87 protein-coding genes are annotated in these 96,563 nt (G+C 68.2%); 44 read left to right on the top strand and 43 right to left on the bottom strand.

Features of this window, described 5'->3' with window-relative positions:
• Positions 1-252 precede the first annotated feature (252 nt).
• The 6 genes from ADE01S_RS20400 to ADE01S_RS20375 all read left to right on the top strand — a co-directional run bounded on the left by ADE01S_RS20400 (position 253) and on the right by ADE01S_RS20375 (position 8,004).
• Positions 253-924, top strand: coding sequence for a thermonuclease family protein (locus tag ADE01S_RS20400; RefSeq protein ID WP_062683573.1), 672 nt, complete (start codon positions 253-255; stop codon positions 922-924).
• 89 nt (positions 925-1,013) lie between these two features.
• The gene (locus tag ADE01S_RS20395; RefSeq protein WP_062683572.1) at positions 1,014-3,251 is read left to right on the top strand and encodes an ABC transporter substrate-binding protein; all 2,238 of its coding nucleotides are present in this window, start codon (positions 1,014-1,016) and stop codon (positions 3,249-3,251) included.
• Positions 3,248-4,225, top strand: a complete 978-nt coding sequence (locus ADE01S_RS20390; RefSeq protein ID WP_062683571.1) for an ABC transporter permease — start codon at positions 3,248-3,250, stop codon at positions 4,223-4,225. Before ADE01S_RS20395 ends, ADE01S_RS20390 begins: the two co-directional genes overlap by 4 nt.
• A gap of 5 nt (positions 4,226-4,230) precedes the next feature.
• Positions 4,231-5,730, top strand: coding sequence for an ABC transporter permease (locus tag ADE01S_RS20385; protein WP_062683570.1), 1,500 nt, complete (start codon positions 4,231-4,233; stop codon positions 5,728-5,730).
• Complete coding sequence (locus tag ADE01S_RS20380; protein WP_062683569.1) at positions 5,727-7,415, top strand: ABC transporter ATP-binding protein; 1,689 nt, start codon at positions 5,727-5,729, stop codon at positions 7,413-7,415. Before ADE01S_RS20385 ends, ADE01S_RS20380 begins: the two co-directional genes overlap by 4 nt.
• Positions 7,416-7,545: 130 nt before the next feature.
• Positions 7,546-8,004, top strand: a complete 459-nt coding sequence (locus ADE01S_RS20375) for a DUF1178 family protein (protein ID WP_062683568.1) — start codon at positions 7,546-7,548, stop codon at positions 8,002-8,004.
• A 373-nt stretch (positions 8,005-8,377) separates the two neighbouring features.
• Here ADE01S_RS20375 and efp read toward each other — a convergent pair whose 3' ends face one another.
• From efp to ADE01S_RS20360, 3 genes are all read right to left on the bottom strand, one after another.
• The gene (gene efp, locus ADE01S_RS20370) at positions 8,378-8,938 is read right to left on the bottom strand and encodes an elongation factor P (RefSeq protein ID WP_006220534.1); all 561 of its coding nucleotides are present in this window, start codon (positions 8,936-8,938) and stop codon (positions 8,378-8,380) included.
• 157 nt (positions 8,939-9,095) lie between these two features.
• On the bottom strand, positions 9,096-10,208 hold the full coding sequence (earP, locus tag ADE01S_RS20365) for an elongation factor P maturation arginine rhamnosyltransferase EarP (protein WP_062683567.1): 1,113 nt from the start codon (positions 10,206-10,208) through the stop codon (positions 9,096-9,098).
• Positions 10,209-10,215: 7 nt separating this feature from the next.
• A complete protein-coding gene (locus tag ADE01S_RS20360) occupies positions 10,216-11,418 on the bottom strand; it encodes a DUF2863 family protein (protein ID WP_062683566.1) in 1,203 nt (400 codons plus the stop codon).
• Between the two features lie 209 nt (positions 11,419-11,627).
• Here ADE01S_RS20360 and ADE01S_RS20355 point away from each other — a divergent pair, with 209 nt between their 5' ends.
• Complete coding sequence (locus tag ADE01S_RS20355; protein WP_082775859.1) at positions 11,628-12,404, top strand: DODA-type extradiol aromatic ring-opening family dioxygenase; 777 nt, start codon at positions 11,628-11,630, stop codon at positions 12,402-12,404.
• Between the two features lie 61 nt (positions 12,405-12,465).
• Here ADE01S_RS20355 and acnA read toward each other — a convergent pair whose 3' ends face one another.
• Both acnA and ADE01S_RS20345 read right to left on the bottom strand, forming a co-directional pair.
• Positions 12,466-15,171 (bottom strand): aconitate hydratase AcnA, encoded by a 2,706-nt coding sequence (gene acnA, locus ADE01S_RS20350; RefSeq protein ID WP_062683565.1) that lies wholly within the window; start codon positions 15,169-15,171, stop codon positions 12,466-12,468.
• 277 nt (positions 15,172-15,448) lie between these two features.
• Positions 15,449-16,288: a FadR/GntR family transcriptional regulator gene (locus ADE01S_RS20345; protein WP_062683564.1), complete on the bottom strand. Its 840-nt coding sequence runs from the start codon at positions 16,286-16,288 to the stop codon at positions 15,449-15,451.
• Positions 16,289-16,587: 299 nt separating this feature from the next.
• On the opposite strand from ADE01S_RS20345, the gene ADE01S_RS20340 reads away from it, so the two are divergent.
• The 8 genes from ADE01S_RS20340 (at position 16,588) to ADE01S_RS20305 (ending at position 26,493) form a co-directional block, all read left to right on the top strand.
• Positions 16,588-17,787: an ABC transporter substrate-binding protein gene (locus ADE01S_RS20340; protein WP_062683563.1), complete on the top strand. Its 1,200-nt coding sequence runs from the start codon at positions 16,588-16,590 to the stop codon at positions 17,785-17,787.
• Positions 17,788-17,876: 89 nt separating this feature from the next.
• Entirely contained in the window at positions 17,877-18,734 is an 858-nt protein-coding gene (locus tag ADE01S_RS20335) for a branched-chain amino acid ABC transporter permease (protein WP_062683562.1), read from the top strand.
• A complete protein-coding gene (locus tag ADE01S_RS20330; protein WP_087881451.1) occupies positions 18,734-19,726 on the top strand; it encodes a branched-chain amino acid ABC transporter permease in 993 nt (330 codons plus the stop codon). Before ADE01S_RS20335 ends, ADE01S_RS20330 begins: the two co-directional genes overlap by 1 nt.
• On the top strand, positions 19,723-20,502 hold the full coding sequence (locus tag ADE01S_RS20325) for an ABC transporter ATP-binding protein (protein WP_062683560.1): 780 nt from the start codon (positions 19,723-19,725) through the stop codon (positions 20,500-20,502). The genes ADE01S_RS20330 and ADE01S_RS20325 overlap by 4 nt, the downstream gene beginning before the upstream one ends.
• Positions 20,499-21,197: an ABC transporter ATP-binding protein gene (locus ADE01S_RS20320; protein WP_062683559.1), complete on the top strand. Its 699-nt coding sequence runs from the start codon at positions 20,499-20,501 to the stop codon at positions 21,195-21,197. The genes ADE01S_RS20325 and ADE01S_RS20320 overlap by 4 nt, the downstream gene beginning before the upstream one ends.
• A gap of 17 nt (positions 21,198-21,214) precedes the next feature.
• Positions 21,215-22,498, top strand: a complete 1,284-nt coding sequence (locus ADE01S_RS20315) for a Zn-dependent hydrolase (RefSeq protein WP_062683557.1) — start codon at positions 21,215-21,217, stop codon at positions 22,496-22,498.
• Positions 22,495-24,006 (top strand): M81 family metallopeptidase, encoded by a 1,512-nt coding sequence (locus tag ADE01S_RS20310; protein ID WP_062683555.1) that lies wholly within the window; start codon positions 22,495-22,497, stop codon positions 24,004-24,006. Before ADE01S_RS20315 ends, ADE01S_RS20310 begins: the two co-directional genes overlap by 4 nt.
• Before the next feature lie 270 nt (positions 24,007-24,276).
• The gene (locus ADE01S_RS20305) at positions 24,277-26,493 is read left to right on the top strand and encodes a TonB-dependent receptor (RefSeq protein WP_087881450.1); all 2,217 of its coding nucleotides are present in this window, start codon (positions 24,277-24,279) and stop codon (positions 26,491-26,493) included.
• An 11-nt stretch (positions 26,494-26,504) separates the two neighbouring features.
• Here the strand turns inward: ADE01S_RS20305 and ADE01S_RS20300 are convergent, their stop codons facing one another.
• From ADE01S_RS20300 to ADE01S_RS20265, 8 genes are all read right to left on the bottom strand, one after another.
• Positions 26,505-27,359 (bottom strand): amidohydrolase family protein, encoded by an 855-nt coding sequence (locus ADE01S_RS20300; RefSeq protein ID WP_062683553.1) that lies wholly within the window; start codon positions 27,357-27,359, stop codon positions 26,505-26,507.
• 6 nt (positions 27,360-27,365) lie between these two features.
• Complete coding sequence (locus ADE01S_RS20295; RefSeq protein ID WP_062683552.1) at positions 27,366-28,457, bottom strand: ABC transporter ATP-binding protein; 1,092 nt, start codon at positions 28,455-28,457, stop codon at positions 27,366-27,368.
• Positions 28,458-28,467: 10 nt separating this feature from the next.
• Positions 28,468-30,072 carry a phytoene desaturase family protein gene (locus ADE01S_RS20290; RefSeq protein ID WP_062683550.1) on the bottom strand — a complete coding sequence of 535 codons (1,605 nt, stop codon included), beginning with the start codon at positions 30,070-30,072 and terminating at the stop codon, positions 28,468-28,470.
• Positions 30,069-31,730 carry a class I adenylate-forming enzyme family protein gene (locus ADE01S_RS20285; RefSeq protein ID WP_062683549.1) on the bottom strand — a complete coding sequence of 554 codons (1,662 nt, stop codon included), beginning with the start codon at positions 31,728-31,730 and terminating at the stop codon, positions 30,069-30,071. The genes ADE01S_RS20290 and ADE01S_RS20285 overlap by 4 nt, the downstream gene beginning before the upstream one ends.
• A 3-nt stretch (positions 31,731-31,733) precedes the next feature.
• Positions 31,734-32,552 carry an ABC transporter permease gene (locus tag ADE01S_RS20280; protein ID WP_198317933.1) on the bottom strand — a complete coding sequence of 273 codons (819 nt, stop codon included), beginning with the start codon at positions 32,550-32,552 and terminating at the stop codon, positions 31,734-31,736.
• Positions 32,549-33,394 (bottom strand): ABC transporter permease, encoded by an 846-nt coding sequence (locus ADE01S_RS20275; RefSeq protein ID WP_062683547.1) that lies wholly within the window; start codon positions 33,392-33,394, stop codon positions 32,549-32,551. The genes ADE01S_RS20280 and ADE01S_RS20275 overlap by 4 nt, the downstream gene beginning before the upstream one ends.
• A 69-nt stretch (positions 33,395-33,463) precedes the next feature.
• Positions 33,464-34,537 carry an ABC transporter substrate-binding protein gene (locus tag ADE01S_RS20270; RefSeq protein WP_062683546.1) on the bottom strand — a complete coding sequence of 358 codons (1,074 nt, stop codon included), beginning with the start codon at positions 34,535-34,537 and terminating at the stop codon, positions 33,464-33,466.
• Between the two features lie 51 nt (positions 34,538-34,588).
• Positions 34,589-36,076, bottom strand: coding sequence for an aldehyde dehydrogenase (locus ADE01S_RS20265; protein ID WP_062683544.1), 1,488 nt, complete (start codon positions 36,074-36,076; stop codon positions 34,589-34,591).
• 115 nt (positions 36,077-36,191) lie between these two features.
• On the opposite strand from ADE01S_RS20265, the gene ADE01S_RS20260 reads away from it, so the two are divergent.
• Positions 36,192-37,088 (top strand): LysR family transcriptional regulator, encoded by an 897-nt coding sequence (locus ADE01S_RS20260; RefSeq protein WP_075873402.1) that lies wholly within the window; start codon positions 36,192-36,194, stop codon positions 37,086-37,088.
• Positions 37,089-37,118: 30 nt separating this feature from the next.
• On the opposite strand, the gene ADE01S_RS20255 is transcribed toward ADE01S_RS20260, so the two are convergent.
• From ADE01S_RS20255 to ADE01S_RS20240, 4 genes are all read right to left on the bottom strand, one after another.
• Positions 37,119-37,715 carry a transglycosylase SLT domain-containing protein gene (locus ADE01S_RS20255; protein WP_062683541.1) on the bottom strand — a complete coding sequence of 199 codons (597 nt, stop codon included), beginning with the start codon at positions 37,713-37,715 and terminating at the stop codon, positions 37,119-37,121.
• 212 nt (positions 37,716-37,927) lie between these two features.
• Complete coding sequence (acnB, locus tag ADE01S_RS20250) at positions 37,928-40,519, bottom strand: bifunctional aconitate hydratase 2/2-methylisocitrate dehydratase (protein ID WP_062683540.1); 2,592 nt, start codon at positions 40,517-40,519, stop codon at positions 37,928-37,930.
• Positions 40,520-40,676: 157 nt separating this feature from the next.
• Positions 40,677-41,573 (bottom strand): FxLYD domain-containing protein, encoded by an 897-nt coding sequence (locus tag ADE01S_RS20245; RefSeq protein ID WP_062683537.1) that lies wholly within the window; start codon positions 41,571-41,573, stop codon positions 40,677-40,679.
• Positions 41,563-42,447, bottom strand: coding sequence for an FxLYD domain-containing protein (locus tag ADE01S_RS20240; RefSeq protein ID WP_062683536.1), 885 nt, complete (start codon positions 42,445-42,447; stop codon positions 41,563-41,565). Before ADE01S_RS20240 ends, ADE01S_RS20245 begins: the two co-directional genes overlap by 11 nt.
• Before the next feature lie 268 nt (positions 42,448-42,715).
• On the opposite strand from ADE01S_RS20240, the gene ADE01S_RS20235 reads away from it, so the two are divergent.
• A complete protein-coding gene (locus ADE01S_RS20235) occupies positions 42,716-43,480 on the top strand; it encodes a TSUP family transporter (RefSeq protein ID WP_062683534.1) in 765 nt (254 codons plus the stop codon).
• Positions 43,481-43,549: 69 nt separating this feature from the next.
• Here the strand turns inward: ADE01S_RS20235 and ADE01S_RS20230 are convergent, their stop codons facing one another.
• Positions 43,550-43,990, bottom strand: a complete 441-nt coding sequence (locus ADE01S_RS20230; RefSeq protein WP_062683533.1) for a CBS domain-containing protein — start codon at positions 43,988-43,990, stop codon at positions 43,550-43,552.
• A gap of 386 nt (positions 43,991-44,376) precedes the next feature.
• Here ADE01S_RS20230 and ADE01S_RS20225 point away from each other — a divergent pair, with 386 nt between their 5' ends.
• A complete protein-coding gene (locus ADE01S_RS20225) occupies positions 44,377-45,270 on the top strand; it encodes a LysR family transcriptional regulator (protein ID WP_062683531.1) in 894 nt (297 codons plus the stop codon).
• A 30-nt stretch (positions 45,271-45,300) separates the two neighbouring features.
• On the opposite strand, the gene ADE01S_RS20220 is transcribed toward ADE01S_RS20225, so the two are convergent.
• From ADE01S_RS20220 to ADE01S_RS20170, 11 genes are all read right to left on the bottom strand, one after another.
• Positions 45,301-46,398: a mandelate racemase/muconate lactonizing enzyme family protein gene (locus tag ADE01S_RS20220; RefSeq protein ID WP_062683529.1), complete on the bottom strand. Its 1,098-nt coding sequence runs from the start codon at positions 46,396-46,398 to the stop codon at positions 45,301-45,303.
• The gene (locus tag ADE01S_RS20215) at positions 46,395-47,174 is read right to left on the bottom strand and encodes an ABC transporter ATP-binding protein (protein WP_062683527.1); all 780 of its coding nucleotides are present in this window, start codon (positions 47,172-47,174) and stop codon (positions 46,395-46,397) included. The genes ADE01S_RS20220 and ADE01S_RS20215 overlap by 4 nt, the downstream gene beginning before the upstream one ends.
• Positions 47,175-47,176: 2 nt before the next feature.
• Positions 47,177-47,932 (bottom strand): ABC transporter ATP-binding protein, encoded by a 756-nt coding sequence (locus ADE01S_RS20210; protein WP_062683526.1) that lies wholly within the window; start codon positions 47,930-47,932, stop codon positions 47,177-47,179.
• The gene (locus tag ADE01S_RS20205) at positions 47,929-48,936 is read right to left on the bottom strand and encodes a branched-chain amino acid ABC transporter permease (protein WP_062683524.1); all 1,008 of its coding nucleotides are present in this window, start codon (positions 48,934-48,936) and stop codon (positions 47,929-47,931) included. The genes ADE01S_RS20210 and ADE01S_RS20205 overlap by 4 nt, the downstream gene beginning before the upstream one ends.
• Positions 48,933-49,793 (bottom strand): branched-chain amino acid ABC transporter permease, encoded by an 861-nt coding sequence (locus tag ADE01S_RS20200; RefSeq protein WP_062683523.1) that lies wholly within the window; start codon positions 49,791-49,793, stop codon positions 48,933-48,935. The genes ADE01S_RS20205 and ADE01S_RS20200 overlap by 4 nt, the downstream gene beginning before the upstream one ends.
• Before the next feature lie 28 nt (positions 49,794-49,821).
• Complete coding sequence (locus ADE01S_RS20195) at positions 49,822-51,012, bottom strand: ABC transporter substrate-binding protein (RefSeq protein ID WP_062683521.1); 1,191 nt, start codon at positions 51,010-51,012, stop codon at positions 49,822-49,824.
• An 86-nt stretch (positions 51,013-51,098) separates the two neighbouring features.
• Entirely contained in the window at positions 51,099-52,217 is a 1,119-nt protein-coding gene (locus ADE01S_RS20190; protein ID WP_062683519.1) for a mandelate racemase/muconate lactonizing enzyme family protein, read from the bottom strand.
• A 30-nt stretch (positions 52,218-52,247) separates the two neighbouring features.
• Positions 52,248-53,219: a quinone oxidoreductase family protein gene (locus ADE01S_RS20185; protein ID WP_062683517.1), complete on the bottom strand. Its 972-nt coding sequence runs from the start codon at positions 53,217-53,219 to the stop codon at positions 52,248-52,250.
• Between the two features lie 9 nt (positions 53,220-53,228).
• Complete coding sequence (locus ADE01S_RS20180) at positions 53,229-54,443, bottom strand: CaiB/BaiF CoA transferase family protein (RefSeq protein WP_062683516.1); 1,215 nt, start codon at positions 54,441-54,443, stop codon at positions 53,229-53,231.
• Complete coding sequence (locus tag ADE01S_RS20175; protein ID WP_232481963.1) at positions 54,440-55,459, bottom strand: acyl-CoA dehydrogenase family protein; 1,020 nt, start codon at positions 55,457-55,459, stop codon at positions 54,440-54,442. The genes ADE01S_RS20180 and ADE01S_RS20175 overlap by 4 nt, the downstream gene beginning before the upstream one ends.
• Positions 55,460-55,468: 9 nt before the next feature.
• The gene (locus ADE01S_RS20170; protein WP_062683513.1) at positions 55,469-56,620 is read right to left on the bottom strand and encodes an acyl-CoA dehydrogenase family protein; all 1,152 of its coding nucleotides are present in this window, start codon (positions 56,618-56,620) and stop codon (positions 55,469-55,471) included.
• Between the two features lie 233 nt (positions 56,621-56,853).
• Here ADE01S_RS20170 and ADE01S_RS20165 point away from each other — a divergent pair, with 233 nt between their 5' ends.
• A complete protein-coding gene (locus ADE01S_RS20165; protein WP_062683511.1) occupies positions 56,854-57,654 on the top strand; it encodes a crotonase/enoyl-CoA hydratase family protein in 801 nt (266 codons plus the stop codon).
• Between the two features lie 57 nt (positions 57,655-57,711).
• Here the strand turns inward: ADE01S_RS20165 and ADE01S_RS20160 are convergent, their stop codons facing one another.
• The 7 genes from ADE01S_RS20160 to ADE01S_RS20130 all read right to left on the bottom strand — a co-directional run bounded on the left by ADE01S_RS20160 (position 57,712) and on the right by ADE01S_RS20130 (position 62,409).
• Positions 57,712-58,437 carry a helix-turn-helix domain-containing protein gene (locus tag ADE01S_RS20160; protein WP_082775857.1) on the bottom strand — a complete coding sequence of 242 codons (726 nt, stop codon included), beginning with the start codon at positions 58,435-58,437 and terminating at the stop codon, positions 57,712-57,714.
• Positions 58,438-58,576: 139 nt separating this feature from the next.
• Positions 58,577-59,230, bottom strand: a complete 654-nt coding sequence (locus tag ADE01S_RS20155) for a response regulator (protein ID WP_062683510.1) — start codon at positions 59,228-59,230, stop codon at positions 58,577-58,579.
• Positions 59,227-60,315, bottom strand: coding sequence for a PAS domain-containing sensor histidine kinase (locus ADE01S_RS20150; protein ID WP_062683509.1), 1,089 nt, complete (start codon positions 60,313-60,315; stop codon positions 59,227-59,229). The genes ADE01S_RS20155 and ADE01S_RS20150 overlap by 4 nt, the downstream gene beginning before the upstream one ends.
• 122 nt (positions 60,316-60,437) lie before the next feature.
• Positions 60,438-60,959 carry a flavodoxin family protein gene (locus ADE01S_RS20145; RefSeq protein ID WP_062683508.1) on the bottom strand — a complete coding sequence of 174 codons (522 nt, stop codon included), beginning with the start codon at positions 60,957-60,959 and terminating at the stop codon, positions 60,438-60,440.
• Between the two features lie 27 nt (positions 60,960-60,986).
• On the bottom strand, positions 60,987-61,424 hold the full coding sequence (locus ADE01S_RS20140; protein ID WP_228468532.1) for a CBS domain-containing protein: 438 nt from the start codon (positions 61,422-61,424) through the stop codon (positions 60,987-60,989).
• Positions 61,425-61,505: 81 nt separating this feature from the next.
• Positions 61,506-61,964, bottom strand: coding sequence for a universal stress protein (locus tag ADE01S_RS20135; protein WP_062683505.1), 459 nt, complete (start codon positions 61,962-61,964; stop codon positions 61,506-61,508).
• A 19-nt stretch (positions 61,965-61,983) separates the two neighbouring features.
• Positions 61,984-62,409 carry a universal stress protein gene (locus ADE01S_RS20130; protein WP_062683504.1) on the bottom strand — a complete coding sequence of 142 codons (426 nt, stop codon included), beginning with the start codon at positions 62,407-62,409 and terminating at the stop codon, positions 61,984-61,986.
• Between the two features lie 252 nt (positions 62,410-62,661).
• Here ADE01S_RS20130 and ADE01S_RS20125 point away from each other — a divergent pair, with 252 nt between their 5' ends.
• Complete coding sequence (locus ADE01S_RS20125; protein ID WP_062683503.1) at positions 62,662-63,087, top strand: Hsp20/alpha crystallin family protein; 426 nt, start codon at positions 62,662-62,664, stop codon at positions 63,085-63,087.
• An 11-nt stretch (positions 63,088-63,098) separates the two neighbouring features.
• Entirely contained in the window at positions 63,099-63,935 is an 837-nt protein-coding gene (locus ADE01S_RS20120) for a universal stress protein (protein WP_062683502.1), read from the top strand.
• 7 nt (positions 63,936-63,942) lie between these two features.
• Here the strand turns inward: ADE01S_RS20120 and ADE01S_RS20115 are convergent, their stop codons facing one another.
• Positions 63,943-65,745 (bottom strand): adenosylcobalamin-dependent ribonucleoside-diphosphate reductase, encoded by a 1,803-nt coding sequence (locus ADE01S_RS20115; RefSeq protein WP_082775856.1) that lies wholly within the window; start codon positions 65,743-65,745, stop codon positions 63,943-63,945.
• A 4-nt stretch (positions 65,746-65,749) separates the two neighbouring features.
• Complete coding sequence (locus ADE01S_RS20110) at positions 65,750-66,397, bottom strand: BON domain-containing protein (protein WP_062683501.1); 648 nt, start codon at positions 66,395-66,397, stop codon at positions 65,750-65,752.
• Between the two features lie 252 nt (positions 66,398-66,649).
• Here ADE01S_RS20110 and bktB point away from each other — a divergent pair, with 252 nt between their 5' ends.
• Complete coding sequence (gene bktB, locus ADE01S_RS20105; protein WP_062683500.1) at positions 66,650-67,831, top strand: beta-ketothiolase BktB; 1,182 nt, start codon at positions 66,650-66,652, stop codon at positions 67,829-67,831.
• 244 nt (positions 67,832-68,075) lie between these two features.
• Here the strand turns inward: bktB and ADE01S_RS20100 are convergent, their stop codons facing one another.
• A complete protein-coding gene (locus ADE01S_RS20100) occupies positions 68,076-68,807 on the bottom strand; it encodes an IclR family transcriptional regulator (protein WP_232481964.1) in 732 nt (243 codons plus the stop codon).
• Positions 68,808-68,955: 148 nt separating this feature from the next.
• Here ADE01S_RS20100 and ADE01S_RS20095 point away from each other — a divergent pair, with 148 nt between their 5' ends.
• The 11 genes from ADE01S_RS20095 to ADE01S_RS20045 all read left to right on the top strand — a co-directional run bounded on the left by ADE01S_RS20095 (position 68,956) and on the right by ADE01S_RS20045 (position 81,640).
• The gene (locus ADE01S_RS20095) at positions 68,956-69,759 is read left to right on the top strand and encodes an enoyl-CoA hydratase (protein WP_062683498.1); all 804 of its coding nucleotides are present in this window, start codon (positions 68,956-68,958) and stop codon (positions 69,757-69,759) included.
• Positions 69,756-71,840, top strand: coding sequence for an acetate--CoA ligase family protein (locus ADE01S_RS20090; RefSeq protein WP_062683497.1), 2,085 nt, complete (start codon positions 69,756-69,758; stop codon positions 71,838-71,840). The genes ADE01S_RS20095 and ADE01S_RS20090 overlap by 4 nt, the downstream gene beginning before the upstream one ends.
• 39 nt (positions 71,841-71,879) lie before the next feature.
• A complete protein-coding gene (locus tag ADE01S_RS20085) occupies positions 71,880-72,848 on the top strand; it encodes a Bug family tripartite tricarboxylate transporter substrate binding protein (protein ID WP_062683576.1) in 969 nt (322 codons plus the stop codon).
• Between the two features lie 4 nt (positions 72,849-72,852).
• Entirely contained in the window at positions 72,853-74,037 is a 1,185-nt protein-coding gene (locus ADE01S_RS20080; protein ID WP_172600283.1) for an acyl-CoA dehydrogenase family protein, read from the top strand.
• A 6-nt stretch (positions 74,038-74,043) separates the two neighbouring features.
• A complete protein-coding gene (locus ADE01S_RS20075) occupies positions 74,044-75,078 on the top strand; it encodes an acyl-CoA dehydrogenase family protein (protein ID WP_062683496.1) in 1,035 nt (344 codons plus the stop codon).
• A gap of 35 nt (positions 75,079-75,113) precedes the next feature.
• Positions 75,114-75,884, top strand: a complete 771-nt coding sequence (locus ADE01S_RS20070; RefSeq protein WP_062683495.1) for a class I SAM-dependent methyltransferase — start codon at positions 75,114-75,116, stop codon at positions 75,882-75,884.
• 132 nt (positions 75,885-76,016) lie between these two features.
• Positions 76,017-76,769: a GntR family transcriptional regulator gene (locus ADE01S_RS20065; RefSeq protein WP_062683494.1), complete on the top strand. Its 753-nt coding sequence runs from the start codon at positions 76,017-76,019 to the stop codon at positions 76,767-76,769.
• Positions 76,720-78,036, top strand: a complete 1,317-nt coding sequence (locus ADE01S_RS20060; protein ID WP_062683493.1) for a malonyl-CoA decarboxylase domain-containing protein — start codon at positions 76,720-76,722, stop codon at positions 78,034-78,036. The genes ADE01S_RS20065 and ADE01S_RS20060 overlap by 50 nt, the downstream gene beginning before the upstream one ends.
• A 78-nt stretch (positions 78,037-78,114) precedes the next feature.
• Positions 78,115-78,906, top strand: coding sequence for an enoyl-CoA hydratase/isomerase family protein (locus ADE01S_RS20055; protein ID WP_062683492.1), 792 nt, complete (start codon positions 78,115-78,117; stop codon positions 78,904-78,906).
• Between the two features lie 5 nt (positions 78,907-78,911).
• Positions 78,912-80,453, top strand: coding sequence for a malonate--CoA ligase (locus ADE01S_RS20050; protein ID WP_062683491.1), 1,542 nt, complete (start codon positions 78,912-78,914; stop codon positions 80,451-80,453).
• Between the two features lie 215 nt (positions 80,454-80,668).
• A complete protein-coding gene (locus ADE01S_RS20045) occupies positions 80,669-81,640 on the top strand; it encodes a Bug family tripartite tricarboxylate transporter substrate binding protein (protein WP_062683490.1) in 972 nt (323 codons plus the stop codon).
• Between the two features lie 39 nt (positions 81,641-81,679).
• On the opposite strand, the gene ADE01S_RS20040 is transcribed toward ADE01S_RS20045, so the two are convergent.
• The gene (locus ADE01S_RS20040; protein WP_062683489.1) at positions 81,680-82,636 is read right to left on the bottom strand and encodes an aldo/keto reductase; all 957 of its coding nucleotides are present in this window, start codon (positions 82,634-82,636) and stop codon (positions 81,680-81,682) included.
• 191 nt (positions 82,637-82,827) lie between these two features.
• Between ADE01S_RS20040 and ADE01S_RS20035 the strand changes: the two genes are divergently transcribed.
• The 3 genes from ADE01S_RS20035 (at position 82,828) to ADE01S_RS20025 (ending at position 85,912) form a co-directional block, all read left to right on the top strand.
• On the top strand, positions 82,828-83,799 hold the full coding sequence (locus ADE01S_RS20035; protein WP_062683488.1) for an ABC transporter substrate-binding protein: 972 nt from the start codon (positions 82,828-82,830) through the stop codon (positions 83,797-83,799).
• Between the two features lie 376 nt (positions 83,800-84,175).
• Positions 84,176-85,060 (top strand): ABC transporter permease, encoded by an 885-nt coding sequence (locus ADE01S_RS20030; RefSeq protein WP_062683487.1) that lies wholly within the window; start codon positions 84,176-84,178, stop codon positions 85,058-85,060.
• Positions 85,061-85,117: 57 nt separating this feature from the next.
• Positions 85,118-85,912 carry an ABC transporter ATP-binding protein gene (locus tag ADE01S_RS20025; protein WP_062683486.1) on the top strand — a complete coding sequence of 265 codons (795 nt, stop codon included), beginning with the start codon at positions 85,118-85,120 and terminating at the stop codon, positions 85,910-85,912.
• Positions 85,913-85,966: 54 nt separating this feature from the next.
• On the opposite strand, the gene ADE01S_RS20020 is transcribed toward ADE01S_RS20025, so the two are convergent.
• From ADE01S_RS20020 to ADE01S_RS20010, 3 genes are all read right to left on the bottom strand, one after another.
• Complete coding sequence (locus ADE01S_RS20020) at positions 85,967-87,214, bottom strand: NAD(P)/FAD-dependent oxidoreductase (RefSeq protein ID WP_062683485.1); 1,248 nt, start codon at positions 87,212-87,214, stop codon at positions 85,967-85,969.
• Positions 87,215-87,306: 92 nt separating this feature from the next.
• Positions 87,307-88,947, bottom strand: coding sequence for an NAD(P)-binding protein (locus ADE01S_RS20015; protein WP_062683484.1), 1,641 nt, complete (start codon positions 88,945-88,947; stop codon positions 87,307-87,309).
• Positions 88,947-90,458, bottom strand: a complete 1,512-nt coding sequence (locus ADE01S_RS20010) for a polyamine aminopropyltransferase (protein WP_062683483.1) — start codon at positions 90,456-90,458, stop codon at positions 88,947-88,949. Before ADE01S_RS20010 ends, ADE01S_RS20015 begins: the two co-directional genes overlap by 1 nt.
• A gap of 89 nt (positions 90,459-90,547) precedes the next feature.
• Here ADE01S_RS20010 and ADE01S_RS20005 point away from each other — a divergent pair, with 89 nt between their 5' ends.
• From ADE01S_RS20005 to ADE01S_RS19975, 8 genes are all read left to right on the top strand, one after another.
• Positions 90,548-90,934 (top strand): DUF350 domain-containing protein, encoded by a 387-nt coding sequence (locus ADE01S_RS20005; protein WP_062683574.1) that lies wholly within the window; start codon positions 90,548-90,550, stop codon positions 90,932-90,934.
• 43 nt (positions 90,935-90,977) lie between these two features.
• Entirely contained in the window at positions 90,978-91,994 is a 1,017-nt protein-coding gene (locus tag ADE01S_RS20000) for an SPFH domain-containing protein (protein ID WP_062683482.1), read from the top strand.
• Between the two features lie 15 nt (positions 91,995-92,009).
• Complete coding sequence (locus tag ADE01S_RS19995) at positions 92,010-93,479, top strand: DUF4178 domain-containing protein (protein WP_062683481.1); 1,470 nt, start codon at positions 92,010-92,012, stop codon at positions 93,477-93,479.
• Between the two features lie 4 nt (positions 93,480-93,483).
• Positions 93,484-93,648, top strand: a complete 165-nt coding sequence (locus ADE01S_RS31825) for a hypothetical protein (RefSeq protein ID WP_165695639.1) — start codon at positions 93,484-93,486, stop codon at positions 93,646-93,648.
• Positions 93,645-93,995, top strand: a complete 351-nt coding sequence (gene speD, locus ADE01S_RS19990; protein ID WP_062683480.1) for an adenosylmethionine decarboxylase — start codon at positions 93,645-93,647, stop codon at positions 93,993-93,995. The genes ADE01S_RS31825 and speD overlap by 4 nt, the downstream gene beginning before the upstream one ends.
• Before the next feature lie 112 nt (positions 93,996-94,107).
• The gene (gene modA, locus ADE01S_RS19985; RefSeq protein ID WP_062683479.1) at positions 94,108-94,866 is read left to right on the top strand and encodes a molybdate ABC transporter substrate-binding protein; all 759 of its coding nucleotides are present in this window, start codon (positions 94,108-94,110) and stop codon (positions 94,864-94,866) included.
• 23 nt (positions 94,867-94,889) lie between these two features.
• Positions 94,890-95,576 carry a molybdate ABC transporter permease subunit gene (gene modB, locus ADE01S_RS19980; RefSeq protein WP_062683478.1) on the top strand — a complete coding sequence of 229 codons (687 nt, stop codon included), beginning with the start codon at positions 94,890-94,892 and terminating at the stop codon, positions 95,574-95,576.
• Positions 95,573-96,259: an ATP-binding cassette domain-containing protein gene (locus tag ADE01S_RS19975; protein WP_062683477.1), complete on the top strand. Its 687-nt coding sequence runs from the start codon at positions 95,573-95,575 to the stop codon at positions 96,257-96,259. The genes modB and ADE01S_RS19975 overlap by 4 nt, the downstream gene beginning before the upstream one ends.
• Positions 96,260-96,563 lie beyond the last annotated feature (304 nt).

Here is a 96,563-nt window from a genome sequence, read left to right as displayed (position 1 = left end):
GGCCAACCGGGTCTGCTCATGGCGGCATGGGTTGCTGTTGAGCGGTGCCGGGCACTGTCTGCTCACGGCCGCATGGGTTGCGCGCGTTCAGCGCTGTCGTTCTTGCCTATGGGCTCTCGCGCTTCACCCATCCTACGCCCCTACCCCCTGTTTTTCGGTTCCCGGCAAGAATAGCCGCCGGGCCGCCCCACGGCGGCGCGGGGGCCGACCATCTATGGCACACTCCCAGCGTTTTCCTACCTGGAGCCGGCGGTGCGTGGCAAATCTCCCTTTGGCGGCAGCAAGCTGACCGCCCTGGCCGTGGCCGTGATTCTTGCGGCCGCGGGCGCCATCGTCAATTGGCTGCAGCCCTCGGAGCCGGAAGGGCGGCGGTCGCCCCCCTCCGGCCAGACCCGGCCGGCCCCCTCCGCCCAGAACCGGCCGGGCCCGGCCCTGGCGGGCGGGATTCCCCAGGGCAGTTACACGCTGACGGGCGCCATCGTCAATGTCGCCGACGGCGACACCGTGACCCTGCGCGCGCCGGACGGCCAGCGCAAGATCCGCATGGACAGCATCGACGCGCCCGAGGAAGGGCATGGCGCCGATCAGCCGGGCCAGCCCTATGCCGAGGCCTCGCGCAAGCACCTCGCGGACCTGGTCGCGGGCAAGACGCTCACCGCCCAATGCTATGAAAAGGACCAGTACGGCCGCGACGTGTGCGCCCTGATCCTGGAAGACGGCCGCTCCGCCAACCGCGCGCAGGTGGAGGCCGGCTACGCCTGGGCCTATACGGCGCGGCAGGGCGACTACCTGCGCGACAAGGCCATGCCCGACCTGCAGCGCCAGGCCAAGGCGGCCGGGCGCGGCCTGTGGGCGCAGCAAGGCGCCATGCAGCCCTGGAAATGGCGCTACGACTGCTGGCGGCAGCGCCAATGCGGGGGGTGAGTCCGGGCGGCCCCGTAGGGCATGCCTGGGTACTGGCCCGGGCCCGTGTTTGATATCCTCTGTCGCAACGATTCGAAGGGAAGGTTTCCATGCGTGCATTGAAGCGGCTCTGGGCGACGGCCATGCTGCTGTTGCTGGCGTTGACGGGCTGCTCGCAAGAAAGCCCCATCAACAGCCCTTATCCGTCCGGGGCCGAAGGCCAGAACACGCTGTATTCCGCTTTCGTCAAGCGTTCCCCGAAGTACCTGGATCCGGCCAGTTCCTATTCCGGCGATGAAACCCCCTACACGTACAACATCTACGAGACGCTTTACGGCTACCACTATCTGAAGCGGCCGTACGAGCTGGTGCCGCGCGCGGCGGCGTCGATCGATCCGCCGGTCTACCTGGACGCGCAGGGCAACACGCTGCCCGCCGACACGCCGGGCGAACAGATCGCGCAAAGCGTCTACGACATCAAACTGCGGCCCGGCTCCCGGTTCGCGCCGCATCCGGCGTTCGCCCGCAAGGCCGACGGCGGCTACGACTACTACCCGCTGGCGCCGGGCGAGCTCGACGACAAGTACTACATTCCCGATTTTCCCCGCACCGGCACGCGCGAGCTGACCGCGGACGATTACGTCTACGGCATCCGGCGCCTGGCCAGCCCGCGGGTGGTATCGCCGATCTCGTCCCTGATGGCCGAACACATCGTGGGCCTGAAGGAATACGGCGAGCGCCTGCGCCAGCGCGACCAGGCGCTGCGCCGCGACGCGCCCGGCGGCGCCGGCGCGCCGCCCTGGCTGGACCTGCGCGAGCCCGACGGCTTCACCGGCGTGCAGGCGCTCGACCCGCACACCTTGCGCATCCGCGTCAACGGCAAGTACCCGCAGTTCAAGTACTGGCTGGCCATGACCTTCACCGCGCCCATCCCCTGGGAGGCCGACCGCTACTACAGCCAGCCCGGCATGGCGGCGCACGACCTGTCGCTCAACACCTGGCCCGTGGGCACCGGCCCGTACATGCTGGTGGAGTCCCTGCAGAACCGCCGCCACGTGCTGGGCCGCAACCCCAACTTCCACGGCGAGCCCTATCCCTGCGAGGGAGAGCCGGGCGACCGGGCCGCCGGCCTGCTGGCGGATTGCGGCAAGCCCACGCCCTTCATCGACCGCGCGGAATTCAGCGTGGAAAAGGAAGCCATCCCGCTGACCGGCAAGTTCATGCAGGGCTACTACGACATGCCGCAGATCGAGCGCGGCGAGTACGGCGTGGCCATGCTGGTGGCGGCGGGCGACAGCCAGGACAAGGCGCGGCTGTACCGCGAGCACGGCATCAAGCTGCCCACCACGGTCGAGACCGCCAACTGGTACATGGGCTTCAACTGGCTGGACCCCGTCGTGGGCAAGGGCGATACGCCCGAGCAAGAGGAAAAGAACCGCAAGCTGCGGCAGGCCATCAGCATCGCGTTCGATTGGGAAGAATTCGTCGCGGTGTTCGAGAACAGCCAGGCCTCCGTGGCCTACGGGCCGGTGCCGCCGGGCGTGCTCGGCTACCGCGATCCGCCCGAGGGCGTGAATCCGGTGGTCTACGACCTGGTGGACGGCAAGCCGGTGCGCAAGTCCGTGGACGTGGCCAAGCGCCTGCTGGCCGAAGCCGGGTATCCCGACGGCCGCAACGCCAAGACCGGCGCGCCGCTGGTGCTGTACTACGACTCCATGTCCGGCGGCGGCTCCAATCCGCAATTCGACTGGATGCGGCGCCAGCTCGCCAAGATCGGCGTCCAGCTGGACGTGCGCGCCACCGACTACAACCGCTTCCAGGACAAGATGATGCGCGGTTCGGCGCAGATCTTCCTGTGGGGCTGGAACGCCGACTACCCCGACGCCGAGAACTTCCTGTTCCTGCTGTACGGCCCCAACGCCAAGGCCAAGGGCGGTGGCGAGAATGCCGCCAACTACGCCAGCCCCGAATACGACCGCCTGTTCGAGCAGCTGAAGTTCCTGGACGACGGCCCCGAGAAAGAGCAGCTGATCGCCAGGATGGTGGCGATCGTGCAGCGCGACGCGCCCTGGATGTTCGGCTACTTCCCGATGTCGGGCGGCGCCTACCAGCAGTGGGTGGGCAACGCCAAGCCCACCCAGATGGTCCGCAACACGCTCCAGTACATGAAGATCGATCCCGTGCTGCGCCAGCAGAAGATCGACGAATGGAATTATCCGAAGTGGTGGCCGATCGGCGTCTTCGTGCTGTTGCTGGCGCTGGCGATCTGGCCTTCCTACGTGGCGCTGAAGCGGCGCGAACGCCAGACGGCATTTGTGCCGCGCGTCGGCAAGGAGCAACAATCATGATCGGCTACGTGATCCGCCGGCTGCTGTACGGCGTGCTGATCCTGATCGGCGTGAATCTCTTCACCTTCATCCTGTTCTTCGCGGTGAACACGCCCGACGACATGGCCCGCCTGGCGATCGGCGGCCAGCGCGTGAGCCAGGAGGCGGTGGACAAATGGAAGGCCGAGCGCGGCTACGACAAGCCGCTGTTCATCAACGGCCAGGCCGAGGGCATGGCGCGGCTGACCGACACGGTGTTCTACCAGCGTTCGGTGCCGCTCCTGGCCATGGATTTCGGCGCCTCCGACGGCGGTCGCGACATCGGCCGCGAGATTCAGACGCGCATGGGCCCCAGCCTGGCCCTGGCGGTGCCCACCTTCATCCTGGGGCTCTTCGTCAGCATCGTCTTCTCCCTGACCCTGGTGTATTTCAGGGCGACGCGGCTCGACTTCTGGGGCGTGGTGCTCTGCGTGCTGCTGCTGTCCATCTCCAGCCTGTTCTACATCATCGCCGGCCAATGGGTCTTCGCCAAGCTGCTGCGGCTGGTGCCGTTCTCGGGCTTCGCCGGCGGGCTGGACGTGGTCAAGTTCCTGGCGCTGCCCGTGCTGGTGGCCATCGTGTCGCGGCTGGGGCCGGAAGCGCGCTTCTACCGCACCCTGTTCCTGGAGGAGATCGGCAAGGACTACGTGCGCACCGCCCGCTCCAAGGGGCTGGCCGAGCGCGTGGTGCTGTTCCGGCACGTGCTGCGCAACGCCATGCTGCCCATCCTGACCAGCACGGTGGCGGCCTTGCCGCTGTTGTTCATGGGCAGCCTGATCGCGGAGTCTTTCTTCGGCATTCCGGGCCTGGGCAGCTACACCATCGACGCCATCAACGCGCAGGATTTCTCCATCGTGCGCGCCATGGTCTTCCTCGGCTCCGCCCTCTATATCGTCGGGCTGATCCTGGCCGACATTTCCTACACGCTGGCCGATCCCCGCGTCAGATTCGAGTAGCCGACATGCCCAAGTTCGTCTTCCTCTGGACCGATATCGCGCTGTGGCTCATGGCGCTGGGCGCCGCGGCCTACGCCTGGCGCGTGCGGCGCAGCCCCAACCTGCGGGCGACCTGGGCGCGGGTCGCCCGCGATACGCCGGCCATGTGCTCGGCCGTGATCCTGGCGGCCTTCGTCGCCGTCGGCCTGCTCGACTCCGTGCACTATCGGCCCCTGCTGCCGCCGGCGCCAGGGGCGGCGGCGGACGCCGCGCCGGTCTACGCGCCCGCGGTCCAGTCGGCGCTGGACGGCCTGCTGGCCGGCAGCGTGCTGACCCGGCCCGAGAAAACCTATTCCGAGCCTTTGGCCGTGCGCCAGTTCACCAAGGAAACCCTGCTCGTCGACGGCAAGCCGGTGCGCGATTTTCCCCGGCTGCGTGGCGCGGGCATCCACCTGGACGACCCCGACCGGGAGCACTTGGGCGACGTGCTCAAGCGGCTGGGCTGGGGCCTGGCCGGTGGGCTGGCGGTCTCGCTGGCGGCGGCGGGGCTGCTGTCCGCCTGCCTGGCGCGCAGGGGCCGGGCGGCGGCCGACCCGGGGGGCGGCCATGCCGGCCTGCCATGGATCGCCATGTTGCTGACGTTCACGCTGCTGTGCCTGGCGGTCGGCGCCCTGGCCGGGTTGTCCAGCGGCTACCATGCGCTGGGCACCGACCGGATCGGCAACGACGTGCTGTGGCAGGCGCTGAAAAGCATCCGCACGGCGCTCGTGATCGGCAGCCTCACCACGATCGCCATGCTGCCGCCGGCGATCGTCTTCGGCATCGCCGCCGGCTATTTCAAGGGCAAGGTCGACGACGCCATCCAATACCTCTACACCACCATCACCTCGATCCCGGGCGTGCTGCTGGTGGCCGCCTGCGCCTTGATGATGCAGGTCTACATCGACAACCACGCGGACCTGTTCGATACCTCCGCCGCGCGCGCGGACCTGCGCCTGTTCCTGCTGTGCATGATCCTCGGGTTCACCGGGTGGGCGGGGCTGTGCCGCCTGCTGCGCGCCGAAACGCTGAAGCTGCGCGAACTCGAATACGTGCAGGCGGCGAGGGCGTTCGGCGTGTCGCACTGGCGCATCATGACCCGCCATCTGCTGCCCAACGTGGCCCACCTCATCCTGATCACCATGGTGCTGGAATTCTCGGGCCTGGTCCTCTACGAGGCCGTGCTGTCCTACCTGGGCATCGGCGTGGATCCCAGCATGAACTCCTTCGGCTCCATGATCGACGGCGCCCGGCTCGAAATGTCCCGCGATCCCATGATCTGGTGGAACCTCATGACCGCATTCATTTTCATGCTGGCCCTGGTGCTGGCGGCCAACCTGTTCGCCGACGCCGTGCGCGATGCGTTCGACCCGCGCACCCGCCGCTACAAGCCCGGCCGGATGGCGCGCAACGGCCTGTTCGGGCGCGGCGCCAAGACGGCGCTGGCCACCGATGCCGGCCCGACCCGGCGGGGAGACGCGCCATGAGCCCGCAGTCCTTGCTGGAGGTGCGCGGCCTGGACGTGGACATCGCTGGCGAAAGCGGCATGACGCATGCCGTCAAGCGCCTGCAGCTGGCCATTGCCCGGCGCCAGACCTTCGCGCTCGTGGGCGAATCCGGCTGCGGCAAGAGCATGACGGCGCTGGCGCTGCTGCGCCTGCTGCCGGATGCCGGACGCATCGTGGGCGGGCAGATCGACCTGGACGGCGAAGACCTGAACCGGCTGCCGGAAAGCGCGATGCGCGGCGTGCGCGGCGGCCGGATCGGCATCATTTTCCAGGAGCCGTCCACCAGCCTGAACCCCGTGATGCGCGTGGGCGACCAGATCATCGAAACCCTGGTCGCCCATACCCCGCTGCGCGGCGCCGCCGCGCGCGAGCGCGCCATCGACTGGCTGCGGCGGGTGGGCATTCCCGAACCCGAACGGCGCGTCGACGACTATCCCTTCCAGTTCTCCGGCGGCCAGAAGCAGCGCGTCATGATCGCCATCGCGCTCGCGGCCGAGCCGCTGCTGCTGATCGCCGACGAGCCCACCACGGCCCTGGACGTCACCGTGCAGGCGCAGGTGCTGGACCTGCTGGCGGACATCCAGCGCGAAATGGGCATGGCGGTGCTGCTCATCACCCACGACCTCGCGGTCGTGAAGAATGTGGCGCATCACGTGGCCCTGATGCGCGGCGGCGAAATCGTCGAAAGCGCGGACGCCGAAACCTTCTTCCGGGCGCCCCGGCATCCCTATGCGCGGCAGCTGTTCGAAGCCATTCCCACCTTCGGCAAGCGCGGCGTGGCGCTGACCGAGCCGGGCCGCGAGGCCCAGGCCCGCCGCGGCGCGGCCCGCAACGAGCGCGGCGCGGGCGTGGTGCTCGACGTGCAGGACCTGAAAGTCCATTACCCCGTGCGCAAGGGCCCGCTGCGCCGCATCGTGTCCTGGGTCAAGGCTGCCGACGGGGTTACGTTCACCCTGAAGGCGGGCGAGACCCTGGCCCTGCTGGGCGAGTCCGGCTGCGGCAAGACCACCACGGGCAAGGCGCTGCTGCGGCTGATCGACGGCGCGCGGGTGTCCGGCCGCGCCATGCTGGGCGGGGAAGACCTCCTCAGCGCCGATCACCGCAAGCTGCAGCGCCTGCGGCAGGACATCCAGATCGTGTTCCAGGACCCTTACGCCTCGCTCGATCCGCGCATGCGCGTGGGCGACATCCTGGACGAGGGCCTGGCGTCCCTGCGGCGCGGCATGAGCAAGGAGGCGCGCGCCGAACGGGCCGCGCGCCTGGTCGAGCGGGTCGGCCTGCCGTCCAACACCCTGGCGCGCTATCCGCATGAATTCTCGGGCGGCCAGCGCCAGCGCATCGCGATCGCGCGGGCGCTGGCCGTCGAGCCCAAGGTGCTGATCTGCGACGAGCCCACCTCCGCGCTGGACGTGTCGGTGCAGGCGCAGATCCTGGACCTGCTGCGCGAATTGCAGGATGAGCTCGGCATCGCCTACCTGTTCATCACGCACAACTTCGGCGTGGTGGAATACCTGGCCGACCGCATCGCGGTCATGGAAGGCGGCCGCATCATCGAGCTGGGGGAGGCCGACGCGGTGCTGCATTCGCCGCGCCAGGAGATGACGCGCCGGCTGCTGGCGGCGGTGCCGCGCCTGGAGTTCGGCCCGTCCGGCCCGGGAGGCTGAGCCCCCCGCGGCGCCCGGTTTCCGTTTGTTTTCCGCGCCGGGCCCGCGGAAAACCATCCGTTTGCCGGGGCAAAGCCGGCGGTGGCCGGCGCTTTCTTGTATTCTGCCTACAGCACCCCATATAGAAGCCATGGCACTGAAAGTTTTCGACCTCCAGTGCGAACACAGCCACATTTTCGAGGGCTGGTTCGGTTCGCACGAAGACTACGACGCGCAGCAGGCGCGCGGCCTCGTCACGTGCCCCGTTTGCGGGTCGGCCAGCATCACCAAGCGCCTGTCGGCGCCGCGCCTGAACGTCGCCCACCTGCATGCGCCGGCCTCCCAGCCGGCCCTGCCGGCCAACGCCTCCGAGGCCGAGAAGATGGCGGCGGTGCAGGCGGTCGTCATGCGCCAGGTGCGCGCCTTGCTGCGCAACACCGAAAACGTCGGTCCGCGCTTCGCCGAAGAGGCGCGCCGCATCCACGAAGGCGACGCCGACGATCGCCCGATCCGCGGCACCGCGACGCCGGAGGAGCGCGCCTCGCTGGCCGAGGACGGCATCGAGGTCATGGCCGTGCCCGACTTCCTGGACGACGAACGCCTGCAGTAGCAGGCCCCCACGCCGCGCATGCTTGCTGCCCCCAGGGGGCAGCTCCGCCTTGGGATGCCCTGGCGGAGCGGCGGATTCTTGCCGAGGGTGTTCAACATGCGCACACCGCGAGACACTGCGTATGCGCCAGACCGACCGCCCGCGCGGTCGGTCTGGCGCGGGCCCCGCAATGTCGTTGGTATTGCCTCCGTCCGGGGCAAGAACCTGAAGAACACCGTCCGCCCCAGCGTCTTAAGAACCAGCAGTCCGAGCAAAGAACCGGCAGTCCCCAGCAAAGAACCGGCAACTTCGCGCCCGAGATACCCAAACCCCCAGCCTACAGACGAAAAAAAACCAGACCCGAAAGTCTGGTTTTTTTGTGAACCGATGCCGATCAGTTGTTGACGCGGCTGCGGTATTCGTTCGTGCGGGTGTCGATTTCGATCTTGTCGCCGATGGCGCAGAACAGCGGCACGTTCAGTTCGTAGCCGGTGTTGATCTTGGCCGGCTTGGTCACCTTGCCCGAAGTGTCGCCACGGACGGCGGGTTCGGTGTAGGTGATTTCGCGGACGATGGTGGTGGGCAGCTCAACCGAAATGGCGCGGCCGTCGTAGAAGACCACTTCCACGGGCATCGCTTCTTCCAGGTAGTTCAGGGCGTCGCCCATGCTTTCGGCTTCGATTTCGTACTGGTTGTACTCTTCGTCCATGAAGACGTACATCGGGTCGCCGAAGTAGGAGTAGGTGCACTCCTTGCGGTCCAGTTGGACGACTTCGAACTTTTCGTCGGCCTTGTAGACCGATTCGCTGGCCGAGGCGGTCAAGAGGTTCTTGAACTTCAGCTTGACGACGGCGGCGTTGCGGCCGGACTTGTTGTATTCGGCCTTCTGGACCACGAGGGGGTCCTTGCCGACCATGACCACGTTGCCGACTCGCAATTCCTGAGCGGTTTTCATCGATAAAACTCCGGGGGTGATAGGTGCACTCGCCGTGCTAGCAGAGAGCCCTGTGGCAATGGCCGGCTGGGGCCAGTGTTTTCGGCTTCGTGCACACGCCCGGGAGGCGTCATAGCTGAGGCCCGACAGATCCAGGGCGCTCAGAAAACTCTCTATTCTAACGTTTCTTGGCCAAGTCTGCGCAAAAATCGGCCAGATTTTCGGCAAGATCCGGTTGCGCGGCCTGGCGGGCGTCCCAGAGGCGGGCGGCTTCGGCCCAGGCCTCCCAGGCGGGGGGCGCCAGGGCGGCGGACAGCGCGCCGGCCGTGCCGCCGGCCTCGGGCTGGTTCCAGGCCCGGATCAGGGCATGGGCGGCTTCCGGGGCGGGATAGCGCGCCAGCCAGGCGTCGAGCTTTTCCAGATGGACGTTCTCGTCCTGCGGGTAGATCTGCCAGACCAGCGGGCGCGCCGCCCAGGCGGCGCGGACGAAGGAGTCTTCGCCCCGCACGAAATTCAGGTCGCAGCACCACAGCAGCCGGTCGAAATCCGGCTGGGCCACGAAGGGCAGCCGGGCCAGCGCGGGCGCGCCCGGCTCCGCGCAGGCGGCTTCCAGCCCGGGCGCGATGCCCTCGGGAACCAGCAGCACGCTGGGCCGCGGGTCCGCCGACAGGGCCGCAACCAGGTCCGCCGCCGGGGCGGAGGGATAGCAAAACAGGGACACGGCGCGGGCGCCGTCGCGGCGGCGCAACAGCAGCGCCTCGTCCACGCCCAGCGAGCGCAGGAAGGACGCCTGCGAGTCCGCCGATGCCTGCAGCGCGTCGCGTTCGGCCGACAGGCCGGGTTCGCGCAGCAGTCCGCCGGTGGCGGGCGTGAACCCGGGGAAGAAGAAATGCTTGACCAGCCCGTCCGGCCGCTGCGAGGGCAGGCCGTGGCAGTTTTCCACCCAGGCCTCGGCGCTCAGGTATTCCAGGTTGATCCAGGCCGGGTGCGTCAGCCGCATGCTGGCCAGGAAGGCTTCGGGAGGATCGCAGGCGAAAGCCTCGATCACCACGTCGCGGGCCGTCAGGGCGGGGTCGGGCGCGTCGCTCCAGTGCACGATGTCGATGCCGGCCAGCCGCTGGCGCGCCGCGCCCGGGACGATGCCCGGCTGGATGCGGGCGAAGCTGGGCAGGTCGTCCACCCACAGGCGGACGTCCCATCCGCGGCCTTGCGCGAGGCGGCGGGCGAGCCGCCAGCAGACGCCGATGTCGCCGTAGTTGTCGACCACCCGGCAGAAGATGTCCGCCCGCATCGCCAGCCTAGTGGAACTTGGCCGGGGAGGCTTCCGCGTCCTCGGGCAGTTCGGCGTGAACCAGTTCGCCCAGCGGGTTGGGGAAGTAGGGCGCGCCGCAGTCCTCGCAGTACTCGGGCGGCAGCACGCCGGGGATGCGGCGCACTTCCGTGACCCCGTATTCCTTGAGCAGGGCCGCGATCTCGTCGGTCACGTCGGGCTGGCCTTCGTCCATGGGCAGGTCTTCCTCGCGGCCGTACAGGGGCCACACGCAGCCGTAGTACACGTCGTTGCTGTTGCGCGCCGTGAAGCCCACGCGGTATTCGTCGACCCGGTTTTCGCCGCAGCCGGCCACCACAGCGCGCAGTTGCGAGGCTTCGAGGCTGACCGCGCCTTCCAGCCAGCTGACCGCCGCGCGCAGCGACAGAGGGCGCACGCGCCGGTCCGCCTCGCGGTTGCTTACATAGTAGGCGTCCGGCAGCAGGGCTTCGAAGCCGCAGCCCGGCAACAGCGTGGCCAGCGTGGGCTGGGCCTGGGCCGCCCACTGTTCCTGGCACGCGTCGCGGCTGGCGTCGGCTTCGCCCAGCTGTTCCTGCCAGCGGAAGATCGCTTCGTTTTCCGGCACGGCCACGGCCGCCACGATGTAGCGGGTGTCGGCCAGCATGTTGGCCGTCTCTACCTCGGTGTTCAGCGCCGGCTTGGTGGTTTCGGCGCCCAGCGCCTGCGAACCCAGGCGTTGCAGCCACTGCCAGGTTTCGGAGAAGGTGCGGGGCATCTGGTCCACGCTGACCAGCACGGGCATCAGCGCGCTGCGGGCCTTGCTGGACAGGACGTGCCCGTGCAGCTGCGCCACGAGCGCCTGTTGCGCGCTGGCGGAAATCGGGCCGGTGGGGATGGCGTAGCGCGTCCAGGCGACGATGGGCGCGACGACCAGCAGGATGTCGTAGCGCACGCCGTTCTTTTCGATCTTCATCGACTCGGACAGGGTTTCCGCCTGTTCGATCAAGACCTCGTAGGCGCCCACGTCGCTCTGCGCGAGGTGGTCCAGGGCCGCTTCCAGGGGGGCGTCCTGCCCCGCCTTGAGCAGCTTCGGGATCGCTTCGCCAAGCTGGGTCTCCCAGAACACGTCTTCCAGGCGGCTGCCCGAGCGGTTGAGCGCCTGGGCAAGCGCGACCAGCCGGGAGGCGTCACGGGTCAGGCGGGGAGCGGATTGGCTGCGGGATCGGGCCATAACTTCGGAGAACGTCCAGAAAGTGTGCAACGTATTAGTTTAACGCCCACTGGGCTGGGCGTTGCGGGAGACCCGCAGGGCGCGCGCAAGCGGGCTTTCGGATTGAGATTGTTGCTGAAACAGCAACATGCCATGCCTTTTGGCGGGGTTTATTGCTGACTGGAAACGGCGGAGAATGGTCCCATCGAATCATTCCAGGAGGCCCCGCCATGCGCTGGCCCACGCTTTTCGTTTCCCACGGCTCTCCCATGCTGGCCGTCGAGCCCGGCCTGACCGGTCCTGCCCTGGCGGCCTGGAGCGGCGCCCAGGGCCGCAAGCCCAAGGGCGTGCTGGTGGTATCGCCCCACTGGATGGGCGAGGGGCTGGCGCTGTCCACCCGCGACCGCCAGGTGGCCTGGCACGATTTCGGCGGTTTCCCGCAGGAACTCTATACCCTGCAATACGGGGCGCCCGGCGCGCCGGCGCTGGCCGGGCGCGTGCAGTCGCTGCTGGCCGAGGCCGGCATCGCGGCCGAACAGGATCCCCGCCGCCCGCTGGACCACGGCGCCTGGGTGCCGTTGCGCTACCTGTATCCGGACGCGGACGTGCCGGTGGTGCAGCTGTCCCTGGACATGGGGCGCGACGCCGCCGGGCAGCTGGCGCTGGGCCGCGCGCTCGCGCCGCTGCGCGACGAGGACATCCTGATCATCGGATCGGGGTCCCTCACGCACAACCTGCGCGACGTCCGCATGCCGCAGAACGCGCCCGCGGTGCCCTACGTGCCGGCCTTCCAGGACTGGTATGCGCGCAAGCTGGCGGAGCACGACGTGCCCGCCTTGCTGGACTGGCAGGCCCAGGCGCCGGGCGCGGCGCAGGCGCATCCGCACGACGAGCACCTGATGCCTCTGTACGTGGCGCTGGGCGCGGGCGGCGCGTCGGCCGTCCGCCTGACCGACGAGATTTCCTACGGCGCGCTGGCGATGGACGCCTACGCATTCACGGACTGAGCTGGACGAAAAAAAGCCCCGGAACCCATCGGTTCCGGGGCTTTTTCGCGGGCTGGAGCGATCAGGCCGCCAGCAGCTGGCGCAGCACGAAGGGCAGGATGCCGCCATGCTGGTAGTAGTCCACCTCGATCGGGGTGTCGATGCGCAGCAGCACCGTGACGTCCTGCTTGGAACCGTCCTTGCGGGTGATGGTCAGGGTGACGTCCTGCATCGGCTTGATGCCGTCTTCCAGACCGGAGATGTCGTACGTTTCTTCGCCGGTGATGCCCAGCGACTGCACGCTGTCCGCGCCCTTGAACTGCAGGGGCAGGACGCCCATGCCGACCAGGTTGCTGCGGTGGATGCGCTCGAAGCTGCGGGTGATCACGGCCTTCACGCCCAGCAGCTGGGTGCCCTTGGCCGCCCAGTCGCGCGACGAGCCGGTGCCGTACTCTTCGCCGCCGAACACCACGGTGGGCGTGCCGGCCGAGACGTACTTCATGGCGGCGTCATAGATGGACATCTGTTCGCCCGTGGGCTGGAACAGCGTTTCGCCGCCTTCGAAGCGGCTGCCGTCGGGCAGGGCCGGGATCATGAGGTTCTTGATGCGCACGTTGGCGAAGGTGCCGCGCATCATGATCTCGTGGTTGCCGCGGCGCGAGCCGTAGCTGTTGAAATCGGCCTTCATGACGCCGTTTTCCTTCAGCCACTTGCCCGCGGGCGAGGTTTCCTTGATGGAGCCGGCCGGCGAGATGTGGTCGGTGGTGACCGAATCGCCGAATACGCCCAGCGCGCGCGCGCCCTTGACCGCGGGCATCGCGCCCGGCGTCATGCCGAAGCCTTCGAAGAAGGGCGGCTCGGCGATGTAGGTGGAATCGGGCCAGTTGTAGGTGTCGCCGGTGACGCCCTTGATGTTCTCCCAGAGCTTGCCCGGGTTGCTCTTGACCTGGCCGTAGTTCGCCTCGAACGCCTTGGGATCCAGGGCGTACTTCAGCAGCGACTCGATTTCCTCGGTGGTCGGCCAGATGTCGCCCAGCCACACGTCGCCGTTCTTGCCGCGGCCCACGGGCTCGGTCATCAGGTCGCGCGTGACGGTGCCGGCCAGGGCGTAGGCCACGACCAGCGGCGGCGAGGCCAGGAAGTTGGCCTTGATGTTCGGGTGGATCCGGGCCTCGAAGTTGCGGTTGCCGGAGAGCACGGCCGAGCAGATCAGGTCGTTGCCGATGATGGCTTCGTTCAGGTCCGGGGTCAGGTCGCCGGCGTTGCCGATGCAGGTCGTGCAGCCGTAGGCGGCGACGTCGAAACCGAGCTTTTCCAGGTAGGGCAGGAGGCCCGTCTTGGTCAGGTACTCGGTGACCACGCGGGATCCGGGAGCCAGCGAGGTCTTGATGTGCTTGGGCACGGTCAGGCCGGCTTCCACCGCCTTCTTGGCCAGCAGGCCGGCCGCCAGCAGCACGCTGGGGTTGGACGTGTTGGTGCAGGACGTGATGGCAGCGATCAGGATGTCGCCGTTCTTGACCTGGGTGCCGGCGCTGGTGGTGAAGGTCTGGGCGAGCTTCTCGGCGGGCTGGTTGAAGCCGTTCTCGGCGACCGGCTTGGAGTACAGGTCGATGAACGTGTTCTTGACGTTGCCGATTTCGATGCGGTCCTGGGGGCGCTTCGGGCCGGCCAGCGAGGGCGCCACGGTGGACAGGTCCAGGGTCAGCAGCTTGGTGAAGTTGATGTCGGCAGCCTTGGGCACGCCGAACATCTTCTGGGCCTTGAAGTAGGCTTCGAAGGCGGCGATTTCCGCTTCGGTGCGGCCGGTGCCGCGGAAGTAATCGATGGTGCGTTCGTCGACCGGGAAGAAGCCCATGGTGGCGCCGTACTCGGGCGCCATGTTGCCGATGGTGGCGCGCTCGGCCACGGACAGGCTGGCCGTGCCTTCGCCGCAGAACTCGACGAACTTGCCCACCACTTTCTCGCGGCGCAGCATTTCGGTGATGGTCAGCACCAGGTCGGTGGCGGTGACGCCGCCGCGCAGCTGGCCCTTGAGCTCCACGCCGACCACGTCCGGGGTCAGGAAATACACGGGCTGGCCCAGCATGCCGGCTTCCGCCTCGATGCCGCCCACGCCCCAGCCCACCACGCCGATGCCGTTGATCATCGTGGTGTGGCTGTCGGTGCCTACCAGCGAGTCGGGATAGTAGACGTTGTTCTTCTTGTCCAGGTGCACGCCGCGGGCCAGGTATTCCAGGTTCACCTGGTGGACGATGCCGAAGCCCGGGGGCACCACGCCGAAGGTGTCGAACGCCTGCATGCCCCATTTCATGAACTGGTAGCGCTCCTGGTTGCGCTTGAATTCCAGCTTCATGTTCAGGTCGAGCGCGTTCTTGGTGCCGAAGTAGTCGATCATGACCGAGTGGTCCACCACCAGGTCCACCGGCACCAGCGGTTCGATGCTCTTGGGGCTCTTGCCCATCTTGTCGGCCACCGAACGCATGGCCGCGATGTCGGCCAGCAGCGGCACGCCGGTGAAGTCCTGCAACACCACCCGGGCGACCACGAAGGGGATTTCGTCTTCGCGGCGGGCGTTGGCCTGCCAGTTGGCGAGCTGCTTGACGTGTTCCTCGGTGACCTTCTTGCCATCGCAGTTGCGCAGCACCGATTCCAGGACGATCCGGATCGAGACCGGGAGCCGTTGCACGTCGATGCCGAGGGACTTGCCCAGCGCCGGCAGCGAATAGTACTGACAGGATTTATTGCCGATCTTGAAATTCTTGAGGGTGTCTAGGGTGTTGTGCGGCATGATGGACTCCGTGGTTTTGCCCGACTAAAGCCGGCATTTTCTGGCGTTTTTGCGCGTTTGTCATTGTATGTGAGACAAGGCCGCGCGTAGTCGTATGTCTTGTATCTTATATAAGAGTTGAAGGGCGCGTCAAAGTTCCCGCCGGTTCCCGCAAACCCCTACTTTGGCGGATGCGGGCCGAGCCTGCAAGACTCCCCGGTTTTACCAAGAAAGTCCTACCGGGGCGTGGCGGTTCGCGGAGGGGGAGGAGGCGGGGCGGCCAGGCGGCCCCGGACGCTCAGGAGACCTTCTTGCGCCGGCCGCGGCGGGCGTTGCGCGTGGCGTTGCGCCGCGACATTTCCGAATCCAGGATCAGCCGGCCTTCGAGCTTGCCGTGCATGCGCTTGACCGAGCGCATCGCGTCCTGCATGTGTTCGCTCATCAGCGCGCGCACCTTTTCCACGTCGCGCGCCCGGGCCGCCGCCAGGATCTGGCGGTGAAAGCCCGTGTTCGCGCTGCCGAAGCGCTGCTGTTCGGCCAGCGGCATCTCGTTGTCGAACACGGTCAGCTGCCGGATCATCTCGTTGGTCATTTCGCAGCTGAACCGCAGGAACGGATTGGGGCAGACGGCCGCGAAGATGTCGTGGAAGTTCATTTCTTCCTGGCGCTGGGCCAGGGGGTCCTCCACGTGCTCGGCCATCGGGTCGCAGCAGGCGATGTTCTCTTCCAGCGCGACGAAATGCGCCTCCGTCAGGAACGGCACGGCGCTGGCCGCCAGTTCGGGCTCCAGCAGCTTGCGCACCTGGTAGATGTCCTCGATCCGCACTTCCTTGAAGAACAGGTAGTTCTGCATCAGCTGGAAGGTGCGGTCCAGCGGCACCTCGACCACCGTGGCGCCGCCGCCCGGCCCCGTGCTGACCTTCACCAGCCCCTGGACTTCCAGGGACTTGAGCGCCTCCCGCATGGTGCTCTTGCTGACCGAAAACATGCTTTGCAGTTCGCTTTCGCGCGGCAGCTTGTCGCCGGGCAGCAGATTCTTGGCCGTGATCAGCCGCTTGATCTCTTCGGCGACCAGGTCACTGCGCTTGGGCGGGCTCGCGATGCCGCCGGCCGGTAGGTCCTGACTGTCGAACGCCATTGCGTTTCTCCGTTTGCTGCGTGGGGGGCTGGGGGCGTGCCGCTGCGGATTCGCCGCGGCACAGGGTTATACCTGATGCCGCCGCTATTGACAGAGCCGGACCCCCAATCTGATCATGATAATAATCCTATTTATCATGATAAATAGGATGGAAGTCGCGGTATGGGCACGGCACGCCATCCCGGCAGGCAGGGTCCAGGAGCTTGGAGCAGACAGAGTCGGAAAGGGGACGCGCATGGGGCGCGCTCGACATCGTCAATATGCCGCGGCAACGCCAGCGGCAGCCAGGGAGAATCATCTTGAATCGCCGCAATCTGCTGAAAATCGCCGCGCTTGGCGCGGTACCCGGATCGTTGTGGGCCGCCCGGTCCGCGCTGGCGCAAGCCGACGCCATCCAGTTCGGGTGTCCGGTGCCCATGTCGGGCGCCTTCGCCGCCAACGGCAAGTTCGCCGACCTGGGCATGAAACTGGCGCTGGAGCAATACGGCCGCGTGCTGGACCGCCCGCTGGCCTATACCGTGCTGGACACCGAAGGCAAGCCGGCCACGGCCGTGCGCAAGGTGCAGGAAGTTTCGCAGCAGAAGGGCGTCAAGTTCTTCGCCGGCGGCATCCTGTCCTCGGAGGCGCTTGCCATGGGCAAGGAGGTCGAGCGGGCCGGCGGCGTGTTCATCACCACCGCGGGCGCCGATGAAATCACCGGCAAGGACTGCAACCGGGCGACGTTCCGGTGGTCGGTGCCCACCTTCGGCGCCATCGAGCAGACCGTGCGGCCGCTGGTGGAAAAGCTGCCCAAGGCCAAGCGCTGGTACACCATCACGCCACAGTACGTGTTCGGCGACGGCCTGCTCAACGCCGCCAAGGCGATCTTCAAGGAAAAGGGCATCGAGCACGTGGGCAACAGCTACCACTCGCTCACCGAGAAGGAATTCAGCGGCTACCTGACCAACGCCATGGCGGCCAAGCCCGACGTGCTGCTGATCCTGAACTTCGGCTCGCAGTCGTCGGACACGCTGCGCCAGGCCGTCAGCTTCGGCATGAAGCAGAACTGCACCATCCTGGTGGCCTGGGCCTCGGGCCTGGAGCAATTCGAAAGCCTGGGCGCCGATCTCTGCGAAGGCGTGTATTTCGGCGCGCAGTACTGGCACGGCATCGATTCGCCGCTGAACAAGGAACTGGTGAAGCTGTCGCAGGAAAAAACCCGCGCCAATCCGAACTACAGCCTGGCCGGGTCCTATATCTGCACCCGCATCATGCTGGACGCCATCGTCAAGGCCGGCAGCGCCGATCCGGCCAAGGTCGTGGCCGCGATGGAAGGCATGGCCTACCAGGGGCTGACGGGGGCGGAGGAAATCCGCAAGGAAGACCACCAGGTCCTGAAGAACTACTACCTGCTCAAGGGGCGCGCCAAGAAAGACATGAAGGACAAGGACGACTACGCCGAGATCGTGCATAGCGGCCGGTCCTTCCTGCCGCCCGCGGAAACCGGCTGCAAGCTCTAGCGGACTCCTCGCGGCCGGCGGCGCGGGCGCGACAGCGCGTCCGCGCCGCCGCGTCCCGCGGCCTTTCGTTTCCTTCATCGGGCATCCCCATGAACGTCTATCTGCTCCAGGTCATCAATGGCATCGGGGTGGGCATGCTGTACTTCCTGCTGGCAGTCGGCCTGTCCATCGTCTTCGGTCTGTTGCGCTTCGTGAACTTCGCCCACGGCGCGTTCTATCTGCTGGGCGCGTATTTCTGCTTCCAGGCCATCCAGTGGGGCCTGGACTTCTGGCTGGCCCTGGCCATCGTGCCGCTGCTGGTGGGCGCCTGCGCCTGGGCGGCCGAAAAACTGGTGCTGCGCCACGTCTACGCGCAGGCGCACGAGTTCCACATCCTGATCACCGTGGGGCTGGCCCTGGTGCTCCAGGAACTGGTCATCGTGATCTGGGGCCCGATCGGCGACAACGTGGCCGCGCCCGCGTCGCTGCAGGGCGTGGTCATGTGGGGCAGTTTCATCTATCCCAAGTACCGCCTGTTCGTGATCGGTTTCACGGCCGTGTTCTCGCTCCTGCTCTGGTACGTTCTCGAAGGCACGCGGCTGGGCAGCGCGGTGCGCGCCGGCAGCGAATCCACCGAGATGGTGTCCATGCTGGGCATCAACGTGTTCCGCATGTTCAGCCTGGTGTTCGCGCTGGGCGCGGCCACCGCGGCGCTGGCCGGGGTGCTGGCCGCGCCGATACGCGGAGTCGAGCCCTTCATGGGCGTCGAGGCCCTGGGCATTGCCTTCGTCATCGTGGTGGTGGGCGGCATGGGCAGCTTCTTCGGCGCGCTGGTCGGCGGTCTGCTGATCGGCGTGGTGCAGAGCGTGATGAGCACGCTGTGGCCGGAAGGCGCGCGGCTGATGATTTATGTGGCGATGGCTGCGGTGCTGCTGCTGCGTCCCCACGGCCTGATGGGGAGAGGATGATGACGCGCTTGAAATCGCATGCTCAATTGCTGCTCGCGCTGGCGGTGGTGCTGCTGCTGCCGCTGTGCATGCAGTCGGGCTCCCTGGCCTCGGAAGTGCTGATCTACGCCCTGGCGGTGCTGGGCTGCAACCTGCTGCTGGGCTTCACCGGCCTGCTGTCGTTCGGGCAGGGCATTTTCTTCGGCCTGGGCAGCTATGCCGTCGGCCTGCTGCTCACGCGCACCGGCATTCCGCTGCCGCTCGCGCTGCTGGCCGCGATGGGGGTGGGCGCGCTGGCGGCGACGCTGGTGGGCTGGTTCGCCATCCGCCAGCGCGGCACGTACTTCGTCATGCTGACGCTGGCCTTCGCGCAGATGTTCTATTTCCTGGCCTACAGCCTGCCGGACCTCACCGGGGGCGACAACGGCCTGCTGGACGTGCCGCGTCCGCCGCTCTCGGTGGCCGGGATGGAGCTGCTGCCGCTGGACACGCCCTGGCGCTTCTATGCCTTCGTGGCCGCATGCTTCCTGGGCATTTTCTGGCTGCTGCTGCGCGTGACCAATTCGGTCTTCGGCCGCACCTTGCTCGCCATCCGCGACAACGAGGCGCGCGCCACGGCGGTCGGCTACAACGTGCGGATGTTCAAGCTGGCGGCCTTCGCCATTTCCGGCGCCGTCACGGCGCTGGCGGGCGCCTTCCTGGCCATGATGACCGGCATCGCGCCGCTGTCCAGCATCGAATACCACAGCAGCGAGATGATCCTGGTGATGACGGTCATCGGCGGCACCGGAAACCTGTTCGCCTCCGTGCTGGGCGCGGCGTTCTACGTCCTGTTCGCCGACTGGCTGTCCACGCTCTGGCCGCGCTGGCTGATGCTGCTGGGCTTCCTGCTGATCGCCGTCAGCCTGTTCATGCAGAAGGGGCTGTGGGGCCTGGGAGAACGTATCTGGCTGGCGCTGCGGCGCCGGTCCGAAGGCGGAGCGGAATCCCCCGCCAAGGAGAAGAGCGCATGAATCACGCCACTTCCACGCCGCTCCTGCAGGCGCGCGGCATCGTCAAGCGCTTCGGCAAGTTCGTGGCCCTGCACGGGGTGGACCTGCAGGTGCGCCCGCGCACCGTGCATTCGGTCATCGGCCCCAACGGCGCCGGCAAGACCACGCTGTTCCACATCCTGACGGGCACGCTGCGCACCAGCGAAGGCAGCATCGAATTCGACGGCCAGGACGTCACGCAGGAGGCCGACTACCAGCGCGTGCAGCGCGGCATCGCCCGTTCCTTCCAGGTGACCAGCCTGTTCGCCAACCTGACGGTGCGCGAGAACCTGCGGCTGGCGGCGCAGGGCGCGCACCGGGCCGGCGCCTTCGATTGCTGGCATCCGCCCACCGGGGAGCGCTCGCAGCGCGAAGTGGTCGACGCCGCGCTGGAGCGGCTCGGCCTTCCGCGCCTGGCCCACGTGGCGGCGGGCGCGCTCTCGCACGGCCAGCAGCGGCGCCTGGAGGTGGGCATGGCGCTCGCGGCCCGGCCCCGCGCGATCTTCCTGGACGAGCCCACCTCCGGCATGGGGGTGGACGACCTGGACGAAATGAAGCGCCTGATCCGCAGCCTGCGCGACGACCACACGGTGGTGCTCATCGAGCACAACATGAACATCGTGATGGACATCTCCGACACCGTCACGGTAATGCAGCAGGGCCGCGTGCTGGTCGAAGGCCCGCCCCATGCGATCCGCAGCGACGAACGGGTGCGCGCCGCGTACCTGGGCAACATGATCACGGGAGGCCGGGCATGATCCTGCACGTCGACGCCGTACACAGTTATTACGGCAAGAGCCATATCCTGCAAGGCGTGTCGATGACGCTGCCGCAGGGCACGGTGGTCACGCTGCTCGGGCGCAACGGCGCCGGCAAGTCCACCACCTTGAAGACCATCGCCGGCGTGATCGCGCCCAAGGCCGGGGCGGTGCGCTTCGGCGGCCGCGACATCGCCGGGCAGCCTGCCCATAAGATCGCCGCCATGGGCGTGTGCCTGGTGCCCGAGCATCGCGGCATCTTCAAGCTGCTCACGGTGGAGGAAAACCTGAAGCTGGGCATGCGCCGCGATTCGCCCTGGCAACTGGAGGACATCTACCGCATCTTCCCGCGCCTGAAGGAGCGGCGCCGCAATGGCGGCGGCCAGTTGTCCGGCGGCGAGCAGCAGATGCTGGCCATCGGGCGGGCGCTCATGAACCATCCGCGCGTGCTGATGCTGGACGAGCCGGTGGAAGGCCTGGCCCCCGTGATCGTCGAGGAGATCGTGGCGCAGATCCAGTCCATCAAGCGGGCCGGCGTCACCATCCTGCTGGTCGAGCAAAACCTCGAAGTCTGCACGCAGCTGGCCGATCACCATTTCATCATCGAGCAGGGAACCATCGTCTACGAAGGCAGCAACGCCGACTTCATGGCGGACGAGAACGTAAAGGACCGCTATCTGGGCGTAGGCGTCTGAGACCGCAAGGAAACCACATGGAAATGAACGCATTGGAAGCCGTCAGCGGCATCCGCATCGACGGGGCGCGCCTTTGGGAGTCGCTCATGGAACTGGCGCGCATCGGCGCCACCGACAAGGGCGGCGTGTGCCGCCTCGCGCTGACCGACCTGGACCGCCAGGGGCGCGACCTGGTCTGCGGCTGGGCCCGGGAGCTGGGCTGCAGCGTGCGCGTGGACGAGATCGGCAACATCTTCATGCGCCGGCCGGGCCTGCGCGACGACCTGCCCGCCGTCATGACGGGCAGCCACATCGACACCCAGCCCACCGGCGGCAAGTTCGACGGCAACTACGGCGTGCTCGCCGGCATCGAAGTCCTGCGCACGCTGCAGCAGCGCGGCATCGTGACCGAGGCGCCGCTGGAAGTGGTGGTGTGGACCAACGAGGAAGGGTCGCGCTTCGTGCCCGTGATGATGGGCTCGGGGGTGTACGCGGGGGCCTTCACGCTGGATCACGCCCTGGCCGCGCGGGACCGCGACGGCATCAGCGTGGACGAGGCGCTGCGCGCCATCGGCTATGCCGGCCCCGAGCCGGCGAGGCCGCGCGCGGCGGGCGCCTATTTCGAGGCGCACATCGAGCAGGGCCCCATCCTGGAGGCGCGCGGCATCACCATCGGCGCGGTGCAGGGCGCGCTCGGCCAGCGCTGGTACGACGTCGCGGTCACCGGCCAGGAGGCCCACGCCGGGCCGACCCCGATGGAACTGCGCCGCGACGCCCTGGTGGCGGCGTCGCGCCTGGTGCTGGAGGTCAACCGCATCGCGCAGGACCACGCGCCGCACGGCCGCGCGACGGTGGGCTGCATCGACGGCTTCCCGAATTCGCGCAACGTGATCCCGGGGCGGGTGGCGCTCACGGTGGACCTGCGCGCGGCCGACGACGCCACCCTGGACAGCATGGCCGCCGCCCTGGAGCAGGCCTGCGGCGAACTCGCCCAGCCCGGCCGCTTCGAGGTCGAGCGCAAGGAAGTCGTGTACTTCCCGCCGCAGCCGTTCGAGCCCCGGCTGGTGCAGGCGATCCGCGACGGCGCCCGCACGCTGGGCCTGGAATCGCTGGACGTGATCAGCGGCGCGGGCCATGACGCGGTGTACATGGCCCGGGTGGCGCCCACGGCCATGATCTTCGTGCCGTGCAAGGATGGCATCAGCCACAACGAAATCGAGGACGCGCGGCCCGAGCACCTGGAGGCCGGCTGCAACGTGCTGCTGCACGCCATGCTGCGCTGCTGCGGCCGGATCCAGTTCCCTGAAGGAGCCCAGGCATGAAAGTGCTCATCGCCCGCATGAACCACGAGACCAACACCTTCTCGCCGGTGCCCACGCCGCTGTCGGCCTTCGGCCTGGACGGCCCGACCTACGACGCCGACGCTTACGCCGAGAACCACGGCAAGCGCACCGCGATGTCGGCCTTCATTGACCTGGCCGAGGCGCGCGGCGCGGAGCTGGTCACGCCGGTGTCCGCCACCGCCTATCCCAGCGGCCGGGTGGACGCCGACGCCTACGACGCCATCTGCGAGCGCATCGTCGCCGCGGCGCCGGGCTGCGACGCCATCCTGCTGGACCTGCACGGCGCGATGGCGGTGGAGAGCACCGACGACGGGGAAGGGGACCTGCTGGAGCGCGTGCGCCGCGCCGCGCCGGGCGTGCCCATCGGGGTGGCGCTGGACCTGCACGGCAACGTCACGCCCAAGATGATTGCCAACGCCGACGTCGTCATCAGCTTCAAGACCTATCCGCACATCGACATGTACGAAACCGGCGAGCACGCGGGCCGGCTGCTGTTCGACAGCATCGACGGCCGCATCGCGCCGTTCATCGCCTGGCGCCGCCTGCCGCTGGTGTCGCATACGCTGCGCAGCAATACCGGCGAGGGCGCCATGCGCGACGCCGTCGAGGCCGCGAAGCGGGCCGAGGCGGCCGGCGCGCTGGGCGTGTCCGTGCTGGCGGGCTTCGGGCTTGCCGACATTCCCCATCCCTGCCTCAGCGTGGTGGTGGTGGCCGACGGCAGCCAGGAGGCGGCCGAGCGCATCGCCACCGGCATGGCCGAGGCGATCTGGGCCAGCCGCGAGGGCTTCCTCTATCGGAGCGAGCCGCTGGCCGGGTCGCTGGCGCGCGCCCGCGAGCTGGCCGAGGGCGCCGACAAGCCCGTGCTGCTGCTGGACCACGGCGACAACTGCATGAGCGGCGGAACCTGCGACACCATGGACGTGCTGATGGCCGCCGTGGAGGCGGGCCTGGACGGCATCGTGGCGGGGCTGTACTGCGATCCCGAGGCCGTGGACGCGCTGACGCGCGCCGGCCTGGGCGCCGAAGTGGAACTGCCGGTGGGCAACAAGCGCGCCATCGACAGCATCGGCCGGCCGGCGCGCCCGGTCACGTTGCGCGGAACCGTGAGGGCGCTGACCAACGGCGAATACGTCATCACCGGGCCCACCTACACCGGCCAGCTCGTCAGCATGGGCCGCAGCGCCGTGCTCGATATCGGCGCGGCGCGGCTGGTTCTCACCGAGCGTACCCACGAACCCTGGGACCTGGGGGTTTTCCGCAGCCTGGGCGTGGAGCCGACCGAGGCGCGCTACATCCTGGTCAAGTCGCGCATGTATTGCCGGCCCGTGTTCGTGCCGATTTCCTCGGCGCTGGTGGAATGCGACAGCCCCGGGGTGACCAGTTCGGACTGGTCGCTGTTCGACTTCCGCAAGCGGGCCGGCCCGCATTTCCCGCTCGAACCGCTGGCCGCCGAAGACTACGACGCCGGCCGCGCGCCGGCAGGCTAGGGCGGTCGGGCAGCCCAGGCGAGACGCCCCCGATATACGGGGGCGTTTTTTTTGGGGCCGTTGCCGCTCGGCAACATTCACATGTTCAGCATATAAGACAAATAATGAGAATGATTCTGTTTTTTTGTATCATCGACAGCATGAGTTGAAGCCCCCATGGCGCCGGGAGCCAGCCGCATCCCTTCGGGGCCGGCTGCGTCCAGCAGCGCACCCGCCCCATCGGGATTCCGCAGTTCTCCGACCTTCATCCGCGCAGGCGGACATCCCGACATGAAAATCAAAACCCTGGCCTGCATGGTGGCCGCGTTTCCGTATTGCATTCCCGCACTCGCCCAGACGGTCGCGCCGCCGGCTCCCGCTTCCGGCCAGGGCTCGGTCGTTTCCATGGACGCCATCACCGTCGAGGCCAGCGCCGACGCGTCGGCCGGCGGGCTGGCCGAGCCCTTCGCGGGCGGGCAGGTCGCCACGGGCGGCCGCGTCGGCCTGTTCGGCACCCAGGACATCATGGACACGCCGTTCAGCATCACCAGCTACACCAATGAGCTGATCCAGGACCGCCAGGCGCGCAGCGTGGGCGACGTGCTGCAGAACGACGCGGGCGTGCGCGTGGCGCGCGGCTTCGGCAATTTCCAGGAATCGTATTTCATCCGCGGCTTCATCCTGGGCTCGGACGACGTGGCCTACAACGGCCTCTACAGCCTGCTGCCGCGCCAGTACATCGCCACCGAACTGTTCGAGCGCGTGGAAGTGCTGCGCGGCGCCTCGACCTTCCTGACCGGCGCGGCGCCCGGCGGCGGCGGCATCGGCGGGGTGATCAACCTCGTGCCCAAGCGCGCGCCGAACGAACCGCTGACCCGGGTCACCACCGGGGTATCCAGCGGCGGCCAGTTCCAGCTGTCCACCGACATCGCCCGCCGCTTCGGCCCGGGCGAGAGCACCGGCATCCGGTTGAACGCCGCGCAGCGCAGCGGCGACACCGGCATCGACGACGAACACTCCCGCACCAGCCTGGTGTCGCTGGGCCTGGACTGGCGCTCGGCCGATACGCGCCTGTCCGCCGACATCGGCTGGCAGGAAAACAAGCTCAAGCGCGCGCGTCCCAACGTGACGCTGGGCGCCGGCGTCACCACCGTGCCCGACGCGCCCGACGCCAGCTCCAACTACGCGCAGCCGTGGTCCTATTCCAACGAGCGCGACCTGTTCGGCACCGTGCGCGCCGAGCACGACTTCAGCGACAAGCTGACGGCCTACGCGGCCTTCGGCATGCGCCGCAGCGACGAGGCCAATTCGCTCGGCAACGTCACGCTGACCAACGGCAGCACCGGCGACGGCACCTTCTACCGCTTCGACAACACCCGCGAGGACAGCGTGAACACGGGCGAGCTGGGCCTGCGCGGCAAGGCGCGCACCGGCCCGGTGGGCCACGACTTCGTGGTGTCGGCGTCCTTCTTCGACCTGAAGAAGAAAAATGCCTACGTGATGGACTGGCAGAACACCTTCGCCACCAACATCTACGACCCGGTTTCCTACGACAAGCCGGCCTTCAGCGCCGGCGCGCTGCGCGGCAACGACCTGGACAACCCGGCGCTGCAGGGCCGCACGCGGCTGAGCAGCTATGCCATCGGCGATACGATGTCCTTCCTGGACGACAAGGTGCTGCTGACCGCGGGCATCCGCCACCAGCGCCTCTCGCAGCGGGACTACGCCTACAACACCGGCAAGGAAAACGGCGCCTACGACGCCAGCCACAATTCGCCCGCGGCCGGTCTCGTGGTCAAGGTCGCGCCGAGCGTGTCGCTGTACGCGAACTACATCGAGGCGCTGGTCGCCGGCCCGACCGCGCCGGCCAACGCCGGCGGCAGGCCGGTGCCCAATGCCGGCCAGAGCCTGCAGCCCTTCGTCTCCAAGCAAAAGGAAATCGGCGCCAAGTACGAGGCCGACGGCCTGGGCGCGGGCCTTGCGCTGTTCTCCACCGACAAGCCGCGCGCCATGTACAACGCCGCCAACGAGCTGACCACCTCCGGCAAGGACCGCCACCAGGGCGCCGAATTCACGATGTACGGCGAACCCGTGAAGAGCGTGCGGCTGCTGGGCGGGCTGACCTGGCTGGATGCCGAGCAGCGCTCCACCGGCGACCCCGCCATCAACGGCAACCGCGTGATCGGCGTGCCGCGCTTCCAGGCCAACCTCGGCGTGGAATGGGACATCCCCGGCGTGCCCGGCCTGGCCGTGGACGGCAGGGTGGTCTACACCGGCTCCTCCTACGCGGACGACGCCAACACTCTGAAGGTGCCCGGCTGGACCCGCTTCGACGCCGGCCTGCGCTACATGATGGACGTGGACGGCCACGTCGTGACCCTGCGGGCGCGCGTGGACAACATCGCCAACCGCAACTACTGGTCCTCGGTGGGCGGGTATCCCGGCAACGGCTACCTGGTATTGGGCGGCCCGCGCACTTTCTCGCTGACCGCGAGCATGGACTTCTGACGATTGCGCGTTCAGTGCAGCCGCAGATACGCGGCTGCATTGTCGTACAGCCACGCCCGGCGCACGTCGTCCGTCAACCCCAGTTCCTCGATTTCGGCGATCGAACGGTCCACCGGAATCATCGGATAGCCCGACCCGAACAGAACGCGCTGTTTGAGCAGGCCGGCGCCATACCGCAATAGCGGCTCGTAGCCCGAGCCCGGAATGCCGGCCAGTTTCGGCCGCACGGCGCTCAGCCCGATCCACAGGTTGGGGTGGCGCCAAGCCATGGCGATGAGCTCGGAGATCCAGGGCCAGCCGGGCGGCGACGCGCACACGCGCAGGGTCGGGAATGCGGTCAGGACATCGTCCAGCGCCAACGGATGGCCGTAGATGGCCTTGCTGGACAGTGAAAAATTCATGCCGCAGTGGATGTTCACCGGAATGTCGAGTTCGGCGCACCGTTCATAGAGCGCCATCAGCTTGGGATCGTTGATGGCCAACCGATGCTCGAATCCCTGGACGTTGAGCCCGCGCAAGCCGAGGTCGCGGATGGCGTGATTTAACTCATCCAGCGCGTCCGCGCCCCGATGCGGGTCCACCGCGGCGAACCCAATGAATCGCGGGCCGAACTTATCGCAGAAATCCGCGATCGCCTCGTTCGGCACCTTGAACCCCATCGTGGTCTGCGCATCGCGCGCCTTCAGCACCACGTGCCTGGCATTCAGGCGGTCGTACAGCGCAAGGTAATCGGCCAGCGCTTCCGGTCCAGACGCCTTCGACACCAGGCTTTCGCTCTTGGCGTACACGCGCCGATAGTTGCTCATGTGCGGCGTATTGATCATGAACTCCGCCAGGGGCGGACGACTCGCAAAATCGATGATCATGATGATTCAGCCTTTATCGGACGGTTGCAGCGCGATGGCGCTTTCCGGCAGGAAGCACACCTGCACGGACTCCCCCTTGCCGTACAAACGCGTGCCCGGATGGTTGGATTGCTGCACGGTGATCTCCTTGCTGCCGGCCAGCCGCACACGGTGCTTGACCGTGCCGCCCAGGATCAGGTGATCCACGACATCGGCGCGCAGGCAGTTCTCGGCCGGCGCGACGCGCGCGGCATCGGCCGCGCGCAGCACGAAGTTCTCGGGGCGAACCAATACCGTCAAGGCGTCGCCGGCCTTGCCCGGGCGCCGCGCGCCCGCGCATCGCAGGCGCAAGCCCGCGGTCTCGACCTCGAAATGGTCGTCGGCGGCGGAGATCATTCTGGCGTCGAAGAAATTGCCCTGCCCGATGAAATCCGCGGCAAACACGGTCCGGGGCGAGAAATACAGCTCGGACGGCGTGCCGATCTGTTCGATCGCGCCGTTGTTCATCAGGACGATGCGGTCGGAAAGCGTCAGCGCTTCTTCCTGGTCGTGCGTCACGTTCACCATCGTGATGCCGAGATCGGCGTGCAGCTGCTTGATCTCGAATTGCATCTGTTCTCGCAGCTTCTTGTCCAGCGCGCCCAGCGGCTCGTCCATCAGAATGAGGGAAGGGCAATAGACGATGCAGCGCGCCAGCGAGACGCGCTGCTGCTGGCCGCCCGACAGCTCCTTGGGCTTGCGCTGCTCGACGTTGGACAGGCGCACCAGGTCGAGCACTTCGCGCACGCGCCGCTTGATGTCTTTCTCGGCCACGCGGCGCACGCGCAGCGGGAAGGCGATGTTCTCGAAAACGGTCATGTGCGGCATCAGCGCATAGTTCTGAAAAACCATGCCCAGCCCCCGCTCGCCCGGAGAGAGGTTGGCCGTGTCCTTGCCGTCGATCAGCAGTTTGCCCGTGGTCGGCTTGATCAGGCCGGCGATCAGGTTGAGCAGTGTGGTCTTGCCCGAGCCGCTGGGGCCGAGCAATGTCAGGAACTCCCCGCGCTCGACGCTCAGGTTGATCAATTCAAGCGCGGTGGTGTTCCCGTAGCGCTTGCCGATGTCTATGAAATCCACCATTCCCATGTCGTCAGCCTTTGGAGTTCGAGTTGCCCAGGAACTTCGCGACCACGGCGGCCGCATTGTGTCCCGGGACGCCTGTTACGCCGCCGCCGGGGTGCGTGGAAGCGCCGCACATGAACAGGGCGTTTACCGGCGTTCGATAGTCGGCAAAACCCTTTGCCGGACGCTTGAAGAAAATCTGGTCGGCGCTGAGCTCGCCGTGATGCACATGCCCGCCCGGAAGGAAGAACTCGCGTTCAAAGTCCGGCGCCACTTTGATCTGGCCGTGCAGGATCTGCGCGCGGATGCCGGGCGCGTGGGTTTCCAGGGTGGCAATCGTGCATTCGTACAGCGCCTGGCGATCGGCGTCCGTCCAGTCGCCGGTTTTCAGGCGATAGGGCGCATGCGAGCCGAAAATGCTCATTACGTGGTGGCCGGCGGGGGCCAGGGTGTCGTCCAGCGCCGATGGCGTCAGCACCGCCAGGCACGGGTTGCGCGCAAACTCGCCGTATTTCGAGCAGTCGAACGCGCGTTCGATGTAATCGATGCTGGGGCCGATCTTGACCAGCGTGGGATAGTCGTACCCCATGCGTTCCGGATCGAACAGCCGGAAGCGCGGCAGGCCGTTCAAGGCCAGGTGGACTTTGTAGGACGTGGACCGGTCGCGGATACGGGCCACTTCCTGCCGGAACGCCTCGGGCAGCGGCGTGTCGCGCAGGAGTTGCTGGAACGTCAGCTTGGCCGGCGCGTTGCTGATGATGGCCCGCGCGCGCAAGGTTTCGCCGCCGGCGAGCCGCACGCCGACGGCCCGGTTGTTCTCGACCAGGATCTCTTCAACCTGGGCATTGCAGCGGGCCTGCATGCCGTATTCGGATCCGGCGCGCAAAATGGCCTGCGAGATCGAGCCCATGCCGCCGCGGATGATTCCCGGCCCGCCGGCCGCGGTCGTGTTGTCGCGGAGAAAGCCGCGCAGCAGAATGTAGGCGGAGCCGGGCGTTTTCATGCTCATCGTGCCGCCCGCCGCGGAGGCATAGAACCCCAGCACGGATTTGACCTCGTCGGATTCGAACCATCGCCCCAGGAAGTCGTAGGCGCTGAGGGTCAGCAGGTCGTAGATGTCGTAGAGCTGGTCCAGGACTGCGCGGTTGCGCCACCCGAATCTCGCCAGTTCGAGCAGCTTGGGCAGGCTGGCCGAGGTGGGGTTGATCGGCGCCTGGAACAGCAGGGCGCGCACTTTTTCGCCGGCCGTCTTCATGAATTCCACGTAACCGGCATAGGCGTCGGCATCCTTGCGCGAGAACTTGGCGAACTCGCTTTTCAGGCGTTCCGGATCGTGCCAGAAGGTGAACGAAGCGTCGCCCTCCAGGGGCTGGAAGGTGGGGGTTTGCGCAATGACTTCCAGGCCGTGCCGCTTCAGATCGAGGTCGAGCATGACCTTGGGTTGCAGCAACGCCATGAGGTAGGAGGCCGGCGAAACGCGGTAGCCCGGCCAGAGCTCCTCGGTCACGACCGCGCCGCCTACCTGCGCCTTGCGCTCCAGCACGCACACTTTGGCGCCGCGGCGTGCCAGGTAGGCCCCGCAGACCAGGCCGTTGTGGCCGCCGCCGATGATGATGGCATCGAAATCGTTCATGCCGATTTTTCCATGTTCGGGGCATCCAGCCATTGCCCGGATTGGCGATCGAAAGTGCGTTCCTTCCTGTCCGCGGCCTGTTCGCGCAGGGCGCCCTTGGCGATCTTCAGCGAGGCGGTCTTGGGCAGCGCCTCGATGAAGGAGTAGTAGCGGGGAACCTTGAACTTCGCCAGGTTCGTCTGGCAGCCGGCGATGATCCGTTGCAGGGACTCGTCGCTGGCGGGCACGCCTTCGTGCAGGACGATATAGGCTTTCACCTCTTCGCCGCGGATGGCGTCGGGCACCGGAACGGCCGCCGATTCGCCGACTTCGTTCAGTCCGTTGAGCACCGCTTCCACTTCGCGCGCGGCGATGTTCTCCGCGCTGCGGCGGATCATGTCCTTGTAGCGGCCCTGGATGTAGAAATAGCCTCTCTCGTCGCGGCGAAAGGCGTCGCCGGTGCGAAACCAGCCATCCAGGAAGGCGCTTTCGGTGGCCGAGGGGTTGTTGTAGTAGCCCAGCAGAATGCCGCGTCCCCGGATGCAGAGTTCGCCCACCTCGCCGGGGGCAACCTCGTTTCCGGACTCGTCGATCACCTTGCACTCGCGGAAGGGCGAGGGCACGCCGCAAGCGCCGGAGCCCACCATGTCGGTCGCTTCGATCGGCATGAACATGGCCGGGCCCACTTCGGTCATGCCGAAGGCTTCGCGCGCCACCACGTCGAACCGCTGCTCGATGCGGGCGTGCAGGTCGCGCGGCGCGCCGTAGATGTTGGCGCGCACCAGCTGATTCCTGCCGTCCTCGGGCCGCGGCTCCTGCTTGTAGATCAGGTAAGGCATCAGGCAGAAGTTGATTTCATGATCCCTGACCCATTGCATGAAGCGCGACGCGCTCTGCTTGTTCGCCACGAACAGCGTGCCGCGCTGATAGATCGTCATCAGCAGGAGCCACTGCGGATCCATGTAGTAGAACGGCGTGGGCGCCAGCAGGTTGCGGTAGCGGCGGCCGTCGCGGAATGCGTTCGCCTTGCCGCTTACCAGCCAGTACTCCTGCGTCAGCATGCAGCCCTTGGGGAACCCCGTGGTGCCGGAGGTGTACTGGATGTTCAGGAGGTCGCCGTGGCCGACCGAGGCGGTGTCCAGCGGGCGGCGCGGCGTATCCGCGAGCGACTCCCAGGAAGTGAAGCCGTGGCCCTGGCCCGTGACCACGACATGGTCGTGCCGCAGCTTGGTGGACGCGTTGCGCACGAACTCGTCGATCAACGGAGCGAGCGAGTCGTGGGTGACGAGGAACGTCGCATCGCTGTTGGACAGGACGTAGGTGAGCTCGCGCGGGGTGTAGCTGGTGTTGACGGGCACCATGACCGCGCCCAGGGTGGCGATGGCGAACCAGGTGAGCGGCATGGCGGGAACGTTCGGCATCATGACCGCCACGTGGTCGCCCTTTTTGACGCCCAGGTCCTGCAGGCCGGCCGCCAGGCGCTCGACGCGCTCCAGGCAGTCGGCGTAGGTGATGGTTTCGCCGATTTCAAAGAAATTCCACAGGGTGGCGGGCCCGTTGTCGCGGGCCGCTTCCGCCAATAGCGCATGGAGGTTGCCGGGCAGCGGCTCGCTTTCGATCTTGCGCCGGCGTTCGGGCAAGGAGGCAACGGTCTGTGCGAGAGTGTCGTGATAAGCCATGTTTCAGTTGTGCGCTTTAGGATTGGATTCTTTCAATGCGAGGATGGCGAGGCAGAAGACCAGCGAGGCGATCGTCAGCATGCTGGATATCGCGGTCAGCACGGGCGAGACCTCCCAGCGCAGGGCGCTGTACATGCGCACCGGCAGGGTCGTGGTTTCCGGCCCCGTAATGAAGTAGGCGACCACGACTTCGTCGAAGGAGATGAGGAACGCAAACAGGAGGCCGACCAGGATCGACGTCTTTATCTGCGGAACCAGCACCTGGAAGAACGTCCGGAAAGGCCCGGCGCCCATCAAGGTCGATACGGCTTCCAGCGCGGGATCCGTGTGCCGCATGCCGGCGCTGATCGAGATGAACATGAACGGCATCACCAGCGTGCTGTGGGTCATGACCAGCCCAAGCGTGGTGTTGTCGATGCGGACGGCGGAGAAGAAGATGTACACCCCCAGCCCCAGCGAAATCACCGGGATGAGCATGGGGCTGATGAAGAACAGCTCCACCGCCTTCAGGCCGCCGAATCGGCATCGATTGAGCGCATAGGCCGCCGGCAAGGTGACCGCCAGCGCCAGGATCGACGTGAGCAGGGCGACGGCCAGGCTCTGGACCGCCGGCTTCCACCACGACGGGTCGGAAAAGAAGGCGCGATAGAGTTCGAACGACAGGTGCTCGGGAGGAAAGGTGATTTCCTGGCCGCCGCTGAACGACGCTGCGACGATGATGGCGATCGGACCGACCAGGAACACGTAGCCCAGGATGGCGATCGCCCACGGAAGGGCCGTGCTGCAACGGGCGAGGAACTTGGAGAATCGGGTAGTCTTCACGCGGCGGGTTCCTTCTGGCCGGGAGCGCCGCCCTGAATCTTCAGCAGCAGCAGGATGAATGCGCCCGACAGGGCCAGCAGGATCATGGCGATGGCGGATGCGCCCTCCCAGTCCAGGATCTGGCGGGTGTAGAGGTCGACGAGATTGGCCATCATCATGTCCTGCCGTCCGCCCAGAAGCGCGGGCGTGACGAACATGCCCAGGGAGAGCGTCATCGCCATCAGGGTGGCCGCCATGACGCCCGGCATGCTCAATGGCAGCGTGATGCGCAGGAAAATGCGGATCGGACCGGCGCCCATCAGCCTGGCCGCGCGCGCCAGCAGCGGATCCACGGCCAGCAGGCTGGCGAGGATGGGAAAGACGGTGAACGGCAGCAGGTAGTTGATCATCCCGATGATCACGCCGGTGCCGTTGAACAGCATCTGGATCCGGGCCTGTTCCCCGAACAGGCCGACGATCGCCCGGTTCAACAGGCCCTGGTCGCCCAGCAGCACCGTCAGCGAAAAGCTCTTGACCAGCACGCTGGTCCACAGGGGAACCATTACGAGAGTCAGGTAGATGAGGCGCCGGGCGCCGTTCTGGCGAGCGATGTGAACGGCCAGGCAATAGCCGCCCAGCGTGCTGAGCAGGGTCGCGATGAAAGACACCTTCAGCGTATTGGCAAGGACCTTGGCGAACAGGGGGCCCTCGAACAGCGACGCGTAGGAGGCCAGGGTGTAGCCCCCCGAGTACACGCTTTTCCAAGCGACGACACACAGGGGATAGAGAAAGAAGACGCACAACAGCAGGCTAGCGGGCGCCAACAGCAGCGCCGCATGCCGCTTTCCAAGCATGCTGACCATGATCGACGGAATCTCCGAAAAGAGGGCGGCGTGCCGGATCGGTCTCCGGCACCCTTGCTGCGCGATGCCCTAGACGAGCAGCCAGCCGGTGAAGCGCTTCTGGAGCGCTTCGAAGTTGTCCGCCCACCACGCGTCGTCGATGACGATGTTGTCCTTGCTGGCCATGTCGGGCAGGTACTTCTTCGTGGCTTCCTGCACCAGGCCCGCCGCGGCCTTGTTGTTCGGCGAGAAGAACATGCGATTGGAGAACTCGGCCTGGCGGTCGGGGCGCAGGACGAAGGCGATGTAGCGCATCGCCGCTTCCCGGTTCCTGGATCCCTTGGGCACGGCCAGGTACTCCGTGGCGTTCACGGTCTGCGACAAGGGCATGTCGATCGAATTGCCGGCCTGTTGCGAAGGGATGACGCGGGTGATGAAGCTGTAGGAGAAATCCACTTCATTGTTTATCACCAGCGATATCGTCTCCGGCGTGGTCTCGGTCCATTTCCGGACGTGCTTCTTGATGCGTTCGAGCGACTTGAAGGCGCGCTCGACGTCCAGCGGATACAGCTTGGACGGTTCCACGCCGTCCGCCACCAGCGCGATTTCCAGCATTTCGCTCACGCGGGGACGCAGGGCGCGCCGCCCGGGGAATTTCTCCACATCCCAGAACTCCTTGAAGTTCGTCGGGAACTTGCCGGAGGGAAAGCGCTTCGGGTCATAGGCGATGCCCGCGGCGAAGAGGAAAGTCCCCACGTGGTCCGCGCCTCCGGGCACGATCAGGCTGGAGGTGTCCACGATGTTGCGGTCGATGGGTTCCCAGATGCCGTCCTTGGAGGCGGAAAGGATATGCGGCCCGATGCTGTCGAAGACGTCCCAGGAGACGTTGTTGTTGCGGACCTGGACCTTGAGCTTCGTCAGGTCCGCGTTGTTGACGATGTTGACGCCGATGCCGGTTTCCTTGGTGAACGGTTCGGCAAAGATCGCGCGCACGTTCTTTTCATAGTCTCCGCCCCAGCAGGTCACGGTAATCGATTGGGCGGCGCCTGCGGCGGGCGCCCAGGAGGCGAGGCCGGCCAGCGGCGCCGCGGCGGCCGCCTTCAGGATCGAGCGGCGCGTTACGCCATGGACCGCGCTGCGGGCGGTGGTGTCTTTGATTGTCATGTGTTTCCCCTTGGTGTGTCGTTGTCGTCTATCGACCAATCAATGAATCAATCAATGCGCAAGCCAGATGGACTTCCAGTCGGTGTACTTGTCGAAGGCATGCAAGGATTTGTCCCGGCCGAAGCCCGATTGCTTGAAGCCGCCGAACGGGGCGGACATGCTGCCGCGGTCGAAGCAGTTCACCCACACGACGCCGGCGCGCAGCATGCGCGATGCGTTCATGGCCGTTTTGACGTTGTCGGTCCAGATGCCCGCGGCCAGGCCGTACTGGCTCGCGTTGGCCACGGCGATCGCTTCGTCCGCGCCCGACACGGTGATGGCGGACAGCACCGGCCCGAAGATCTCTTCCTGCGCGATCCGCATATCGGGCGAGACGTCGGCGAAGACGGTGGGCTCCATGAAAAAGCCGCCGGATTCCTCCCGGGCGCGCCGGCCGCCCGCGATCAGGCTGGCGCCCTGCCGGGTGCCGGACTCGACGTACGACATGATGCGGTCGAGTTGCTTCTCGCTGACGATCGCGCCCAGGCGCGTGTCGGGATCCAGCGGGTCGCCGGGGCGCAGGCGGGCGGCATGCTCGGCGACCTTGCCCAGGAAGACGTCCTTGATGGCCCGGTCCACGATCAGGCGCGAGCCGGCATTGCAGACCTGGCCGGCGTTGGCGAAGATCCCCGCGGCGACCGACTGGGCGGCGGCATCCAGGTCGCTGCAATCCGCCAGCACGATATGCGGGCTCTTGCCGCCCAGTTCCAGGCCGATGCGCTTGATGTTGGACAGGCCCGAATACTGCATGAACAGTTTTCCGACCTCGGTCGATCCGGTGAAGCCGATCGCATCGACGTCCATGTGCATGCCCAGGGCGCGGCCCGCGGTTTCGCCGAAGCCGGGGACGACGTTCAGCACGCCCTTCGGAATGCCGGCGTCGGCGGCCAATTGGGCAATGCGGATCGCCGTCAGCGGCGATTGCTCCGCGGGCTTGAGGACCACCGAATTGCCGGAGGCCAGCGCCGGGCCGAGCTTCCAGCAGGCCATCGACAGCGGGTAGTTCCAGGGCACTACGGCAGCCACCACGCCCAGCGCCTCGCGAATGACCAGGGTGGTCATCGCGTGGCCCGAAGGGGCCACTTCGCCGTAGACCTTGTCGATGGCCTCGGCATACCACTGGATCGTGGTGGCGGCGCTAACGATATCGCCATTGAAGGCGTTGGTGATGGGCTTGCCGACGTTCAACGACTCCAGCAGCGCCAGCTCTTCCCGGTGCGCCAGCAGCAGGGCGGAAAACTGCAGCAGGATGCGCTTGCGCTCCAGGGGAGGCATGCGGGACCAGTCGCCGCGCTCGAACGCGCCGCGGCAGCTGGCCACGGCCCGATCGACGTCCGCGTCCTTGCACGAGGCGATCCGGGCAAGGGCCTTGCCCGTGGCCGGGTTGATGCAGGCGAAGGTTTCCGAATCGATGGCATCGACGTAGGCGCCGTCGATATACGCGCGCCCCTCGATGCTGAGTTGGTTGGAGCGTTGATGCCAATCAAGCTGTGCAGACACTGAATTCCCCTGAGGTGGTCTATCGGTAGGGGAAGTCTAGGATTGCGCATCCCATTGCGTCTATTAGTATTTAGTTGGAATGAACCAAAATAAAATTGATAAGGTGTAAACCCTAATGCTCAATATCCGATATTTATCCGCGGTGCGCGCCGTCATGCGCGCAGGGTCGATTTCCGGTGCTGCGCGCATGCTTTTCCTGACACAGCCGGCGGTGACGAAATCGATCCAGCTCGCCGAGGAGGAGCTGGGGGTCAAGCTTTTCGTTCGATCGAAAGGGAAGTTGATTCCAACGGCCGAAGCGACATTTCTGTACCCCGAGATGGAGCGCATTTTCGGCGACATCTTTCACTTGCAGGATCTCGCGAACGAAGTGCGCCAGGGGCATGCGGGCCGCATCGTCCTGGCCACGGTGTCGAATCTGTCGGCGGCGCTTCTGGGGCGGGCGATCGCCCAGTTCCGCACGCGGCATCCGAAGGTCCGCTTCGACGTTGAAGTCCACAGTACCAAGGTGGTGCTGGAGCGGGTGCGGCTGGGGCAGGTGGGATTGGGGCTGCTGGACCTGAGCCCCAAGGATCCGTCGAACGTGGACGTCATGGAGCTGTGCGACGCCTCGGTGCATTGCGTGATGCCGCGGGATCATCCGCTGGCGCAGTTCGAGTCCGTCACGCCGGCATTGCTGGTCGACTACCCCATCCTGACGTTTCCCGACGACACGACCTCGAACAGCCTGGTGCGCGAGGCGTTCAGGCAGGACAACGTGCCCTGCAACTTCATCATGACGATCAATCACTCCTACCTGGCTTGCTCCTTGATCGACCTGGGCAGCGGCGTCGGCCTGATAGACGAATTCCATCTTCACACCGACTCCTTTCCCCGGCTGACCGCGCGCCCCTTCCTGCCGACGATCCAGCTCAAGCCCACGGTCGTGACGACGGCGGGGCGCATGGTGTCGTTGATCGTGGGCGAGTTCATCGAAGAGTTGAGAGTGACCGCCCAGCGTATCGCCCGATAGGCACGCCGCCAAGCTGCGGCCGCGGCGGATCTACCAGAGCCACCCGCCGCGCGTCAGGCTGCTTTCGCAGCTCTTGTACTGCGCGGTGAATTTTTCGGCGCGCGCCTGCACCTTGCGCGAGACGGTCTTGAGCCAGGCCTTGCGGTCATAGCTGCGGTTGCGGTAGCCGGTCCAGCCCTCGTGGTAGTTCAGGTACTGGCCGTAGGCATCCCACTTCGAGATGCCGTTCATGCGCTGGCTCTTGTTCATGTACCAGCCCATGAAATCCAGGGCGTCGGCGAAGTCGTCGCGGCTGGCGCCCCAGCCGCCCGCATCCTTCTTGTAGTCGGCCCAGGTTTCGTCCTTGGCCTGCGCGTAGCCATAGGCGGAGCTGACGCGGCCCCAGGGGATGATGCCCAGGAAGTAGTAGCGCGGCGGCACCGCGTCCTGCTTGAAGGACGATTCCTGGTACATCATGGCCATGGGCACCGGCACCGGCGCGCCCCATTTCTTCTGCACCTTCAGGGCGGCGTCGTGCCAGTCCGGCTTTTCCCGAAAGATGGCGCAGATGTTCTCGGGATTGGACGGCGGCGCGGTGGCGCAACCGGCGAGCGCCAGCAGCAGCGGCGGCAACATGAGCCGGGTCATTGGCGAGGCTTCCTCCTGGACGCGAGGGCCGGGGCTTCCCCGGCGGCGCTGATTTGTGTCAATGGTTACCGCGATTGTATTGAAACGTATCGATTTTCGCTGCGCAGGGCATGGCGGCGCCCGTCCGCGGCGCAAAAAAAACAGCCCCGGAGCGATCCGGGGCTGTCTTGCAGGCCTGTGCCTGGCGGGCGCGGGCTGAGCCCGCGGGCCGCTTAGACTTCGATGACGTCGGCCACGTCCTTGTAGTCGGCGATCTTGTCGAAGTTCAGGTACTGGTAGATCTGGTCGCCGCTCTTGTTGATGACGCCCATGTCGGCCATGTACTCGTCCTTGGTCGGGATGCGGCCCAGCTTCGAGCAGATGGCGGCCAGTTCGGCCGAACCCAGGTACACGTTGGTGTTCTTGCCCAGGCGGTTCGGGAAGTTGCGGGTGCTGGTCGACATGACGGTCGCGCCTTCGCGGACTTGCGCCTGGTTGCCCATGCACAGCGAGCAACCCGGCATTTCCGTGCGGGCGCCGGCGGTGCCGAACACGCCGTAATGGCCTTCCTCGGTCAGCTGCGTGGCGTCCATCTTGGTCGGCGGGGCGACCCACAGCTTGACCGGGATGTCGCGCTTGCCTTCGAGCAGCTTGGACGCCGCGCGGAAGTGGCCGATATTGGTCATGCAGCTGCCGATGAACACTTCGTCGATCTTGGCGCCGGCGACTTCCGACAGCGTCTTCACGTCGTCCGGGTCGTTCGGGCAGGCCACGATGGGCTCGTGCACGTCGGCCAGGTCGATTTCGATGACGGCGGCGTATTCGGCGTCGGCGTCCGGCTCCAGCAGCTTGGGATCGGCCAGCCAGGCTTCCATCGCCTTGATGCGGCGGCCCAGCGTGCGCTCGTCTTCATAGCCGTTGGCGATCATCCACTTCAGCATCACGATGTTGCTGTTGATGTACTCGATGATCGGTTCCTTGTTCAGGCGCACCGAGCAGCCGGCGGCCGAACGTTCGGCGGAAGCGTCCGACAGTTCGAAGGCTTGTTCGACCTTCAGGTCGGGCAGGCCTTCGATTTCCAGGATGCGGCCGGAGAAGATGTTCTTCTTGCCTTGCTTGGCGACCGTCAGCAGGCCTTGCTTGATGGCGTACAGCGGGATGGCGTTGACCAGGTCGCGCAGGGTGACGCCGGGCTGCAGCTTGCCCTTGAAGCGGACCAGCACCGATTCCGGCATGTCCAGGGGCATCACGCCCGTGGCGGCGGCGAAGGCGACCAGGCCCGAGCCGGCCGGGAACGAGATGCCGATGGGGAAGCGGGTGTGCGAGTCGCCGCCGGTGCCGACGGTGTCGGGCAGCAGCATGCGGTTCAGCCACGAGTGGATCACGCCGTCGCCCGGGCGCAGCGAAACGCCGCCGCGGGTGCTGATGAATTCCGGCAGCGTGTGGTGCGTCTTCACGTCCACGGGCTTGGGATAGGCGGCGGTGTGGCAGAACGACTGCATCACCAGGTCGGCCGAGAAGCCCAGGCAGGCCAGGTCCTTCAGCTCGTCGCGGGTCATGGGGCCGGTGGTGTCCTGGCTGCCCACCGAGGTCATCTTCGGTTCGCAGTAGGTGCCCGGGCGGATGCCGCGGCCTTCCGGCAGGCCGCAGGCGCGGCCGACCATCTTCTGGGCCAGGGTGTAGCCCTTGCCCGTGTCGGCCGGATCCTTCGGCAGGCGGAACAGCGTCGACGGGGCCAGGCCCAGCGCTTCGCGCGCCTTGGCCGTCAGGCCGCGGCCGATGATCAGCGGAATGCGGCCGCCGGCGCGCACTTCGTCGAACAGCACGTCGGACTTCACTTCGAATTCGGCGATGACTTCGCCGTTCTTGATGGCTTTGCCTTCATAGGGGCGCAGTTCGACCACGTCGCCCATCTCCATCTTGGAGACGTCGAGTTCGATCGGCAGGGCGCCGGCGTCTTCCATCGTGTTGTAGAAGATCGGGGCGATCTTGTTGCCCAGGCACACGCCGCCGAAACGCTTGTTCGGCACGAAGGGGATGTCTTCGCCGGTGAACCACAGCACCGAGTTGGTGGCCGATTTGCGCGAGGAGCCGGTGCCGACCACGTCGCCCACGTAGGCGACCAGGTGGCCCTTGTCCTTCAGCGATTCGATGAACTTGACCGGGCCGCGCTTGCCGTCTTCTTCCGGTTCGAAGGCCGCGCCGTCACGCTTGTTCTTCAGCATCGCCAGGGCGTGCATGGGGATGTCGGGACGGGTCGTGGCGTCGGGCGCCGGCGACAGGTCGTCGGTGTTGGTTTCGCCAGGCACCTTGAAGACGGTGATGGTCAGGCTTTCCGGCAGTTCCGGGCGGCTGGTGAACCATTCGGCGTCGGCCCAGCTCTGCATCACGGACTTGGCGTTGGCGTTGCCGCGGTCCGCCTTTTCCTTCACGTCGTGGAAGGCGTCGAACATCAGCAGGGTCTTCTTCAGCGCATCGGCGGCGATGGTGCCGATTTCCGCGTCGTCCAGCAGTTCGACCAGCGGGCCAATGTTGTAGCCGCCGAGCATGGTGCCCAGCAGTTCCGTCGCCTTGGCACGGCTGATCAGCGCACAAGCTTCCTTGCCCAGCGCCACGGCGGCCAGATAGGAGGCCTTGACCTTGGCGGCATCGTCCACGCCGGCCGGCACGCGATGGGTCAGCAGCTCGACCAGGTTCTGCTCTTCGCCAGCGGGCGGGTTCTTCAGCAGTTCGATCAGTTCAGCGGTTTGTTTGGCCGTAAGGGGCAGCGGGGGGATCCCCAGGGCCGCGCGTTCGGCGACGTGTTGGCGGTAGTTATCCAGCATGTGAGGCCTGCTCAAAGTCGGGTTGGAAGAAGGGTTGTTGGCGGGGATTGTAGAGGGAACAGGGGGACGCAAGCAAATGTCTTATATCTTATATAAGACTTGGCTTCATAGCTGTTGCTTAAGGGCGACGCGCCGGCGGCGGGCGCGGGCGGCGCCGTTAGCGCGCGTCGGCGTCGTAAACGATTTCCACCCGGGCGAAATTGCCGCCGTACTGCTTCACGTCGACCTGGAACGGGGCGCTCTCGCCGGGCTTGAGCTTGGGCAGCCGCAGTTCCCGGAAGGTGGCGCCGGACAGCTTGTCCTGGGCGTCGTACAGGCTCACCCAGACCTTGACGTTCTCGACCTCGGACGCGCTCTCGTTGCGCGCCCGTCCGTGCACGGTCACGTACTTGTAACGGAAGCGGTAGCTGAAGTTCAGCGTGCCCGTGCCGACCTGCGCCTCGGTGTTCTCCACCGAGACGGCCAGCTTGGGGCGCGGGCCGGGCAGGGCGGCGCGCTTGGCGGGCAGCCAGTCGGTCTTGACCTCGGTGTAGCGTTCGACGCGGCCGACCAGCGCCACCGGCACCCGCTCGCCCGGGTAGAGGCGGGCGGGCAGGCTCCAGTCCTGCCGCAGGCTCAGCGCGCGCGAGCCGTCGAACACCGTGATCGTCGCCTTGGGCGCCAGGGCGACGTAGGCATCGCTGGTATTCACCACCTCCGCGTACAGGACCGGGCGTTCGATCTCGTCGAGCAGCCGGCGCGGCGGCGACAGCTTGAGGGCGGCCGGATCGAACAGGGCGAAATCCGGATCCAGCAGTTCTTCGGTGCTCAGGCGCACGTGGTCGATCACCCGCGGGTTGGCGGGGCTGACGCGCACGATGCGGCTCGGGGGGGCGTCTTCGCGGGCCGGAGCGGGCGCGGACGCCGGCGCGGGCGGGGTGGCGGGGCGCGCGCTCCAGGGCAGCACGCTGGTGTATTTCCACAGCGCGTAGCCGCCGGCGGCCAGCAGGATCAGCGCCAGTCCGGCGGCGGCCGGCCGGGACAGGCCCTTGGAGTCGGAATGGCTAGCGTTCACTTTGCACCATGTAGTCGTAGGAGGCGACCTGGCCGTCGGTCAGCATTTCGCAGCGCACGTCGAAGGCGGTCAGCGCGCCGGGCGCGAGCGGGCTGGCGGCGCCGTAGCCGTTGCCCATGCCGATCAGCCTGCCGTCGTCGCCGTACAGCATGACCGTGACCTGGCTGCTGTTGGCGGCCTGGGCCCCGTTGTTTTTCAGCAGGCCGACGAGGCGGTAATTGCCGTCGTTGCGCACCAACTGGACCTTGCTGGCGGCGACGTCGTTGTTCTGGCCGCGGGCGAGGGCGGGCGCGGCGACTTGCAGCGTATAGCGGGTGTAGGCCTTGTCCGGCGCCGACACCGTCATGGGCGCGTACTCCCCCGGCTGCAGCGAGCGCGCCGAGGCGGAGCCCGAGGTGGACGACAGCGACAGCTCGCCCTGGAAAAACGACGCCGTGACCCGCGGCATCTCGATCTTCCTGCCGGTGTCGTTGCGCACGATCATGACGAGCTGGCGGCGGCCCCGCGTCTCGACCTCCTGTACGTCGGTCAGCTTGACCAGCGTGGCGTCGATGGACGGGGGCGGCGGCTGGCGCGGCACGCTGCGCGTGTCCGAGCCGGAGCCCAGGAGCGAGATCGCCACCGGGATCGCGATGGCCGCCGCGACGGTGACGGCGATCGCCGCCAGGGCGCCGGGGCCGGGCCGCGACGGCGGCGGCGCCTGCATGCCGCGCAGGATCTTCTCCAGGCGCTGGGCGACGTTGTCTTCGACCAGCGTTACGGCGTGGCAATGGCTGCACCGGTACTCGTTGGTGTCCAGCTTGGTGAACTGGGCGCTGCCGCAGGTGGAGCAGGTCAGGGTCACCGTATTGATCGTGGTCTGTCGGGGCGTCATTGGCGCGGGGCGGAGCGCAGCGGGTGGCAGGGCGGCAAGGATAGCGGGACGCCGGAGGGGACGGGGTGCAGAGCGCATCCATTTGTGACAGAGTGTGTGGCTACCCCCCGGAGGCCGGGCGCCGGCGGGCCGGTGCTATCATCGCCACCGAGAAAAAGCAGACCCAGCAGCCCCTTCAGCACGCCGTTCCCCCCGTCGATCCGCTCCCATGCCGCGCCCATGCGCGACGCCGGGCAGAGCCGAGGCAGGCCAGGCTCTTCCCTTAAGCATGAGTATTTCCCAACATTTGCTGTTCCTCGCCTGCGTGGCGCTCGCCACCTATGCGCAGACGATGACGGGCTTCGCGTTCGGCCTGGTGCTGCTGGGCCTGTCGGGCGTCTTCCAGCTGGCGTCCGTGTCCGAGGTGGCCAATGTGGTCAGCGTGCTGTCGCTGGTGAACGCCGCCGTGACGCTGGCTCGCGCCAAGCCGCAGGTGAACTGGTCGCTGATCCGGCCCGCCATGATCAGCAGCCTGGCGGGCGTGGCGGTGGGCGTGGCCGCGCTGGCCTGGATCAGCGGATCGATGGCCGTGCTGCTGCAACTGCTGCTGGGCGTCACCATCCTGGCCTGCGCCGTGCTGCTGGTGGCCCGCGCGCAGCCCCTGGCGCGCGTGTCGTCGCGCAAGTCATTCCTGTTCTTCGGCGCCGTATCGGGCGTGCTGGGTGGCCTGTTTTCCAGCGCCGGCCCGCCCATGGTCTATCACCTGTACCGCCAACCCCTGCCGCTGGCCGCGATCCGCAACAGCCTGCTGATCCTGTTTTCGCTCAACGCGGTGGTGCGCTTGACCCTGGTGACGGGGCAGGGCGAGTTCATGGCGTCGTCGTTCTGGCTGAGCGTGCTGGCGCTGCCCATCGTGATCGGGGTGACCTGGGTTGCGCGCCGCTATGCCACCGCCGGGTCGATGAAGACCGTCAAGCGCATGGTGTTCGTGCTGCTGCTGGCCGCCGGGCTGGGGCTGATCGTGCCGGCGTTCAGGACGCTCGCGGCGGGCTAGGGCCGGCGCCCGCGGACGCGACCGCCCGCAAGGGCCAGGGGCCGGCGCGCCCGCGGCGCGCCGATCGCGTCAGCCGCGTTCGCCGGTGATGTAGCGTTCGAGTTCGTGGATGATGAACTTCTGTTCGCTCATGACGTCCTTGACCAGGTCGCCGATGGACAGCAGGCCGATCAGCTTGCCGTCCTCGATGACGGGCAGATGACGGAAATGCCGTTCGGTCATCATCGCCATGCAGTGCTCGCGGGTGTCCGTGCGGCTGACGTAATACACCGAATCGGTCATGATGTCCCGGACCTTCGTGGTTCGCGATGAGCGGTCCTGCAGGACGATCTTGCGGGCGTAGTCGCGCTCGGTCAGCATGCCCAGCACGGCGTCGCCCTGGACCACCACCACGGCGCCGATGCCGCGTTCCGCCATGGTCTTGATGGCATCGAAGACCGACGAGTCCGGTGAAACCGTCACGACGGAATGGTTGGCCTTTTCCCTGAGAAGCTCAGCAACTGTCTTCACGATGTGCTCCCGAATCGCTGGTGAAGTCGAACCCCGGTCCGGCGCCCCGGCGCGAGCCCTGGGGATGCGCGGCGGGGCGGCCTGACTCCATCCTAAGCCTGTCGACGGCATTGCCGCAAGCGGGGCGGTCTATTTCGTATCTTCGCCGCCAACGGGTCCGGCCGGCCCGCGCGCCCCGTCAGCCTGCCTCGGGCCTCGGCCATGTTGGCGGCGGCTTCGTGCCGGCAGGAGATTGCGCCCCGGTCCTCGGGTTTGTTGGCGCGGCCGCTTTTCATGGCGACGCAGCGTCGCCGATGAGGCAGAATAAGGCTGATAAAAAAAGCCGTTCGAATATTATTTTCTGAAAGGCCGATACGATCCTGATATCAGGAAAGTCGGAGGGGAACATGGACTTCAAGCACTTTCAGCAGTTTCTGACGCTGGCGGAAACGCTCAATTTCCGCCGCGCGGCCGAAAAGCTGCACATGGCGCAGCCGCCCTTGTCCGTCTCGATACGCAAGCTGGAGGCCGAGGTGGGAGTCACCCTGTTTTCGCGCGGCAAGGACGGCGTCAAGCTCACCGAAAGCGGCGAGGCCGCGCTGGCCGAGGCGCGGCGCGCGCTGTTCCACGCGGCGCAGTTCCGCCAGGCCGCGCGCGCAGCCTCCACCGGCGACCTGGGCACCTTGCGCATCGGCTTCGTGGGCTCGGCCACGCACGAGGTGCTGCCGCGTTTGTTGCCGCGCTTTCGCGCGCTGTACCCGCGCGTGGAGCTGGAACTGCGCGAAGCGATCTCGATCAGCGTCATGCAAAGCATCGAGGAAGGCGTGATGGACATCGGCGTGGTTCGCGTGCCGGTGGCGATCGGCCAGAACACGCGCCTGGCCACGCTCCTCACCGAGACCTTCGTGCTGGCGGTGCCCAAGAGCAATCCCCTCGCGCAGCGCGCGACGATCAGGCTCAAGGACCTGTCCGACGAGGGCTTCATCCTGTACTCCGGCGTGGACGCTCCCGGGCTGCGCACCGCCGCCATCCACGCCTGCCAGCTGCGGGGCTTCATGCCGCGCGTGACGCAGGAGGCGATCCAGGTGCAGACCGTGCTGAGCCTGGTCGAGGCGGGTTTCGGCATCGCCCTGGTGCCGTCGGTCTCGCGGCGCTTCAGCAGCCGCCACGTCATCTACAAAAAACTTACGGACTTCCCCGCCAGCGCGTCGATCGGCCTGTCGCTGGCGTGGAAGCCGTCCGCCGAGAGCGCCGCCGTGCGCAACTTCCTGGACGTGGCGGCGCAGGTATTCAAGGCCTAGGGCCCTGGGCGCGTTCCGGGGCCCGCGCCGTCAGGCCTTGCGGTAGCGCGCAATCACCTCGGGGTCGGGATCGCAGCCCAGGCCGGGGCCCTGGGGAATCGCCACTTCGCCGTCCGGACCGGGCAGGCCGGCCTCGCCGAACAGCCCCGATTCGAGCTGCACGCCGAATATCTCGATGCCGCCGATGTGGGGATACACCGCGGCCATCTGCAGCGTGGCCAGCAGCCCCGGGCCGAAGTAGGGCGAATGCGGCGCCACCGCCCGGCCGTGCGAGCGGGCCATTTCGGCCACGGCGCGGAATTCGCTGATGCCGCCCACCTTGGTGATGCTGGGCTGGAAATAATCCAGCGCGCCCGAGTCCGCGAGCGGCTGGAAGGCCCAGGCGTTGCCGACGTTCTCGCCCGCGGCTAGCGGAATGCGCGCCTCGCGTCGCAGGCGCGCCAGCCCCGCGACGTCCTCGGGCGGCCAGACCGGCTCTTCCAGCCACTTGAGCCCATAGGGTTCCAGCTGGTGCGCCATGCGCAGCGCCTCGTCGGCGGGCCACGCGCAATTGACGTCGAGCATCAGGTCGACGTCCGCGCCCAGCGCCTGGCGCGCCGCGGCCACCGCGGGCACGGTGACTTCGTGCAGCTTCAGCCTGCGGAAACCGCGTTCCAGCGCGCGTTCGCACGCGGTGGCCACGGTGGCGGGCTCATGCAGCCGCATCAGGCTGGTGTAGGCCGTGACCGAACGGCGCGACCCCGCGCCCAGCAGCCGGCACACGGGCATGCCCGCGCGTTTGCCCGCCAGGTCCCACAGGGCGATGTCCAGCCCCGACAGCGCGTACATCACCGGGCCGTTGCGGCCGAAGATGTGCAGCGGCCGCTTCAGGTCCTCCATGAGTTGCGCGATGTCGCCGGCGTCGCGGCCGATCGCCAGCGGCGCAACGATTTTTTCCAGCGCGGCCAGCGTGGCGGGAATGGCGTTGTAGCCGAACGCCTCGCCCCAGCCGATCAGCCCGTCGTCGGTGCTGACCTTCACCAGCAGATAGTTGAGCTGCGACCACACCGTGCCGCCGAAGCCGGTGGGCGGCCCGTCGTGGCGGTACGGAATCGAGACGACGATGGGTTCGATGGCGAGGATCTTCATGATGCGTCTCCTGCGGGATGGGAGGAAGGCGTGGCCTGGCCGCCCAGGTAGATGCGCTGGATCAGTTCGCCGGCCTGCACTTCGGCGGGCGTGCCCTGGCCGCCGATGTGGCCGGTCTCGACCAGGTAGCAGTAGTCGGCGAAGCGCATGGCCTCCTTGACCAGCTGCTCGACCAGCAGCACGGCCATGCCGGTACGGGTGAGGTCCTTGGCCACCGTGAGGATGCGGTCCACGACCATGGGCGCCAGGCCGCCGGACGGCTCGTCGAGGATCAGCAGCGCGGGCTCGGCGATCACTCCCTGCGCCACGGCCAATATCTGTTGTTGCCCGCCGCTCAGTCGCGAGGCCGGCTGCATGCGCTTCTCGGCCAGTTCCGGGAACAGTTCATAGATGCGCGGCAGGCGCGCGCGGTCGCCGTGGCGGTGAGTGGCATAGGTGCCCAGCAGCAGGTTGTCTTCCACGGTCAGGCCGGTGAAGACGCGGTGTCCCTCCAGCACGACGTTGATGCCGGCCCGCACCGTAGTGCGCGCGTCGGCGTTGCTGATGTCGTTGCCCTTGAACGCCACCCGGCCGGCGCGCTTCGGGATCAGGCCGGCCAGCGCGTGCAGCATCGAGGTCTTGCCGGCGCCATTGCGGCCCAGCATGACCACGAACTCGCCCTGGTGCACGCGCAGGTCCACGCCGTGCACGACCTGCGCCTTGCCGTAGGCCACCTGCAGCCCCTGCACATCCAGCAGCACGGGGGCCGAGCTATGCGCGCGTTGATGGTTCTGCATGGTCAGGCTCCCAGATAGACCCGAATCACTTCGGCGTTGTTGCGCACGTCCTGCGGCGAGCCCTGGGCGATCATGCGGCCCAGGTTGAGGGTGGTGACGCGGTCGCACAGCCGGAAGACGAAATCCGTGTGGTGTTCCACGATCAGCACCCCCACGCCGGCCCCGCGCACGGTGTCCACGATCAGGGCCAACTGCTCGATCTCGTGCTCGGTCAGTCCGCCGGCCGGCTCGTCCAGCAGGATGAAGCGCGGGCGCATGGCCAGGCCGCGGGCGATTTCCAGGAAACGCTGCTCGGCGTGGTCGAGCATGCTGGCGGGCCGTTCGGCCACTTTCTCCAGGCCCACGCCGCACAGCATCTCGTAGGCCAGCTCGCGCGCCTCGCGCTCGCGCCGGCGCATGGCGGGCAGCGACAGCGCGGTGCGCACGAAGCGCGCGTCGCTGTGCATCCAGCTGCCCAGCATGACGTTCTGCCAGGCGCTCAGGGAACCCAGCAGGCGCGGCTTCTGGAAGGTGCGGGCGATGCCGCGCAGCGCGCGCTGCTGCACCGAGGCCAGGGTGAGGGGCGCGTCGTCGAGCGCCAGGGTGCCGCCGTCGATGGGGTAGTAGCCGGACAGCAGGTTCAGCAGGGTGGTCTTGCCGCTGCCGTTGGGGCCGATCAGGCCGTGGATTTCGCCTTCGGCGAGCGTCAGGCTCACGCTGTCGACCGCGGTGATGCCGCCGAACCGCTTGGTGACGCCATTGGCGCTGAGCTGGCTCATGACGGGCGCCCTCCGCGGATGGCCGCCGCCAGGCGCGGCAGGTCGGGCGCGACCACGTGCTTCTCGGGCTTGCGCGGCGCGAACTTGTCGCGCAGCACGCGCACGATGCTGCCGATGCCCTCGGGCACGAGCAGCACGACGAGCAGGAGCAGGATGCCGTAGAACAGCTGCCCCCAGCGCGCCAGCGGCGCGACCAGTTCGGGCAGGGCGGCCAGCACGATGGTGCCCACGAAGGGCCCCATGATGACGCCGCGCCCGCCGATCACGATGCACACGAAGAAGAACAGGCTCAGCTCGAACACGAAGGTTTCGGGCGTGATGTAGCTCTGCAGCGAGGCGAACAGCGCGCCCGCGATGCCCGCCGTCACGCCGCTGAAGGTGAATACCGCCAGCTTGACGCGGAACACCGGGATACCCACCGCCGCGGCCGTCACCGTGCTGTCGCGCAGCGCGATCATGGCCCGGCCCCAGGAGTAGCGGGCCAGGTTCCATACCAGCCAGCTGACGATCCCGGCCACCGCCGCCACCAGCCAGTACAGGCCGGCGGGGCTGTCGAACGGCGCGTCGAACGAGGCGACGCTCAGGCCCGCGCCGCCGCCGGTGAGATCGTCCCGCGCCAGCGAGAACTCGGTCACCATCATCGCGAAGGCCATGGTCGCCATGGCGAAATAGAACCCCGGCAGCCGCAGGGACGGCAGGCCCAGCAGGAAGCCGCAGACCCCGCATAGCGCGGCCGAGGCCAACAGCGCGGTCCAGGGGCTCGTCTCGTAATGGCCGGTCAGAATGGCGAAGGTGTACGCGCCGATGGCCAGCAGCCCGACGTGTCCGATGGACAGCAGCCCGGTGTATCCCACCACCAGGTTGAGGCTGGCGATCAGGATCCAGTAGGTGCCGATCAGGGTGGCGACGTGCAGCTGGTAGGGATTGCCGGCCCAGAAGGGCAGCACCGCCAGCGCTGCGACGCCGATGGCCAGGGGCCAGTGGAATTTTTGTCGGGTGTTCATACTTGGCGCACCTGCTTGTTGCCGAACAAGCCCGCGGGCTTGATCAGGAGGAAGATCATCAGCAGGCCGACCGCGATGGTCTGCTGGTACTCCCCGCCGAAGAAATACGTGGCGAAGGTGCTGAGCAGGCCCAGCGTGAGGCCGCCCACGATGGCCCCCGCGTTGCTGCCCAGCCCGCCCGCCGCCAGCGCGATGAATCCGTACAGGGTCAGCGTAAGCCCCAGCGCGAAGAAGGCGAAGGTCAGCTGGCCGGCCGCGAAGCCCACCAGGCCGCCGAGCAGGCCGGCCAGGCCGTACGAGAAGGCGCGCACCCGCTCCGTCGAGATACCGCGCGCGCGCGCCGCGTAGGCATCCTCCGCCACGGCGAGGAACACCTTGCCGAACAGCGTGCGGCGGTAGAACACGTCCAGCCCCAGGGCCAGCAGCGCCACGCACGCGATAGGCAGCCAGTATTTCTGGTCCCAGATGCCCGCGGTGAACTCCTGGGGGATCAGGCGCGGGAAGGCGCGCGGCTCGGTGCCCCACCACAGCCCCACCGACTGCTGCACGATGGTGGCGAGCGCCAGGGTGCTGAGCAGCCACAGGTGCTCGTCCGAGCGCGCGAGGATGCGGCGGATCGCCACGGCCTCGGTCACCAGGCCGAACACCACGGAGGCGGCCACGGCGCCGACCAGCCCGACGGGCCAGGGCAGGCCCAGGTCGCCGATCAACCAGGCGCCGGCGACGCTGCTGAGCATGAACAGGTGGCCGGTGGTGATGCTGAGCACCTGCGAGGTGGAATACATCACGTTGTAGGCCAGCGCGGCGGCGGCGTAGAGCGCGCCGATCGCCAGGCCGGTCACGAGGACGGTCAACATGGGAAGGTCTCCTCTGGCCGGTGCGGCCTTACTTGCCGGCGAGCTCGAAGCTTCCGTCCTTGAAGGTGTTGGCGCGGTTCACCACCATGCCGGAATCCGGAAAGCCGTTGTGGTCGTCGGCGGTCCAGGTGTAGTCCGCGTACACGCCCGGCATGCCGCGGGTGCTTTCCAGCGCCTTGCGGAAGGCCTGCGCGTCGGTGCCGCCGGTCTGCTTGACGGCGTGCTCGATGACCTTGACCGTGTCGTAGCCCAGCGCCACCCACCAGAACGTGAAGTCGATCTTGCCGCCCAGCTTGGGCTGGATGGCCGTCATCAGCGCCTGGGTGCGTTCGGGCAGCTTGCCGCCGGCGTCGTAGGTGGTGCTGGCGTAGCCCGCCGCGTAGGTGTTGTCCCAGTACGAAGGCTTGTTCAGCAGGTTGCGGATGGGCAGGCCCATGAGCGCGGGATGGCCGACCACCGGCACGTCCCATTGCAGGTCGCCGCGGGCGTTCAGGATGCGGGCCAGCAGGCCGGTGGCGGCCGACCAGGGCATGATCACGTCGGCGCCGGCGGCGCGCGCTTTCTCGATTTCATCGGTGACGCTGGTCTTGTTCGGATCGATGAGCACCGAATACACGGGCTTGACGCCGGCCTGCTCCAGCAGCGCGGCGGCGCGCTTGGCCGAGGACGCGCCGTAGCCGGTGGTGTCGCCCAGCACGGCCACCTTCCTGCGTTTGAGCGTTTCCAGGGCGTACTTGTTGGCCGACGTGATCCACTGCTCGTTCGTGTTGATGACGCGGAAGGCCAAGGGATATTTCTTCGGGTTGGTCAGCTCGTCCACCGTGCCGATGATCAGGTTGGGCACGCCGGCCTTGGCCAGGATGGGCACCGTGGCGAGCGATTCGCCCGAGTTGACCGGGCCGATCACGTAGGAAACCTTGTCGTCGTAGGCGAGCTGCTTGGCGAAGTTGACCGCCTTGGTCGGGTCGCCGGCGGTATCGCGCGTGATCAGTTCCAGCTTGCGGCCGTTGATGCCGCCGGCCTTGTTGATCTCCTCCACGGCGAACTGCACGCCCTGGTTCTCGGCGATGGCGGCCGAGGACAGCGGCCCGGTCAGCGAGGAAAGCCAGCCGATGCGGATCGGCTCTCCCTGCGCCTCGGCGGCGTGGGCGGGCAGCATGGCGGCCGTCAGGGTGCTCAGGCAAAGAAGGGGCGCTGCGAGGGTCTTGATGGGGTTCATGATGTCTCCGTTTGTGCTATCCACTTCGAACGAGTGGAGTACGACGGCAATGTCGCGGCGGACCCGAGCGGGCCCGCCGCCCACGCCTAGCCGCCGGCGGTGCGTGGGGAAATCAGATAGGCGTCGATGCGGTTCCAGTCGAACGTGAAGCCCGCGCCGGGCCGGTCGGGCACCGCGATGCAGCCGTCGGCCCCGATCTCCATGCGTTCATGGAACAGCGGCTCGAACCAGGGCATGTGTTCGCCCCAGGTAGCGTTGCCGGCCGAGGCCACGATGTGCAGGCTGTGTTCGGTGAAAATGTGGGGCGCCACCGGCAGGTCGTGCGCGGCCAGATAGCGAACCGCCTTGAGCATTTCGGTATAGCCGCCCATGCGCTGCAGGTCGGGCATGAATACGCTGGCGGCGCGTTCGCGCGCCATCCGGCGCAGGCCGTAGCGCGTGTATTCGGTTTCGCCGCTGGCGATGGGCATGGGCAGGCGGCGCACGATTTCGGCGGCGCTGTCGTCGTCCCAGGTGGGCACCGGCTCCTCGAACCAGGCGAGGTCGAAGCGGGCGAGCTCGCGGCCCAGTTGCAGGGCGCGCTTCAGGTCCAGGCCCTGGTTGGCGTCGGCCATCAGGGTGATCTGGTCGCCGATGACGTCGCGCACGGCTTCCGCGCGGGCCACGTCCGCGCGCCAGTCGGGCGAACCCAGGCGCATCTTCATCGCCTTGAATCCCTGGTCTAGGAAGCCGCGCGCCTCTTCGCGCAATTCATCGACGCTGGAGGACAGCCACAGGCCGGCGCTGGCGTAGACCGGCACGCGTTCGCGGTGCGCGCCGAAAAGTTTGTACAGCGGCCGCCCCGCCAGTTTGCCGACGATGTCCCAGCAGGCCACGTCGATGGGGTTGTAGGCCAGGATCGAGACTCCGCTCTGGCCGTAGAAATTGCAACTGCGCAGGAAGTCGCTCCAGAGGGCCTCCACATCGTGCGGATCGCGCCCGACCACCAGCGGGGCGAGCGACCGCGTGAACTGCGCGATGGCCTCCAGCCGCTGCGGATTGAAGCAGAAGCCATAGCCTTCGCCGGTGACGCCGGCGTCGGTTTCGAGCGAAACCAGCAGGCAGCAGACGTCGGCGATTTCGTGGATCGAGGTCTTGAGCGGGCGGGGCAGGGGAATCCTGGCGAGCCGGGTGTGCAGGGCGGTGATGCGTACGGCGTTCGACATGAGGGGCTCCGGGTTTAGTGTTAACAGGCCCTAGCTGGGGATGAGGACGGCGGCCGCGATGCTGCGCTTTTCGAGCGCGGCATGGGCGCGGGCCGCCTGCGCAAGCGGATAGTGGCGCGGGATGTGCGCGCGCAGCGCCTTGGCGCGCACGTGGCCGAAGAGTTCCGACGCGGCCGCCAGCAGCCGTGTCGGGGTATTCAGATAGGCGGCCAGGCTGGTGCGCGTCAGGTACAGCGACTTCTTCTGCAGGGCCGACAGCGCCACGTCGGTCACCGGACCCGTCGCCTCGTCGAAGCTGATCAGCAGCCCGCGCGGCCGCAGACTGTCCAGCGACGCCTGCCAGGTGTCGCGGCCCGCGCCGTCGTAGACGGCGGCCACGCCGGCGCCGCCGGTCAGGGCGACCACCCGGGCGGCCACGTCTTCGTGGCGCGTGTCGACGGTGCGCCAGGCGCCGTGCTCGCGCGCCAGCGCCGCGCCCGCGCTGTCGCCGACGGTGCCGATCAGCTGCACGCCGAGCAACCGCGCCCATTGGCAGGCGATCAGCCCGACGCCGCTGGCGGCGCCGTGGAACAGCACGGTTTCACCGGCCTGCGGGCGATAGGCCTGGCGGAACAGGTATTGCACGGTCAGGCCTTTGTACAGAAAGGCCATGGCCGCGTCGAAGCCGATGTCGGGCGGCAGCTTGATGAGGTGGCTCGCGGGCAGGTTGCGGGCCTGGGCGTAGGCCCCCAGCGGGCCGGTGGCGTAGGCCACGCGGTCGCCCGGCCTCAGCCCCCGCACGCCCTCGCCCACGGCCTCGATCACGCCCGCGCCCTCGAAGCCCAGGCCGTGGGGCAGGGCATGCGGATACACGCCGCTGCGATAGTGCAGGTCGATACGGTTGATGCCCACGGCGCGGTGGGCCACGGTGACCTCGCCCGCGGCCGGCCCGGGCAAGCGGCTGTCGGCCACCCGCAGCACGTCCGGGCCGCCATGCGTATCGAGGATCACGGCCTGGTTCATGGCGGTGGCTCAGGCGACGGCGCCGGCATGGCGCCAGGCCTGGATGTCGGCGGCGCTGGCGCCCAGCGCCTGCGCCAGCACCTCGTCGGTGTGTTCGCCCAGGCGCGGCGGGGCCGCCGGCTCGCGCGGCGGCGTGCCGCGCAGGTGCAGGGGCGAACGCATCAGCCGCAAGCTTCCGTGGCGGGCGTCGGGAGTGTCGGCCAGCAGGCCGCGCGCGGCGATCTCGGGCGCGTCCAGCGCCTGGGGAACCGTGCGCACCGGGCCGGCCGGGATGCCGGCGGCGCGGATGCGCGCCAGCCAGTGCTCGCTGGACTGCGTCATGAAGATCTGCTGCAGCGCCGGCACCAGCGAGCCGCGGTTCAGCGCGCGGGAGCGGTTCTTGCGGTAGCGCTCGTCCTCGGCCCATTCCGGCCGGCCCAGCGCGGCGCAGAGCGCGGCGAACTGGGCGTCGTTGCCCACGCCCAGCGCGAACGCGCCGTCGGCGGTGGCGAAGATCTGGTAGGGCACCACGGTGGGGTGCCCGTTGCCGAGCCGCTGCGGCACCTGCCCGGCCGCCAGGTAGCCCGCGCCGACATTGGCCAGCACGTTGACGGCGCTGTCGAGCAGCGCCAGGTCGATCAACTGCCCCTTACCGGTTTTCTGGCGCGCCAGCAGGGCCGCGAGCACGGCCTGCGTGGCGTTCATGCCGGTGACCAGGTCGGTGATGGCCACGCCCAGCTTCATCGGCGCGCCTTCGGGTTCGCCGGTGATCGACATCAGGCCGCTCTCGGCCTGGATGACGAAGTCGTAGCCGGGCTCGGCGGCGCGCGGGCCGGTGCGGCCGTAGCCGGAAATCGAGCAATAGATCAGGCCGGGGTGCGCCTGCGAGAGCGTGTCGTAGTCGAGTCCGAACCTGGCCAGCGCGCCCAGGCGATAGTTCTCCACCAGCACGTCGGCCTGCAGCGCCAGGCGGCGCGCCAGCGCGCGGCCCTCGGGGTGGCGCAGGTCGATCGCCAGCGAACGCTTGCTGCGGTTGGTGCACATGAAATAGGTGGATTCGCCGTCCACATCGGGCGGCGTCCAGCCGCGGGTGTCGTCGCCTTGGCCCGGCGCTTCGATCTTCCAGACGTCGGCGCCCAGGTCGGCCAGCGTCTGGGTGCACCAGGGGCCTGCCAGCACGCGGCTCAGGTCCAGCACGCGCACGCCGGCCAGCGGCAGGGAGGAGGAGGCGTCGGGCACCGTCATTCGACCACCGCGTAGAGGTGGGTCCGCAAGTAATCGAGCGCGGAGAGGTCGCCGGCGGCCAGCGCGTGCGCGCCGATGCGGGCGTTCCACTGCGGTTCGCCGCCACCCAACCGGCGCCACTCGCGCAGCCGGCGCGTATGGCATTGCAGGTCGCATTCGGCGGTGACGCCGATGGCGCCATGCATCGCGTGGGCGATGTCGGCGGCGCGCGCCACGGCCGAGCTGGCGCGGGCCTTGCCCAGCGCGGCCAGCAGCGGCTGCGGCATCCAGCTAGCGCTCTGGAACGCCAGCTGGGCGGCGGCGCGCACCGTCCAGACCAGTTCGGCCAGGACGCTGATCTGCTGCTGCACCGCCTGGAAGCGCCCGATGGGCTTGCCGAATTGCGTGCGCTGGTTGGTGTACTCGACGGTCATCGACAGGATGCGCTCCAGCGCGCCGGCGATGAGGCCGGCGTAGGCCACGGCGGCGAGGTCGGCCAGATCGGCTCCGGCCGCCTCGGCCGTCGGCGCGGACGCCACCGCGGCGGCGGGCCAGCGCAGGTCGGCGTCGAGGCTGCCATGTCCCCCCGAAGGCGCGGCCTGAGCGTCCGCCATGGCCAGCAGGCGGACACCGCCCGGCGCGGCGGCGAGCACCCAATCGGCGGCGCGGGCCGCGCCCACCGCAAGGGCCTGGACGCCGTCGGCATCGGCGGATACCGCCGCCGGCGCCAGGGCGATCGGGCCCGGGGGAGGTCGGCGGCCGGCGGCGTGCAGCCAGGCGCGCGCGAGCAGGGTCTGGATGACCGGCGCGCCCACCGCGTGCCAGCCGGCGGCCTGCGCCAGCGGCGCGATGTCGGCCAGCCGCAGGCCGGCCCCGCCCGCGTCCTCGGGCAGCAGCGCGTCCAGGAAGCCGGAGTCCTCGATGGCCTCCCAGGCGGCCGCGGGCGCCTGCCCGCGTTCGACGGCGCGCAGCGCGTCGGGAGGATAGGCCTGCGCGAACAGGCGGTGGGCGGTGTCGCCAAACAGGGCGTCCATCATGTTTCCTTCCTATCTGAGGCCGAGGCCGCGAGCGATGATGCCGCGCAGGATTTCGCGGGTGCCGCCGCGCAGCGAGAACGTGGGGCCGACCTGTTCGATATAGGCCAGCGTGCGCAGCAGTTCGGGGGGGACGGGGCGGTCCGGATGCCGGCCCAGCGCCTGCGCGATCAGGTCCGGGATGGCCTGTTCGAGTTCGGTGCCGGCGTCCTTGACCAGCGAGGCCTCGGTGGCGGGGCTGAGCCCGCGGGCCAACTGGCCGGCCACCGCCAGCGACATGGCGCGCAGGGCGGCCAGCCGGCCCAGGATCTCGCCCAGCGTCTCGGCGGTCTGCGCGTCGTTGATGCCTTCGGCGCGGCAATGCTCCAGCCAGCATTGCGCCAGCGCCATGCTGGAGTAAATGCGCTCGGGGCCGCTGCGCTCGAACGCCAGTTCGGCGTTGACTTGCGGCCAGCCGTCGCCCTCTTTGCCGATCAGGGCCTGCGCGTCGAGCTCGACGTTGTCGAAGAACACTTCCGAGAAGTGCGCGTCGCCGGCCAGGTCTTCGATGGGCCGGATGGTTACGCCGGGCAGGGACAGGTCGACGATCATCTGGGACAGGCCCTGGTGCCGGTCGGCCGCCGTGCCCGAGGTGCGCACCAGCGCGATCATGTAGTGCGAGCGATGCGCATTGGTGGTCCAGATCTTGCTGCCGTTGAGCAGCCAGCCGCCGTCGCGCGGCTCGGCGCGGGTGCGGATGCTGGCCAGATCGGAGCCCGAGTTCGGTTCGCTCATGCCGATGCAGAAAAAAGCCTCGGCGCGGCAGATGCGAGGCAGGTAGAAGCGGCGCTGCTCCTCGGTGCCGTATTTCAGGATCAGCGGCGCGCTCTGGCGGTCGGCGATCCAGTGCGCCGAGACCGGCGCGCCTGCGCACAGCAGTTCTTCCGACAACACGAAGCGCGCGAAATGCCCGCGCGCGGCGCCGCCGTATTCGCGCGGCAGCGTCATGCCCAGCCAGCCGCGCTCGGCCAGGGCGCGGCTGAAGCCGGCGTCGAAGCCCATCCAGGAACGCGCCCGCTGGTCGGCGGGCCGGCCGGCCATGGCGCCGGCCAGGAATTCGCGGATGTCGGCGCGCAGCGCCTCGTCTTCGGCGGGGATGGCGGTCAGTTCAAGGGTATCGATCATGTCTCCGTCCGTCTTCTCGGTTGCGGAGGACTATCCCCCCTGGGGGTGAGACCTGTCTAATATTTTTTTCCAGCTTTTTGATACGGTTTTCGTATCAGCGGGCGGACCGCCCCGGCCGCCCTCGGGCTGATATTGCAACGGTATCGCCAGACGCCGAAACAGTATTGGACGCGATACGGCCGCCCCGCCTACCCTGGACGGCATATTTTCCCAACCGCGAGGCGACGTACGGCATGAGCGAACTATTGCGTTACGAGCAGGACGAAAACGGCGTGGTCACCCTGACCCTGGACGACCCGAAAACCCGCAACGCCCTGACGGGCAGCACGATGGTCGACGAACTGCTCGCGGCCTTCGCGCGCATCGAACGCGACCCGGCCGTCCGCGTGCTGATCATCGCCGCGTCCGGCGCCGTGTTCTCGTCCGGCGGCAACGTCAACGACATGCAGCGCCAGATCGGCCCGGAAGTGGGCGGCACCGCGTTGCGCCAGGAGTACCGCCACGGCATCCAGCGCCTGCCGCTGGCCTTGCACGCGCTGGAGGTGCCCACCATCGCCGCGGTCAACGGCCCCGCGGTCGGCGCCGGTTGCGACCTGGCCTGCATGTGCGACGTCCGGATCGCCGCGGAGGAAGCGTCGTTCGCCGAGAGCTTCGTGAAGCTGGGCATCGTGCCGGGCGACGGCGGCGCCTGGTTCCTGCCGCGCCTGATCGGCATGGCGCGGGCGGCCGAAATGTCGTTCACCGGCGACGCGATCGACGCGCGCACGGCGGCCGAATGGGGCCTGGTTTCGCGCGTGGTGCCGGCGGCGGAATTGCTGCCGGCGGCGCATGCGCTGGCCGGCCGCATCGCCGCCAATTCGCCCGACGCGGTGCGCCTGACCAAGCGGCTGCTGCGCGAAAGCCAGCATTCGCGCCTGGACACGTTGCTGGAGCTGTCGGCGGCCTACCAGGCCCTGGCCCACAAGACCCCGGCGCATGCGCAGGCGGTGCAGGACTTCGTCGCGCGCCGCGCGGCGCGCAAGAATCGGGCATGAGGAAGGCGGCGGCCGGGGCTACATGAAGGCCGTCGCGGGCGTCCGCTCGGTCTCGGATCAGCCGCAGCCCATTTTTCGCAGCGCGTCGATGTCGCGGATTTCCAGCCGCCTTCTGCGGACCTGCACCAGCGACGCCGCTTGCAGGCGCGCCAGCACGCGGCACACGGTTTCCACTTTCATCCCGAGGTGGCTGGCGATGTCTTCGCGCGTCATCTTCAGGATGAACTCGCGGGGCGAGTAGCCGTTGGCCGCCATCTGTCGCGATATGCCCATCAGGAAATTCGCCACGCGTTCCTCGGTCGTCATGCATCCCAATGCCATCAGCAGGTGGCGGCATTCGTTGATGTCGTGGGCGATCAGCCTGTTGAAGAGCTGGGCGGCCGTGAAGTCCTGGTGGCAGTTGCGCATGAGATCCGCGTAGGGCAGCACGCAGACCAGCGAGTCTTCCAGCGCGATGGCATCGCTCGCGTGCGCGCCGGTCTCGATGGCGTCCAGCCCGAGCAGGGCGCCGGCGATGGGAAAGGCGGTGATCTGTTCCAGTCCGGAGGGGTTGGTGTGGCGGATCTTCACGGAGCCGGAGCGCAGCCGGTAGAGGTTCTGCAAGGCGTCGCCCGCCCGGTAGATCGCCTCGCCCTGGCGGACGCGCCGCCGCGCGCGGAAGGCCGGGACGGGCGCGTCCTCCGTTGGGTGGCAAAGGCGGGCCAGGGGGCATGCGGCGCAGTCGCCCGCGGGCGCCGCTTGCGGCGGCAAAGCCGTTTCGGGGAATACGGAGATGGTTTCCATGGCCGCGCCTCGCCAGATCGGGTGGTCCGGAACCCAGTATGCGTTTCGGGCCGGTCTCGCGCTATCAGCGCGGCACGCCGGATTTCCGCTGTAATCGCCTACGGACGTAGGAATTTTCCTACGTGTCGCGGTGGGCGGCTCAGAGGTCCGGAGCGTCCTTGTCGTCGACCAGGCGGTGCCTGATCGCGTAGCGGACCAAGTCCGTCTGGTTGCGCAAATGCATCTTGACGAGGATGCGGCTCTTGTAGGTGCTGATGGTCTTGACGCTCAGGAACAGGCGCTTGGCGATGTCTGAGTTGTTCAGGCCGGAAGCCAGATGCCGGAACACCGTCAGCTCGCGGTCCGACAGCATCAGGTGGGGCAGGGCGTCGGCGTCGCCGTGCCGCTCGAAGACGATGTTCTCCGCCAGGGACCGGCTCAGGTAGCGGCCGCCGCCGGCCACCTTGCGCACCGCCTCCACCAGTTCCTCGGCGGCGCTGTCCTTGGTCAGGTAGCCGGCCGCGCCCGCCTTGATCGCGCGCACCGCGTATTGTTGCTCGCCGTGCATGGTGAGCACGAGGATCGGCAGTTTGGGGTGTTCGCCGCGGATCTGGCGGATCAGGTCTACGCCGTCGCGGCCGGGCATGGACATGTCCAGCACCAGCAGGTCCCAGGGGCGCTGGGCCAGCAGCGCCAGCGCCTCGGCGCCGTTGCCGGCCTCGCCTTCGACCGAAATGTCGCCGGCGTGTTCGAGCAGGCGCCGCAGGCCCGCGCGCAGCAGGGTGTGGTCGTCCGCCAGCATGACCGTGATCACAATGCCTCCCAGGGGGAATGGGGCGGCTGCGCCGGCATGCGGACGCCCAGGCGGAACCCTCCCTTCTTGCGCGTATGGATGGTGACCTCGCCGTTGAGCAGCCGGACCCGTTCGCGGATGCCTTGCAGCCCCAGCGACATGGGCAGTTTTTTCGCCAGGCTTTCGGGCGTCGCGCCCACGCCGTCGTCCTGCACGCTCAGTTCGCACTGTGTATCCGTGCAGTGCAGCCGCAGGGTGACCTTGCTGGCCTGCGCATGCTTGGCGATGTTGGTAAGCGCCTCCTGGACGACCCGGAACAGGGTGGTGGCCACGGGCTTGCTGGGCTCCTCGCCGCCGATCGAGATATCGGCCTCGGTGTCGATGCCGTAGCGGGACACGAAGTCCGCCACCAGCCATTCGGCCGCCGCCGCCAGCCCGAGATCGTCCAGCATGACCGGCCGCAGGTCGGAGGCGATGCGCCGCAACGAGGCGAAGGTCTTCTTGATCAGGTCGCGCATGCCGCGCACGCGGGCGCGCATGTCCTCGTCGTCGGGCGGGAAGCCGGCCTCCAGTTGCGACAGCTCCATGGTCAGCGCCGTCAGGGTCTGGCCCAGGTCGTCGTGCAGCTCCCGGGCGATGTGTTTCTTTTCCTGCTCGCGCACGTGCAGCAGGGCGGTCGAGAGCCGGGTCAGCTCGTCGCGCGAGGCCCGCAAGGCCTGGTCCACCCGTTGCCGTTCGGTGACGTCCCGCAGGAAGACGGACAGGAAGACGCCGGCCTCCGACCGGGTCTGGGAGATCGACGCCTCCATGGGAAATTCCTCGCCGTTCGAGCGCAGGCCCCACAGGGGGCCGCCCAGGCCCATCTGGCGGTCTGAGATGCCGGTTTCCCTGAAACGGTCCACATGCCTGGCATGGGCGGCGCGGAAGCGCTCCGGGATGAGCATGGCCAGGTTCGCGCCGATGGCCTTGTCGGCGCCGCACAGGAAGACGCGTTCGGCCGCCGGATTGAACATCACGATGCGCTGGTGCTCGTCTATCGTGATGATCGGTTCGGTGGCGGACTGGATGATGTCGAGCAGGGGCGGCGCGCTGAGCGGTTGCTTCATTGCGGGAACGTGCGATGTGCCGATGTCGTCCTGAGGCGGATGCAAATTATTGCAGCACACATTCCCGCGCCTGGCCACAGGGGCTGGGCGCAGTCGTTCAAAAGCACTAGGGCGCGCGGGCGCTAGTCCACGGCGGGCAGCACCGGATCGTTCCAGTCCGGGCGTCCCGCGGCCGCCTGCGTCTGTTCCCGGAAGCGGCAGAGGGACGCATCGCACTCCTCGGCCAGCACGTCATACTGCTTCAGGAGCAGGATGGAGCGGGGCCTGGACCCCGACAGGGTGGCGATATCGTCGACGGCGCGGAAGCCGCCGTAGCCCGACATCACGCAGATCACCGAATAGGCCTTGATCAGCCGGCCCTGCGTCTGGAGGAAGGCCCGCATGGGCGCCGCCAGCGAACGCAGCCATACCGGCGCGATCAGGATGACGTGGTCCAGCTGGTCCAGTGGGGGACCGTCGTAGCGGAAGTCGGGATTGCGCTTGAGCAGGATGTCGAGGACGCAGCGCGCGTCGCCGCCCAGGCCAAACCTGGGCACGGCGTCCCGGACTTCGTGGACGGGCCAGCCGCTCAAGGAGCCCAAACGCTCGGCGGCGGCCCGGGCGGTGCCGGTGCGGGAATAGAAAACGATGCCGATGCGCTCCATGGCGGGCTCCTGTCGCGGTTGCGGTCCTCAGGCTTCCTGGGCCAGCAGCGCCCGCAGGATGTCGCGCCGGCTGACCACGCCGACCAGCTTGCCGTCGCGCGTGACGGGCACGCGCTTGATGCCGCGCTTGAGCAGCAGTTCGGCGATCGCCGACAGGTCTGCCGTGTCGTCCACCGTGATCACCGGGCTGCTCATGACGGAGGCGGCGGTCTGCTCGCCCAGCTGCAGGCTGTGCAGGAACTCCAGGTTCAGCGCCTCGCCTTCGGCGAGCAGCGCCAGCCAGTGGTCTATTTTCTTCTGGTGCGAGCTGTCCAGCCGCCGCACCAGGTCGCCCTCGCTGACCAGGCCGATGAGCTTGCCGTCGTCGCCCAGCACCATCACCGCGCTGATGTTTTCGTCCAGCAGGATGCGCATGATCTGGGAGACGGGCGTTCTGGCGTTGACGCAATAAGGGGAAGGGGTCATAAGTTCGCGCGCGCGCATGGTTGCTCTCCGGGGCGCCCGGAGGGGCGCCGTCTGTCTGCTTGGGGCCGCCGGCCGTTCGGCTCAGGACGTCCCGTTGGGGGAGCGCACCAGCAGCACGGGCACGTGGGCGCTGCGCAGGATGCCCTCGGCGCTGCTGCCCAGCACCATGCGGCGCACGCCGCGGCGGCCGTGGGTGCCGATCACGATCAGGTCCGCCTCCCAGGTCTCGGCCTCGGAGAGCACGCGCTGCTGCACGGTCTTGTCCAGGTTTTCGTAGAGCACGGTATCCGCTTCGATGCCTTGCGCCCGCACCGTGGCCAGGGCCTTTTCCAGGATGTCGGCGCCGTTCTTGCGCAGCAGGTCCAGCAGCTCGCCCGCGCGATAGCTGTAGGCGTCCGCCGTGAAGGCGAAAGAGAGCTCGTCGATGACGTGGATCAGTCGCAGCCTGGCGTGCGTCAGCTGCGCCAGGCGTATGGCTTCGGTCAACCCGAGGTCCGAGGTTTCGCTGCCGTCCAGGGGGACGAGTATGCGTTGGTACATGGCGTGGGCTCCTGAGGATCTAGTTGATCAGGACGACGGGGATGTGGATGGTGTGCAGCACTTTCAGGGTGACCGACCCCAGCAGCAGGCTGCCCGCCGCGCCCAGCCCTCGCGACCCCATGACGATGTGGTCGCAGCGCTGTTCCGTGGCGTAGTTCTTGATCGTGTCGGCGATATTGCCGACGCGCAGGGCGACCTCGTAGACGATGCCCGCCCTGTCCAGCAGCGCCTTCGCGTCGGACAGGGCCATTTTGGCCTCGTCCTCGTAGTACTCCTGGATGGTCTTCTGGTCGATGAAGGTCAGCACCGTCCCGGAAACGATGGGAAGCTGCACGTTGAGCAGGTGCAGGGCGCAGGGGCCGTTCTCTTGGATGTAATCGACCATGTAGCGCACGGCGCGCAGCGAGTTGGCCGATCCGTCGACGGGGACAAGTACGTTTTTCACAGCGCCTCCTGGTAGGGGATGCCGGGGTCTGCGGGGAAATGAACGCCGGGCACATGGACATCATCGCGCTGCGGTCGGCGGCCGAATTGACGCCGGTCAACTTCCCGCCGGTTTTCTCCGGAGCGGCATTTCGCGCCGGGATTTTCGTCCCCGTTTTAGGGTTGACAAAGGTCAAGATGGGCGCGGCGTGGCGGAGCAACATGGCATCGAAGGCGGGCGGGCGCCCGCCGTTCACTCGACAGGGAGATAGCCATGCCGCGCTTGACGCAATACAGCCCGTTTTCCGCCGAACCCCTCGCGGACGTGTTCCAGGCCTTTCTGCGGCCGATCCGGCACGGCGCCGAGGACCAGGCGCCCCGGATGGACATCGACGTGACCGAAGAGGGCGACAAGTACGTGTTGAAGGCCGAAGTTCCCGGAATAGACAAGAAAGACATCTCGGTGGAAATCGACGGGAACACCGTGATGATCTCGGCCAACAAGGAACAGAGCAGCGAAGTGAAGGCAGCGGGCAACACGATCCGCCAGGAGAGGTTCTGGGGGCGGATCCAGCGTACGGTATCGCTGGCCAGTTCGATAGACGAGTCCGCCGCCCGGGCGGTCTGCGAGAACGGCGTGCTGGTCCTGACCTTGCCCAAAGCCGCGGGCAACCGGAACAAGACGCTGCGGATCGAATAAGGGAGACCGCCATGTTTCGCCGCATAGCCGTTCACCTGGACCATGGCGTCGACATGTCGCGCCGCCTGGAGTTTTCCCTGCGCCTGGCCAAGGCGCATGACGCCCATCTCACGGGCATATTCGCCAGCTACGTCGCGCCCGGCTATTTCTACGACGAGGCCGGGCTGTGGGTGCGGTCCATGGACACGGCCACGCAGATCAACGAACAGGGCCGCACCGCCGCCCAGGCCGCGTTCAGCGAGGCGGCAAGGGACCTCGGCGTGTCCGCCTCGTGGCGGCAAGGGGAGGGCTCCCCGGCGGATTGCGTGGCCCGGCACGCGCGCTGTTCGGACGTGCTCGTCGTCAGCCAGGACAACCCCGACGACCTGGACGCCGCCATCGGGAACGATTTCGTGGAGCAAGTGCTGATGTCCGTCGGCCGCCCCGTCATCGTCCTGCCGACGCTGGGCACATTCAAGGCGGTCGGCGCGCGCGTGCTGTACTGCTGGGACCGGGGCCGCGAGTCGGCCCGCGCCATTGCCGACGCCGCGCCGCTACTGCGCAATGCCCACGCCTTGGCCGTCCTGACGCTGGGCGAGGGCGCGGACGACGCATCCGCGCTCGAAGTGCCGTTCGAAGACCTGGCGGCGTACTGCGCCTGCCACGGCTTTCCCCTGCCCGAACACGAATTCCGCAACACGCGCGACATAGACGTCGGCGATGCGATCCTGAGCGCGGCGGCGGACTTCAGCGCCGATCTCATCGTCATGGGCGCCTACGGCCATAGCCGCATGCGCCAATGGATCATGGGCGGCGCAACGCGCACGCTGCTCGCGGCGATGACGATGCCCGTTCTTTTTTCCCATTGACGGCGCGCTATCCGCAGATGCGGCAGTCCTGGGCCGGCGGCCCGCCGGGCGCGGTCGCGTCCGGCGCCGGCGACATGACCGCCTCCAGGCCCGGGTCGGGGCGGAAAATCGTCAGCCCTTTCAGCCCGGCCCGCCATCCCCGCATGAACAGGGCCTGGACGCGCTCGACCGGCCAATCGCCCGGGACGGGAACCGTCTTCGAGATCGACGCATCGACATAAGGCTGCAGCGCCGCCAGCATGGCGACGTGGTCTTCCGGCGCGATGTCCGCGGCGCCCAGGAAGTAGCCGGGAGGCGCGGACTGTCCCGGGTGCAGGCGTTTCCAGAGCCGCCATGCATGGTTCTCCGCGGTCATTTCCACGGGGGATTCCCCGCCCACCCGCAGCCGCCGCCGGTACGACCAGCCATAGGCGGGCTCGATGCCGTTGGAGCAATTGTCCGCGAAGGCCAGGCTGACGCTGCCCGTCGGGGCATAGGAAACGAGGTGGCTGTTGCGCAGGCCGTGCTCCGCGATCGCCTGCCGCGCCTCCTGGGGTAGCGTATCGCCGATCGCGCCGGCCGCCAGGTAGTCCTGCGCGCGGTAGAGCGGAAACGGCCCGCGCTCCGCCGCCAGGGCCGCCGACGCCGCATAGGCGTGGTCCCGGATGCATCGGGCGACCGCCTGGGCGCACGCCCGCCCGGATTCGCTGTCGTAGCGCAATCGCATCATCGCCAGCATGTCGGCCAGGCCCGTGACGCCCACGCCGATCCGGCGCTTGGCGCGCGCCTCCTGCTCCTGGGCGGGCAGGGGCCAACGCGTCAGGTCGATCACGTTGTCCAGCATGCGAACCTGCGTCCGGACCATGCCGCCGAGCCTGACCAGGTCGATTTCCGGCGGGGCGGCCACGCCGAAGGGATGCCTGACCAGACGCGAAAGGTCGATCGGCCCCAGCACGCAGCAGCCGTATTCCGGCAGGGGCTGTTCGCCGCAGGGGTTCGTCGCGCGTATCGATTCCAGCGCGCGCAGGTTGTTCGTCCGCTTGATGGTGTCGATGTACAGCAGCCCCGGTTCGGAGCTGTGCAGGGCCTGGCGGCAGATCTCGTCCCAGATCGCCCGGGCGGATTCCACCCGGTAGCGCCACAGCCCGCTTTCCGAACGGACCGCGCCCGCCGCGATCGCCGCCGCGCCGGGCCGGGCGGCATGCTCCAAGGCCCAGGCGTCATCGCGTTCCACGGCGTCGAGGAACGCGTCTGTCACCGCCACCGAAACATTGAACGTGCGCCAGCGCCTGCGGCCGCGCTTGGCGCCCGCGAATTCGAGGATATCCGGATGCGAGCACGAGAGGACGGCCATCTGCGCGCCGCGCCGGCTGCCCGCCGACCGCAGGTTCGCGCAGGCCTCCTCATAGCGGTCGATCGCCTGGCAGACGGCGGGCGCGGCGCTGCTGGCGTCGGCATCGGCCGCAGCCGGCGACAGCGGGGAGAAGTCGTACCCCACGCCCCCGCCCATCGCCAGCGTCTTGCAGGCCTCCGCGATCCCATCGGCGAACAACAGGCCGGAACGGCCGCCGCCCACCGGCTGCACGAAGCAATTGACCATGGTCGCGTGCGCGGCGGTTCCCGCGTTCGCCATGATGCGGCCCGCCCCGATCGCCCCGTTCTCCAGGTTGCGCCGGAACAGCCGGGCGATCTCCGCGCGCTTGTCGAGGGGCTCGGCCTGGGCCAGGGCGTGGGCCACGCGCGCATACACCTGCGCGGCCAGCGACTCGCCGGGCGCCGCGTACCGGTCGGCCAGCACCTGGAAGCAGATGGGCTGCACGCTCAGCCGCATGGACTCAGCCGATTTCCAGCCTGTCGTCCACGCCGAGCACGCTGGGCGCGCTCCAGGCCGCGCGTTCCGCCGCATGACGCTCGGGCCAGCTGCGCACCTTGCCGGTCAAGACGACCTTGCGGTCGTGGACCGATACCTGGATCTCGTTCGCCTCCAGCTCGGCGCTGCGCCTGAGCGCGGTCTGTATCCTTTCCTTGATATCGCTGACCTGGGCCACGGGATTCAGGGCGATCAGGTTGGACACCCCCTTTACGCCGGTGAGCTTGCGCACCGCGCTTTCCGCCGCCGCGCGCTGGTAGTTCCAGTTCACCTCGCCCGTGAGCGTCACCCAGCCCTGCTGCACCTTTACCTGCACCTTGTCGGCGGGGATCGAAACGTTCCACTCGATCACGCTGAGCGCGCGGGCCGCGATCTGGTCGTCCGCCGTCCGCTCTTCGAACTCGGTGCGGACCTGGAGCTCCTGGGCCAGCCCATTCACGCCCCGGACGCGCTGCACGATGCGCTCCGCGTCGTACTTCTCGGCATAGGTCTTCACATGGCCGGTCAGCGTCACCACGCCGTTGGCGACGGCCACGCCGATTCCGGAGGCGTCGACCCCGGGATCGTATTCCAGCGCATCCAGGGTCAGGCGACGAAGTTTTTCATCTTCCATGGCGATTCTCCAAACGCAAGGAATCATCGAGTTTCCCCGCATGCGCCGCGCGGGCCTTGATAAATATCAGCAAAGAAAATGGGGAAATATCGGCCCGCGACACCGCCGCTGTCGGCGGCGCTTGCCCTCGCACCGGAAGTCTCGGTTTAATGGGGAGGATGCAGGGACCCGCAGGCGGCATCGAGACTTGCTGAAAATGCCATTGGATCAACTGCTTACATCAATCGTGAAATTTCAAGGGAATCTCTAGCCATGAATGAAGTCATCGTCGCGTCCGCCGTCCGCACCGCCATCGGCGATTTCGGAGGCGCGCTGAAAGACGTGCCGCCGTGCGACCTGGGCGCCACCGTCATCAAGGCCGCGCTGGAACGCGCCGCCGTCAAGGGCGACGAAGTCGGCCACGTCGCCGTCGGCCACGTGATCAACACCGAACCGCGCGACATGTACCTGTCGCGCGTTGCCGCCATGAACGCTGGCATCGCCAAGGAAACCCCCGCCTTCAACGTCAACCGCCTGTGCGGCTCCGGCCTGCAGGCCATCGTCTCGGCGGCGCAGACCATCCTGCTGGGCGACGCCGACATCGCGATCGGCGCCGGCGCCGAAAGCATGAGCCGCGCGCCCTACATCGCGCCGGCCCAGCGCTGGGGCGCTCGCATGGGCGACAGCGTCATGCTCGACATGATGACCGGCGCGCTGTCCGATCCCTTCGGCCGCATGCACATGGGCGTCACGGCCGAAAACGTCGCCGCCCGCTACGGCATCAGCCGCGAAGACCAGGACGCCGTGGCCGCCGAATCCCACCGCCGCGCCGCCGCCGCCATCGACGCCGGCCATTTCCGCGACCAGATCGTCCCGGTCGTCATGAAGTCGCGCAAAGGCGAAGTCGTATTCGACACCGACGAACACGTGCGCCGCGACGTCTCGGCCGCCAGCCTGTCCACGCTCAAGCCGGTATTCCAGAAGGAAAACGGCACCGTCACCGCGGGCAACGCCTCGGGCCTGAACGACGGCGCTGGCGCCGTCGTGCTGATGAACGCCTCGGTGGCGGCCAAGCGCGGCATCAAGCCGCTGGCGCGCCTGGTCGCCTACGCCCACGCCGGCGTCGACCCCGACATCATGGGCATCGGCCCGGTGCCGGCCACCCAGGCCGCCCTCAAGCGCGCCGGCCTCACAGTGGACCAGCTGGACGTGATCGAAGCCAACGAAGCCTTCGCCGCGCAGGCATGCGCCGTCACCCGCGAACTGAAGCTGGACCCCGCCAAGGTGAACCCCAACGGCAGCGGCATCGGCCTGGGCCACCCCATCGGCGCCACCGGCGCGATCATCACCGTCAAGGCGTTGCACGAACTGCAACGCGTGGGCGGGCGCTACGCGCTGGTCACCATGTGCATCGGCGGCGGCCAAGGCATCGCCGCGATCTTCGAGCGCATCTGACGCCTCCGAGCCGCCCCTTCGGGGGCGGCAGGCACGCTTGCCCGTGCAAGCGCCTGCCCAAGTCGCGACGGCAAGATCTCGCGCAAGCCCGGAAGGTGCCCGGACAGTCCGGGCGGCACGAAAATCCGCCGCAAGAACCCTAAGCACACGACTCCCCCCTGCAACCGAGCAATCAACACCGCCGCGCCTGGCGGCCCCGGAACGAACGGCGATGCAGCACGAGCCCAGGCTCGAAATCTCCCCATCACCCCAAGTAATCCCGTCCCCAAGCCTCGCATTCCGCCCGCAGCAACGCCCCCATCTCCGCCCGCCGAGGCGCATCCAGCCGACTGCTGATCGCGCCAAAACTGAACGCCACCCACGTCAGCTCCGACACCCGGAACGCCACCCCCACCCCCGACACGCCCGGCGTGATCGTATCCACGATCTCCGAATACCCCGCCGCGCGCGTCTGCTTCACCGCCTTCATCAGCCCCGCGCTCGAAACGCCGATCTGCGCATAGCTCGCCGCGTGCCGCGCATAGAGAGCCGCGATCTCCTCGTCCGGCAGCGCGGCCATCAGCGCCAGCCCCCCCGCGCCCACCCCCAGCAGCCGCCGCTCCCCCTGATCGATGGTGAACACCTTCACCGGAAACGACCCCGCCTCCCGCAACAGACACAACGCGTAATCGCCCTGGCGTATCACCAGGAACACCGTATCCCCCGACAGCCGCGCCAGCTTCTGCGCGAAAGGGCGCAGCGCATCCAGCAAGGGCGTCCGCCGCAGCGCCGCGAACCCCAGCTGCATCGAATCCACCCCCAACCGATAGCGCCGCGTCTTCCCATCGCGCTCCGCGAACTGCTCCTCCAGCAGGCTGCTCAGCAGACGGTGCGCCGTCGAACGCTCCAGCCCCGTCGCGGCCATCACGCCTTGCAGATCGATCCCTTCCTCCTGGTGCTGCGCCAGTACCCGCAGCAGCGCCAACGCGCGCCGCATGCTCTGTGTACCGCCGGTTGAACTCGTGTTGCTCATAATGTGGGAAATAGTGGTTGAATATTTTGTATTTTAGGATTCCAGGTGCGTTAATTCAATCCAACAGACCGCGCCGCCTTCCCGGGCGCGGCAGAACAAAGACGAGGAGACCATGGAATACGCCACCCTGGCCGTCGAACGGCACGACTCCATATGCCGCATCAGCCTCGCGCGTGAATCCGCGCGCAATGCCCAGAGCCAGCAGATGCTCGACGAGCTGGACGAGGCCCTGACGCAAGCCGAACGGGACGACTCCGTCCGCGTCGTCGTCCTGGCCGGCCAGGGCGCGCACTTCTCCGCCGGCCACGACCTGAAAGAAGCCCAGGCCAAGCGCGCCGACTTCACGGTGGAAGAGCGCTGGGAATACGAATCGCGCCGCTACTACGGCTACTGCCTGCGCATCTGGGACTTCCCCAAGCCCACCGTCGCCCAGGTCCAGGGCGCCTGCGTCGCCGGCGGATTCATGATCGCCAACATGTGCGACCTCGTCGTGTGCGCCGACACCGCGTACTTCTCCGATCCGGTCGGCCACACCCTGGCCGCCGCCGCCACCGAAGTGCTCATCCACCCCTGGGTCATGGGCCTGCGCAAAGCCAAGGAAATGCTCTACACGGGCGAAAAAGTCGACGCCCAGGAAGCGCTGCGCATCGGCATGGTCAACCGCGTCGTGCCCGAGGCCGAACTGGACGCCGCCACCCTGGCCCTGGCCCGGCGCATCGCGCAGGCGCCGCCCTTCGGCCTGCGCCTGGTCAAGCGCTCCCTGAACCGCACGGCCGACGCGCAAGGGTTTCGCACCGCCTTGTCGGCCCACTTCGACACCCACCAGCTCTCGCACATGAGCCAGGAATTCCAGGCCGTGCGCGAGCGCGGCCTGGCCCAGGCGATCCAGCGCAACAAGGACGGCAAGACGGCATGACCCAGCCCCTGGACCCCCTGCTCAATCCGCGCTCCATCGCGATGATCGGCGCCAGCGCCGACCCCGGGCGCATCGGCGGCATGCCGCTGGAACTGCTCACGCGCTTCGGCTACGCCGGCGGCATCTACCCCGTGAATCCGAAGTACCAGGAAGTGTTCGGCCGGCGCTGCTTTCCCGACATCGAATCCGTGCCCGAACCCGTGGACCTCGCGGTGCTGGCGATCGCCGCCGCCGACGTGACCCCCATGCTGCGCCGCTGCCATGCGCGCGGCGTGCGCGCGGCCATCGTCTACGCCGCCGGCTTCGCCGAGGCGGGCGGGGAGGGCGCGCGCCTGCAGGACGAACTGGAGGCCTTCGCCGCCGAAAGCGGCATGGCCGTCGCCGGTCCGAATTGCATGGGCTTCGCCAACCTCAACACCCAGGCCTACACCGCCTTCGCCTCCGTGTTCAAGACCGCGCCCGCCCAGGGCGGGCCGGGCACGGTCAGCCTGCTCACCCAGAGCGGCAACGTATGCGCCGCCGTCTACGCCATCGCGCGCCGCCTGGGCCTGCCGTTTTCGCATTTCATCAACACCGGCAACGAAGCCTGCCTGGACTTCTCGCAATACCTCGAATACCTCGCCGCCGACCCGCAAACCGAAATCGTGCTGGGCTACATCGAACAGCTGCGCGACGGCGAGCGCTTCATCCGCGCCTGCCGCGAACTGGAGCGCCAGGGCAAACTGCTGATCGCGCTCAAGGCGGGCACCACCGACAAAGGCGCGCAGGCCGTGCAGTCGCACACCTCGGCTCTGGCCGGAGACCGGCGCGTCTACGGCGCGGCCTTCCGCCAGCTCAACGTGATCGAGGCCACCGACTTCGCGCAGATGGCGCACCTGGCCAGCCTTGCCACGCTGCGCCATCGCAGCGCGGGCAAGCGCGTCGCCGTGCTCACGATGTCGGGCGCCCTGGGCGCCATCCTGGCCGACAAATTCATCGGCGCCGGCCTCGACCTGCCCGACTTGCCGCCGGACCTGCAGGCCGTGCTGCGCGGCGGCATTCCCGACTACGGCATGGTCGGCAACCCGGTGGACGTGACCGGCAACGTCGTCAACGACCCGGACTTCGTGCGCACCGTGCTGCAGGCGCTGGCCACCAGCGCCGCCATCGACACCGTCGTCGTGTACGCGCCCGGCTACATGCTCGACCGCATGGCCGGCGCCCTGGCCGACGTATCGCGCCAGCATCCCAGGCTGTTCGTCGCGATCGACACCGGCCTGGCCCAGAGCCGCGCCGCGCTGCGCGAGGCCGGCGTCGCGGTATTCGAAGACCTGGGCCAGGCGGTCTCGGCCCTGGCGCCCTACCTGCTCTGGTGCGAAGCGCGCGGCGAAAAACGCATCGCCCCCGCGCCCGCCCCGGTCTCGGCCGAGGTTCCGGCCCTGCCGTGCAACGAGGCTGACGCCCGCGCCTACGTCGCGGCCTTCGGCCTGTCGCAAGCGCAGGCGCGCGCCGCCCGCGACGCCGACGAGGCCGTGGCCGACGCGCGCGCCGCCGGCTACCCCGTCGCGCTGAAAATCCTGAGTCCCGACATCCCCCACAAGACCGAGGCGGGCGGCGTGGCCCTGAACCTCGCGGACGACGAAGCCGTGCGCGCCGCGCACCGCGCCGTGACGCAAGCCGCGGCGCAGGCCCGGCCGGACGCGCGCATCGACGGCGTGATGGTGCAGAAGATGGAGCGCGGCGTGGCCGAGATCCTCGTCGGCGCCACCCGCGACCCGGTATTCGGCCCCGTGCTGACCGTGGGCCTGGGCGGCGTGCTGACGGAGCTCTACCAGGACACCAGCCACCGCCTGCTGCCGGTCGATGAAGACATCGCCCTGCAGATGCTGCGCGAACTCAAGGCGTACGCGCTGCTGGACGGCTACCGGGGCAAGCCGCCGGCGGACGTGGCCGCGGCGTGCCGGAGCATCGTGGCCGTGGGCAACGCCTTGCTCGCCGCGCCGGAGGCCGTGGCGGAAATCGAAGTCAATCCTATGCTGATCAAAGAGGCGGGACGGGGCGTCGCGGTACTGGACGCGCTGATCCTGCCCGCAACCCCGTAGCGCGCAAGCGCAATGCCATCCCAGGAGGAGACAAGCATGATGATGAAGAGACTATTGGCCGGCGTGGCGCTGGCCTGCATCGGCGCGAGCGGCCCGGCGCTGGCCCAGGACAACTACCCCAACCGCCCCGTGCGCATCGTGGTGCCGTTCTCGCCGGGCGGCGCGACCGACATCATGAGCCGCCTGCTGGCGGAGAAGCTCGGCGCCAGGCTGGGCCAGCCGGTGATCGTGGAGAACAAGCCGGGCGGCGGCACGATGATCGCCTCCGACTACGTCTCGCGCGCCGAGCCCGACGGCTACACCTTGCTGATGGCGGCGTCTTCGCTGGGCATCGCGCCCAGCATCTACGCCAAGGTCAATTACGACCCCATCAAGGACTTCACGCCCGTCAGCCAGGTGGCCTCGGTGGTGCACGTGCTGGAAGTGCATCCGTCGGTTCCCGCCAAGAACGTGGGCGAGCTCATCGCCTACCTGAAGGCGAATCCCGGCAAGGTCAGCTACGGCTCGGTGGGCACGGGCAGCTCCACCCACCTGGAGGCCGAGCTGTTCAACAGCATGGCGGGCGTGCAGATGACGCACATTCCCTACAAGGGCAGCGCGCCGGCCCTGAACGACCTGGTGGCGGGCCGCCTGCAGGTCATGTTCGACGCCTGGGCGTCGTCTGGCCCCTTCGTGAAGGACCGCAAGCTGCGCGTGCTGGCGGTGACCACGGCCCAGCCTTCGGCCTCGGTCCCGGACCTGCCGACCGTGGCGGCCTCGGGCCTGCCCGGCTATTCCGCCATGCCCTGGCTGGGCCTGGTGGCGCCCGCCCGTACGCCGCAGCCGGTGGTGGACAAGCTCTACAAGAACCTGGCGCAGATCCTGGAGCAGCCCGACGTCAAGGCGCAGTTCGTGGGGTTGGGGCTGGACATCATCGGCAGCGACCCCAAGGCCTTCGGCGAGTTCATCCGCCAGGACGTCGCGACCTGGGCCAAGGTCGCGCGCGAGTCGAACATCCGCCTGGAGTGACGGCATGACCCAATTGGAAATCGCCGCGGCGGACGACGAGGCGTTCCGCCACGACTTGCGCGCCTGGCTGGAGCGGGCCTACGCCGGCTTCGTCCGCGGCTGGCCGGGCGGGGCCGATCCGCGCAACCTGGATTTCCGGCGCGCCTGGGAAGACACCCTTTGCGCCAACGGCTGGTCGGGGCTGGGCTGGCCCACGGAACACGGCGGACGCGCCTTGCCGCTGTCGCGGCAGGCGGTGTTCCACGAAGAGCATGCGCGCTGCGGCGCGCCGCTGGGCGTGAACCTGATCGGGCACGGCATTCTCGCGCCCACGCTGCTGCACTTCGGCACCGAAGCGCAGAAGCGCCGCTTCCTGCCCGGCATCCTGTCCAACCGCGAAGTCTGGTGCCAGGGCTATTCGGAGCCGGGCGCCGGCTCCGACCTCGCCTCGGTGCGCACCCGGGCGGAGCTGGCGCCCGGCGGCTACCGGCTGAACGGCCACAAGATCTGGACCTCGTTCGCCGACCGCGCGCAGCGCTGCTTCGTGCTGGCGCGCACGGATCCGCAGTCGTCCCGGCACAAGGGCCTGAGCTTCCTGCTGGTCGACATGCGCAGCCCCGGCGTGCGCGTGGAACCCATCCGCCAGCTCACTGGCGAGGCCGAGTTCTGCGAAGTGTTCTTCGAGAACGTGTTCGTGCCGCAAGAGGACCTGCTGGGCGCGGAGAACCAGGGCTGGAAGATCGCCATGGCCGCGGCCAGTTTCGAGCGCGGCACCTACTTCATTCCGCGGCTGGTGCGGTTCGCGCAGGAGCTGGGGCAGGTGCGCGAACTGGCCCTGCGGCCCGATGCCTACGGCCGGGTGCCCGCGTCCTCGGCCGCCGTGCGCCACCGCTGGGCGCGGCTGGCGGCCGACAGCCACGTGCTGGCGCTGAAGTCGCAGCGCGCCCTGGCCGGCGCCATGCGCGGCGATCCGCCGGGCCCGGAGGGATCCTCCACCAAGATCCACTGGAGCGAGGCGCACCAGCGCCTGCTGGAATTGTCGCTGCAGCTGCTGGGCGACGACGCCTGCCTGGGCGACGCGGCGGACCCGGACGCCGCCGGCCTGACGCACGCCTACCTGTGGTCGCGCGCGGAAACCATCCTGGCCGGCACGTCGGAGATCCAGCGCAACATCATCGCCGAGCAGATGCTCGGCCTGCCCAAGGCTTGAATTCCCATGGACCTGCATCCCACCGAAGACCAGCGCATGCTGCAAGACGCGGCTTGCCGCTATCTGGCCGAACGCCATCCGCTCGCCGCGGCGCGCGCGGCGGCCGCCCGCCCGTTGCAAGCGCGCCTCGCCCAATGGCGGGAAATCGCCGGGCAGGGCTGGCCGGCCCTGCTGGTTCCCGCGTCGCAGGACGGGCTGGGGCTGGGCATGCGCGAAGCCTGGATCGTGGCGGAAGCCGCCGGCCGGCATCTGCTGAGCCTGCCGCTGGCCGCCAATATGGCGGTGCTGCCCACACTGTGCGCCGCGGGCGCGGCCGGGCCGGTCGCGCAATGGACCGCCGCGCTGATGGCGGGCGACACCTATTTCGCCGACGCGGCCCCGCGGCCCGACGGCTCCGCCTTCGTCGAAGGCGCGGGCGAGGGCGTGCGCGCCCTGGCGCTGCACAGGACCGGCGCGGCCGCCTTGCGGATCGAACTGCATGCGCCGGTGGCGGGCGAAGCCGGGCTGGATCCGACCATGCCCGTGGCGCGGGTGCGCGAGCCGGTCGTGCTGGAGAGCGCCGACCTCTCCGTCGCGCCCGAGACCTGGACGCGGCTGCGCGCCCGGCTGCTCCTGCTGCGCTCGGCCGAGCTGCTAGGCGCGGCCTCGGCCGCCCTGAACGCGGCGGCGGCCTATGCGCGCGAGCGGCGCCAGTTCGACCGCGCGATCGGCGCCAACCAGGCGATCAAGCACCGCCTGGCCGACGACTGGATGGCCCTGGACGACGCGCGGCTGGCCGGCGTCGCGGCCGCCGCCGCGCACGATGCCGGCGCCGCCTCGGCGGAGCGCGACGGCCTGTTCGCGCCCTTGCTGGCGGTCGAGGCCGGCCGGCGCGCCGCGCAGAACGCGGTGCAGGTCCACGGCGCGCTGGGCATCACCTGGGAATGCGACGCGCATCTCTACCTGAAGCGCGTGCTGCGCCTGGCGGCGGCCCTGCGGGCGCAAGCGTCCTGCGCCGATCTGCTGGAACGCATCTGGGAAGCCGGGGAAGACAGGCCCTAGGGGAGGGCGGGAGGCGTCCGGCCTACAATCCGGCCATGCACAAATCGACCTTTCCCTCCGAACTCGACCAGCCCACCCTCTCCGAGGTGGATGGCGTCCGCTATCTGCACTTCAACACCGAATGGGTCCAGGGCGCGATGCGCATCAAGAACCCCTCGGAACTGGTGCTGGAATACACCAGCCAGATGATGGCCTGGCTGCTGTTCCTGGAGCCGCCCAAGGAAGAGTCCATCGGCATGCTGGGGCTGGGCGCCGGGTCGCTGGCCCGGTTCTGCGTCAAGCACACCCGCGGCCCGTTGCTGGCGGTGGAGTGGAATCCGCGCGTGACGGCGGCCTGCCACATGTTCTTCCGGCTGCCCGGCTCCAACCGGCTGACGGTCGAGCACGCGGACGCCGGCGTTTGGGCGGCCGATCCGCTCAACGCGGGCCGCTGCCCGGTGCTGATGGTCGACCTCTACGACGCGTCGGCCGAAGGGCCGGTGCGCGACAGCGTGAAGTTCTACCGCGATTGCCGCCGCGTGCTGGGCGAAGTCGGCGTGCTGGCGGTGAACCTGTTCGGCCGCCACGAAAGCTTCGGCCGCAACATCGACAACCTGTCCAAGGCCTTCGACGACCGGATCGTGCTGCTGCCCGAAGTCGACGCGGGCAATCAGATCGTGCTGGCGTTCTCCGGCCCGCGGCTGGCCATTTCGCCGGCCCAGCTGCTGGGGCGGGCGGCGGTGGTCGAGGCCCGCTACGGCCTGCCGGCGCGCCGCTGGGCGCGGTCGCTGACCCGCCACGCCGTGGACGGCGTCCTGCACTTCTAGGCCGTCCGGCGGTCGTTAGGGTAGGTACGGGGGCGGCGGGGGTTTACCTTTTTCGCGGTCCGGGCCTATCATGGCCTTATTCATAATTATGAATTACGGCGAGCTTGCCTCAAGCCCGCCGGCCCGCGCCCCATGACCCTACCCATCGTCCGGCAAGCCCTTTACCTGGAAGTCGCCGACCGCCTGCGCGGCATGATCCACGCCCGTTCCCTGCGCAACGGCGAATGGATCGACGAGCTGCGCCTGGCCGGCGAGCTGGGCATTTCCCGCACGCCCCTGCGCGAGGCGCTCAAGGTGCTGGCCACCGAGGGGCTGGTGCGGCTGGAGCCCCGGCGCGGCTGCTTCGTCAACGAGCTGTCGGCGCAAGACCTGGAAGACATCTTCCCCCTGATGGCCATGCTGGAAGGGCGCTGCGCCTTCGAGGCCGCGCGCAAGGCCAGCGACGAGCAACTGGCCGCGCTGGAGCCGCTGCACGCGGCGCTGGCCGGCCATGCGCAGGCCGGGCGCATCGACGCCTATTACAAAACCAACTACCTGATCCACGAGGCGGTGCAGGCCCTGGCCGGCAACCAGTGGCTGTCGGACGCGGTCGGCAACCTGCGCAAGGTCCTGAGCCTGTCGCGCCATCGCAGCCTGTCCCAGCCGGGCCGGATCCAGCAGTCCTGCGCCGAGCATCTCGCCATTTTCGAGGCGCTGAAGGCGCGCGACGGCGAAGCCGCGCAGGCGCTCGCGCATACCCACCTGATGCGGCAGCTGGAAGCACTGCGCGCATTGAGCCATGCGGACGCCGGCGATCCGGCGTCCTCGGAACCCATCGTCATCGAGGAGCCCGCCCATGTCCGGACCCGCCAATCTCGCACCCGCGCGCGGCGCGCGCACGCCTGAGCCCGAGGCCGATACCGCCGAGGCGGCCGCCGCGGCGGAGAGCGCCGGCCTGATCACGCGGCTGGGCCGCCTGTGGGAACGCGGCCGCCTGCCGAGCGAATCCGAAGTCCGGCGCCTGTTCGAGGCCCGCCTAACCGACGTCGCCGCGAACAAGCTGGCGCGCCGCTGGTGCGAGCAATACGGCGCCGCGGACGGCAAGGACCGCCGGCTCATGCTGGCCGCGCTGGCCCAGGCGCGCGCGACCTTTCCCGAGAACGGCGGCGAGGGCGCGCGCCTGTTCAAGCGATTCAACGCGCAGCCGCAGGGCCTGCGCTTCCTGGTGGAACTGCGCGCGGACATGCTGCGCTGGCGCAAGCAGGTCGCCGGCATCCAGGCGCTCGACAAGGACCTCGAAGGCCTGCTCTCCGCCTGGTTCGACGTGGGGCTGCTGGAACTGCGCCCGCTGACCTGGGACTCGCCCGCCTCGCTGCTGGAAAAGCTGATCCTCTACGAGGCCGTCCACGAGATCAAATCCTGGGACGACCTGCGCCGCCGCGTGTCGCCGGACCGCCGCTGCTACGCCTACTTCCATCCGCAGATGCCGGGCGTGCCGCTGATTTTCGTGGAGGTGGCCTTCGCCAGCCAGATGGCCGACGACGTGCAGGTGCTGCTCGACAGCACGCTGCCGCCGCAGGACCTGGACAAGGCGCGCTGGGCGATCTTCTATTCGATCTCCAACACGCAGCCGGGCCTGAAAGGCATCAGCTTCGGCAACTTCCTGCTCAAGCGCGTGGTCGAGCAATTGCTGGATGAACTGCCCAAGCTGAAGTCCTTCGCCACGCTGTCGCCGATCCCGGGTTTCGCGGACTGGCTGGGCAAGCTGGATGCCGAGGCGGTCGAGGCCATCGTGCGCGAAGACAAAGTGCGCGCCAAGGCCCGCAAGCGCGAAGGCGTGCCCGACGGGCAGCGCTGGGTGGCGCGCCTGGCCAGCGCGGCGCAGGGCAAGGCGCCGGACGTGGTGCGCCGGGCGGCTTTCCGGCTGGCGGCCAGCTATCTGCAATCCATGAAAAACGGGCTGCCGGTGGATCCCGTGGCGCGCTTCCACCTGGGCAACGGCGCCCGCATCGAACGGCTCAACTGGGCGGCCGACACTTCGCCCAAGGGGCTCAAGCAGTCCTGCGCCATGATGGTCAACTATCTCTACGACCTGGACGAACTGGACGACAACCTCGCCCGCCTGGGCGAAGGCAAGCCCCAGGTCAGCCGGGGCGTGGGGCGCGTGGCCTAGGACGCCGGAACGCAAGCCGCGCCCCGGTCCGCCGGCCGGGCGCGCGGCGCCGAACACAGATAAGAAAGGGCAGGGGACATGACGGAAAACGTGGCGGGCCGCGTGCTGCTGGAGCGCGAGGGAGAACTGGCCTGGGTGACGCTATCGCACCCGGGGCGCCTGAATGCGATCACGGTGGGCATGTGGCAGGCATTGCGCGACGTGTTCGAGCGCATCGCGGCGGACGCCGCCGTGCGTTGCGTGATCGTGCGCGGCGAAGGCGGCAATTTCGCCGCGGGCGCCGACATCCGCGAGTTTCCCGCCCAGCGCGCCGACATGGCCGGCGTGCAACGCTATCACCGCGAGGTGCTGGCTCCCGCCCTCCAGGCGGTCGCGCAGTGTCCGCAGCCCGTGGTCGCCCAGATCGAGGGCGTCTGCGTGGGCGGCGGCCTGGAGATCGCCAGCCAGTGCGACCTGCGCATCGCCGGCGCCTCGGCGCGCTTCGGCGTGCCGATCAACCGCCTGGGCTTTCCCATGGCGCCCGACGAAATGCGCGGCCTGCTGGCGCTGGCCGGGCGCGCCGCCACGCTCGCCATCCTGCTGGAAGGCCGCGTGTTCGGCGCCGAGGAAGCCGCCGGCCTGGGCCTGCTGACCCGCATCGTGCCCGACGACGAGGTGGCCGCCGCCGCGCTGCAGAGCGCCCGGCGCATCGCCCGCGGCGCGCCGCTGGCCGCCCGCATCAACAAACGCTTGTCCCGCCGGCTCGCCGAAGGCGGCGCCTTGACCGAGGACGAGTACCAGGATTATTTCTCTTACGCCGAAAGCCGGGACCACAAGGAGGGCGTGCGCGCCTTCCTGGCCGGCGTAGACCCTTCCTTCTCCGGAGACTAGACAAGGTGAGCAACGCTAATCTATACGCCGTCCTGCAAGGCGGCTTTCCCAAGGATCGCAGCAAGGTCGCGCTCGAAACGCCCGACCTGCAATACACCTGGGACGACATCGATCGCGCCACCGCGTGCCTGGCCAATCTGCTGGCCTCGCTGGACCTGCCCGCCGGATCGCGCGTGGCGGTGCAGGTGGAGAAGTCGCCGGAAGCGCTGCTGCTGTACCTCGCCACGCTGCGCGCGGGCCTGGTCTACCTGCCCCTGAACACCGCCTACCGCGAATCGGAAATCGAGTACTTCCTCGGCAACGCCGAGCCGGCCGTGGTGGTCTGCGCCAGCAAGAACCTGGAGTGGGTGCGGCGCGCGGCCGACCGCGCCGGCTGCGCGCACGTCTATACGCTGGACGAAGACCGCAGCGGCAGCCTGCTGGACGCCGCGGGCGGCCTGTCGCAGGCCTTCAAGACCGTGGCGCGCAAGCCCGACGACCTGGCCGCGATCCTCTACACGTCCGGCACCACCGGCCGCAGCAAGGGCGCGATGCTGTCGCACGGCAACCTAGCCGCCAACGCCCGCGTGCTGAACGACTACTGGGGCTGGCGCAAGGACGACGTGCTGCTGCACATGTTGCCGATCTTCCACGTGCACGGCCTGTTCGTGGCGTCCCACGGCGCGCTGCTGGCCGGCGCCAAGATGATCTGGCTGCCCAAGCTGGACGCCGACCTGGCCCTGCGCTACCTGCCGCAGAGCACGGTCATGATGGGCGTGCCCACCTACTACGTGCGCCTGCTCTCCGACCCGCGCTTCGACCGCGGCGTGTGCGCCAGGATGCGCCTGTTCATCTCGGGCTCGGCGCCCCTGCTGGCCGAGACCTTCTCCGATTTCGAGCAGCGCAGCGGCCACGCCATCCTGGAGCGCTACGGCATGAGCGAGACCGTCATGCTGACGTCCAACCCCTACGATCCCAAGCTGGGCGAACGCCTGGCCGGCACCGTGGGCCGCGCCCTGCCGGGCGTGCAGGTGCGCGTGGTGGACGATGCCGGCATCGCGCTGGCCCCGGGCGAGATCGGCAACGTGCAGGTGCGCGGGCCCAACGTGTTCTCGGGCTACTGGCGCATGCCGGAGAAGACCCGCGAGGAATTCACCGAAGACGGCTGGTTCAAGACGGGCGACGTGGGCCGCTGGGGTGGCGAATCCGCCGGGCGCGACGTGCCGGCCGACTACCTGTCCATCGTGGGCCGCAGCAAGGACCTGATCATCTCGGGCGGCTACAACGTCTACCCCAAGGAAATCGAGACGCTGATCGACGACATGCCCGGCGTGGCCGAGTCCGCGGTCATCGGCGTGCCGCATGCCGACTTCGGCGAAGCCGTGGTTGCCGTGGTGGTGCCCAAGGAAGGCGCGGCGCTGGACGCGGCCGCCATGCAGGCCGAGCTGAAGGCGCGCATCGCCAATTTCAAGGTGCCCAAGCGCGTGCACATCATCGACCAGCTGCCGCGCAACACCATGGGCAAGGTCCAGAAGAACGTGCTGCGCGAAACCTACCAGGCGCTCTGAGCCCCGCGGGCGGCGGCCGCGGCCCTTGCGGGGCAGCGGTTTCGCCGCCGCGCCGGCCCAAGCGCGATGCCCGCGAGCGGCGGGCCAATACCCCTTTTCAGGAGCCCATACCCAGAGAGAACCACCCAGGTCCGAGCAGCTTCATTCAATAAAAATCCGAGAGACGAGACGCAATAGAATCGCGCCGTCCCCATGCTGCAGCAAGAGGAGACAATATGAAATATCGCACTACCGCCGCGGCCGTGTTCGCCGTGTTCGCCACGGGTTTCGGCGGCGCCGCCGCCGCGCAATGGCCCGAGCGCCCGATCACGCTGATCGTGCCTTTCCCCGCCGGGGGCGGCACCGACACCTTCGCCCGCCCGCTGGCCCAGCAGCTGACCACGCAGCTGGGCCAGACGGTGGTCATCGACAACAAGGGCGGCGCGGGCGGAACCGTGGGCGCCGGCGTGGCGGCCAAGGCCAGGCCCGACGGCTACACCTTCTTCATGGGCGGCGCGCACCATGCGCTGGCCCCCTCGCTGTACAAGAACCTGAACTACGACATCCAGAAGGATTTCGTGCCGGTCGCGCTGGTCGCGCAGCCGCCCCAGGTCATCGTCATCAACCAGGGCAAGCTGCCGGTCAAGACCGTCCAGGAGCTCATCGCCTACGCCAAGAAGCGGCCGGGGGAAATCAACTTCGGCACCGCCGGCAAGGGCAGCACGCACCACCTGGCCGGCGAGCTCTTCGCCATGCAGACCGGCATCAAGCTGGTGGACGTGCCCTACCAGGGCGCCGGGCCGATGCTGTCGGCGCTGATCGGCGGCCAGGTGGACCTGGCGTTCGACGGCCTGGGCTCGTCGGCCGGGCACATCCGCGCCGGGTCGATCAAGCCGCTGGCGGTGGCCGCCACCGAGCGCTCGCCGTCCCTGCCGGACGTGCCCACCGCGGCCGAGGCCGGCGTGCCGAACTACGTGGTGTCGACCTGGTACGCGATCTGGGCGCCCGCCGGAACGCCCAAGGAGGCGGTCGACAAGATGAGCGCCGAGATCACCAAGGCGCTCAACGCGCCGAAGATCAAGGAAACCTGGACGGGCAACGGTTCGGCGGTGCCCACGCTCACGGGCGCCGACTTCGGCAAGTTCGTCGACAGCGAGGTAGACCGCTGGGCCAAGGTCGTGAAGGATTCCGGCGTGAAGCTGGATTGATGGGCGGCGGGCGCGCGCCGGCCGGCGCGCGCCGCGTCCTCAACGCCAGTCGCTGGCCTGGCTGAGCTTGGCGAGCTGGTCGCGCGTCAGCGTCAGGCTGGCGGCCTTGACCAGTTCGTCCAGCTGCGCCAGCGAGGTGGCGCTGACGATGGGGGAGGTGATGCCGGGCTGGGCGATCTGCCAGGCGAGCGCGGCCTGCGCGGGCGTGCAGCCGGCTTCTTCCGAGACCTCGTCCAGCGCCTTCAGGATGCGGTAGCCGCGGTCGTTCAGGTAGGTGTCGACGATCTTGCGGCCGCGCGGGCTCTTGCCGGCGTCGGCCGGGCTGCGGTACTTGCCGCTGAGAAAGCCGCTGGCCAGCGCGTAATAGTTGATCGTGCCCATCTGCTGCGTCTTCACCAGGCTTTGCAGCCCGGACTCGAACGGTTCGCGGCGATACAGGTTGTATTCCGGCTGGATGCTTTCGTAGCGCGGCAGGCTGTGCCGTTCGCTGGCGATCAGCGCTTCCGACAGGCGCACGGCGGTGTAGTTGGACGCGCCGATGGCGCGCACCTTGCCGGCTTCCATGAGCTTCGCGTATTCGCCCAGCGTGTCGGTGAGCGGCGTGTCGGGATCGTCCTGGTGCGACTGGTACAGATCGACGTGGTCGGTCTGCAGGCGGGCGAGCGAGGCCTCCAGGGAACGGCGGATGTAGGCGGGCGCCAGGCCCTTGGCGTCGGGGCCCATCTCCATGCCGACCTTGGTGGCGATGAGCACGCGATCGCGCTTGCCCGACCGTTTCAGCCATTTGCCGATCAGCGTCTCGGATTCCCCGCCCTGGTTGCCCGGCACCCATCGGGAATACACGTCGGCCGTGTCGATGAAGTTCAGGCCCGCGTCCACCAGGGCGTCCAGCAGGGAATACGTGCCGGCTTCGTCCACGGTCCAGCCGAAGACGTTGCCGCCGAAGGTGAGAGGGGGAATCTGCAGGCCGGAACGGCCCAATGCGCGTTTGATCATGGTGTGGCCTCTGGAAGCTGCGGGGGGCTGCGGAAAGGGGGCGCCACGGCATGCACCATTACAGGGATTCCCCCCAAGTAATTCGGGTGGCGGCAAGTTAGACTATACGGCTTTATGGCCGGGCCGGCCGGCGGGGAGCCACCGGCCGGGGCATAAAAACGGAAAAAACCAAGGGTTCAAGGAGCTTACGTATGCTGATCGGAAAAAAACATTTTCTGACGGTTGGCGCCATGGCACTGGCGATGGCTATCGCCGCGCCCGTGGCTGCGCAGCAAAAATCGGTGGCGGTCACCGCCATCGTCGAGCACCCGGCGCTGGACGCCGTGCGTGACGGCGTCCAGGACGCCCTGAAGCAGGCTGGCTACGAGCCGGGCAAGAACCTGAAGTGGCAATACCAGAGCGCCCAGGGCAACAACGGCACCGCCGCGCAGATCGCCCGCAAATTCGTGGGCGACAAGCCCGATGCCATCGTCGCGATCGCCACGCCGTCGGCGCAGGCCGTCGTGGCCGCCACGAAGGACGTGCCGGTGGTGTACTCCGCCGTGACCGATCCGGTCGCGGCCCAGCTGGTCTCCAGCATGGACGCCTCGGGCACCAACGTGACCGGCGTGTCGGACCTGCTGGCCCTGGACAAGCAGGTCGAGCTGATCAAGAAGATCGTCCCCAACGCCAAGCGCGTGGGCATGGTCTACAACCCGGGCGAGGCCAACTCGGTCGTGGTTGTGAAGAAGCTGCAGGAAATCCTGCCCAAGTCGGGCATGAGCCTGGTCGAGGCCGCCGCGCCGCGCTCGGTGGACGTGGCTTCCGCCGCCCGCAGCCTGATCGGCAAGGTCGACGTCATCTACACCAATACCGACAACAACGTCGTGTCGGCCTACGAATCGCTGGTCAAGGTCGGCAACGACGCCAAGATCCCGCTGATCGCGTCCGACACCGACAGCGTCAAGCGCGGCGGCATCGCCGCCCTGGGCATCAACTACCGCGACCTCGGCGTGCAGACGGGCAAGATCGTGGTGCGCATCCTGAAGGGCGAGAAGCCGGGCGCCATTCCCTCGGAAACCAGCTCCAAGCTTGAGCTCTACGTGAACCCGGGCGCCGCCGCCAAGCAAGGCGTGACGCTGCCCGACGCGCTGATCAAGTCGGCCGCGGTGGTCGTGAAGTAAATCGAGACCGTACCCGCCCCGCCATGCCTACCCGGCGTGAGCGGGGTTTTTCTTGAGTTTTTGTCTTACCCAAAGGTCCTCAGGGCGGCAGCGTTCACGAGATGCTCGCGGCCCGGCGCGATGCGCTGGTTTTGAATGGCCTGGCGGTCCGGCCCACGCGGCGCGGCGCTTGGCATTCCTGCTTCCTGACCGGTCCCGGACTCCCGCCGGCGGCTTCGCCGCCCGGTGCGGCGGCGCTTTGGCAGGAAACGAGAGAAAATCACGGGTTGGGAAACGTTTATTGCGAAAGCTGGGGTAAAACTGACCCCTGAACGCAAGAAATCCGACGTTTCAACTCTTTAATATGCTCGTTTCTTACCTTATCTGGATTTGACCCATGTCATTGTTTTCGTTGTTGGGCGCGCTGGAGATCGGCCTGATCTTCAGCCTGGTGGCCTTGGGCGTATTCATCTCGTTCCGCCTGCTGCGCTTCCCCGACCTGACCGTTGACGGCAGCTTTCCGCTGGGCGGCGCCGTCTGTGCCACGCTGATCGCCGCCGGCATCGACCCCTTCCTCGCCACCATCGTCGCCACCATCGCCGGCGCCGCCGCGGGCCTGGTCACGGGCTGGCTGAACGTGAAGCTCAAGATCATGGATCTGCTGGCCAGCATCCTGATGATGATCGCGCTGTACTCGGTCAACCTGCGCATCATGGGCAAGCCCAACGTGCCCCTGATCACCGAACCCACCGTGTTTACCATCCTGCAGCCCGAATGGCTGTCGGACTACGTCGCCCGCCCGCTGATCCTGGCCGTCATCGTGGTCCTGGCCAAGCTCGCGCTGGACTGGTTCTTCGCCACGCAGACCGGGCTGGCCGTGCGCGCCACCGGCTCCAACGGCCGCATGGCCCGGGCCCAGGGCGTGAACACCGGCCGCATGATCCTGGGCGGCATGGCGCTGTCCAACGCGCTGGTCGCCATGGCCGGCGCGCTGTTCGCCCAGACGCAGGGCGGGTCGGACATCTCCATGGGCATCGGCACCATCGTGATCGGCCTGGCCGCGGTGATCGTGGGCGAGAGCATCCTGCCCTCGCGCAAGCTGGTGCTGGCGACGCTGGCCGTCATCATCGGCGCCATCGTCTACCGTTTCTTCATCGCGCTGGCGCTCAACAGCGACTTCATCGGCCTGAAGGCGCAGGACCTGAACCTCGTCACCGCCGTGCTGGTCACGATCGCGCTGGTCATCCCGATGCTCAAGCGTCGCCTGGTGGGAAAGAAGTGAACACCGCCCCGAAGCGCCTGCGGCGCGGGTATCGCGACTGCACCATGGAGTACTGAAATGTTGTCCGCTAAAGATCTCAAAATCACTTTCAATGCCGGGACGCCCATCGAGACTCGCGCGCTGCGCGGCCTGTCTCTGGAAATCCCGTCGGGCCAGTTCGTGACCGTCATCGGTTCCAACGGCGCCGGCAAGTCCACCTTCCTCAATGCGGTGTCGGGCGACCTGTCGGTCGACTCGGGCCGCATCGATATCAATGGCGTGGACGTCACCCGCCAGCCCGTGTGGGCGCGCGCGGGCAGCGTGGCCCGCGTGTTCCAGGACCCCATGGCCGGCACCTGCGAAGACCTGACCATCGAAGAGAACATGGCGCTGGCGCAGATGCGCGGCGCCCGCCGCGGCTACAGCCGCGCGGTCAAGGCGTCGATGCGCGAGGGGTTCCGCGAGCGCCTGGCCACGCTGGGCCTGGGCCTGGAAAACCGCCTGGCCGATCGCATCGGCCTGCTGTCCGGCGGCCAGCGCCAGGCGGTCAGCCTGCTGATGGCGGCGCTGCAGCCCTCGCGCATCCTGCTGCTCGACGAGCACACGGCGGCGCTGGATCCGCGCACCGCGGATTTCGTGCTGCAGCTGACGGCGCGCATCGTGTCGGAAAGCCGCCTGACCACCATGATGGTGACGCACAGCATGCGCCAGGCGCTGGACGTGGGCGATCGCACGGTGATGCTGCACCAGGGGCAGGTGGTGCTGGACGTGTCGGGCGAGGAACGCCGCGGCATGGACGTGCCCGACCTGCTGGCCATGTTCGAGCGCGTGCGCGGCGAGAAGATCTCCGACGACGCGCTGCTGCTGGGTTGAGCCACCCGCCGGCGCGGCGCGCGCCGGAGAAGGGCAAGCCATGGAAACGGCAGGCTACAGAAAGCGCCCCGGCCGGAAGGCCGCGTGGCGCGCCGCGCCGCCTTCCTCGCCCATGAGTTCCCCCAGGACGCGGGCCGTGCCCGGCGCGGTGCTGAAGCCGATGTGCTGGTGCCCCAGCGCCAGCCACAGCCCCGGATGGCGCGGCGCCTGCCCGATCATCGGGCGGCTGTCGGGCAGGGTGGGGCGCCGGCCCAGCCAGGCTTCCCGGTCCAGCCGCCGATCCAGCGGGAAGGCCTCGCGGGCGCGCGCCTCGGCCAGTTCCAGCTGGTCGGGCCGGGCGGGGGCCTCGCAGTCGGCCAGTTCCACGCCCGTGGTCAGCCGCAGGCCGCGGGCCATGGGCGACAGCACGTAGCCGCCGCCCGTATCGTGCACCGGGCGCGACAGGCTCGCGCCTTCCAGGCCGCTGTAGTGCATGTGATAGCCCCGCTCGAACGCCAGGGGCAGGGCTATGCCGGCCGTTTTCAGCAGACCCTTGGACCAGGGGCCCAGCGCCACCACCAATTGGTCCGCCGACAGCGACGCGGATGCCTCCCGGCCCCGGACCGTCCAGCGCGGGCCGTCGCGGCGGATCTCGCCGGCATCCATCCGGACGAAGGCGCCGCCGCGGCGGCGGAACAGCTCGGCGTAGGCCGCCGTGACTTCGTGCGGATCGTCCACGGAATACGAGCCCTGGATCCACAGCGCCCGGGGGAAGATGGGCGACAGCGCGGGTTCGAGCTCGGCCAGCTCGGCGGCGTTCAAGGCCTGCGCCGGCACTTGGTGCCGCGCGTAGGTCCTGCGCGCCAGTTCGCCGCCGTTCCAGGCCTGCTCCGAGCGGTACAGCAGCATCCAGCCGGTATCGCGCAGCCGGTGCGCGGCGCCGGCCTCGTCCAGCAGGCGCAGGTGCTCGGGCACGGACAGGCGGATCAGGCCGTCCAGGGCCGTCACGGTTTCCTTGAAGACCGCGGGGCGGGCATTGAGGAGAAAGCGGGTGGCCCAGCCCAGGTTGGCGGCCAGGTAGCGCCACCGGTAGCGGAACTGGACGGTGTCGTTCCTCAGGAGCCGCGGCAATTGCCCCCACAGGCCGGGGTGGTTGAAAGGCATGAGCGAGCTGCGGGCGATCACGCCGGCATTGCCCAGCGAGGTCTCGCGGCCGGGTTCCTGCCGGTCGACCAGCGTGACCGACATGCCCCGGCGCGATAGCTCAAGCGCGCAGCACACGCCGACGATGCCCGCGCCGAGGACGATGACCTGCTTTCCCATAGGGTTCCACCCGAGTTCCGCCAAAGGCCGCCGTGTCGCCGGCGGGGACGCCGAATTGTATTGCAGCGGCGGGCGCGCGAAGGCCGCTTTCCTCAGGTTTGCGGGGGCGCCTGGCCGAGTATCCTGCCCGCCGCCACGACGCCCCACCAGGCGGCTTCCTCGAACACGGAATAGCCGGACAGGTCGGCGTGCGCGAACAGCACCGGGCCGTCCACCTCGCGCAGCGCGGCCAGCCCCGGATTGGACAGGTAGCCGCAAAGCGGCGAGGCCATGGCATGGCCTCGCACCGTGATCTCCAGCGCCCGCGCATGCCGCCAGAATTCCTTGCCGTAGGCGGCGATCAGGTCGGCCGCGGCTTCCGCGCGCAAGGCCTCGGGGCTGGCGGCGGCGAGCCAGTCGCGCGCGGCGCGCGGGCTCTGGCCGCTGAGCGCGTGGTAGGCCGTGAACACGGTGCGCGGCGAGGGAGCCACGCGCAGCAGTTGATGCGTGGACACGACGTAGCCCAGGGCGCGGCCGCCGTAGACCACGTTATCCCAGGACAGCGGCTCGCCGGGCGCCTCCCGGGGATAGCCGTCCATGAGAAAGTTCGACACCATCCAGGGGGCGTGCGAGGACGCGTGCACGGCGGGATCGTAGCCATAGGCGCGGATGTCGGGCAGGATGCGCTGGGCCACGAACAGCGGCATGGCGCACACCGCGCGGCGGGCCTGCACGGTATAGGCGGTGGCCGCGGGGCCGGGCGCGAGGCAGGTGACCAGCGGGCCGGCCGGCGTGTCCCGCAGCTGCACGGCGGTGCCCTCGACCAGCCAGCCGGCATGGCCGAGCTTGCGCGTGATCGCGTCGCGCAGTTTGCCGGCCAGCGCCGACAGGCCGCCCGGCCAGGTCAACACCGCGCCTTCGCCCGCGTTGGCGGCGTGCCCGTCGCGGCTGGCGAAATAATGCAGCCCGGCCCAGGCCGAGACCGCGTCGTAGCGCGCGCCGTAATCGTCGCGGCAGCAGTAGTCCAGGTACCAGTGCAGCGCGGGCGACGAATAGCCTTCCCGGTCCAGCCATTGCTTGAACGTGATCGCGTCCAGCGCGCGCCAGGCCGGATCGCGCGAGGACAGGGCGAGCGGAATGCAGAAGACCTTGCGGCCGTCGCTGCCGGTTTCGGCGCGCAGGCGCTCCACCCGATCCAGGAAGCGGCGGTGCTGCGCCAGGTCCGCTTCGGGCAGGCCGGCCAGGGGCAGCAGCGCGTCTTCCCAGCGGCCGTCCCGCAACAACCGCTCCTGGGGCGAATGCGCCAGCACGGCCTCGTCGTAGTACGGCCGGACCTCGCCCGCGCCGCGTTCGATGATGCCGAAGTCGGCCAGCATCTCGCGCACGTGCGAGGACGCCAGCGACGGCAGCGGCAGGTAGTGCGCGCCGCGCGGATAGTCCAGGCCCTCGCGCCGGCCGGCGGCCGCGTTGCCGCCGAACTCGGGGCCCTGCACCACGACGAAGTCGGCATAGCCCTCGCGCGCCAGTTTCCAGGCGCAGGACAGGCCCGCGACGCCCGAGCCCAGGATCGCCACGCCGTGGCGGCGGGCCGCCGCGGGTTGCGGCCAGGCGGCGCCGTCGCGCAGGGCGTGGCCGGCCCGCATGCCGGGATACAGGACCTCCGGCGTGGTCTCGACGATGCGCGAACGCCAGTAGCCGGCGGCGCCGGCGGCGCCGGCCGTGGCCGTGCCCAGGAGGAAGCTGCGGCGGCGCATCAGCGGATGACCTGGCGCCAGTCCTCGTCGAAGTAACGCACGAGCGACTGCTCATTCAAGCGGTTGGGCGGCATCGCGAGCGCCGGCATGTCGGCCGGGAAGTGGAACAGCTCGCGCATCGTCGCGGGATCCAGGTAGCGCGTGTTCACGGTGATGGCTGTGGGGGGCGCGTAGTCCTTGCGCTTGCCCGCCAGGATGAAGCCCCAGTCGCCGAAGGAAGGCACGTAGGCGTGGTAGGGCCAGGTGTTCAGGCCGGCTTCCTTGAGGGTGGCGTCCACGCTCCAGAAGGAGCGCGGCGCGAAATAGGGCGAGGTGGACTGCACGACCAGGTAGCCGTTTTCCGCCAGGTGGCGCGCCATCAGGTGGTAGACGGGCACCGAGTACAGGCGGCCCAGGCCGAAGTTGGAGGGGTCGGGGAAGTCCACGACGATGAAGTCGTAGACCTCGGCGTGGGTTTCCAGCCAGCGGCCGGCGTCGTCGTTGATGACGGTGACGCGCGGGTCCTTCAGGGACCCGCCGTTCAGCCGCGTCAGCGGTTCGGAGCGGGAGAACAGGCCGGTCATGGCCGGGTCCAGGTCCACCAGCGTCACGCGCTCCACCTGCTTGTGCTTCAGCACCTCGCGCACCGCCAGGCCGTCGCCGCCGCCCAGCACCAGCACGTTGCGCGCCCAGGGCAGGGCCTGCAGGCCGGGATGCACCAGCGACTCGTGGTAGCGGTGCTCGTCGCGCGAGGAGAATTGCAGGTTGCCGTTGATGTACAGGCGCAGGTCGTCGTGCCAGCGCGTCACCACGAGGCGCTGGTACGGCGTGGTCTCGGCATGCACGACTTCGTCGCCGTACAGGCCCTTTTCCGCCCAGGCCGTCATGCTGCCGGAATACAGGAAGCCCAGGCCCAGCAGCCCGATCACCACGCAGGCGCGGATGGCGCGTTCGCCGGGCCGGCGCACCTCGGCGCGGAACAGCCAGGTGGTCCACAGCGCCACGCTGGCGTTCAGGATGCCGAACAGGAAGCTGGTGCGCAGCAGCCCCAGCTTGGGCGCGAGCAGCAGGGGGAACACCAGCGATACGGCCAGCGCGCCCAGGTAGTCGAAGGTCAGCACGCGACTGACGATTTCGCGGAATTCGGCCTTGCGCTGGTTGAATACGCGCATCACCAGCGGAATCTCCATGCCGACCATCAGGCCGATGATGAAGACTCCCACGTAGAGGGCGGCGCGGAAAGGCGCCGAGAGCCACGCGAAGACGAGGAACAGCACCGCGGCCGACACGCCGCCCAGCAGCGCGACCAGCAGCTCCACGTCGATGAAGCGATTCAAAACGTCTTCGTCTTTTACATATTTTGACAACCACGATCCGATGCCCATGGCGAACAGATAGCAGCCGATGACGGACGAGAACTGGAGGATGGAATCCCCCAGCAAATAGCTGGCGAGCGCGCTGCTGATGAGCTCATAGCCCAAACCGCAGGAGGCGACGATCAATACCGAGAGGATGAGAACGCGGTCGCGCATGGAGTGTCCGACACGAAAAATGCGTTCGCAGTATATCGAAGGCGGCGTATATACTGCGCGCAATCAGGAGCCTGGCTATGGGAGAAGCGATGCATCCGGCGGTGACTTATCTGATCTATATGGCGTCGGCGCTCGCCATGCTGGGCGTCTTCACCGCGGTCTATACCGCCGTCACGCGCTACCGGGAATTCGAGCTCATCCGCGAAGGCAACATCGCCGCCATGCTGTCCTACGGCGGCGCGCTGGTGGGCTTCAGCTTCACCTTGTGCTCCAGCATCGCGGTGCACGCCAGCTTCGCCATGTTCCTCGTGTGGGGCCTGGCCGCCATGCTGGTCCAGATCATCGTGTACGTGGTCGTGGCGCGCGCCATCCACGGCATGAACGACGCCATCGAGGAAAACAACATCGCCATGGGCGGCCTGATCGGCTCGATCTCGATCGCCGCCGGCATCGTCAACGCCGCCTGCCTGACCTGATCCCGGCAGGCGCGCCGACTCCGATCCGACAGGAGGAATTTCCATGAGTCTCGGTTCATTCATCCGCAAGCAGTTCATCGACATCCTGCAATGGAACGAGGATCGCGACGGCGTGCTCGCCTGGCGCCATCCGATGCAGGATTTCGAAATCCAGTACGGCGCCAGCCTGACGGTGCGCGAATCGCAGATGGCGGTGTTCGTCAACGAAGGCAAGGTGGCCGACGTGTTCGGCCCCGGCATGTACAAGCTCACCACGCAGACGCTGCCGATCCTGACTTACCTGAAGAATTGGGACAAGCTGTTCGAATCCCCCTTCAAGTCGGACGTCATCTTCTTCAGCACGCGCCTGCAGCTGGGGCGGCGCTGGGGCACGGCGCAGCCGGTCACGCTGCGCGACAGCGAATTCGGCATGGTGCGGCTGCGCGCCTTCGGCGTGTATTCGTACCAGATCTCCGATCCGGGCAAGTTCTACCGCGAAGTCAGCGGCACGCGCGACGAATACACCGTCGACGACCTGGAGGCGCAGCTGCGCAATATGGTGGTCGCGGCCATGACCACCGCGCTGGGCGGCTCCAAGGTGCCGTTCCTGGACATCGCCGGCAACCAGGGGCTGATGTCGCAGAGCATCGGCGAGCAGCTCGGGCCGGTGTTCGAGCGCTATGGCGTCCGGCTGGACAACTTCACGGTGGAGAACGTCTCGCTGCCGGAAGAACTGCAGAAGGCGCTGGACACGCGGATCTCGATGGGCATGGCGGGGGACCTGGGCAAGTTCACCCAGTACCAGACCGCAACCTCGATCCCGCTGGCGGCCCAGAACGAAGGCGGCATCGCCGGCATCGGCGCGGGCCTGGCGGCGGGCGCGGCGCTGGGGCAGACCATGGCGCAAGGGCTGGGCGCGGCGCAGGGCCAGCCGGCCCAGCCGGCCGCCCAGCCCGCCGCCGCGGGCGCCGATCCGGTGCAGCGCCTGCAGCAGCTCAAGGACTTGCTCGACAAGGGCTTGATCACGGCCGCCGACTACGACGCGGCCAAGGCCGAAGTGCTGAAGAAACTCACCAACTAGCGTGAACCGCCCCTAATGCAACAGGTTTTGTGTCCGCAGTGCGGCGCTCCCGTCAAGTTCACGTCCACGGCCTCCGTGATGGCGGTCTGCGGCGCCTGCCGCAGCACCTTGCTCAAGGACGCGGACTCGGTCCGACGCATCGGCGAGATGGCCGACGTCCTGGAAGACTATTCGCCCCTGTGCCTGGGCGCGGCGGGCAAACACGAAGGCAAGCGCTTCGACGTCATCGGCCGCTTCCAGCTGCGCTACGGCGAAGGCTTCTGGAACGAGTGGTACCTGTGGTTCGAGGACGGTTCCGACGGCTGGCTGTCCGATGCGTCCGGCCAGTATGCCGTCACCCGGCGCCGCAAGGTCAAGGCCGCGCAGGGCATGCCCGCGTTCGAGGACATCGCGCCGGGCGACGAACTGAAGCTGGACGGCCAGCGCTTCACCGCGGCCGACGTGCGGATCAGCCAGGCCGGCGGGGCGCAGGGCGAACTGCCCTTCGTTCCCGGCGACGGCTGGCAGGCGAAGGTGGCGGACTTCCGCAGCCTGGACGCGTTCCTGACGCTGGACTTTTCCGACGGCCCCGATCCCGAGCTCTACATCGGCAAGGCCTTCGATCTGTCCGCCATGCAGGCGGCCTCCCTGCGCAGCGCCGAGCAGGTGGAGGAAACCGCGGGCCGTTTCCGCGGCCAGATCAAGGCGCTGGCCTGCCCCAATTGCGGCGGCCCGATAAGCTTCGTGGCCGCCATGGCCACGCAGGTGGTCTGCCCCTCGTGCGCGGCGGCGGTGGATTGCTCGGGCCCCACGGCCGAGGTCATCGAAAAGGCCCGCAAGGTCAAGGCGATCAAGACCACGCTGGCGCTGGGCGCGCAGGCCCGGATCGAGGGCGCCGCCTACACGCTCATCGGCCTGATGAAATGCGCCGACCCGGATCCCGAGGAACCCTCGGACTGGATCGAGTACCTGTTGTTCAACCCGGCCAAGGGCTTTCTCTGGCTGGTGGAGTCGGACGAAGGCTGGGAGCGGGTGCAGGTCTGCGACGCCTGGCCCAGCCATAACAACGCGACCAGCGTGCGCTGGCGCTCCAAGCTGTACCACAAGCTGTACGACTACACCTCGCGCGTCGAACTGGCGCTGGGCGCCTTCAACTGGCGCGTGAAGGCGGGCGACAGCACCAAGATCACCGACTACAAGGCCGGCAACCTCAAGCTGACCCGCGAACTGAGCGACACCGAGCTGGGCTGGTCGGCGTCGGGCCCGGTGGCGCCGGCGCAGCTGGCCGAGTGGTTCGGCGACCCCGAACTGGCCAAGCAGAAAGCCATGCCGCGCGGCGGCCAGGGCGGCGGCTACCGCAAGTGGGCCTGGACGGCGATGATCGCGCTGGGCTTCCTGAACCTGGGCAATATCTTCAGCGGACGCTTCATCCCCATTCTGATCGGCATGGCGTTCCTCTGGTTCCCCGCCACGCTGGCGGACAAATTTTCCGGCAAGGACGAATAGGGCGATGGGCAAGCTCCTGTATGCCATCTATGCCGTGGTGGTCGTGCTGGCCGCCACGGGCGCGAGTTCCACGGGCGGCGGCTTCGTCAGCGGCGGCAGCGGCGGCGGCAGCAGCTGGGGCGGCAGCTCCGGCGGCTCGGGATGGTCGTCGGGCGGGTCCCACAAGTGACCGCGCACGCCACGACCGGCCGCCACCTGCTGGCCGACTTCAGCGGCGTGCGGGCGGACCTGCTCGCCGATCCGCAGGCGCTGGAGCGCGGAATGGTCGAGGCCGCGCAGGCCGCGGGCGCGCGCGTGCTGAGCGCCCATTTCCATCATTTCGGCGCCGGCGCCGGCGTCACCGGCGTGGTCATGCTGAGCGAATCCCACATCAGCATCCATTCCTGGCCCGAGCACCGCTACGCGGCGCTGGACATCTTCATGTGCGGCGCGGCCCGTCCGGAGCTCGCGCTGGAGCGGCTGCGGGCGCGGCTGGCGCCGGAATCGGTCCGCGTCACCACCGTAGAGCGCGGCTGAGCGCCGCCGCTTCTTGATATTCCTCAATGCCTCCCGGTCCGGTCAAATTGACGGGCGTTATATACCTATATATATTTCGTTACCGACACACCGATTCCGTAGGGAGAAAATCATGTTCCGCAAACGTCCGATCGCGGCGCTTTCCTTGGTCCTGGCCGCCGCCTGGGGCGGCGCCGCCCACGCCGGCGACCTGGTGGTGTCGGCAGCCGCCAGCCTGACCAACGCCTTCAAGGAAGTGGCCCAGGGCTACGAGCAAGCGCACGCCGGCACCAAGGTGATCCTGAACTTCGGCGCCTCCGACGTGCTGCTTCAGCAGATCGTCAAGGGCGCGCCCGCCGACGTCTTCGCTTCGGCCGACCAGAAGGCCATGGACAAGGCGGTCGAGGAAAAGGCGGTGAAGCCGGCCTCCCGCGTGGACTTCGCCGCCAACCAGATCGTGCTGATCGTCCCGGCCGACAGCAAGGCGAACATCACCGCGCTCAAGGACCTGACGCGCGAGGATGTGAAGCGCATCGCCTACGGCAATCCGGCGTCGGTGCCGGTGGGCCGCTACACGCAGGGCGCCTTGCAGGCGGCGGGCCTGTGGGATGCCGTGCAGGCCAAGAGCGTGCTGGCCCAGAACGTGCGGCAGAGCCTGGACTACGTGGCGCGCGGCGAAGTGGACGCGGGCTTCGTGTTCGCCACCGACGCGGCCATCATGGCCGACAAGGTCAAGGTGGCCGTGCGCGTGCCGTCGCAAACGCCTGTGACCTATCCCATCGCCGTTACCACGCGCGAAGCGGCCGCCAAGGAAGCCGAAAGCTTCGTGGCCTACGTGATGTCTCCCGCCGGCCAGGCGATACTGTCGCGCTACGGCTTCCAGAAGCCCTGAGACCTGTTGAATCGTAGGCGTCGATGAGTGATCCGGTTTGGGTCCCCCTGCTGCTTTCCCTGAAAGTGGCAGGCTGGGCAACGCTGCTCGCCACCGTGTCCGGCACGGCCGCGGCATACGCATTGTCGCGCTGGCGCTGGCCGGGCCGCGACCTGCTCGACGCCATTCTCACTTTGCCGCTGGTGCTGCCGCCCACCGTGCTGGGCTATTACCTGCTGGTATTGCTGGGCCGCCGCGGCATCATCGGCGAAACGCTGGCCGGCTGGGGCATCGAACTGGTGTTCACCTGGCAGGGCGCGGTGATCGCCGCCTCCGTGGTGGCGTTTCCGCTGGTATTCAAATCCGCCCGCGCCGCCTTCGAGAACGTCGATGGCCAGCTGGAGAACGCGGCCCGCGTGCTCGGCGTCTGCGAGGCCGGCGTGTTCTTCCGCGTGACCCTCCCGCTGGCCGCGCGCGGCATCGCTGCGGGCGTGCTGCTCGCGTTCGCCCGCGCCCTGGGCGAATTCGGCGCCACCCTGATGATCGCCGGCAACCTGCCCGGACGCACCCAGACCCTGTCCGTGGCCATCTACGAGGCCGTGCAGGCCGGCGACGACGCCACCGCCAATATGCTGGTGGTGGTGACGTCGATCACCTGCATCGTGGTCCTGTTGCTGGCGGGCCGGCTGGTGCCGGTCGGCGGCGGTCGGCGCGACGGAGGCCTGCGATGAGCGTCAGCATCCAGGTGCGCAAGCAGATGGTGTCCGGCGACCGGCATTTCACGCTGGACGTTGCCTTCGATTCGTCGGCCAAGCGCATCGCGCTGTTCGGCCCCTCGGGCGCCGGCAAGAGCCTGACCCTGCGCGCGGTGGCGGGCCTGCTGCGTCCGGATTCCGGGCATATCGAGATCAACGGCCGCGTGCTGTACGACGCCCGGGCCGGCGTCTGCCTGCCGGCGCAATCGCGCCGCGTGGCCTACCTGTTCCAGGACTACGCCCTGTTTCCCCATCTGACCGTGGCGCAGAACATCGCGTTCGGGCTGCGCCGCGGCTGGCGCAATCCGCCGCGGCGCGAGGTCGGCCCGCAGGCGCGGCGCTGGGTGGACGCGTTTGAACTGGGTTCCATCGTGGGCAGCTACCCGAGCGAGATCTCGGGCGGCCAGAAACAGCGCGTGGCGCTGGCGCGGGCGCTCATGCTGCAACCCGATATCCTGCTGCTGGACGAGCCGTTCTCGGCGCTGGACGCGCAGTTGCGGGGCAAGATGCGGCTGGAGCTCAACGCGCTGCAGCGGCAATTGGACGTGCCGATGCTGCTGATCACGCATGACCCCGCCGACGTCGACGCCCTGGCGGATGAGGTGTTCGAGGTGCGCGAGGGGACAGTGCGCCGCTACGATGCGGATGTGGGCGTGTAGGATGGGTGCAGCGCGAGAGTTCTTAAGCAAGAACCCAACCATCAAACGCGCGTAACCCATCAGGCGGCGCCAGCCGCCGCTTTTCGTGGCAAGCGCAAATGCCGGCTTCGGCCGCCCGATGCCATAGCCGGCCCCCGCCGCCTGATGGGTTACGCGCGTTTGCCCCCGGGGTTCTTGCCGAGGGCTTGCCGCGCTCCACCCATCCTACGAATGTCTGCTTGCGTCGGCGGATGGGTTACGTGTGCTTGGCGCCGGCGTTCTTGCGGGCCGATGAGGTGTTCGAGGTGCGCCGCTACGATGCGGA

This window comes from Achromobacter denitrificans NBRC 15125 (assembly GCF_001571365.1).
Classification (GTDB): domain Bacteria; phylum Pseudomonadota; class Gammaproteobacteria; order Burkholderiales; family Burkholderiaceae_B; genus Achromobacter; species Achromobacter denitrificans.
Note: the sequence above shows the minus strand (reverse complement) of the source record. Positions and strands in the feature narration are given on the sequence as shown.

What these genes read in the sequence shown, in the direction of transcription:
- ADE01S_RS20005 (WP_062683574.1), top strand. Translation starts at nt 90,548, where the DNA reads ATGCATCCGGCGGTGACTTATCTGATCTATATGGCGTCGGCGCTCGCC.
- ADE01S_RS19975 (WP_062683477.1), top strand. Translation starts at nt 95,573, where the DNA reads ATGAGCGTCAGCATCCAGGTGCGCAAGCAGATGGTGTCCGGCGACCGG.
- ADE01S_RS20345 (WP_062683564.1), bottom strand. Translation starts at nt 16,288, where the DNA reads ATGGCGTTCGACAGTCAGGACCTACCGGCCGGCGGCATCGCGAGCCCG.
- ADE01S_RS20310 (WP_062683555.1), top strand. Translation starts at nt 22,495, where the DNA reads ATGAAAGTGCTCATCGCCCGCATGAACCACGAGACCAACACCTTCTCG.
- ADE01S_RS20055 (WP_062683492.1), top strand. Translation starts at nt 78,115, where the DNA reads ATGACGGAAAACGTGGCGGGCCGCGTGCTGCTGGAGCGCGAGGGAGAA.
- ADE01S_RS20225 (WP_062683531.1), top strand. Translation starts at nt 44,377, where the DNA reads ATGGACTTCAAGCACTTTCAGCAGTTTCTGACGCTGGCGGAAACGCTC.
- ADE01S_RS20285 (WP_062683549.1), bottom strand. Translation starts at nt 31,730, where the DNA reads ATGGCTTATCACGACACTCTCGCACAGACCGTTGCCTCCTTGCCCGAA.
- ADE01S_RS20390 (WP_062683571.1), top strand. Translation starts at nt 3,248, where the DNA reads ATGATCGGCTACGTGATCCGCCGGCTGCTGTACGGCGTGCTGATCCTG.
- ADE01S_RS20255 (WP_062683541.1), bottom strand. Translation starts at nt 37,715, where the DNA reads ATGACCCGGCTCATGTTGCCGCCGCTGCTGCTGGCGCTCGCCGGTTGC.
- ADE01S_RS20300 (WP_062683553.1), bottom strand. Translation starts at nt 27,359, where the DNA reads ATGATCATCGATTTTGCGAGTCGTCCGCCCCTGGCGGAGTTCATGATC.
- ADE01S_RS20200 (WP_062683523.1), bottom strand. Translation starts at nt 49,793, where the DNA reads ATGTTGACCGTCCTCGTGACCGGCCTGGCGATCGGCGCGCTCTACGCC.
- ADE01S_RS20095 (WP_062683498.1), top strand. Translation starts at nt 68,956, where the DNA reads ATGGAATACGCCACCCTGGCCGTCGAACGGCACGACTCCATATGCCGC.
- ADE01S_RS20125 (WP_062683503.1), top strand. Translation starts at nt 62,662, where the DNA reads ATGCCGCGCTTGACGCAATACAGCCCGTTTTCCGCCGAACCCCTCGCG.
- ADE01S_RS20070 (WP_062683495.1), top strand. Translation starts at nt 75,114, where the DNA reads ATGCACAAATCGACCTTTCCCTCCGAACTCGACCAGCCCACCCTCTCC.
- ADE01S_RS20205 (WP_062683524.1), bottom strand. Translation starts at nt 48,936, where the DNA reads ATGAACACCCGACAAAAATTCCACTGGCCCCTGGCCATCGGCGTCGCA.
- ADE01S_RS20090 (WP_062683497.1), top strand. Translation starts at nt 69,756, where the DNA reads ATGACCCAGCCCCTGGACCCCCTGCTCAATCCGCGCTCCATCGCGATG.
- ADE01S_RS20035 (WP_062683488.1), top strand. Translation starts at nt 82,828, where the DNA reads ATGCTGATCGGAAAAAAACATTTTCTGACGGTTGGCGCCATGGCACTG.
- acnB (WP_062683540.1), bottom strand. Translation starts at nt 40,519, where the DNA reads ATGCTGGATAACTACCGCCAACACGTCGCCGAACGCGCGGCCCTGGGG.
- ADE01S_RS31825 (WP_165695639.1), top strand. Translation starts at nt 93,484, where the DNA reads ATGGGCAAGCTCCTGTATGCCATCTATGCCGTGGTGGTCGTGCTGGCC.
- ADE01S_RS20325 (WP_062683560.1), top strand. Translation starts at nt 19,723, where the DNA reads ATGAATCACGCCACTTCCACGCCGCTCCTGCAGGCGCGCGGCATCGTC.
- ADE01S_RS20115 (WP_082775856.1), bottom strand. Translation starts at nt 65,745, where the DNA reads ATGCGGCTGAGCGTGCAGCCCATCTGCTTCCAGGTGCTGGCCGACCGG.
- ADE01S_RS20045 (WP_062683490.1), top strand. Translation starts at nt 80,669, where the DNA reads ATGAAATATCGCACTACCGCCGCGGCCGTGTTCGCCGTGTTCGCCACG.
- ADE01S_RS20215 (WP_062683527.1), bottom strand. Translation starts at nt 47,174, where the DNA reads ATGCAGAACCATCAACGCGCGCATAGCTCGGCCCCCGTGCTGCTGGAT.
- ADE01S_RS20235 (WP_062683534.1), top strand. Translation starts at nt 42,716, where the DNA reads ATGAGTATTTCCCAACATTTGCTGTTCCTCGCCTGCGTGGCGCTCGCC.
- ADE01S_RS20180 (WP_062683516.1), bottom strand. Translation starts at nt 54,443, where the DNA reads ATGACGGTGCCCGACGCCTCCTCCTCCCTGCCGCTGGCCGGCGTGCGC.
- ADE01S_RS20000 (WP_062683482.1), top strand. Translation starts at nt 90,978, where the DNA reads ATGAGTCTCGGTTCATTCATCCGCAAGCAGTTCATCGACATCCTGCAA.
- ADE01S_RS20240 (WP_062683536.1), bottom strand. Translation starts at nt 42,447, where the DNA reads ATGACGCCCCGACAGACCACGATCAATACGGTGACCCTGACCTGCTCC.
- ADE01S_RS20080 (WP_172600283.1), top strand. Translation starts at nt 72,853, where the DNA reads ATGACCCAATTGGAAATCGCCGCGGCGGACGACGAGGCGTTCCGCCAC.
- ADE01S_RS20295 (WP_062683552.1), bottom strand. Translation starts at nt 28,457, where the DNA reads ATGGTGGATTTCATAGACATCGGCAAGCGCTACGGGAACACCACCGCG.
- ADE01S_RS20135 (WP_062683505.1), bottom strand. Translation starts at nt 61,964, where the DNA reads ATGTACCAACGCATACTCGTCCCCCTGGACGGCAGCGAAACCTCGGAC.
- ADE01S_RS20060 (WP_062683493.1), top strand. Translation starts at nt 76,720, where the DNA reads ATGTCCGGACCCGCCAATCTCGCACCCGCGCGCGGCGCGCGCACGCCT.
- ADE01S_RS20165 (WP_062683511.1), top strand. Translation starts at nt 56,854, where the DNA reads ATGAGCGAACTATTGCGTTACGAGCAGGACGAAAACGGCGTGGTCACC.
- modA (WP_062683479.1), top strand. Translation starts at nt 94,108, where the DNA reads ATGTTCCGCAAACGTCCGATCGCGGCGCTTTCCTTGGTCCTGGCCGCC.
- ADE01S_RS20170 (WP_062683513.1), bottom strand. Translation starts at nt 56,620, where the DNA reads ATGATCGATACCCTTGAACTGACCGCCATCCCCGCCGAAGACGAGGCG.
- ADE01S_RS20360 (WP_062683566.1), bottom strand. Translation starts at nt 11,418, where the DNA reads ATGGCCCGATCCCGCAGCCAATCCGCTCCCCGCCTGACCCGTGACGCC.
- ADE01S_RS20380 (WP_062683569.1), top strand. Translation starts at nt 5,727, where the DNA reads ATGAGCCCGCAGTCCTTGCTGGAGGTGCGCGGCCTGGACGTGGACATC.
- ADE01S_RS20220 (WP_062683529.1), bottom strand. Translation starts at nt 46,398, where the DNA reads ATGAAGATCCTCGCCATCGAACCCATCGTCGTCTCGATTCCGTACCGC.
- ADE01S_RS20355 (WP_082775859.1), top strand. Translation starts at nt 11,628, where the DNA reads ATGCGCTGGCCCACGCTTTTCGTTTCCCACGGCTCTCCCATGCTGGCC.
- ADE01S_RS20190 (WP_062683519.1), bottom strand. Translation starts at nt 52,217, where the DNA reads ATGTCGAACGCCGTACGCATCACCGCCCTGCACACCCGGCTCGCCAGG.
- ADE01S_RS20335 (WP_062683562.1), top strand. Translation starts at nt 17,877, where the DNA reads ATGAACGTCTATCTGCTCCAGGTCATCAATGGCATCGGGGTGGGCATG.
- ADE01S_RS20085 (WP_062683576.1), top strand. Translation starts at nt 71,880, where the DNA reads ATGATGAAGAGACTATTGGCCGGCGTGGCGCTGGCCTGCATCGGCGCG.
- ADE01S_RS20150 (WP_062683509.1), bottom strand. Translation starts at nt 60,315, where the DNA reads ATGAAGCAACCGCTCAGCGCGCCGCCCCTGCTCGACATCATCCAGTCC.
- ADE01S_RS20020 (WP_062683485.1), bottom strand. Translation starts at nt 87,214, where the DNA reads ATGGGAAAGCAGGTCATCGTCCTCGGCGCGGGCATCGTCGGCGTGTGC.
- ADE01S_RS20315 (WP_062683557.1), top strand. Translation starts at nt 21,215, where the DNA reads ATGGAAATGAACGCATTGGAAGCCGTCAGCGGCATCCGCATCGACGGG.
- ADE01S_RS20395 (WP_062683572.1), top strand. Translation starts at nt 1,014, where the DNA reads ATGCGTGCATTGAAGCGGCTCTGGGCGACGGCCATGCTGCTGTTGCTG.
- bktB (WP_062683500.1), top strand. Translation starts at nt 66,650, where the DNA reads ATGAATGAAGTCATCGTCGCGTCCGCCGTCCGCACCGCCATCGGCGAT.
- ADE01S_RS20320 (WP_062683559.1), top strand. Translation starts at nt 20,499, where the DNA reads ATGATCCTGCACGTCGACGCCGTACACAGTTATTACGGCAAGAGCCAT.
- ADE01S_RS20375 (WP_062683568.1), top strand. Translation starts at nt 7,546, where the DNA reads ATGGCACTGAAAGTTTTCGACCTCCAGTGCGAACACAGCCACATTTTC.
- ADE01S_RS20065 (WP_062683494.1), top strand. Translation starts at nt 76,017, where the DNA reads ATGACCCTACCCATCGTCCGGCAAGCCCTTTACCTGGAAGTCGCCGAC.
- efp (WP_006220534.1), bottom strand. Translation starts at nt 8,938, where the DNA reads ATGAAAACCGCTCAGGAATTGCGAGTCGGCAACGTGGTCATGGTCGGC.
- ADE01S_RS20210 (WP_062683526.1), bottom strand. Translation starts at nt 47,932, where the DNA reads ATGAGCCAGCTCAGCGCCAATGGCGTCACCAAGCGGTTCGGCGGCATC.
- ADE01S_RS20330 (WP_087881451.1), top strand. Translation starts at nt 18,734, where the DNA reads ATGACGCGCTTGAAATCGCATGCTCAATTGCTGCTCGCGCTGGCGGTG.
- ADE01S_RS20175 (WP_232481963.1), bottom strand. Translation starts at nt 55,459, where the DNA reads ATGATGGACGCCCTGTTTGGCGACACCGCCCACCGCCTGTTCGCGCAG.
- ADE01S_RS20140 (WP_228468532.1), bottom strand. Translation starts at nt 61,424, where the DNA reads ATGACCCCTTCCCCTTATTGCGTCAACGCCAGAACGCCCGTCTCCCAG.
- ADE01S_RS20015 (WP_062683484.1), bottom strand. Translation starts at nt 88,947, where the DNA reads ATGCGCCGCCGCAGCTTCCTCCTGGGCACGGCCACGGCCGGCGCCGCC.
- ADE01S_RS20290 (WP_062683550.1), bottom strand. Translation starts at nt 30,072, where the DNA reads ATGAACGATTTCGATGCCATCATCATCGGCGGCGGCCACAACGGCCTG.
- modB (WP_062683478.1), top strand. Translation starts at nt 94,890, where the DNA reads ATGAGTGATCCGGTTTGGGTCCCCCTGCTGCTTTCCCTGAAAGTGGCA.
- ADE01S_RS20145 (WP_062683508.1), bottom strand. Translation starts at nt 60,959, where the DNA reads ATGGAGCGCATCGGCATCGTTTTCTATTCCCGCACCGGCACCGCCCGG.
- ADE01S_RS20040 (WP_062683489.1), bottom strand. Translation starts at nt 82,636, where the DNA reads ATGATCAAACGCGCATTGGGCCGTTCCGGCCTGCAGATTCCCCCTCTC.
- ADE01S_RS20030 (WP_062683487.1), top strand. Translation starts at nt 84,176, where the DNA reads ATGTCATTGTTTTCGTTGTTGGGCGCGCTGGAGATCGGCCTGATCTTC.
- ADE01S_RS20025 (WP_062683486.1), top strand. Translation starts at nt 85,118, where the DNA reads ATGTTGTCCGCTAAAGATCTCAAAATCACTTTCAATGCCGGGACGCCC.
- acnA (WP_062683565.1), bottom strand. Translation starts at nt 15,171, where the DNA reads ATGCCGCACAACACCCTAGACACCCTCAAGAATTTCAAGATCGGCAAT.
- ADE01S_RS20160 (WP_082775857.1), bottom strand. Translation starts at nt 58,437, where the DNA reads ATGGAAACCATCTCCGTATTCCCCGAAACGGCTTTGCCGCCGCAAGCG.
- ADE01S_RS20110 (WP_062683501.1), bottom strand. Translation starts at nt 66,397, where the DNA reads ATGGAAGATGAAAAACTTCGTCGCCTGACCCTGGATGCGCTGGAATAC.
- ADE01S_RS20075 (WP_062683496.1), top strand. Translation starts at nt 74,044, where the DNA reads ATGGACCTGCATCCCACCGAAGACCAGCGCATGCTGCAAGACGCGGCT.
- earP (WP_062683567.1), bottom strand. Translation starts at nt 10,208, where the DNA reads ATGCGGGCGGACATCTTCTGCCGGGTGGTCGACAACTACGGCGACATC.
- ADE01S_RS19995 (WP_062683481.1), top strand. Translation starts at nt 92,010, where the DNA reads ATGCAACAGGTTTTGTGTCCGCAGTGCGGCGCTCCCGTCAAGTTCACG.
- ADE01S_RS20195 (WP_062683521.1), bottom strand. Translation starts at nt 51,012, where the DNA reads ATGAACCCCATCAAGACCCTCGCAGCGCCCCTTCTTTGCCTGAGCACC.
- ADE01S_RS20260 (WP_075873402.1), top strand. Translation starts at nt 36,192, where the DNA reads ATGCTCAATATCCGATATTTATCCGCGGTGCGCGCCGTCATGCGCGCA.
- ADE01S_RS20010 (WP_062683483.1), bottom strand. Translation starts at nt 90,458, where the DNA reads ATGCGCGACCGCGTTCTCATCCTCTCGGTATTGATCGTCGCCTCCTGC.
- ADE01S_RS20385 (WP_062683570.1), top strand. Translation starts at nt 4,231, where the DNA reads ATGCCCAAGTTCGTCTTCCTCTGGACCGATATCGCGCTGTGGCTCATG.
- ADE01S_RS20120 (WP_062683502.1), top strand. Translation starts at nt 63,099, where the DNA reads ATGTTTCGCCGCATAGCCGTTCACCTGGACCATGGCGTCGACATGTCG.
- ADE01S_RS20275 (WP_062683547.1), bottom strand. Translation starts at nt 33,394, where the DNA reads ATGGTCAGCATGCTTGGAAAGCGGCATGCGGCGCTGCTGTTGGCGCCC.
- ADE01S_RS20185 (WP_062683517.1), bottom strand. Translation starts at nt 53,219, where the DNA reads ATGAACCAGGCCGTGATCCTCGATACGCATGGCGGCCCGGACGTGCTG.
- ADE01S_RS20270 (WP_062683546.1), bottom strand. Translation starts at nt 34,537, where the DNA reads ATGACAATCAAAGACACCACCGCCCGCAGCGCGGTCCATGGCGTAACG.
- ADE01S_RS20100 (WP_232481964.1), bottom strand. Translation starts at nt 68,807, where the DNA reads ATGCGGCGCGCGTTGGCGCTGCTGCGGGTACTGGCGCAGCACCAGGAG.
- ADE01S_RS20305 (WP_087881450.1), top strand. Translation starts at nt 24,277, where the DNA reads ATGAAAATCAAAACCCTGGCCTGCATGGTGGCCGCGTTTCCGTATTGC.